Annotated in this window: 104 protein-coding genes, 1 tRNA gene and 1 pseudogene (2 of these 106 only partly in view); 65 read left to right on the top strand and 41 right to left on the bottom strand. The window is 65.4% G+C overall.

What is annotated here, in order from left to right; genetic code table 11:
• Positions 1-146: 146 nt before the first annotated feature.
• Positions 147-1337 (top strand): inorganic phosphate transporter, encoded by a 1191-nt coding sequence (locus tag PHA81_RS10285; protein ID WP_005039141.1) that lies wholly within the window; start codon positions 147-149, stop codon positions 1335-1337.
• A gap of 76 nt (positions 1338-1413) precedes the next feature.
• On the opposite strand, the gene PHA81_RS10290 is transcribed toward PHA81_RS10285, so the two are convergent.
• Positions 1414-2361, bottom strand: coding sequence for a formate/nitrite transporter family protein (locus PHA81_RS10290; protein ID WP_005039138.1), 948 nt, complete (start codon positions 2359-2361; stop codon positions 1414-1416).
• Positions 2362-2622: 261 nt separating this feature from the next.
• On the opposite strand from PHA81_RS10290, the gene PHA81_RS10295 reads away from it, so the two are divergent.
• From PHA81_RS10295 to PHA81_RS10320, 6 genes are all read left to right on the top strand, one after another.
• Positions 2623-3513 (top strand): GHMP kinase, encoded by an 891-nt coding sequence (locus PHA81_RS10295; RefSeq protein WP_005039135.1) that lies wholly within the window; start codon positions 2623-2625, stop codon positions 3511-3513.
• Between the two features lie 58 nt (positions 3514-3571).
• Positions 3572-4354: a 4-phosphopantoate--beta-alanine ligase gene (locus tag PHA81_RS10300; protein WP_005039134.1), complete on the top strand. Its 783-nt coding sequence runs from the start codon at positions 3572-3574 to the stop codon at positions 4352-4354.
• A 424-nt stretch (positions 4355-4778) separates the two neighbouring features.
• The gene (locus tag PHA81_RS10305; RefSeq protein ID WP_241430233.1) at positions 4779-5756 is read left to right on the top strand and encodes an ABC transporter substrate-binding protein; all 978 of its coding nucleotides are present in this window, start codon (positions 4779-4781) and stop codon (positions 5754-5756) included.
• Positions 5753-6613: an ABC transporter permease gene (locus tag PHA81_RS10310; protein ID WP_049909789.1), complete on the top strand. Its 861-nt coding sequence runs from the start codon at positions 5753-5755 to the stop codon at positions 6611-6613. Before PHA81_RS10305 ends, PHA81_RS10310 begins: the two co-directional genes overlap by 4 nt.
• Positions 6610-7509 carry an ABC transporter ATP-binding protein gene (locus tag PHA81_RS10315; protein ID WP_005039126.1) on the top strand — a complete coding sequence of 300 codons (900 nt, stop codon included), beginning with the start codon at positions 6610-6612 and terminating at the stop codon, positions 7507-7509. The genes PHA81_RS10310 and PHA81_RS10315 overlap by 4 nt, the downstream gene beginning before the upstream one ends.
• Positions 7509-8264, top strand: coding sequence for an ABC transporter permease (locus tag PHA81_RS10320; RefSeq protein ID WP_005039124.1), 756 nt, complete (start codon positions 7509-7511; stop codon positions 8262-8264). The genes PHA81_RS10315 and PHA81_RS10320 overlap by 1 nt, the downstream gene beginning before the upstream one ends.
• Before the next feature lie 39 nt (positions 8265-8303).
• Here PHA81_RS10320 and PHA81_RS10325 read toward each other — a convergent pair whose 3' ends face one another.
• Positions 8304-10754 carry a DUF2298 domain-containing protein gene (locus tag PHA81_RS10325; protein ID WP_273836721.1) on the bottom strand — a complete coding sequence of 817 codons (2451 nt, stop codon included), beginning with the start codon at positions 10752-10754 and terminating at the stop codon, positions 8304-8306.
• A gap of 169 nt (positions 10755-10923) precedes the next feature.
• Here PHA81_RS10325 and PHA81_RS10330 point away from each other — a divergent pair, with 169 nt between their 5' ends.
• Positions 10924-11352, top strand: coding sequence for a hypothetical protein (locus tag PHA81_RS10330; RefSeq protein ID WP_005039120.1), 429 nt, complete (start codon positions 10924-10926; stop codon positions 11350-11352).
• 238 nt (positions 11353-11590) lie between these two features.
• Here the strand turns inward: PHA81_RS10330 and PHA81_RS10335 are convergent, their stop codons facing one another.
• Both PHA81_RS10335 and PHA81_RS10340 read right to left on the bottom strand, forming a co-directional pair.
• Complete coding sequence (locus PHA81_RS10335) at positions 11591-12082, bottom strand: hypothetical protein (protein WP_005039118.1); 492 nt, start codon at positions 12080-12082, stop codon at positions 11591-11593.
• A 188-nt stretch (positions 12083-12270) separates the two neighbouring features.
• Positions 12271-13791 (bottom strand): aldehyde dehydrogenase family protein, encoded by a 1521-nt coding sequence (locus PHA81_RS10340; protein WP_005039114.1) that lies wholly within the window; start codon positions 13789-13791, stop codon positions 12271-12273.
• Between the two features lie 201 nt (positions 13792-13992).
• Between PHA81_RS10340 and PHA81_RS10345 the strand changes: the two genes are divergently transcribed.
• The gene (locus PHA81_RS10345) at positions 13993-16239 is read left to right on the top strand and encodes a DUF4350 domain-containing protein (protein ID WP_005039112.1); all 2247 of its coding nucleotides are present in this window, start codon (positions 13993-13995) and stop codon (positions 16237-16239) included.
• 133 nt (positions 16240-16372) lie between these two features.
• Here the strand turns inward: PHA81_RS10345 and aspS are convergent, their stop codons facing one another.
• The 7 genes from aspS to gatB all read right to left on the bottom strand — a co-directional run bounded on the left by aspS (position 16373) and on the right by gatB (position 25120).
• Entirely contained in the window at positions 16373-17671 is a 1299-nt protein-coding gene (aspS, locus tag PHA81_RS10350; protein WP_005039110.1) for an aspartate--tRNA(Asn) ligase, read from the bottom strand.
• A 25-nt stretch (positions 17672-17696) separates the two neighbouring features.
• Positions 17697-18539, bottom strand: coding sequence for a hypothetical protein (locus PHA81_RS10355; RefSeq protein ID WP_005039107.1), 843 nt, complete (start codon positions 18537-18539; stop codon positions 17697-17699).
• Between the two features lie 21 nt (positions 18540-18560).
• Complete coding sequence (locus tag PHA81_RS10360) at positions 18561-18842, bottom strand: amphi-Trp domain-containing protein (RefSeq protein ID WP_005039104.1); 282 nt, start codon at positions 18840-18842, stop codon at positions 18561-18563.
• Between the two features lie 62 nt (positions 18843-18904).
• Positions 18905-19645 (bottom strand): phosphoglycerol geranylgeranyltransferase, encoded by a 741-nt coding sequence (locus PHA81_RS10365; protein ID WP_005039102.1) that lies wholly within the window; start codon positions 19643-19645, stop codon positions 18905-18907.
• Between the two features lie 72 nt (positions 19646-19717).
• The gene (locus tag PHA81_RS10370; protein ID WP_005039100.1) at positions 19718-22228 is read right to left on the bottom strand and encodes a DNA topoisomerase I; all 2511 of its coding nucleotides are present in this window, start codon (positions 22226-22228) and stop codon (positions 19718-19720) included.
• A gap of 154 nt (positions 22229-22382) precedes the next feature.
• Positions 22383-23549 (bottom strand): tryptophan synthase subunit beta, encoded by a 1167-nt coding sequence (trpB, locus tag PHA81_RS10375; protein WP_005039097.1) that lies wholly within the window; start codon positions 23547-23549, stop codon positions 22383-22385.
• 77 nt (positions 23550-23626) lie between these two features.
• A complete protein-coding gene (gatB, locus tag PHA81_RS10380; RefSeq protein ID WP_005039094.1) occupies positions 23627-25120 on the bottom strand; it encodes an Asp-tRNA(Asn)/Glu-tRNA(Gln) amidotransferase subunit GatB in 1494 nt (497 codons plus the stop codon).
• A 142-nt stretch (positions 25121-25262) separates the two neighbouring features.
• On the opposite strand from gatB, the gene PHA81_RS10385 reads away from it, so the two are divergent.
• The 3 genes from PHA81_RS10385 to PHA81_RS10395 are packed head-to-tail and all read left to right on the top strand — an operon-like array spanning position 25263 to position 30036.
• Positions 25263-25550 carry a bZIP transcription factor gene (locus PHA81_RS10385; protein ID WP_273836725.1) on the top strand — a complete coding sequence of 96 codons (288 nt, stop codon included), beginning with the start codon at positions 25263-25265 and terminating at the stop codon, positions 25548-25550.
• An 18-nt stretch (positions 25551-25568) separates the two neighbouring features.
• Positions 25569-29135 carry a chromosome segregation protein SMC gene (gene smc, locus PHA81_RS10390; RefSeq protein ID WP_005039089.1) on the top strand — a complete coding sequence of 1189 codons (3567 nt, stop codon included), beginning with the start codon at positions 25569-25571 and terminating at the stop codon, positions 29133-29135.
• Entirely contained in the window at positions 29128-30036 is a 909-nt protein-coding gene (locus PHA81_RS10395) for a ScpA family protein (RefSeq protein ID WP_005039086.1), read from the top strand. Before smc ends, PHA81_RS10395 begins: the two co-directional genes overlap by 8 nt.
• A 307-nt stretch (positions 30037-30343) precedes the next feature.
• Here PHA81_RS10395 and mtnP read toward each other — a convergent pair whose 3' ends face one another.
• Positions 30344-31195, bottom strand: coding sequence for an S-methyl-5'-thioadenosine phosphorylase (mtnP, locus tag PHA81_RS10400; RefSeq protein ID WP_005039082.1), 852 nt, complete (start codon positions 31193-31195; stop codon positions 30344-30346).
• 75 nt (positions 31196-31270) lie between these two features.
• On the opposite strand from mtnP, the gene PHA81_RS10405 reads away from it, so the two are divergent.
• A complete protein-coding gene (locus PHA81_RS10405) occupies positions 31271-32080 on the top strand; it encodes a DUF547 domain-containing protein (RefSeq protein WP_273836726.1) in 810 nt (269 codons plus the stop codon).
• Here PHA81_RS10405 and PHA81_RS10410 read toward each other — a convergent pair.
• Both PHA81_RS10410 and PHA81_RS10415 read right to left on the bottom strand, forming a co-directional pair.
• Complete coding sequence (locus tag PHA81_RS10410; RefSeq protein WP_005039078.1) at positions 32060-32902, bottom strand: prenyltransferase; 843 nt, start codon at positions 32900-32902, stop codon at positions 32060-32062. The genes PHA81_RS10405 and PHA81_RS10410 overlap by 21 nt on opposite strands.
• Positions 32903-32943: 41 nt before the next feature.
• A complete protein-coding gene (locus PHA81_RS10415; RefSeq protein ID WP_273836727.1) occupies positions 32944-33639 on the bottom strand; it encodes a phosphoribosyltransferase in 696 nt (231 codons plus the stop codon).
• Positions 33640-33793: 154 nt separating this feature from the next.
• Here PHA81_RS10415 and PHA81_RS10420 point away from each other — a divergent pair, with 154 nt between their 5' ends.
• The 7 genes from PHA81_RS10420 to metG all read left to right on the top strand — a co-directional run bounded on the left by PHA81_RS10420 (position 33794) and on the right by metG (position 42041).
• Complete coding sequence (locus PHA81_RS10420; protein WP_005039057.1) at positions 33794-34144, top strand: hypothetical protein; 351 nt, start codon at positions 33794-33796, stop codon at positions 34142-34144.
• A gap of 59 nt (positions 34145-34203) precedes the next feature.
• Positions 34204-35106: a PhzF family phenazine biosynthesis protein gene (locus PHA81_RS10425; protein WP_005039055.1), complete on the top strand. Its 903-nt coding sequence runs from the start codon at positions 34204-34206 to the stop codon at positions 35104-35106.
• A 52-nt stretch (positions 35107-35158) separates the two neighbouring features.
• Positions 35159-35479, top strand: coding sequence for a DUF3784 domain-containing protein (locus tag PHA81_RS10430; RefSeq protein WP_005039052.1), 321 nt, complete (start codon positions 35159-35161; stop codon positions 35477-35479).
• A 138-nt stretch (positions 35480-35617) separates the two neighbouring features.
• Positions 35618-37903 carry a pyruvate, water dikinase gene (gene ppsA, locus PHA81_RS10435; protein WP_005039051.1) on the top strand — a complete coding sequence of 762 codons (2286 nt, stop codon included), beginning with the start codon at positions 35618-35620 and terminating at the stop codon, positions 37901-37903.
• Positions 37904-37995: 92 nt separating this feature from the next.
• The gene (gene mfnA / locus PHA81_RS10440) at positions 37996-39063 is read left to right on the top strand and encodes a tyrosine decarboxylase MfnA (RefSeq protein ID WP_005039049.1); all 1068 of its coding nucleotides are present in this window, start codon (positions 37996-37998) and stop codon (positions 39061-39063) included.
• 64 nt (positions 39064-39127) lie between these two features.
• The gene (locus PHA81_RS10445) at positions 39128-39691 is read left to right on the top strand and encodes a VTT domain-containing protein (protein WP_241430232.1); all 564 of its coding nucleotides are present in this window, start codon (positions 39128-39130) and stop codon (positions 39689-39691) included.
• 307 nt (positions 39692-39998) lie between these two features.
• On the top strand, positions 39999-42041 hold the full coding sequence (gene metG / locus PHA81_RS10450) for a methionine--tRNA ligase (RefSeq protein ID WP_005039045.1): 2043 nt from the start codon (positions 39999-40001) through the stop codon (positions 42039-42041).
• A 33-nt stretch (positions 42042-42074) separates the two neighbouring features.
• On the opposite strand, the gene PHA81_RS10455 is transcribed toward metG, so the two are convergent.
• Entirely contained in the window at positions 42075-42638 is a 564-nt protein-coding gene (locus tag PHA81_RS10455; RefSeq protein ID WP_005039043.1) for a hypothetical protein, read from the bottom strand.
• A 112-nt stretch (positions 42639-42750) separates the two neighbouring features.
• Between PHA81_RS10455 and PHA81_RS10460 the strand changes: the two genes are divergently transcribed.
• From PHA81_RS10460 to PHA81_RS10485, 6 genes are all read left to right on the top strand, one after another.
• The gene (locus PHA81_RS10460) at positions 42751-43542 is read left to right on the top strand and encodes a DNA polymerase sliding clamp (RefSeq protein WP_005039040.1); all 792 of its coding nucleotides are present in this window, start codon (positions 42751-42753) and stop codon (positions 43540-43542) included.
• A gap of 108 nt (positions 43543-43650) precedes the next feature.
• Positions 43651-43851, top strand: a complete 201-nt coding sequence (locus PHA81_RS10465; protein WP_005039039.1) for a hypothetical protein — start codon at positions 43651-43653, stop codon at positions 43849-43851.
• A gap of 153 nt (positions 43852-44004) precedes the next feature.
• Positions 44005-44223 (top strand): hypothetical protein, encoded by a 219-nt coding sequence (locus PHA81_RS10470; protein WP_005039037.1) that lies wholly within the window; start codon positions 44005-44007, stop codon positions 44221-44223.
• Positions 44224-44268: 45 nt separating this feature from the next.
• Positions 44269-44865 carry an NfeD family protein gene (locus PHA81_RS10475; RefSeq protein ID WP_005039035.1) on the top strand — a complete coding sequence of 199 codons (597 nt, stop codon included), beginning with the start codon at positions 44269-44271 and terminating at the stop codon, positions 44863-44865.
• A 78-nt stretch (positions 44866-44943) separates the two neighbouring features.
• Complete coding sequence (locus PHA81_RS10480) at positions 44944-46146, top strand: SPFH domain-containing protein (protein WP_005039034.1); 1203 nt, start codon at positions 44944-44946, stop codon at positions 46144-46146.
• 78 nt (positions 46147-46224) lie between these two features.
• On the top strand, positions 46225-46824 hold the full coding sequence (locus PHA81_RS10485) for an ArsR family transcriptional regulator (RefSeq protein ID WP_005039032.1): 600 nt from the start codon (positions 46225-46227) through the stop codon (positions 46822-46824).
• A 23-nt stretch (positions 46825-46847) separates the two neighbouring features.
• Here the strand turns inward: PHA81_RS10485 and PHA81_RS10490 are convergent, their stop codons facing one another.
• The gene (locus tag PHA81_RS10490; RefSeq protein ID WP_005039030.1) at positions 46848-47372 is read right to left on the bottom strand and encodes an Rrf2 family transcriptional regulator; all 525 of its coding nucleotides are present in this window, start codon (positions 47370-47372) and stop codon (positions 46848-46850) included.
• Between the two features lie 126 nt (positions 47373-47498).
• Between PHA81_RS10490 and PHA81_RS10495 the strand changes: the two genes are divergently transcribed.
• Together PHA81_RS10495 and rocF are read left to right on the top strand one after the other, a co-directional pair.
• On the top strand, positions 47499-48416 hold the full coding sequence (locus PHA81_RS10495; RefSeq protein ID WP_005039028.1) for an NAD-dependent epimerase/dehydratase family protein: 918 nt from the start codon (positions 47499-47501) through the stop codon (positions 48414-48416).
• Positions 48417-48507: 91 nt separating this feature from the next.
• On the top strand, positions 48508-49419 hold the full coding sequence (rocF, locus tag PHA81_RS10500; protein WP_005039025.1) for an arginase: 912 nt from the start codon (positions 48508-48510) through the stop codon (positions 49417-49419).
• A 670-nt stretch (positions 49420-50089) separates the two neighbouring features.
• Here the strand turns inward: rocF and thiL are convergent.
• Positions 50090-50959, bottom strand: a complete 870-nt coding sequence (gene thiL / locus PHA81_RS10505) for a thiamine-phosphate kinase (RefSeq protein WP_005039023.1) — start codon at positions 50957-50959, stop codon at positions 50090-50092.
• 128 nt (positions 50960-51087) lie between these two features.
• On the opposite strand from thiL, the gene PHA81_RS10510 reads away from it, so the two are divergent.
• The gene (locus PHA81_RS10510; protein WP_005039020.1) at positions 51088-52104 is read left to right on the top strand and encodes a lysylphosphatidylglycerol synthase transmembrane domain-containing protein; all 1017 of its coding nucleotides are present in this window, start codon (positions 51088-51090) and stop codon (positions 52102-52104) included.
• Positions 52105-52428: 324 nt separating this feature from the next.
• Positions 52429-52884, top strand: coding sequence for a 30S ribosomal protein S19e (locus tag PHA81_RS10515; protein WP_005039019.1), 456 nt, complete (start codon positions 52429-52431; stop codon positions 52882-52884).
• A 127-nt stretch (positions 52885-53011) separates the two neighbouring features.
• Here PHA81_RS10515 and PHA81_RS10520 read toward each other — a convergent pair whose 3' ends face one another.
• The gene (locus PHA81_RS10520) at positions 53012-55648 is read right to left on the bottom strand and encodes a valine--tRNA ligase (protein ID WP_273836731.1); all 2637 of its coding nucleotides are present in this window, start codon (positions 55646-55648) and stop codon (positions 53012-53014) included.
• Positions 55649-56183: 535 nt separating this feature from the next.
• On the opposite strand from PHA81_RS10520, the gene gnd reads away from it, so the two are divergent.
• The 4 genes from gnd (at position 56184) to katG (ending at position 60813) form a co-directional block, all read left to right on the top strand.
• On the top strand, positions 56184-57080 hold the full coding sequence (gnd, locus tag PHA81_RS10525) for a phosphogluconate dehydrogenase (NAD(+)-dependent, decarboxylating) (RefSeq protein WP_273836827.1): 897 nt from the start codon (positions 56184-56186) through the stop codon (positions 57078-57080).
• Between the two features lie 271 nt (positions 57081-57351).
• Positions 57352-57936 carry a 2Fe-2S iron-sulfur cluster-binding protein gene (locus PHA81_RS10530; RefSeq protein WP_273836732.1) on the top strand — a complete coding sequence of 195 codons (585 nt, stop codon included), beginning with the start codon at positions 57352-57354 and terminating at the stop codon, positions 57934-57936.
• 57 nt (positions 57937-57993) lie between these two features.
• A tRNA-Arg gene (locus PHA81_RS10535) sits at positions 57994-58066 on the top strand.
• A gap of 602 nt (positions 58067-58668) precedes the next feature.
• Complete coding sequence (katG, locus tag PHA81_RS10540) at positions 58669-60813, top strand: catalase/peroxidase HPI (RefSeq protein ID WP_273836733.1); 2145 nt, start codon at positions 58669-58671, stop codon at positions 60811-60813.
• Positions 60814-61096: 283 nt separating this feature from the next.
• Here the strand turns inward: katG and thrS are convergent, their stop codons facing one another.
• Positions 61097-63022 (bottom strand): threonine--tRNA ligase, encoded by a 1926-nt coding sequence (gene thrS, locus PHA81_RS10545; protein WP_273836734.1) that lies wholly within the window; start codon positions 63020-63022, stop codon positions 61097-61099.
• Between the two features lie 81 nt (positions 63023-63103).
• The gene (locus PHA81_RS10550; protein ID WP_273836735.1) at positions 63104-63454 is read right to left on the bottom strand and encodes a DUF5802 family protein; all 351 of its coding nucleotides are present in this window, start codon (positions 63452-63454) and stop codon (positions 63104-63106) included.
• 209 nt (positions 63455-63663) lie between these two features.
• Here PHA81_RS10550 and PHA81_RS10555 point away from each other — a divergent pair, with 209 nt between their 5' ends.
• Positions 63664-64611 (top strand): thiamine-phosphate synthase family protein, encoded by a 948-nt coding sequence (locus PHA81_RS10555; RefSeq protein ID WP_273836736.1) that lies wholly within the window; start codon positions 63664-63666, stop codon positions 64609-64611.
• A 68-nt stretch (positions 64612-64679) separates the two neighbouring features.
• Here PHA81_RS10555 and PHA81_RS10560 read toward each other — a convergent pair whose 3' ends face one another.
• Positions 64680-64823 (bottom strand): hypothetical protein, encoded by a 144-nt coding sequence (locus PHA81_RS10560; RefSeq protein ID WP_241430231.1) that lies wholly within the window; start codon positions 64821-64823, stop codon positions 64680-64682.
• A 167-nt stretch (positions 64824-64990) separates the two neighbouring features.
• Here PHA81_RS10560 and PHA81_RS10565 point away from each other — a divergent pair, with 167 nt between their 5' ends.
• Together PHA81_RS10565 and PHA81_RS10570 are read left to right on the top strand one after the other, a co-directional pair.
• Entirely contained in the window at positions 64991-65569 is a 579-nt protein-coding gene (locus PHA81_RS10565) for a hypothetical protein (protein WP_005038999.1), read from the top strand.
• A gap of 117 nt (positions 65570-65686) precedes the next feature.
• The gene (locus PHA81_RS10570) at positions 65687-66376 is read left to right on the top strand and encodes a metalloregulator ArsR/SmtB family transcription factor (protein ID WP_273836738.1); all 690 of its coding nucleotides are present in this window, start codon (positions 65687-65689) and stop codon (positions 66374-66376) included.
• A gap of 212 nt (positions 66377-66588) precedes the next feature.
• On the opposite strand, the gene PHA81_RS10575 is transcribed toward PHA81_RS10570, so the two are convergent.
• On the bottom strand, positions 66589-67128 hold the full coding sequence (locus PHA81_RS10575; RefSeq protein WP_273836739.1) for a hypothetical protein: 540 nt from the start codon (positions 67126-67128) through the stop codon (positions 66589-66591).
• Between the two features lie 106 nt (positions 67129-67234).
• Between PHA81_RS10575 and PHA81_RS10580 the strand changes: the two genes are divergently transcribed.
• The 4 genes and pseudogenes from PHA81_RS10580 to PHA81_RS10595 all read left to right on the top strand — a co-directional run bounded on the left by PHA81_RS10580 (position 67235) and on the right by PHA81_RS10595 (position 72003).
• Complete coding sequence (locus PHA81_RS10580) at positions 67235-68587, top strand: NADH:flavin oxidoreductase (protein ID WP_273836740.1); 1353 nt, start codon at positions 67235-67237, stop codon at positions 68585-68587.
• Between the two features lie 66 nt (positions 68588-68653).
• Entirely contained in the window at positions 68654-69949 is a 1296-nt protein-coding gene (gatD, locus tag PHA81_RS10585) for a Glu-tRNA(Gln) amidotransferase subunit GatD (protein WP_273836741.1), read from the top strand.
• Position 69950: 1 nt separating this feature from the next.
• The gene (locus PHA81_RS10590) at positions 69951-70868 is read left to right on the top strand and encodes a GNAT family N-acetyltransferase (RefSeq protein ID WP_273836742.1); all 918 of its coding nucleotides are present in this window, start codon (positions 69951-69953) and stop codon (positions 70866-70868) included.
• A 311-nt stretch (positions 70869-71179) separates the two neighbouring features.
• Positions 71180-72003, top strand: a pseudogene (locus tag PHA81_RS10595) (transposase).
• Positions 72004-72274: 271 nt separating this feature from the next.
• On the opposite strand, the gene PHA81_RS10600 reads toward PHA81_RS10595, so the two are convergent.
• From PHA81_RS10600 to PHA81_RS10625, 6 genes are all read right to left on the bottom strand, one after another.
• Positions 72275-73357: a M24 family metallopeptidase gene (locus PHA81_RS10600; protein ID WP_273836743.1), complete on the bottom strand. Its 1083-nt coding sequence runs from the start codon at positions 73355-73357 to the stop codon at positions 72275-72277.
• 162 nt (positions 73358-73519) lie between these two features.
• Positions 73520-74170, bottom strand: a complete 651-nt coding sequence (gene rdfA / locus PHA81_RS10605) for a rod-determining factor RdfA (RefSeq protein ID WP_273836744.1) — start codon at positions 74168-74170, stop codon at positions 73520-73522.
• Positions 74171-74454: 284 nt separating this feature from the next.
• Positions 74455-75219 (bottom strand): IclR family transcriptional regulator, encoded by a 765-nt coding sequence (locus tag PHA81_RS10610; RefSeq protein WP_273836745.1) that lies wholly within the window; start codon positions 75217-75219, stop codon positions 74455-74457.
• A gap of 522 nt (positions 75220-75741) precedes the next feature.
• The gene (locus PHA81_RS10615; protein WP_273836746.1) at positions 75742-76959 is read right to left on the bottom strand and encodes a Xaa-Pro peptidase family protein; all 1218 of its coding nucleotides are present in this window, start codon (positions 76957-76959) and stop codon (positions 75742-75744) included.
• 126 nt (positions 76960-77085) lie between these two features.
• Positions 77086-78282 carry a Xaa-Pro peptidase family protein gene (locus PHA81_RS10620; protein ID WP_273836747.1) on the bottom strand — a complete coding sequence of 399 codons (1197 nt, stop codon included), beginning with the start codon at positions 78280-78282 and terminating at the stop codon, positions 77086-77088.
• A gap of 190 nt (positions 78283-78472) precedes the next feature.
• The gene (locus tag PHA81_RS10625) at positions 78473-79501 is read right to left on the bottom strand and encodes a proline racemase family protein (RefSeq protein WP_273836748.1); all 1029 of its coding nucleotides are present in this window, start codon (positions 79499-79501) and stop codon (positions 78473-78475) included.
• Positions 79502-79685: 184 nt separating this feature from the next.
• Between PHA81_RS10625 and PHA81_RS10630 the strand changes: the two genes are divergently transcribed.
• From PHA81_RS10630 to PHA81_RS10655, 6 genes are all read left to right on the top strand, one after another.
• Entirely contained in the window at positions 79686-80843 is a 1158-nt protein-coding gene (locus PHA81_RS10630) for an FAD-dependent oxidoreductase (protein ID WP_273836749.1), read from the top strand.
• A gap of 98 nt (positions 80844-80941) precedes the next feature.
• Positions 80942-82105 (top strand): pyridoxal phosphate-dependent aminotransferase, encoded by a 1164-nt coding sequence (locus PHA81_RS10635; RefSeq protein WP_273836750.1) that lies wholly within the window; start codon positions 80942-80944, stop codon positions 82103-82105.
• Between the two features lie 148 nt (positions 82106-82253).
• Complete coding sequence (locus tag PHA81_RS10640; protein ID WP_273836751.1) at positions 82254-83747, top strand: sodium/proline symporter; 1494 nt, start codon at positions 82254-82256, stop codon at positions 83745-83747.
• A gap of 90 nt (positions 83748-83837) precedes the next feature.
• A complete protein-coding gene (locus tag PHA81_RS10645) occupies positions 83838-85370 on the top strand; it encodes an aldehyde dehydrogenase family protein (RefSeq protein WP_273836752.1) in 1533 nt (510 codons plus the stop codon).
• A gap of 98 nt (positions 85371-85468) precedes the next feature.
• Positions 85469-86260: an SDR family oxidoreductase gene (locus PHA81_RS10650; RefSeq protein ID WP_273836754.1), complete on the top strand. Its 792-nt coding sequence runs from the start codon at positions 85469-85471 to the stop codon at positions 86258-86260.
• 167 nt (positions 86261-86427) lie between these two features.
• On the top strand, positions 86428-86775 hold the full coding sequence (locus PHA81_RS10655) for a cupin domain-containing protein (protein WP_005038948.1): 348 nt from the start codon (positions 86428-86430) through the stop codon (positions 86773-86775).
• Between the two features lie 45 nt (positions 86776-86820).
• Here the strand turns inward: PHA81_RS10655 and PHA81_RS10660 are convergent, their stop codons facing one another.
• A complete protein-coding gene (locus PHA81_RS10660) occupies positions 86821-87603 on the bottom strand; it encodes a 2-amino-3,7-dideoxy-D-threo-hept-6-ulosonate synthase (RefSeq protein ID WP_273836755.1) in 783 nt (260 codons plus the stop codon).
• A 682-nt stretch (positions 87604-88285) separates the two neighbouring features.
• Here PHA81_RS10660 and PHA81_RS10665 point away from each other — a divergent pair.
• On the top strand, positions 88286-88996 hold the full coding sequence (locus tag PHA81_RS10665; protein WP_273836756.1) for a hypothetical protein: 711 nt from the start codon (positions 88286-88288) through the stop codon (positions 88994-88996).
• A 35-nt stretch (positions 88997-89031) separates the two neighbouring features.
• Here the strand turns inward: PHA81_RS10665 and PHA81_RS10670 are convergent, their stop codons facing one another.
• Complete coding sequence (locus PHA81_RS10670) at positions 89032-90132, bottom strand: glycosyltransferase (RefSeq protein WP_273836757.1); 1101 nt, start codon at positions 90130-90132, stop codon at positions 89032-89034.
• A 481-nt stretch (positions 90133-90613) separates the two neighbouring features.
• Complete coding sequence (locus tag PHA81_RS10675) at positions 90614-91453, bottom strand: CPBP family glutamic-type intramembrane protease (RefSeq protein WP_273836758.1); 840 nt, start codon at positions 91451-91453, stop codon at positions 90614-90616.
• A gap of 191 nt (positions 91454-91644) precedes the next feature.
• Between PHA81_RS10675 and PHA81_RS10680 the strand changes: the two genes are divergently transcribed.
• Entirely contained in the window at positions 91645-91809 is a 165-nt protein-coding gene (locus PHA81_RS10680; RefSeq protein ID WP_273836759.1) for a hypothetical protein, read from the top strand.
• 108 nt (positions 91810-91917) lie between these two features.
• Here the strand turns inward: PHA81_RS10680 and PHA81_RS10685 are convergent, their stop codons facing one another.
• Entirely contained in the window at positions 91918-92970 is a 1053-nt protein-coding gene (locus PHA81_RS10685; RefSeq protein ID WP_273836760.1) for a glycosyltransferase family 4 protein, read from the bottom strand.
• A 102-nt stretch (positions 92971-93072) separates the two neighbouring features.
• On the opposite strand from PHA81_RS10685, the gene PHA81_RS10690 reads away from it, so the two are divergent.
• Genes PHA81_RS10690 through PHA81_RS10700 form a run of 3 tightly spaced genes read left to right on the top strand, consistent with a single transcriptional unit; the run spans position 93073 to position 94605 of the window.
• Entirely contained in the window at positions 93073-93348 is a 276-nt protein-coding gene (locus PHA81_RS10690; protein ID WP_273836761.1) for a ribonuclease P, read from the top strand.
• Between the two features lie 31 nt (positions 93349-93379).
• The gene (locus tag PHA81_RS10695) at positions 93380-93631 is read left to right on the top strand and encodes a YhbY family RNA-binding protein (RefSeq protein ID WP_005038931.1); all 252 of its coding nucleotides are present in this window, start codon (positions 93380-93382) and stop codon (positions 93629-93631) included.
• Positions 93631-94605, top strand: coding sequence for a mechanosensitive ion channel family protein (locus PHA81_RS10700; RefSeq protein ID WP_273836762.1), 975 nt, complete (start codon positions 93631-93633; stop codon positions 94603-94605). The genes PHA81_RS10695 and PHA81_RS10700 overlap by 1 nt, the downstream gene beginning before the upstream one ends.
• A 59-nt stretch (positions 94606-94664) precedes the next feature.
• Here the strand turns inward: PHA81_RS10700 and PHA81_RS10705 are convergent, their stop codons facing one another.
• Positions 94665-94940 (bottom strand): hypothetical protein, encoded by a 276-nt coding sequence (locus PHA81_RS10705; protein WP_005038927.1) that lies wholly within the window; start codon positions 94938-94940, stop codon positions 94665-94667.
• A 126-nt stretch (positions 94941-95066) separates the two neighbouring features.
• Between PHA81_RS10705 and PHA81_RS10710 the strand changes: the two genes are divergently transcribed.
• Together PHA81_RS10710 and PHA81_RS10715 are read left to right on the top strand one after the other, a co-directional pair.
• Positions 95067-95369 (top strand): hypothetical protein, encoded by a 303-nt coding sequence (locus PHA81_RS10710; RefSeq protein ID WP_005038924.1) that lies wholly within the window; start codon positions 95067-95069, stop codon positions 95367-95369.
• Positions 95369-97180: a ribosome biogenesis/translation initiation ATPase RLI gene (locus PHA81_RS10715; RefSeq protein WP_273836765.1), complete on the top strand. Its 1812-nt coding sequence runs from the start codon at positions 95369-95371 to the stop codon at positions 97178-97180. The genes PHA81_RS10710 and PHA81_RS10715 overlap by 1 nt, the downstream gene beginning before the upstream one ends.
• A 173-nt stretch (positions 97181-97353) precedes the next feature.
• On the opposite strand, the gene PHA81_RS10720 is transcribed toward PHA81_RS10715, so the two are convergent.
• Both PHA81_RS10720 and PHA81_RS10725 read right to left on the bottom strand, forming a co-directional pair.
• Positions 97354-98295: a Fic family protein gene (locus PHA81_RS10720; protein WP_273836766.1), complete on the bottom strand. Its 942-nt coding sequence runs from the start codon at positions 98293-98295 to the stop codon at positions 97354-97356.
• A 39-nt stretch (positions 98296-98334) separates the two neighbouring features.
• Positions 98335-98583, bottom strand: coding sequence for a hypothetical protein (locus PHA81_RS10725; protein ID WP_273836767.1), 249 nt, complete (start codon positions 98581-98583; stop codon positions 98335-98337).
• A gap of 364 nt (positions 98584-98947) precedes the next feature.
• Here PHA81_RS10725 and PHA81_RS10730 point away from each other — a divergent pair, with 364 nt between their 5' ends.
• From PHA81_RS10730 to PHA81_RS10740, 3 genes are all read left to right on the top strand, one after another.
• Positions 98948-99199 carry an antitoxin VapB family protein gene (locus tag PHA81_RS10730; protein ID WP_273836768.1) on the top strand — a complete coding sequence of 84 codons (252 nt, stop codon included), beginning with the start codon at positions 98948-98950 and terminating at the stop codon, positions 99197-99199.
• Positions 99196-99591 carry a PIN domain-containing protein gene (locus PHA81_RS10735; protein WP_273836769.1) on the top strand — a complete coding sequence of 132 codons (396 nt, stop codon included), beginning with the start codon at positions 99196-99198 and terminating at the stop codon, positions 99589-99591. Before PHA81_RS10730 ends, PHA81_RS10735 begins: the two co-directional genes overlap by 4 nt.
• A 100-nt stretch (positions 99592-99691) precedes the next feature.
• Entirely contained in the window at positions 99692-101029 is a 1338-nt protein-coding gene (locus PHA81_RS10740; protein WP_273836770.1) for a tryptophanase, read from the top strand.
• A gap of 33 nt (positions 101030-101062) precedes the next feature.
• On the opposite strand, the gene PHA81_RS10745 is transcribed toward PHA81_RS10740, so the two are convergent.
• Entirely contained in the window at positions 101063-101584 is a 522-nt protein-coding gene (locus PHA81_RS10745; protein ID WP_005043787.1) for an archaemetzincin family Zn-dependent metalloprotease, read from the bottom strand.
• Positions 101585-101623: 39 nt separating this feature from the next.
• Between PHA81_RS10745 and PHA81_RS10750 the strand changes: the two genes are divergently transcribed.
• From PHA81_RS10750 to npdG, 4 genes are all read left to right on the top strand, one after another.
• Entirely contained in the window at positions 101624-102106 is a 483-nt protein-coding gene (locus PHA81_RS10750) for a UPF0146 family protein (protein ID WP_337958929.1), read from the top strand.
• The gene (locus tag PHA81_RS10755) at positions 102103-102981 is read left to right on the top strand and encodes a TIGR01548 family HAD-type hydrolase (RefSeq protein ID WP_273836771.1); all 879 of its coding nucleotides are present in this window, start codon (positions 102103-102105) and stop codon (positions 102979-102981) included. Before PHA81_RS10750 ends, PHA81_RS10755 begins: the two co-directional genes overlap by 4 nt.
• Positions 102982-103082: 101 nt before the next feature.
• On the top strand, positions 103083-103286 hold the full coding sequence (locus PHA81_RS10760) for a hypothetical protein (protein WP_273836772.1): 204 nt from the start codon (positions 103083-103085) through the stop codon (positions 103284-103286).
• Between the two features lie 40 nt (positions 103287-103326).
• Complete coding sequence (gene npdG / locus PHA81_RS10765; RefSeq protein ID WP_273836773.1) at positions 103327-103992, top strand: NADPH-dependent F420 reductase; 666 nt, start codon at positions 103327-103329, stop codon at positions 103990-103992.
• A 45-nt stretch (positions 103993-104037) separates the two neighbouring features.
• Here npdG and PHA81_RS10770 read toward each other — a convergent pair whose 3' ends face one another.
• Positions 104038-106296 carry an NADP-dependent malic enzyme gene (locus PHA81_RS10770; RefSeq protein ID WP_273836774.1) on the bottom strand — a complete coding sequence of 753 codons (2259 nt, stop codon included), beginning with the start codon at positions 106294-106296 and terminating at the stop codon, positions 104038-104040.
• 226 nt (positions 106297-106522) lie between these two features.
• On the opposite strand from PHA81_RS10770, the gene PHA81_RS10775 reads away from it, so the two are divergent.
• The 4 genes from PHA81_RS10775 to PHA81_RS10790 all read left to right on the top strand — a co-directional run bounded on the left by PHA81_RS10775 (position 106523) and on the right by PHA81_RS10790 (position 109805).
• Entirely contained in the window at positions 106523-107008 is a 486-nt protein-coding gene (locus PHA81_RS10775) for a COX15/CtaA family protein (protein WP_049910184.1), read from the top strand.
• Positions 107009-107183: 175 nt separating this feature from the next.
• Positions 107184-108191 carry a basic amino acid ABC transporter substrate-binding protein gene (locus PHA81_RS10780; RefSeq protein ID WP_005043796.1) on the top strand — a complete coding sequence of 336 codons (1008 nt, stop codon included), beginning with the start codon at positions 107184-107186 and terminating at the stop codon, positions 108189-108191.
• 40 nt (positions 108192-108231) lie between these two features.
• The gene (locus PHA81_RS10785; protein WP_273836776.1) at positions 108232-109062 is read left to right on the top strand and encodes an amino acid ABC transporter permease; all 831 of its coding nucleotides are present in this window, start codon (positions 108232-108234) and stop codon (positions 109060-109062) included.
• Entirely contained in the window at positions 109059-109805 is a 747-nt protein-coding gene (locus PHA81_RS10790; RefSeq protein WP_273836777.1) for an amino acid ABC transporter ATP-binding protein, read from the top strand. Before PHA81_RS10785 ends, PHA81_RS10790 begins: the two co-directional genes overlap by 4 nt.
• Here the strand turns inward: PHA81_RS10790 and PHA81_RS10795 are convergent, their stop codons facing one another.
• On the bottom strand, positions 109806-110867 hold the full coding sequence (locus PHA81_RS10795) for a zinc-dependent alcohol dehydrogenase family protein (protein WP_273836778.1): 1062 nt from the start codon (positions 110865-110867) through the stop codon (positions 109806-109808). It lies immediately after the preceding gene.
• Positions 110868-110920: 53 nt separating this feature from the next.
• Positions 110921-112402 carry a replication factor C large subunit gene (locus PHA81_RS10800; RefSeq protein WP_273836779.1) on the bottom strand — a complete coding sequence of 494 codons (1482 nt, stop codon included), beginning with the start codon at positions 112400-112402 and terminating at the stop codon, positions 110921-110923.
• 75 nt (positions 112403-112477) lie between these two features.
• On the bottom strand, positions 112478-114131 hold the 3' portion of the coding sequence (gene mutL, locus PHA81_RS10805; protein ID WP_273836780.1) for a DNA mismatch repair endonuclease MutL. It continues 11 nt past the right edge of the window; only the last 1654 of its 1665 coding nucleotides appear in the window; its start codon lies off the right edge, out of view — the gene reads right to left on this strand; its stop codon occupies positions 112478-112480.
• A protein-coding gene (gene mutS, locus PHA81_RS10810; RefSeq protein ID WP_273836781.1) for a DNA mismatch repair protein MutS crosses the window boundary here: on the bottom strand, positions 114126-114131 show its 3' end. It continues 2784 nt past the right edge of the window; only the last 6 of its 2790 coding nucleotides appear in the window; the start codon falls outside the window, past its right edge; it ends in the stop codon at positions 114126-114128. Before mutS ends, mutL begins: the two co-directional genes overlap by 17 nt.

The raw sequence follows: 114131 nt of genomic DNA on the forward strand, positions 1-114131 counted from the left end.
CCCTTCCTTTCAGGTATCAGCTACGGCTTCTTGCCGACGGGTATCGTCCCGATTCTAAAGGATTCTGCGACGCGACCAATGTGTTTGACGGCAGGGCGGGCGACGTGCCGACGACGAGAGCGGATTTCCGGAGGACGGTCTGACGGATGGTCGCGGCCGGAACGGCAGCCGTCCTCGTCGTCGCGACCGTCGCCAGCCTGTTCATGGCGTGGACCATCGGCGCGGGATCGTCGGGATCGACACCCTTCGCGCCCGCCGTGGGCGCACGCGCCATCTCGGTGATGCGCGCGGGCTTTCTCGTCGGCATTCTCGGCTTCCTCGGTGCGGTGCTCCAGGGCGCGAACGTCGCGGACGCGGTCGGCACAGGACTGGTCGGCGGGATCTCGCTCTCGCCGACGGCGTCGACGGTACTCCTCCTGCTCGCGGCGGCGCTCGTCGCGGTCGGCATCTTCACCGGCTATCCGATCGCCACCGCGTTCACCGTGACGGGAGCGGTCGTCGGCGTCGGGCTCGGGCTCGGTGGCAGCCCCGTCTGGCCGAAGTACGTCGAGATCGGCACGCTGTGGCTGCTCACGCCGTTCGTCGGTGGCGGTATCGCATACGTCACCGCGCGGACGCTCCGCCACGAGGCGATCCCCGAGCGCTACACCGTCCCGGTCCTCGGCGGGATCGTCGGTCTCATCGTGGCGAACGTCCCCTTCACGCTTCTCGGCTCGGACTCCGGCGGGGCGTCGATCGCCGCCGCGGTGGCGACGGATCTCCCGCTATCGACGACGATCGGGACGGGACTCGTGTCGGTCGCCGTCGCCGGTCTCGTCGCAGGCGCGCTCGTCTGGGACCTCAGCTCGGGCGTCGACAGCGCCGAACGCCACTTCCTGCTGGCGCTCGGCGGCCTCGTGGCGTTCTCGGCTGGCGGGAGCCAGGTCGGGCTCGCGGTCGGCCCGCTGCTCGCCGCGTTTCAGGGAACGACCCTGCCGTTTTCGGTGTCGTTGCTCGCGCTGCTGGTGTTCGGCGGGATCGGCCTGCTCGCCGGATCGTGGATGGGCGCGCCCCGGATGATCAAGGCGATCGCGCAGGACTACTCCTCGCTCGGGCCGCGGCGATCCATCGCGGCGCTCATCCCCTCCTTCGCGATCGCCCAGACGGCGGTCGTCTTCGGGATCCCGGTGTCGTTCAACGAGATCATCGTGAGCGCGGTGATCGGTAGCGGCTTTGCGGCCGGTGGGGGCGGCGTCAGCGCGCGGAAAATGGGCTACACCGTGCTCGCGTGGATCGGTTCGCTCGTGCTGGCGCTGGGGGCGGGCTACGCCGTGATCACCGCGATCGAACTGCTGTGAACGGTTCGTCCTGACGGACCGTCCGCACGCTGCCTCGCGGAGCGCGTCGGCGTTCCCGGCGGAGCGGCGGTCTCGGTCAATCGTCGTCTCTTGGGCCGGCCTCCTTGATGTTCACCGGCTCACGCTCGCGACCACCCTCCCAGCCGACGAGCCACTCGCGCAGCGAGAGTCCACGGACTTCGGGGAAGCGCTGGCGTTCGGTCTGCCCGTAGTTCACGAGCGCCACCAGGAAGACGCCGCCGACAGTGTTGCCAAGCAACACCGGAAGCCAGAACGCGTAGCCGACGGTGAGGAGTCCGGCTTCTCCGATGAACACGAAAAAGAGCGCGTCCGCCGCAGTGGTGACGACGTGATAGAGCTCCGCCGCGGCGATCGTGTAGAACACGATGTAGATGAGGAACAGGCGCGTGACCGAGTCCTGGACGGCGTGACCGAGCCACACCACGCCGGCAACGAGCCAGCCCGCGAACAGTGCCTTGAAGAACACGTCCCACCAGGCGGTTTCGAGTCCCGTCCGGGTGAAATCAGCACCTGCTTGCATTGCCGCGGTCGAGAGCACGTGACTGTTGGCGAGGACGAACACGCCGAGAGCGGCTCCGAGGACGTTGCCGAGCAGCACGACGACCCAGACGCGCACCATCATCGGCAGGCTGGCGAGGCGAGCCAGCACCAGCGCCACGGGCGGTAGCGTGTTCTCGGTGTAGAGCTGGTAGCGCCCGAGGATAATGTAGATGAAGCCGATCGGATACAAAAGGGAGCCAAGCAGCGTACTCTCGGGGAAGTACGCGCTCACCGCCGCGTGACCGACGAACGTGATGACGATGGCAAAGCCCGCGGCGAGGCCGCTGAAGAACAGTTCGCGGGTGCCGGTGGCGACCTCCTCGTCGGCGGTGGCGAGCACCCGTTGGAAGATCTCCTCCGAGGAGAAACGGTCGCCGATCGCCCAGCCGGCGTCGGGCGCACCCGAGGCGGCGTGATCGGTCGACTCGGCGATCGCCCCGCCCGCGTCGTTGTCGTCGTTCATCGGTATCGCTGCTGGTGGGGATCGCTCATATGTTTTCGGGGGTGTAGCGAGGTCACGATCGGTAGCGATCCGTTTTGATTCGTGAAACCGACGACCGATCCCCACCTTACGTCGTCGTTTGTCCCGTAGCGGTGACTCGCACAAAGCGCTTTTCCCGGCGTTCGCGGCCAAGTCTTGTGCGATCACGAGCCCGCCACGAACAGGGGATCGACCGATCGCCGAACGCGCGGATTTATCCCGGCCGACGGCCGATTCCCTCGTATGTCGACGTCGGACGGGGAGCGAAGTGAGCGGACGGCGACCCCGACGCGGGCGTTCGTTCCCGGTCATATCACGGGATTCTTCAGCGTTCATCCTCACGACGATCCCCGCAAGGCGGGGTCGCGGGGAACGGGGCTCGCGCTCGCCGACGGCGTGATGGTTACGCTCACGCCAGCGAACGAAACGGCCGCGACGACCATCACCCTCGGTGGCGAACCCGCCGAGATGGACGCCGTGACGCGCACGCTCGACACGCTCGGAGTCGACGCTCACGTTGCCGTCGAGACGCCGTTGCCGGTGAGCGCTGGCTTCGGCGTCTCGGGCGGCGCGGCGCTCGGCGCGGCGCTCGCGGCGAACGCCTGCTTCGACCTCGAACGTACCGAGAACGAGCTGGTCGGCGTGGCTCACGCCGCGGAGGTCACCGCCGGAACAGGACTCGGCGATGTGGTGGCACAGGCGCGTGGTGGCGTGCCGATCCGGATGGAGCCGGGCGCGCCGCCGCACGGCGCTCTCGACGGGATTCCGGTTCGGGCTGACAGGCGGGTCGAGTTCGTCTCGTTCGATGGGCGTTCGACCGAGGCGATCCTCGGCGGCGACACCGACGGGCTCTCGGCGGCCGGCGAGCGCGCACTCGCCACGCTCCGCGAAGGACCGACACTCCAACGGATGGTGTCGTGCTCGGCAGCGTTCGCTCGCGAGGCCGAGCTGCTGACCGAGCGGGTCGAGACCGCCATCGGGGCCGTCGAGGCCGCGGGCGGCGCGGCGTCGATGGCAATGCTCGGTGAAACGGTGTTCGCGCTCGACACCGGCCTCACCGACGCGGGCTACGAGCCTGCGACCTGTACGATCCACCCTCCGGGTGCGGGGATCGTCGGGATCGACTCTCGATGACTGTTTCCGGCTGCCGCCAACACGGGGTGTTTTTGTCGCTCACCGGCCGAACGGTCGTATGAGCGAGGAGCCGCAGATTCCCGTCGATCCGGACGACGAGACGGCGATCCCGGAGTCACACCCCCGCCACGAGTCGCTGCTTGCGCGTCATCGGATCGAGGACGGTGTCGAGAAAGGCATCACGTCGCGTCAGGGACTCATCGCTCAGGGGCGCGGCGAGGCGTACGACTACCTACTCGGCGAGCGCACCATCGAAAGTGCCGACGCGGCCGCCCGCGCCGCCGCCGCGCAGTTCCTGCTCGCCGACCACCCCGTGATCTCCGTGAACGGCAACGTCGCGGCGCTGTGTCCCGATGCGGTGGTCGACCTCGCACAAGCGACGGACGCAGACATCGAGGTGAACCTCTTCAATCGCACCGAGGAACGGATGGCAGCGATCGCCGAGCACCTCCGCGAGCACGGTGCGAGCGAGGTGCTGGGGCTCGCGGCCGACGCGCAGATTCCAGGGCTAGATCACGCTCGCGCGACGGTCGACGCCGACGGTATCCACGCCGCCGACGTCGTGCTCGTTCCGCTGGAGGACGGCGACCGGGCGGCAGCGCTCGACGCGATGGGCAAAACCGAGATCGTGATCGATCTCAACCCGCTCTCGCGCTCGCCTCAGGTCGCGGACGTCCCGATCGTCGACAACCTCGTGCGTGCACTCCCACTGATCGCGGAGTACGCCCGCGAGCTGCGCGACGACTCACGAGAGGAGCTCGAAACCGTCGTCGAGGAGTTCGATCGCGAGGCGGCGCTCGACGCGGCCGAGCGGACGATCCGGTCGAGTACGACCGACTGACTGCGGGACGAACGTCGCCAATCTCGCCGCGAGACCGGTGAGCTGCGGGAACGAGCTGAGGAGACTTTCATTCGCAGGCGACAGGGTTAGGCCCGAAACAGCCACACTACGTACTACCGACATCTTGCACTCGATGCGAGCGAGACTGGCCGCGTCGTCGATTTTACGGTCTCGCGTGAACGTCGGTCGCGGTTCGTATCGGAGCGTGCGCCAACCAACCGATGGTCGAACGGTGACAAAAGTGAACGATAATCCATTATCGAAAGACGAGACGACAAGTTCGTCGCGCCGACGATTCCTCCAAGCGTCGGCCATTGCGGGAACCGGCGCGTTAACCGGGTGTCTCGGTGCCGCGTCCGGCACCGGGCAGACACTGACGATGGGTTACCAGCCGTTCTCCGCCCACGCATGGGAGGCGCTCGTCATGAAACACAGCGACATCCCACAGAAGTACCTCCCCGAAGGATACTCACTGAACTGGCAGTCGGCGCTTCAGGGGGCGGTCATCGGCAACCGAATCAGCGTCGGCAAGAACCAGGCGGGCTGGATGGGCGACATGCCGGCGCTGACGACCATCGCCCAGAACGAAACCCCGGCTAGCCTCGTCGGGCTCGCGAACTGGTCACGGGGCCAGCAGTGTAACCTTCTGGTCGTCCCGAAGGGCTCCGATATCGAACGGACCACCGACATCGACGGTGAGACGGTCGGCGTCACGGTCGGGGCGTGTTCTCACCGGTATCTTCTCCGGGTGCTCGAGGAGGAAAGTATCGATGTGACCGTTGAGGATACCGGTATCTCGACCATTCTCGCCAATCTCCGAGAGGGCCGAATCGCCGCGGGAGTCGGCTGGGAACCCTCGATCGCGAAATCGGTCTTCCAGGACAATCTCACCCGATACGTCTCGACCGGTGCGGAGTACAACGTGATCGACGCCGGCGGGATCCCGATGACCGACGACCTGATCGAGAACCACCGAGAGGCGGCGAAAGGGATCCTGAAGGCCGAGCTCGAAGCGACCCGGGTGCTCGCCACCGACCACGAGCGGACCCTCGACCTGGTTGCCCAAGAACAAGACCTCCGATATTTCAACCGACCGACGCTTCGTTGGGGCGTCTACAAGGACCCACCGATCGGCGAGGACGTCCAACGGCTGCGGTACGCGACCGACTACGAGCAAACGGAGGAGCCGGGTCGGTTGATGAAGGAGACCGCACCGGCCTTTCTCACCCGCCAGGGGGCGCTCGAAGCGCCGCCGTCCGACGATCGGTACAAGCCGGAGCTACTCAACGAGGCAGCAGCCGAACTCGACGACGCGGTGGAGTGGGCGCCGCGATCGGCCGGCAACAGCTCCACCGCGACGAACGGCTCGGCGATCGGCAACGCGTCCGGAGGGTCACGATGAGTACGCAGTCGATGACCGAACGGATCGGCGACCGGTTCGCGGAGAGCCTTCCATCGCCGACAAGGGGGTTCCGGAAGCTCCTCTCGCTCGTGGGGTTCGTCGCGGTCTGGTGGCTGTGCTACCGGTTCGGTGTGCTCAACTTCGATCACTTCGCCAGCCCCGTGACGACCCTCGTGGAGTTCGCCGGTGCGCTCGCCGGCCAACCCCTGACCGAGGGTGGCGACACCATCTATCTCCACGCCGTCTACTCGGCGGCACGGGTAGCGATCGGCGTCGGGTTCGCGGCCGTGTTCGCGATCCCGGTCGGGCTGGTCGTGGGCACGAGCCAGCGGTGGGAAAACCTGCTGTACCCCGCACTCGAGGCGTTTCGGCCGATCCCGCCGATCGCGTGGCTCCCGATCGCCATCATCGTCTTCCCGACGCTCGCGCTGGGATCGGTTTCGGTGCCGCTGCCCGCGCTGTTCGTCGTGTTCGTCGGGGCGTTCTTCCCGATATTCACGAACACCATCGAGGGCGCACGGAACATCGAGACCGAGTACCGCCGGGCGGCGGAGAGCCTCGGTGCATCCTCGGGAGATGTTTTCCGCCACGTGGTGCTGCCGGCGACGCTGCCGTCGATCATCACCGGGCTCTCGCTCGGTGTCGGGTTGGGCTGGATCACGGTCGTCGCCGCGGAGCTGCTCACCGGTGGTCCCGGACTCGGTTACATCATCATGCAAGGATCGCGATTGTTGCAGAACCAGATCGTCGTCATCGGCATGCTCGCCGTCGGCGCGCTCGGCTATGCGTCGTCGCTGCTGGTCGAGCGTCTCGGCCACTGGCTGATGTCGTGGTCCACGACGGAGGAACGATCATGAGTGAACGTGACCCCACCAACGCTCGTACCGCCACGGACGAACAACACACCGACGCGACCAACGATGCCGACGCGACCGACAAGGAGTTCCGGTCGTGGACGGAGTCGAGCGGGACCGGCACCGTCAATATCAAAGACATGACCAAGGTGTACGGCACCGACAGCGGCGAGTTGACGGCCGTCGACTCGATGGATCTCCATATCGAGGCCGAGGAGTTCGTGACCGTGCTCGGCCCCTCGGGCTGCGGGAAATCCACCGTGATGGAGTGTATCGCGGGCTATCTCGACCCCACCGAGGGCGAGGTGCTGGTCAACGGAGATTCCGTCGACGGGCCCGACCCCACCCGGGGAGTGGTCTTCCAAGAGAACCGACTGTTCCCCTGGAAGACGATCACCGAGAACGTCCGGTTCGGTCCCCAGATGCGCGACGCGGTCGACCAGAGCCGGATCGACAGGCTGTTCGATCAGATGGGGTTGGAGGGGTTCGAGGATTCCTATCCACACGAGCTCTCCGGCGGGATGCAACAGCGCGCCGAGCTCGCCAGACTGCTCGCGAACGACCCCGACATCATGCTGATGGACGAACCGTTCAGCGGGCTCGACGCGATGACCAAGGAGCTGATGCAGGAGAAGCTGCTCGACGTCTGGGAGGACGACGATAGAACCGTGCTCTTCATCACCCACGACGTGGAGGAGGCAATTCTGCTCGCGGATCGGGTGGTCGTGATGACCGCCCGCCCAGGGCAAGTGAAGGACGTCATCGACGTGGATCTCGATCGGCCGCGTGACACCGACATGGTCACCACCGACCGTTTCAACGAACTCCAGCGCCGCGCCAGCGAGAGCATCCACGACGAGGCCGAACGCGCGATGGAGCAAGCGGAGGGACGGGCCTGATGGAGTACGTCCGGCGCGCCGAGCAGTCGGTGTCGCTGCTGGCGCTGCTCGCGGTCTGGATCGTCGCGACCATGATCGTCGGCGCAGTACCGAGTCTTCCCACGCCACCGGAGGTAGTGGTGGCGTTCGTCGACGCGGCGACCGGAGCGTCGTTCTGGGAGGAGGTCCTGTTGAGCACGTTTCGAGTGTATCTCTCCTTCGTGATCGCCGCGGTGGTCGCGATCCCGCTGGGGCTGTTGATCGGGCGAAGCGCGGTCGTCGAGGACCTCGTCTTTCCGTCGCTCGAAGTGCTCCGCCCGATCCCGCCGATCGCGTGGTTCCCGGCGCTGACGATCATCCTGATCAACCCCGCGAACATCGTCCGCTTTATCATCTTCCTCGCCGCCTTCTTCCCGATCCTCCTCAACACGATCGAAGGGGTTCAGGGCGTCGAGGAGGAGTTCTCACAGGCGGCCAGCTCGCTCGGGGCCTCCTCGTCACAGACCCTGCGTCACGTCGTTTTGCCCGGTGCGCTCCCCTCGATCTACACGGGACTCGTCAACGCGATGGGGTTGGCGTGGGTCAGCCTGGTTGCCGCGGAACTGCTGTCGAGCACCGGTCTCGGCTACTTCATCTGGAACGCCTTCACCGCCGGTGAGTACCCGAACGTCGTCGTCGGGATGGTCGCGGTCGGCCTACTGGGGTACGCCTCCTCGACGCTGATCCGGTGGCTCGGTGCCCGACAGTTGCCGTGGCTCCAGTCCGCGGCGGCGTGACATCGTCCACCGGATCGTGTTCACATCGAACACCGGTACTCACCCCGAGACGTTCCGGTCGCTCTCGGGCAGGCGACTCCCGTTCACGGCGTAGATCGTCACGTCGTCGGCACTGAACGCGACTGTGACGCCGGGAAGCCCATCGAACGGCCGGATATCACCGTAGCGATCGCGTTCGGCCGGCCCGACGTACACGTACTCCACGTCGTGCCGAGAGAGCAGTTCGGCTCGCCAGCCGTCCGAGCCGAGGTAGACGGTGTTGACTGCTCGGACGCGATCGACGTACGCCTCCCGGCTGCGGTACTGGATCTCGTGGGAGACACCGGCGATCGTCGGGAAGCCCGTGAGGCTCGACGCCGGACTGGCGCTCCAGTCGTAGACCGCGATACCGGGTGCGGCGACGATCGTCGGCCGGCCGGAACGGTCGTCGAGCCAGCGGATGGCGGCGACCTGATTAGGAATGTTCTCCTCGGCCGCGGCGAGGCCATCGAGCGTCGAGCCGCCGGTGTCGGGATCGTCGAAGTGGCCCTTGAGTGCAACCCCGCCGTAGACCACAGTCGAGATCACGAGCAGCGCGGCGAGCACGGCACCGACTTGCTGGCGGCGACGGCTCCACGACCACTCGCCCCGCCCACGGACGAGCCGCGGGAGAAGGACCCCGGTCGCGCTCGCCCAGAGGATCCACGTCGGCATGTAGGTCTTGACGACGGTGTTGAACCGGCTGCCACCGCCCTCCCTGACGTACACGAGTTCGGCGAAAAGCACGAGCCCGAGGCCGGCGACCACGAGCACGCCCTCGTAGCCGACATCGCGATCGGTGGCGAGGGCGTACCAGCCCACGGCGAGCAGCGGGCCGAACAGCGCGAACGGCGCGAGCGGCGCCGGAGCGACCGCGACGAGGACGAGAAAGGCGAGCAGACCGGCGGTCACGACCGACGTCGCCACGCGGCCGCGGAGCCACGCGAACGAGGTGGCGACGAGCACCGCGAGGAACGCCCCGTGGACGAGCAGCAACGACCCGAGCGAACTGCGTGCGGCGGCTTCGAGGACGACGATGGGCGTGCTCGGGCGCGACCCCACCGGCCCGAGGAGGAAGGGGAGCGCGACGAGCACCCCGATGACCCCCGCACCGACCGTGATCCCCGTCGCCCCGATCGTCCGGGCGAGCGTGCCGCGCACCATGCTGCGAGACGTGTCGGACCCTGGGTTGCCGACGAACCGATCGACAGCCGTGGCCGTGATCGCCGGGAGCAGCGAGCGCAGTTCCGCATCGGCAAACGTCAGCGAGAGCCACAGCAGGCCGAGGACCGTCGGGAAACTCCACGTGTTGACGACGGCCATGAACCCGCCGACGATGGGAATCGCACCGAAGACCACCGCGCGACGACGGCGGACCGCGGTCGCGGGCGTGCGGTAGTAGGCGTAGCAGAGTCCCGCCACGACGAGCAGAAAGGGCGTACTCAGGAGGTAGGGCCGGATGTCGCCCCGCACGATCCCGAACAGCGGAAACGGGTCGTACGTCAGAGGAATGATCCGACTGGCGACCTTGTAGTTGTACCCCTGGGGGATCGGTTCGAGGACCCACTCGGTCACGAGCTGTGAGTGGGCCGCCGCGAACGCCGTCGCGGCCTCGTCGCGGATCGCCGCCGGAAGCCGCCGCACCAGCAACCGGATCGCAGTCGAGGGGTTGCTCGCACAGACCGTGAAAAAGACTGCCGTGACACCGGCGATGACGCGCTCACGGCGATCATACAGTCCGGTCGTGACACGACCGCCGGTCGAGCGCGAGTCGACGGCCGAGTCGGCGGTAGTGACCGAGTCGGCAGTGATGGCCGAATCCGGACCGGCCGACCCGTGTGAGGCAGACTGTGAGCCGATCGAATCGTCGCCGGATCGGCTGGCCGCGATCGAGCCCGCGAGTTCGTACGCTCCAGCCGCGAGCGTCCCGAAAAACACCGCCATCGAGAGATTGAATCCGAACCACGGATGAGTGCCCGTGAGTCGGGTCAACAGCGACGCGAGGAAGTGACCGCCGTAGTAGTAGATCAACGACTCCCCCGCAAACCAGAAGTCCTCCGGCGGTAGCTGCGGGGCACGGTACAGCGAGGCCACCAATCCGAAATCGAGGAACTTCTCGCCGCCGGGCGTGATTCCCGGCTCGACCGACCGCACGACGAGAACACCGAGGTAAACGACGGTGAACACCACGAGCGCCTCGGTAGCCGCCCGGCGGTCGATGGCGACGCCTGCTCGTACCGCGAGCACCGCCGCGACCGCGAGCGCCACGAGGCCAGCCCCGAGAGCCACCCACCCAAGCGCGAGGTGGCCGACCCAGAACGCGACGAGCGTCACGATCGTCAACGCGATGCCGAGCGAGAACCCTGCGCCGCGGCCTGGCAGCGTCGAGCAAAGCCACGCGGCGACCGGCAGGCCGAACAGCGCGAGCCCGACGACAGCCACCCACCACACCACGACGAGGCCGTACTCCATCCGTCCGAACGGTAACCGCAAGCCCGTAATACGCTTTTGCTTGCCGGGCCGACACCGCTCGAACGGGATCGGAACACCAACCCGGCTGGTAGCGTTCCCAACCCGTCCCGAGGGGTATATAGCGCAATTACAACGACTTAAGCCCGACTCGTAGGATGGTTCGTCCAGCATGGCACAGTCCGATGACGCATCCGGCGTCGAACGGGGCGAATCGTCGTTCAGGGAGTACGTCCTCGGCGTGCGAATCACGGAACACGTTTCGGCGACCGGCGAGGGGCCGCGCTATCGGTTCGAAGCGCCACACCACGACGGGATCACCTTCGACGATCCCGACCTCGCGGAGTTGTACGCCGCCGTCTACTTCGACGTGAACGGGTTCCAGGAGGAAGGAACGGGTGTGCGGGGCGTCCCACCGGCAATCATCCAGGCCGGTCGTGACACGCTCGCCGCGTATCTCCTCACCCAACCCGAGACGGACGTCAACTGGGTCGCGTCGTTCTACGGCGTGAAGCCCAGCAAAGTCGAGCGCTACACATCGTGGGTTCGCGAACGCGCCGCGGAGATACGGGCGGGAGCGGCGGAGCGCGGTATGGAGTGATCGTCTGCCCTCTCGAAGGAGACGACGGCTTCCGTCAACGGTGCACGATCACCACGGCTGCGATGGGGATTGGCCGAAGTCATCACACGTTGTGCTTTTGCGGAATGACTACCTGTTGAAATCGGCGTGCGAGATACAGAGGATCTATCTCGCATCTGGTCTCTGTCGCAATCTCATACCATGAGGTTATCGAGCCTGCAAGACATGAACTAAAGCTCTCGTAGGCGTTCGGCGGTCCTTACGATTGTAATTCGACGGTGGGTCCAAGAGTCGACGTAAGTCCTACTCGTTGCCGGCGTCGGTAGAGATACCACACACAGACAGCTAAGGGAACCAGCGTGAGGCAAAACGCTATGATGCCCTGCGTGTTTACTGGCATGGTCGTTGCTGGAACGGCTACTGCGTAGAAATCGGTGGTGGCGACCTGTGGGATGTTCGAGAAGGTGATGGCAGGAATCATCGCCAGAATCGGGGCGAGGCCGAGAATTCCGTAGTGTATTGGCTTTGGTTCCCACTCTCGGTCAGCGATCATTATGGCTTTCGCGTCTCGATACAGAAAGATAGCGAGCAGCGGGAAGGAAAACAAGAGGATGAAACCGGTGATGGCGGCAAGCACTTTCGTTACCAATATCAACGGCATCTGGAGCGAGGGGATGACTAACGTTCCGATGAGGTAGTAGAGGTAGCTTATTACGTAGAGGATGGGGAAGTACCATGACCGGCTTATCATACCGAGTGTCGGCGGTTCTCTCCTTCAGATAATATATCTGTTGTTTTGGCTATCGAACCCCCTCTGTCAGTAATAGCAAGAGGGTTGGTGCAAGATACGCGCCCTGTATCTCGCACGCTGGATCTCACAACTGCTGGGGAGGACTCGCGCAAAACTACGGAGCTCTCCGATGACCCCTATAAAACCGCTTAGAGGTTCATGTTGATCGTCTTGGTCTGGGAGTAGTGGTCGAGGGTGTCTTCGGCCTGCTCGCGCCCGATTCCCGACTGCTTGTACCCGCCGAAGGGCTGGCCTGCCGGGAAGTCGTTGTACTGGTTGACCCAGATGTTGCCCGCCTCGATGTCCCGAGCCGCCCGGTTCGCCTTCGAGAGGTCGTTCGTGATGACGCCCGCCGCGAGGCCGTAGTCGACGTCGTTGGCGCGCTCCATCATCTCGTCGTAGTCCGACCACGCGAACACTTCCTCGACCGGGCCGAAGATCTCCTCCTGGACGGGGTCGGAGTCGTGATCGATATCGTCGATGACGGTGGGGACGACGAAACAGCCGTCGGCGAGCGCGTCGCTCTCGGGCTGGGACCCACCAGTCACGATCCGCGCGCCGTCCTCGCGCGCCTGGTCGATGTACGAGAGCGTGCGTTCGACCTGTTCTTCGGAGACCTTCGGGCCGAGTCGCGTGTCCTTCGAGAGTGGGTCGCCCATCTGAAGTCCCTCAGCAGCCTCCACAAAGGCGTCCATGAACTCCTCGTAGATGTCCTCGTGGACGAACAGCCGGGTGCCCGCAGTGCAGCACTCACCAGTGTTATAGAACATCGCGATCATCATCACGCGGACCGCCTGCTGGATGTCGGCGTCGGGGAACACCACGACGGGGCTCTTCCCGCCGAGTTCGAGGGTCACATCCGAGACGTTCTCGGCGGCGGCCTTCATGACCTCCTTGCCGACGGCAGTCGAGCCCGTGAAGGAGACCTTTCGGACGTCCTCGTGTCCGGTGAGCGGTGCGCCCGCCTCAGCGCCGTAGCCCGTGACGATATTGACCACGCCATCCGGAACCACGTCGTCGATCTCGCGAACGAGTTCGAGTACGGAGAGCGGCGTCTCTTCGGCGGGTTTGAGTACCACCGTGTTCCCGGCCGCGAGCGCGGGCGCGAGCTTCCACGTCGCGATCAGCAGCGGGAAGTTCCACGGCACGACCGCGCCGACCACGCCGTAGGGCTCGCGGATCGTCTGGATCGACTTGCCCGATCTCGACGGCACGGTGTCGCCGCCGTGGGTTCGGGTCGCGCCGGCGAAGTACCGGAACTGGTCGGCGACGAGGGCGACGTCCGCGCGCGCCTCGCGAATGGGTTTGCCGTTATCGAGACTCTCGATTGTGGCCAGTTCGCTCCGTCGGTCTTCCACTCGATCCGCGATCTCGTTCAGCACGCGCTGGCGTTTCGTGGCGTCGGCCTCGGACCACTCCGTCTCGTAGGCCTCCCACGCCGCCTCGACAGCCCGATCGACGTCCTCGCTGTTGCCGGCCTGGGCCTCGGCGAGCACTTCGCCCGTCGTGGGATCGCGCGTCTCGAAGGTCTCGCCCGACGCGCTCGCGACGAACTCGCCGCCGATGTAGTGCTGTGCGGGTTCGTCGGGAATCAACTCCGCGCGCGCCTCGCGGTGGCGCTCCCGGATCTCGTCGCGGCTCTCCTCCGGCGTGCGTGCGTCGGTGGACATGCGTCCCGCAAGAGTTGCCGGAGCGTGAAAAACCGTTCTGATAGTCGTTCCCACGGCCGTCCCTCGTCGTCTGTCACGCACGCGAGATCTGTCTACCGACTTGGATCCCGATAACCCGATCACCACTCTATTTTCTCACTGTATCCCGCCAGTATAAAATAAAAAATGATTTGATTTCGCTGTTAGAGGTCCGAGACTGTCATGCGACGACGAACCTTTTTGACCGCACTGGGAGCGACAAGCGCTACGGCGCTCTCCGGAGCAGGCGCAGCGTCCTCCCAGGAACTGCTGGCAACCGACGGGACGATACGACCTCTCGCGTTCGACTCGACGGCGAGCCTTCTCGACGGGAACGAACGACCCCTGACCGACGACTCGCTGGTCGCAGTCTGGGCCGAATCCACCGCGTACAATGGCGACGCGGATGGGAACGGTGACGCCGTTTCGTACCCCGATGGAACACCGATTCCCCTCGTAGCGAGCGACGACGGGATCGTGGGTTTCGGTGCGCCGATCGGCCAGGACGATACCGACTTCAACTACGGTAACGAGGAGTTCCTGCTCAACGTTCTCGATGCCGAGGCTGACGGCCCGACCGTCGTCTTCGACGAGGGGCACGGGCAGTTCTACGACACCGAGAAATTCAGCGCGTTCATCGGCTACGCCGAAGCGAACGGGTACGAAATCGCCGCGACCACGGACATCGCTGCCGACCTCACAGGAGCCGATGCGGCGATCGTCACCTCGCCTTCGGAGGTCTTCTCGGCCGCCGAACGCGACGCGCTCGTGGCGTTCGTCGCAAACGGGGGCACACTGCTGCTGTTCGATCAGTCGGATTTCAATAACTTCGACGCGACGGCGAACCTCAATGCGATCGCCGAAGCCATCGGCACGGGCTTCCGGTTCAACGACGATCAGGTGTACGACCCCGAGAACAACCTCTACGCACCCTTCGTACCGTTGACCTCGAACTTCAACACCGCGTTCGACTACTTTGCCGACCGTGAGGGCCTCGGCTTCGAACTCGATCCCTCGAAGACCTACACCGTCGAAGTCGTCGAAGTCACCGACGGCGACACGGTCGATGTCCGTTTCGAAGGGGGTCAGGAGACGGCCATTCGGGTGCTCGGTATCGACACGCCCGAGACGGGGAGTGCGACCAGCACCGAGCGCGCCGAGGAGTGGGAAGGAATCGAATCGTACGACTATCTCGAAGCTGCGGGCAACGCGGCCACCGCGTTCGCGAGGGGTGAACTATCGCCCGGGCAGCGAGTCGACCTCAGCTTCGACGCGAACGAGCCAGCTCGCGACGAGTTCGGGCGCGTGCTCGGCTACCTCACGTACGACGCCGATGGTTCTGGGAGTCGCGAGACACTCTACAACCACCGGGTGATCGACGCAGGTCACGCCCGCGTGTACGATTCCGGGCTGGCACGCCACGACGAGTTCCTCGCCGCTGAACTCGACGCCCGAGAGACCGGCCGAAACGTGTGGTCCGCGAGCGATCCAGCGAACGCCGAGTCGATTCGGAACGATCCCGTCGAGGAGCTCTTCGTCCCGCGGGCAGCCGCCATCGAGAGCGCGAGTGGCGATCTGAGTGGTCGTGTGCCCGTGCGTGCCGAGGCCACTGCCTCGACGCCGAACGCACCGCTCATCGCGGTCGACGATGACGCCGGGATCGCGATGGTCGGATCACCGTTCGTCGATGAAGCCTACGAGATCGCCGAGGGGTATCCAGTCGAGACGAATGGCTACGGCAACTACGTCTTCCTGACGCACTTGCTGTCGCGGACCGCCGCCACCGCCGGCCGCGGGCCTCCTCTCCATGCTGGGCCACCCGATACCCCTGGCAACGGTGGACCACCGCCTCACGCGGGGCCGCCGGACCGTGCTGGACCGCCGGAGAGGAACGCTTCTGACGAGTACGGGGAAGCACCAGTGCTCATCGACGGTGGCCACGGTCAGTTCGCCGCGAGCTATGCGCTCTCGGCCGAGGATGCCGCCTACTATCTGCGGTATCTCGAAGGGGTCGATATCGCGTTCGAAGGGGTCAACCAACTCGCAACAGGCTTCGGAGCTGAGCTACTCGGCAACGGCCGAGCACTGCTGATTACTGCGCCCACCGAAGCCTACACCGAGACCGAACTCGATGCTGTCCGTACGTTCCGGAAAGACGGTGGTGCCGTCGTCCTGCTCGGTGGGGCTGTCCCCGAAGTAGCCCGGACGAATCTAAACACGATCGCCGAAGCTCTCGGTTCGGACCTCCGCCTTGGTGGTGCGGTGACCGACGGCACGAACAACCTGAATGGCAATCCATCGGTTCCGATCACGACGAACTTCGGGGACCGATTCAACCTGTTCGACACCTACACCAACGAGACAGAGTACGGAAACCGGAAGGCTGGTTCCGGTCGCAGTCATCGAAAGGGTAGACGAAACGACTCATAGTTACGGCGACAGGCGTTGCCTGTCCGGCGAGGTGCACTTCGCTCACCTCGCTGGCTCCCAACGTCTTCGTCGCTCGCGGCTCGCTTCGCTCACCGCTCGCAAAACGAGGCCACTCCTTACAGTCGCGACCTCGCTACGGACTCAGCCGCTGACGGTCTCGCGGGAACAGCACCGCCTCCCGGATGTTCGGCAGGTCAAGCATCGTCATGACGAGACGCTCGGCACCGATCGCCCAGCCGGCGTGGGGCGGCATCCCGTACTTGAACATCTTGGTGTAGTACTCGAACGCCTCGGGGTCGAGCCCCTGCTGTTCGAATCCCTCGACGAGGTGGTCGTAGCGGTGCTCACGCTGGCCGCCCGAGACGAGCTCCATGTTCGGAGCCATCATGTCGAACCCCGTCGAAATATCCTGTCCGTCGTGATCCTTGATGTAGAACGGTTTGATCTCGCTCGGCCAGTCGGTCACGAAGTAGTGGCCGCCGACGTCGCTGCCGAGCGCCTTCTCGCCCTCGGTCGGGAGGTCGTCGCCCCACACCAGCTGCTCGTCGAGCTCGCCGGTGGCGTTGATCCGCTCGATCGCCTCCTCGTAGGTCAGTCGCGGGAACGCTTCCGCGGGAACCGAAAAGTCGTCGTAGCCGAGGGTGTCGAGCTGGTCGGTGCAGTTCTCGGCGACGCCTTCGTAGGCCGCGCGGACGACCTGCTCGCACGCGTCCATCGCCTCCTCGTGATCGATGAACGCCGACTCGAAGTCGATCGAGGTCGCCTCGTTGAGGTGGCGTGGCGTGTTGTGCTCCTCGGCTCGGAAGATCGGGCCGATCTCGGAGACGCGTTCGAGACCGCTGCCGACCATCAGCTGTTTGAACAGCTGCGGCGACTGGTTCATGAACGCTTCCTGCCCGAAGTAGGTGATCGGGAACAGTTCGGTCCCGCCTTCGGTGCCGGTGGCGACGATCTTCGGGGTGTTGATCTCGGTACAGTCGAGATCGCGGAACGCCTCGCGGGCCGCTCGAAGCACTTCGGCACGGATCTCGAAGATCGCGCGTGCCTCGCCACGTCGGAGGTCGAGCGTGCGGTTGTCGAGCCGCGTCGGAAGCTCGGCTCCGACTTTCTCGGAGGGATCGAGCGGGAGTTCGGGCTCGGCGGGCGCGATCACGTCGACCGTTTCGGGAACGATCTCGACGCCGGTCGGTGCGCGCTCTTCTTCTTCGACATCGCCGGTGACGGCGACCACGCTCTCGCGGGTGAGGTCGGTGCCGGCCTCGACGAGCTCCTCGTCCATCGCATCCTTCTCGAATTTGACCTGGATCTTCCCGGTGCGGTCCCGTACAATGAGAAAGGCGATCCCGCCGAGGTCGCGGATCTCGTGTGCCCAGCCCGCAACCGTCACCGACTCGCCCGGTGTGGCCGCGGCGGTGTGGGTTCGGTCCTGCATGGTGCGGAGTTTCGGAGCCGCGGTCTTAAACGCCGTCGGTTCGGTCGTAACCACCACGATTCGTCGCAGTCAGAAGTGTCTCGACGGCCGTTGCGAACGCCTCCTGTGAGTCGAAATCCATCTCCGTGGGGGCCTCCGGGATGGGAAGTGCGGCTCCGATGGTTCCGATAACCGCCCCGACCGCCCGCATGAACGGCGAATCGTCCTCGATGGCTGCCCACGACAGCTCGATGGTCATCTCACTTTCAGTTATGTGGATGCACTCGATACCAGCGATGGGATAACTCCCGTGTGTCGTGTATCTCTGGCGCTCTTCCCACGATTTCCCGGCGATGTCATCGGGATAGATGGAGAGATGGCCGTCAGTAATTTCGTACCATCGCTGCCCGTCGGTCCAGCGTCCGAGTGTTGCCAGCGGGACGAGAACCGCACCGCGCTCCTCGGCGAGCGTTCGCAGGTCGCGTTCGTAGTCCGGTCCGGCAACGGAGACGTTCACCCGCCCGTGTGTTCGATAGAGCCATGACTCGTCGGTATGGACCACGAACTCCCTCAATGGGACGTCGTTATCGAGTAGCGCCTCGGCCGCCGTCCGGCCATCAGGGAGCGACACGCGATAGGGGTCGCCGGCGAACGGTTCGTTGGACCACGACCGGGAATCGCTGTCAACGTGCTCAAAGCCGGCATGAGACGGTGATTCGACGCGCTCGGGGTCGAGTGCGACCGTCACTGCTGTGGCGTACTCCAGTGCGATTCTTGCGGCCGCGTTTCGGAGGGCGGTGCGACCCTCGGCACGACGCTGTTCGAGGAGATGGGTCTCCTCACGCTCCTCGGGTGGGCGCTCGTGCGGCTGTCTCGCTTCCTTGACCATCGGACTGTTCGTTTTTCCTGCTCACTCGATCGAAAGCTTCCCGCCCCCGCCAGCTCCCGACTCGCCTTCGTCCCATTCGATCTCGAACTCGACGCTCAACTCGTCCGGGCCGCTGCCGGTCTCGCGTTCGGCTTTGACCTCGAACGTCGGCCGGGCCGGCGGGGCGAGTGTCACGTGCTGGTCGCCGGCCTCAAGCCCGATCTCGTCGCCGCCGTCGAGTCGATCCGCCACCGTCCGCAGGTAGTTGGCGATCTCGCTCCGATCCATCGACTGCTCGGTCTCGAAAAGTACCTCCTCGGGCATACGCTTCCGTACGCGCCGATCGTATATGAATAGTTGTGTCGCTCGGCGTTCAGAAACCCTGCTCAGCGATCGGGTTCGATCCGCTCTTGACCGGCTTCTTTCGCCCCACGGACGGTCTCGCGGACGGCATCACAGCCCTCGTCGTGGACGAGATCGCCGACGATCACCGTGTCGGCGCGTCCGCCCATCTCGTGCGCGGTGTCGTAGTCGCCGATTCCGCCACCATAAAAGAGGGTGGCGTCGTCGAGCGCATCGCTCGCTGCGGTCACGACTTCGGGATCGCCGAACGTGCCCGAGTACTCGAGGTAGACGATCTCCTGGCCGAACAGCCGCTCGGCGATCGTGGCGTAGGCCGCGACTTCGTCGGCGTCGAGATCGCAGTTCGCCTGGGTGTACTCCGCCACCGACGAATCGGGGTTCAGCACGATGTACGCCTCGGTGTGAGTGCGGTCCCAGTCGATCTCGGTGTCCATCCGGGCCCACTCCTTGTGGACACCGGTCAGCCACGCGATATCGCCGGCATTGAACACGGTCGGAACCAGATACCCACTGAGCCCGTCGGTGTGGACCACGGTCCCCGGGTGGCTCGGCTCGATGTACACCGGCACGTCGTGCTCCCGGCCGGCGGCGGCACACGGCTCGATGACCTCGGTCATCTTTGCCTCGGTCATCCCGGTCGTGCCGCCGATCTCGATCGCGTCGGTCCCCGTCTCGCAGACGTCGGCGTAGCTCTCGCCGTCGACGAGGCTCTTGTCGGGGTCCAGCTTCACGATATGGTCCCACTCCGCCCACGGGGCACTCATACCATCCCAATTCCAGTGTGGCCTAAAACGTCTTCCGTAACGACGACGGGGCCGGTGGGGGAGAAACGCGGCTCAGTCCGCCTTCGCCTGCCACTTCCGAACGTTGTCGGCGCTCACGCCCTGGACCTCGGCGGCGAGTTGGTCGGCCTCGCCCTCCCGGAGATCGTCCAAACTGTCGATCCCGACGGCGGCGAGCTTCTCGGCGGTCTTTTCGCCCAGCCCGTCGAGGTCTTCGAGATCGGTGGCCGCCTGGCGCGCCTCGTACTCCCGGTAGTTACACACCGGGCAGCCGAGCTCCCACGGCTCGTCGCCCGAGTGGACCACGAGCTCCGGTAGATCGTGCTCTTCACAGTGCTCGTCGATGACCTCGATCTCGCCGCGGCGCGGGAGGGGTAAGGAATACTCGCAGTCCGGGTATCGGGTACAGCCCGCGAGGCGCGAGCCCGTCCGGAGCGATTTGATCGCGAGTTCGCCACTCTCCTCGTCGTCGCCCTCCCCATCGTCGCCCTCCTCACTGCCGCATTCCGGACACGCACCGATCACGCGATCCTCGGCCTCGTCGGCCTCTTTTGCGGCGCAGATCGGACAGCCGTGGGTAAACGTGTTCCGGCCGTCGAGCATCTTCACTTCTCGAAGTTCGTGCTCGTCGCAGGTTTCCTCCTGAATCACCGGTTTGCCCGACGAGGGCAACGGCAGGGTAAACTCACAGTCCGGATAACCGTCACAGCCGACGAAGTACGAACCGTGGCGGCTCCGACGGACGAGCAGCGCCGCCCCGCAGTCGGGACACGGCCCGAGAATTTTGTCGACCTTGAGGGAGTTCCGGAGGGAGTCACCGATCGCCTCGCGCGAGTCGTGGAGCTCCTCGAAAACGGTCGCGAGCATCTCGCGCGACTCGTCGGTCACGTCGTCGAGCGTCGCCTCCCCGGCGGCGATCGCGTCCATATCATCTTCGAGCTGTTCGGTCATCGCTTCGCTCACGACCTGTTCGGCGAAGCGCTTGCCCGCTTGGACAACCGCCTTCGCCAGCGTCGTCGGGCGCGGCGGGTCGTTCTCGATGTAGCCTCGGTCGTAGAGCTTCTCGATGGTGTTGTGGCGGGTCGCCTTCGTCCCGATCCCCATCGACTCCATCGTCTCGATCAGCCGCGACTGGCCGCGCCGGCGCGGCGGCTGCGTTTCCTTGGCCTCGCTTCGGACCTCACTCACCGGCAGCTTGTCACCCTCCTCGACGTCCGGCACGTGGTTCTCGGTGGAATCGACGTAGGGGTAGACCGCGTGATACCCCGCTTCCAGCAGGCGCTTACCGTTGGCCTTCAGTCGGTGGTCTCCGACTGCGGCGGTCACTCGGAGATGCTCCCACTCGGCTGGCTCGGCCACCGTGGCGAAGAAGCGCCGGACGACGAGTTCGTACACCGCGCGCTCGTCGTCGCCGAGTTCGGTGGCCGAGGGAAGTTCTCCCGTGGGGTGGATCGGCGGATGGTCGGTGGTCTCCTCGTCGCCCTCGGTGGGTGTCGGTTCGCCTTCCAGCAGCGTGTCGGCGTCGTCGCCGAACTCGGGGTGGTCGGTGAATTCCGAGAGCAGCTCCGCAACGTCGAGATCGTCGGGGTAGACGGTGTTGTCGGTTCGGGGGTAGGTGATGTAGCCTGCGGTGTAGAGGCTCTCGGCCAGGCTCATCGCGCGCTGGGCGGAGTAGCCGAGCGAGCTCGCGGCGCGGATGTACTGGGTGGTGTTGAACGGGGCCGGCGGGTCGTCAGTCCGTGTGCGTCGGCGGACTTCCTCGACTGCCGCTGTGCTCGCCCCGCGGAGGTCGTCGTAGACCGCTTCGGCCACGTCGCCATCCCAGACCCGCTCGGCCTCGCTGCCGTCGTCGTCGTAGAAGTACTGTGCCTCGAACGTCGCCTCGTTCTTGGTTAGGTCGCAGAACAGCTCCCAGTAGTCGTCGGGATCGAACGCCTCGATCTCGCGCTCGCGATCGACGATCAGCTTGAGGGTCGGCGACTGGACCCGCCCGACGCTGATGAAATCGCTGCCCATCTGTTTCGCCGACAGCGACAGAAAGCGGGTGAGTGCTGCGCCCCAGACGAGGTCGATCTCCTGGCGCGCCTCGCCAGCGGCTGCGAGATCGAAGTCGAGGTCGTCGAGGTTCTCGAACGCTTCTCGTACTTCGGGTTCGGCGAACGACGAGAACCGCGCCCGCCGGATCGGGGCGTCAGTCACCTCGCGCACGATGTCGTGGGCCTCCTTCCCGATGAGTTCGCCCTCGCGGTCGTAGTCGGTCGCGATGATGACGCCGTCGGCGTCCCGAGCGAGCAGCCGGAGGGTACTGACGATGTTCTCGCGGCTCTCGTGTGGCTCGACGACCACCTCGGCGTCGATGAGCTCGACGGGTTCGACGTCGCGCCAGTTCGAATACTCCGCCGGGAAGTCGTTCTCGACCACGTGGCCCGAGAGCCCCACGCACCGCCGGCCGCCCCACTTGTAGACGTTGACGCCGTTGCGCCGCTCGACGTCCGCGCTCTCGCCGCTCAGGATCTCGGCGATGTTTCGCGCCGCGGTCTCCTTCTCCGTGATGATCAGCTCCATCGAACGATCCCTCCCCCTCTCGTCATTGGGTCCGATAGGCCGATACGGCTTCTAAACCTTTCGCAAACCACGAGACTACGCGGGCGCGCTCGTACGCCTGTGCGGCCGCAGCGGCCGATCGGCCGGTTTCGCAGCGGCCGGTCGCTTGGATCACTCACCCGAGGTCGAACTGCTCAGCCGCGGTCGCCATGTCCTTGTCGCCGCGGCCGCTCAGGTTCACGAGGATCGTGTCGTGCTCGTCGGCGATCTCCTTCGTGAGCGCGAGCGCGTGGGCGGTTTCGAGCGCCGGGATGATCCCCTCGGTCTCGCTGAGCTCCCGGAACGCCGCGAGCGCGTCGTCGTCGGGAACCGCGCGGTACTCACACCGGCCGACGGCCTGGAACATCGCGTGCTCGGGGCCGACACCGGGGTAGTCGAGGCCCGCCGAGATCGAGTGAACCTCGGTGTCGTCGTCGAGTACCCGTGTTTCCATCCCGTGGAGCACGTCGTCGGTGCCCGCTGAGAGCGGCGCGGCGTGGCGCTTCGAGTCGCCGCCCTCGCCGCCGCCCTCCGCGCCGTAGAAGGCCACGGGATCGTCGCGGAAGGCGTCGAACAGTCCCATCGCGTTCGATCCGCCGCCGACACACGCCACCGCCGCGTCGGGGAGGTCGCCGGTTCGCTCCCGGAACTGCTCGCGGGCCTCGTCGCCGATGGTCGAGTGGAACTCTCGGACCATCCGCGGGAACGGGTCCGGCCCTACGACCGATCCCACCAGATAGTGGGTGTCGTCGACGTTCTGCGCGAAATCTTCGAGGGCGGCGTCGACTGCGTCCGCGAGGCCCGCCCCGCCGCGCGTCACTTCGTTGACTTCAGCGCCCATCAGCCGCATCCTGAAGACGTTCATCCGCTGGCGCTCGATGTCCTTCGTCCCCATGTAGATCTCGGTGTCCATGTCGAACAGCGCGCCCACCATCGCGGTCGCGGTGCCGTGCTGGCCCGCGCCAGTCTCGGCGATCAGTCGAGACTTGCCCGCCTTCTCCGCGAGCAGCGCCTGGCCGATCGCGTTGTTGATCTTGTGCGCACCGCCGTGGAGGAGGTCCTCGCGCTTGAGGTAGATCTCGGCCCCATAGCGCTCCGAGAGGCGCTCGGCGTGAAAGAGTGGCGTGGGTCGTCCTGCGAAGTTTTCGAGGATCGATCGGAACTCCGTCTGGAACTCGTCGGTGGTGGCGATCGAGTCGAACGCCCCGGCGAGCTCGTCGAGTGGCTCCACCATGACCTCGGGCACGTGTCGCCCGCCGAACCCCTCGAACTCGCCCGCGTGGTCCGCGTCGTCGTTGCTCATCGTACGCCATTCCTCGCCATTATCGTACAAAGAGATACCGGCTGTGCGATCCGTCGCTGGCGTCTCGCTCGCAGAACTCAGCCGTCGAGTTCGTCGCGGAGCAGTTGGTTCACCGTGCCCGGATCGGCGCTTCCTCCTGTGGCCCCCATGACCTGGCCCACGAGGAAGTTGAGCGCGCCGTCGTCGCCCGTGTGATAGTCCTCGACCGCACCCGGATTCTCGTCGATCGCTGTCCCGACAGCCCGTTCGATCTCGTCCTCGCCGGTGGCTCCGAGCCCCTCGCGCTCGATCACGTCGTCCGGGCTCAGTCCCTCGTCGAGCATCGCGCGCAACACGACCTCTTCGGCGTTCTTCTCGGTGATTTTACCCGTCTCGGCGAGCTCGACCAACCGGACGAACTCGTCGAGACGCCCCTCGATGTCCCCGATTTCCATGTCGCGGTAGTTGAGCTCCCCAAGAAGGGTGTCGGCGACCCACGACGCCGCGACGTCGGGATCGAAGCGGTCGGCCACCCGCTCGTAGAAATCCGCGACGTCGCGGGTGGAGGTGAGCTTTCGCGCGGCCGCCTGACTCAGCCCGTACTCCTCGCGGAACCGCTCGCGTCTGGCGTCGGGAAGCTCCGGAATCTCGATTTCGGTGGCCCGGTCGGCGACCTGGAGCACCGGGAGATCCGGCTCGGCGAAGTACCGATAGTCCTTCTCTTCTTCCTTCGAGCGCATCGAGACCGTCACGCCCCGCGACTCGTCCCAGTGGCGAGTCTCCTGTTCGATCGTCCGATCGCGCTGGAGCGCGTTGCGCTGGCGCGTGACCTCGTAGGCGAGCGCCTTCTCCGCGCCCTTGTGGCTCGAGATGTTCTTCACCTCCGTCCGGTTGGCCGCCGCGAGCGCCTCTTTCCCGATCGTGCCGTCGGCGGCGACTTCCTCGCCGGGCACGAGCGAGATGTTGGCGTCGACCCGGAGTGAGCCGTCCCGCGAACTGTCGAACACGTCGAGGTATTCGAGGACCTCCGTGAGCTTCGCGAGGAAGGCTCTGACCTCCTCGGGACCCCGGAAGTCGGGTTCGGTCACGATCTCCATCAGCGGGACGCCAGCGCGGTTGTAGTCGACGCGGGTGTACTCGGCGGTGTCGATCCCGCCGCTGCCGCCGGCGTGCTGGAGGCTGCCGGGGTCCTCTTCGAGGTGGGCGCGTTCGATCGCGATTTCCCGCTCGTCGTCCTCGATCGCGACGGTGAGTGCGCCGTTCTCGCAGAGCGGCGAGTCGTACTGGGTGATCTGGAAGTTCTTCGGGAGATCGGGGTAGTAGTAGTTCTTCCGGTGAAAACGGGTCGTTTCAGGCACGTCAGCGTCGATCGCGGCGGCGAGTTTGAGCCCGGCCTCGACCGCCGCCTCGTTCAGCACCGGGAGCGCGCCGGGCAGGCCGAGACACGTCGGACAGGTGTGTGAGTTGGGTTCGTCGTCCTCGAAATCCGTCCCGCAGCCACAGAATACCTTACTATCGGTTTCGAGCTGGACGTGGACTTCGAGCCCGATGACGACGGCGTGCTCGCGCGCCGCGGCGGCGTGGGCAGTCATTGTGCCCGTGTTCGTCCGCACCCGCTAAAACGTGACGCCATCGCCGTTCGACCCGATTCCACCACGTTTCGGGTCCGGAAATGACGGAAAGGCGACAAGCGTCTGACGCACGTTTATTGACGTGGGACGGGCTTTGAGAGGTATGTCGGGCAATCGCGTCGAGGAACTCGAAACGCGGGTCAACGAACTCAAGGCCACTGTCGATGGCCTCACCGAGGAGCTCGTCGAGACCAAGGATCGACTCCGCGAGCTCGAAGCCGACGATTCGGACGACTCCGAGGAGTACATCGAGGCCGGGGTCGGCACGACGCCCAAGACGGAAACCGATTCCTCCGAGGCAAGCGCCGTCGAGACCGCTGTCGAAGGAGATAAGCACACCGAAAACGAGGAGGAGAACACGACGGAGGCCGACGATATCATCGTCGCGTAACGCCCCCACGAGCACTCCATGAACATCAAGACGCTCGTCTTAGACAACTTCAAGAGTTTCGGCCGGAAGACCCGAATCCCCTTCTACGAGGATTTCACTACTGTCAGCGGCCCGAACGGCTCGGGCAAGTCGAACATCATCGACGCCGTGCTGTTCGCGCTCGGCCTCGCCCGTACGCGGGGCATCCGTGCACGCAAACTCACCGACTTGATCTACAACCCCGCCCACGACGAGGGCGACGGGGTCGGCGGCACGCGCGAGGCGAGCGTCGCGGTCGTCCTCGACAACGAGGATAGCACCCTCACCCGCGCCGAGGTCGAGAGCGCCGCCGGCACCGAGGACGTCGGCGACGTCGACGAGATCACCGTCAAACGCCGCGTCAAGCAGACCGAGGACAATTATTATTCCTACTACTACATCAACGGCCGCTCGGTGAACCTCGCCGACATTCAGGATCTGCTCGCCCAGGCCGGCGTCACCCCGGAGGGGTACAACGTCGTGATGCAGGGCGACGTCACGGGGATCATCAACATGACCGCGGGCGAGCGCCGCGAGATCATCGACGAGATCGCGGGCGTCGCCGCGTTCGACGCGAAGAAAGAAGACGCCTTCGAGGAGCTCGAAGTGGTCGAGGGCCGGATCGAGGAGGCCGAGCTCCGGATCGAGGAGAAGGAGGAACGACTCAACCAGTTGGAGGACGAGCGTGAGACCGCGCTCGAATATCAGGACCTCCGCGACGAGAAGGAAGAGTACGAGAGCTACCGGAAGGCCGCCGAGCTGGAGGAAAAACGCGAGGCGCTCGCCGACACCCGCGAAGAGATCGACGAGCGCGAAGAAAAGATCGCGGAGCTACGGCGCGAACTCGACGAGCGTGAGGGCCGCGTATCACGGCTCGAAACCGACCTCGACGATCTCAACACCGAAATCGAGCGGAAGGGTGAGGACGAGCAGCTCGCGATCAAACGGGAGATCGAGGAGGTCAAAGGCGAGATCGGGCGGCTGGAGGACAAGATCGAGACCGCCGAAGAGCGCATCGAAGATGCAGAAAACGAGCGCCGCCAGGCGTTCGTGGAGATCGACCGCAAGCAGGAGACCGTCGACGAACTCGAAAGCGATATTCGGCAGGTCAAAGTCGAGAAGTCCTCGATCGCGACCGAGATCGAGGACCTCGAAAACGATCTCGCCGAGGTCGAGAGCGAGATCGAGGCGACTGACACCGCGTACGACGAACTGAAGGCCGATCTCGCGGAGCAACGTGAGGCGCTCGAAGCCGAGAAGAGCGCAAAGAACGAGAAACAGCGCGAGCAGGACCGGCTGCTCGACGCCGCACGGCGGCGCTCGACCGAGCAGGACGAAACCGAGTCCGAACTCGACGAGGCGCGCGAGAAAATCCCCGCAATCGAGGCCGCAATCGAAGACATAGCGGACGAACGCGAGAAGGCCGCGACGAACGAGGCGAACATCGAGGACGTCGTTTCCGACCTCAAAACTGAAAAACGCGAGCGCAACGAGGATTTGGACGAGGTCGAGGAGGAGCTGCGGGCCGCCCAGCAGAAATACGCCGACCTCGAAGCCAAGACCGACGAGAGCGGCTCGTCGTACGGTCGAGCGGTTTCCACGGTGTTGAACGCCGACATGGATGGGGTACACGGCACGATCGCCCAGCTCGGCGGCGTCGATCCGGAGTACGCGACCGCGTGTGAGACGGCCGCCGGCGGGCGGCTGGCCCACGTCGTGGTCGACGACGACGGTGTGGGCGAAAGCGCGATCGACTATCTCAAATCCAGAAACGCGGGCCGAGCGACCTTCCTCCCGCTGACCGAGATGCACCAGCGCTCGCTGCCGCAACTGCCCGGCCAGGAGGGTGTGGTGGATTTCGCCGCGAACCTCGTCGACTATCCCACCGAGTACGCGGGCGTGTTCTCGTACGTTCTCGGGAGCACGCTCGTGGTCGAGGACATGGCGACCGCACGGGAGCTGATGGGCGACTATCGCCTGGTCACGCTGGAGGGCGAACTCGTCGAGAAGAGCGGCGCGATGACCGGCGGCTCGAAGAGCGGGTCGCGGTACTCCTTCGGATCGAGCGAGGGCCGGCTGAAACGGGTCGCGGATCGGGTGGCGGAGCTCGAAGAGGAGCGCCGCGAGGCGAAAGAGGCAGTACGCGACGTCGAAGAGCGGCTCGACGACGCGCGCGAACGGCGCTCCGCGGCCGCCGAGCAGGTGCGGGAGGTCGAGGCCGACATCGAGGCGAAAGAGCGCGAGCACGAGGAGGTCGAAGAGCGGATCGACTCGTTGGAGGACGAGATCGACGAGATCGAAACCGCTCGCGAGGAGGTCGACGAGGAGATGGGCGAGCTCGAAACCGCGATCGCCGATCACGACGATCGGATCGAGGGGATCGAGGACGAAATCGCCGATCTGGAGGGCGAACTCGCGGATTCGGACGTCCCGGAGCTCACCGAAGAGGCCGACGCGATCGAGACCGAGATCGACGACCGCGAGGACCGGATGGACGACCTCGACGGCCGGCTGAACGAACTCCAGCTGGAGAAGGAGTACGCCGAGGACTCGATCGACGATCTCCACGCGACGCTCGAAACCGCCCAAAATCGCAAGGCCGAGAACGAGGAACGGATCGAGGAACTCAAAGACGAGATCGACGGGTGCGAGGACACCCTCGACGAGAAGGAGGCCGCTGTCGCCGAGCTGGAGGAGGAACTCGCCGAGCTGAAAGAGGATCGTACCGAGTTGAAGGACGAACTTCAGGACGCACGGACAACCCGCGACGAACAGCAGGAGGTGGTTGACGAGGCCGAGACCGCTCTCGAAGACCGGCGTGAGACCGCCGAACGCCTCGACTGGGAGATCGATGAGCTCGCCGCGGCGGTCGGCGAGTACGACGCCGACGAGATTCCGGACCACGACGAGGTCGAGCGCGAGATCTCGCGGATCGAAGGGAAGATGGAGGAGCTAGAGCCGGTCAACATGCTCGCGATCGACGAGTACGACGCTGTCGAGGACGATCTCGCGGACCTCACCGGCAAGAAGGACACCCTGACCGACGAGCGCGACGGGATCGAGGAGCGGATCGAGTCCTACGAGGCTCAGAAGAAGGGGACGTTCATGGAGTCCTATGAAGCGATCAACGACCAGTTCGAGTCGATCTTCGAGCGGCTCTCGGCGGGGTCGGGGACGCTCCACTTGGAAGATCCCGAAGACCCCTTCGAGGGCGGGCTGACGATGAAGGCCCAGCCGGGCGACAAGCCGATTCAACGGTTGGACGCGATGAGCGGCGGCGAGAAATCACTCACCGCGCTCGCGTTTATCTTCGCGATCCAGCGCCACAACCCCGCGCCGTTCTACGCGCTCGACGAGATCGACGCCTTCCTCGACGCGGCCAACGCCGAGCGGGTGGGCGAGCTGGTCGACGAGCTCGCGAGCGAGGCCCAGTTCATCGTCGTCTCGCACCGCTCGGCGATGCTCGAACGCTCCGAGCGCGCGATCGGGGTCACGATGCAGGGCGACAACGTCTCGGCGGTGACGGGGATCGAGCTCGGAGCCCAGGAGGCCCCTGCGGATGACTGACACGCCCGATCCGCTGGCATCGGCGGGCGTCGGGTCGCCTGGCGACGCCGTGGACGATGCTGGCGACACCGGGACCGAAGCCGATGGCGATGCGGACGAATCCGAAGAAGTCGAGCCGGTCGAGCTGCTCGTCAGGCTGGCCGAGGAGGGTGAGATCGAGCCGTGGGACATCGACGTGGTGGAAGTCACCGATGCGTTCCTCTCGCGGCTCGACGCCGCCGACCTCCGAACCTCCGGCCGGGCGCTGTTCTACGCGAGCGTGCTCCTCCGGATGAAAAGCGACGCGCTGCTCGAACCCGACGAGCCGGAGCCCGACCCCGCGCCCGAGCCGTGGGAGGAGGCGTGGGGTCCGGAAGACGGAGCGGCAGACGGAGGCGAGTTCGGCCCGGACCCGGTGGCGGCGCTCGAAGACGAGATGGACCGCCGACTCGACCGGAAACAGGCCCGCGGCACCCCCGAGACGCTCGACGAACTCGTGCGGGAACTCCGGGAGGCAGAACGCGACTCGTGGTGGAAGGAGTCCCGAACCTACGACACCGACGGCTCGCCGAAGGGCTTTCAACGAGGTACTCAGACCCTCGAATACCGGTCAGGCGACGACCTCCGGGTCGACGACGAACCCACCGAAGCCGAGGTCACGGCCACGGCCCACACCGAGGACATCGAGACCATCATCGCGGACGTCCAGCGCGTTCTCCGCAAGCAGTACGACGCCGGGCGCGAGGAGGTGCTCTACGCCGAAATCGAGGAGGCGGGCGGGTCGCGCGTCGAAACCTTCCTCGCCGTGCTCTTTCTCTCACACCGGGGCCACGTCCGCCTCGAACAGGACGAACTGTTCGGCGACCTCTGGATCCAGAACCCGGCAGCCGACACCGGATCGACCGAAGCGATCGCGGACTGACTCGATCGCTCCCCGCTGTTCCACCCGGTTGGATCGTCGGCGAATCGAACACAGAGACACTTGACAACGCCGAGATCGACTAACGATAGCAACCGGCGAAAGAGTCATATCTCTTCGAGTTGTATGGTAACATTGGCCATGACGCCAGAACGAATCCGGGAGCGCCTGGCCGAAACCGAGGACAGGATCGATCTCGACCAATTCGTCGCGGCGCTCGAATACGTCCGCGACGACGGTCGGTCGTGAATCGACGCGCCGACCGGGCCCCGACAGTCGATCCATCCCGATAGCGCGAATGCTGTCGCGCTCAGTCGAGATACTCGCCAGCGAGCAGGTCGACGCGCTCTTTCGTCTCATCGGGGATCACTTCGTTCGGGGTGTTGATCGTGCCCTCCAGCGCGTGTTCGCAGTCACAATCGCGCTCGTCGGGCAGCGTTCGGATCGCGTGTTCGAGAGTGGCGTTGATCGCTTCCTCGTTCGCGGCGGCGTTTTCGAGGACGTCGCCGAGACGGTCGTCGACTGCGCCTTTCCACACGCCCCAATCGGTGATTCCGGTGATGGTCGCATAGCACAGCTCGGCCTCGCGGGCGAGCTTCGCCTCCGGGACCGCGGTCATGCCGGCGAGATCCCAGCCCTGGTCGCGGAACCACTCCGACTCGGCCTTCGTCGAATACTGGGGACCCTCGATGCAGACGTAGGTGCCACCCTCGCGCGCGCCGTCGTCGGTGGCGGTGTCCGCGGATTCGGCGAGATGGGTGGCCATGTGGGGGCAGTACGGCTCGGCGAACTCCATGTGGACCACCATGCCGTCGCCGAAGAAGGTGTACGGCCGGTGTCGGGTGCGGTCGAACAGTTGGTCGGGAACCACGAGGGTTTGCGGCGGGAGGTCGTCACGGAGGCTTCCCACGGCGTTGGTCGCGAGCACCCGCTCGACGCCGAGCTGTTTGAGGGCGTGGACGTTCGCCCGATACGGCGCGTCGGTTGGCGAGAACTGGTGGTCGCGGCCGTGTCGCGGGAGGAAGGCGACCTCGGTGCCGTCCAGCTCGCCGACCGTGATCGGCGCGCTCGGATCGCCGAAGGGTGTCTCGATCTCCTCTTCATGAACGTTTTCGAGATCGAACGCCTCGTAGATCCCGCTGCCGCCGATGATGCCGATCATACATCGTTCGATCGCGTGTGCGCGGCTAAAACATGACGGGAAAAGGGCCATGACCTCTCCACCCCTCGATCGACCGTGGTTCGTGCCGACACTGACAGCCGATCCGATGCTGAACGTCCCAGCGACACCGGATACAGCGACGCCGCCGATCGCACTAGTGACGCCGATCCCCTGGCGCTGGCTGTGGACCTCCTCCGAGCGGTGCGCTACGGCGAGTCGACACGCCGATACGAGCGTGCGCTCCGCGACCTCCCACCAGCGGCGCTCCGAGACGCGCTCGCCACCGATGACCGCCGGCTCGCCTTCTGGCTCAACGTCTACAACGCCCACGTCCAGCTCCTGCTCGACGCCGCGCCCGAACAGTACGAGGACCGGCGACGGTTTTTCCGTGCGGAGGTGGTCGCGGTCGCAGGCCACGAACTGAGCCTCGACGACATCGAACACGGCCTCCTCCGGCGCTTACGACACTCGCTGGGCCTCGGCTACCTCCCGCGGCGAGCCGACGCGTTCGAACGCGCTCACCGCCTCGACAGTCGCGACTCGCGGATCCACTTCGCGCTCAACTGCGGGGCCGCGAGCTGTCCTCCGATCCTCGCGTACGACCACGAGACGATCGACGACCAGCTCGACACCGCGACGGCGGGGTTTCTGGAGACGGAAGTCGCGCACGATGCCGACCAGGGCGTGGTTCGCGTGCCGCGACACATGCTGTGGTATCACGGCGACTTCGGTGGCCGACGCGGGATCCGCTCGCTGCTCCGCGAACACGTAGTCATTCCTGGCGACGCGACGCCCGCGATCCGGTACCAGTCGTACGACTGGTCGCTCGCGCTCGGGCGATTCGCGGGCTCGCAATCGGACGGCTCAGACACACCACGCGAGTAGCTGAACGACGACGAGCGCCACCATCGCGGCGACGCTCGGGAACGGCACTCGACGCTCGGTGTAGCCTGTCGCCCCCCACACCGACACCGGCAAGACGACCAGGCTCGCCGCCGCGACGACGGCCGGAAGCACGCTGCCCGCCAGTACGGGCAGGGACCCGAACGCCAGGCAGACCGCCCCGACGTACAACAGCCTGAGCTGTCGCGGCGACCACCGCGTGACGAGCGTCCGCTTCCCGACGGCAGCGTCGGCATGGCGGTCGGGCCACTGGGTGGCCAGGAGGTTGGCGAACACGAGCAGGAAGAACGGGAGGCACGCGAGCAGCGTTCGCCAAACAGGGCCGTCGAGAACGGCCGCGCCGTACGCCGGAAGGACGAGACCGCCGAGCGCGGCGTTGTCGAGTTCGCCCCAACCGCGCCACGCGAGTCGGAGCGGCCCGACCGAATACTGCCAGCCGAACCAGGCGATGACCGTGAGCAGGGCGAGCGCAGGGTGAGAAAGAACGCCGAGAGTGGTCCCGGCCACCGCAGCGACCATTCCGATGGCGAGCGTCGCAATGCCAGCGTAGAGCGCGAGGTATTGAGAAAGGCCCGTCCGAGCGAGCGCGCCGCTTCCACCCGAAAACGGCGTTCGTTCGGTCAGTGCGTCGGTCTCGTGGTCGGCGTACTCGTTGGCGTAGTGGACGCTCGCGGCGACGGCGAGCAGCGCCGCGCCGCCGACCGCGAGCCTCACGACATCGAGTGACGCCCCACTCGACAGCGCGATCTTCGCGCCGAGCGCGTAGACGACGAGCACTAGGAGGAGCTGTGCGGGGCGGCTCATCTTCCAGCACGCCCAGAACTGCGCTCGGAGCCGCGAAGTCGTCAGTCGACGAGTCGCCACTCGTCGGTATCGGTGGGTTCGATCACGTCACGGCGGTGCATCTCAGCCAGCACCTCGCCCAACCGATTTGGCTGGGCGACCTCCATCCCGATCCGATCGAGGTCGTGGTGGTCGGCGAGGAGGGCGCGGATCGTCTCGGTCGAGACCGTCTCGCGGTCGGTACGATCCATGACGCCGCTCACGAGCTCGATCATGTCCTCGATGAAGTTCCACGGGTAGACGATCCACGCCCACTCGTCGAGGCGCTCGCCGACGTAGTCGGGTTCGAACTCGCTGGTTCCCAGGAGTTGGAGGGTCGCGGTGCGGACGCCGTCGGGATCGCGGTCGAGAACGTACTCGTGGGCGTGTTCGATCGACCCGCCGGTGTCGGCGATGTCGTCGATGATGAGCACGTCCTTGCCCGCGACGGAGCCCTCGGGCATCGGGTACCTGACCTCGGGCTCGCCGCTTTTGGCGGCGGTACCGACGTAGTGCTCCATCTTCAGACTGGTGAGGTCGTCGAGCCCGAGGAAATCACACAGACACCGGCCCGCGAACCAACCGCCGCGGGCGAGCGCGACGACCACCTCCGGTTCGAACCCCGAGCGCTTGACCTGGTCGGCGACCGCCCGACACCGACCGTAGATATACTCCCAGTTGGTGACGGTGCAGGTGAAATCGTCCGGCAGTTCGGACATGGTGGTGCTCCGGCGTGATTCCGTGACCGGATCGGTTAACCCTGTCCGTCGAACGTCCATCGAACGGTCGTCGATCGCTGGTACCGACCCAGTATATAACCTCCCTGCGAATGAGCGCAGGTCTTTCATATTGTGTCGGACGAACTCCGCTGCTATGCTCGACACCGACGCCATCTTCGACGTTCTCGCCGCTCGTCGCCGACGGTACGTGCTCTACGCCCTCCTCGAGGTCGAGGACGGACTCGCGCTCCGCGATCTCGCCGGGGTGATCGCAGCTGCCGAGGCGGGCCAGCCGATCGCGGCGGTGGCTGGCGCGTGCCGCGAAGTCGCCACCGATCTCGCTCGGACGCATCTTCCGGCGCTCGACCGGAGTGGACTCGTCGAATACGATCCCACCCGCGAGCGTGCCTGCCTCGCCGACGGCCACGAACGAGCGATGTCGTACCTCGACCTCGCCAGCCGATACGAGCGCCCGCCGACCACCGCCAGCCCGGACGGCGCATAGGTCACCAGCGTGGAACGTCCGGCCGGAGGATTGAGGACGCCCGACGGCGACCCGTCGGTATGGAATCGGTCCGGGCGCTCCTGATCGACGCCTTCACCGACGAACCGCTCGCGGGCAACGCCGCCGGCGTGGTGCCAGCGGCCGACGGCCTCTCAGCCGCCCAGATGCAGGCGATCGCGCGTGAAATCGGGGCGAGCGAGACCGCCTTTCTCCGCTCGGCTGACGATGCTGACCGACGGGTGCGCTACTTCACCCCGTCGACCGAGGTCGATCTCTGCGGCCACGCCACGATCGCGAGCCACGCGTTGCTCCGTGAGGACGGCACGATCGACGACGGGGCGCACACGCTCGCAACCGACGTCGGCGTGCTCGACGTCGAGATCGACGGCGACCGGGTCTGGATGACCCAGAACGATCCCGAAATCGAAACTGTCGATCCCGACATCGAGCGGGTGGCCGCCGCACTCGGCGTCGATCCCGCGGCGATCACGGATGTCGATCTCCCGATGGCCCGGAGTTCGACCGGCCTCCCGTTTCTGGTCGTACCTGTCACCTTCCTCTCCGTTCTCGGCGAGTGCGAGCCCGACATGGCCGCGATCGAAACGCTCTGTGAGACGGTCGACGCGACCGGGCTGTACGCCGTCACGTTCGATACGCTCACCGCCGACGCGACCGCTCACGGCCGGATGTTCGCGCCAGGTGCGGGGATTCCCGAGGACCCCGTGACGGGCACCGCGAGCGGCGCGGTCGGGGCGTATCTCCGACGTTTCGAGGCCGTCGAGGCGACCGAGATGACTTTCGAGCAGGGCCACTTCGTGGACCGCCCGGGCCGTGTCGACGTCCGCATCGACGAGGATGCCCCCGCCGGCGAACGGGTGCGGGTCGGGGGTCGCGCGTCGATCGCACTCGACGGCGAGCTGACGGTCCCCGAGATCGATAAGGCCGGCGTGATCGAGGCATAAATCACGCCGGTACCGACAGAAGACTTATACTATATTCGAACCGATTTCGTTTATGGAACTCCTCGCACTGCCCGTATCGAGTGCTCTAACCGTCCTCGTTGGTCTGGGTGTGCTGGTGATCGGCTATCTCATCAAGTTCCGCGGCTGGACGTTTCTCCTCGCCGGTTACGATCCGACCGCCGTCACCGACGAGGCGGCGCTCGCCGATCTCGCGGGTGGAACCATCATCCGGATCAGTCTCGCTATCGTTGTTTTCGGGATCGTCACCGCCGTCGGAGCCACCTCCTCGCTGCTCGAAACGCTCTTCGCGCTCGCCGTTCTCGTCGCCGCTGTCCGACTCGTCTATCGGATCCGGAAGCACACGACGGTCTGATCCCGGCAGGACACGACAGCGGTCCCCATCACCTCACTACACCGGGCGACGGGAGAAGTGTAGGAACGACGTCGTCTCGGTGCTGTCGCTCGGCTGGTTCGGAAGGTTCTTTATTCACGTTCGTGAGTGTTGATCCACATGGCAGTACTCTGGCTGGACGAGGTCGGAAAGGACGACATCGGCGACGTCGGCGGCAAGGGGGCGTCGCTCGGCGAACTCGCCGGTGCCGGACTGCCCGTGCCGCCCGCGTTCGTCGTCACCGCAGGCACCTACCGCTCGTTCATCGAGGAGACCGGGATCGACGAGGCGCTCTTCGAGGCGGTCGATGTCGATCCCGACGACTCGGCCGCGCTCGCGGAGGCCCAGGCCCGCGCCGAGGAGCTCATCCTCGACACCGAGATGCCCGACGATCTCCGCGAGGAGATCGTCGAAACCTACGGCAACCTCGACGACGGCGAGGCGTTCGTCGCGGTGCGCTCGTCGGCCACCGCCGAGGACCTCCCGGACGCCTCCTTCGCGGGCCAGCAGGAGACGTTCCTGAACGTCACCGAGGAGGACCTCGTCGAGCGGGTGCGGGAGTGCTGGGCGTCGCTGTTCACCCAGCGCGCGATCTACTACCGCGAGCAACAGGGGTTCGAGCACGACAAGGTGGACATCGCGGTGGTCGTCCAGCGGATGGTCGACGCCGAGAAGTCGGGTGTGATGTTCACCTCCCATCCCTCGACCGGCGAGGACGATCTCATCATCGAGGCCGCGTGGGGGCTCGGCGAGGCGGTCGTCGCGGGCGAGGTCTCGCCCGACAACTACGTCTTCGACCGGGCGAGCGGCGAGATCGACTCGGTGACGGTCGCCGAAAAGAACACGATGTACGAGAAAAGCGAGACCGGCGAGACCGTCTCGCGCGAGGTCCCCGATGACAAACGCACCGCCCAGGTGCTCGACGAGAGCGAGATCCACAGGCTAGTCGAACTGGGCGAGCGCGTCGAGGACCACTACGGCGAGCCCCAGGACGTCGAGTGGGCAGTTTTCGACGGCGAGGTGTTCATGCTCCAGTCGCGGCCGATCACGACGATCACCGAGGCCGACGAGTCAGGGGCGGAAGCCGGCGGGGCCGAGGCAGGCGTCGCCGACGGTGGCGGTGACGACACGACGGCCGAGGAGGTGCTGCTCACGGGGCTCGGTGCGAGCCCCGGCGTGGCGAGCGGCTCGGTCCGGATCGTCGGGACGCTCGACCAGCTCGACAAGGTCGAGGAGGGCGACATCATCGTGACCGAGATGACCACGCCCGACATGGTGCCTGCGATGAAGCGCGCGGGCGGGATCGTGACCGACGAGGGTGGGATGACCTCCCACGCCGCCATCGTCTCGCGCGAGCTCGGTGTGCCCGCGGTCGTGGGTTCACAGAGCGCGACTGGAACCCTCGAAGACGGCCAACTCGTCACCATTGACGGGGACAAGGGCTCGATCCGCGAGGGCCGGACCGCGAACGGCGAGCGCGACGCCGTCGAGGAAGTCCGCCCGCAGTCCCCGGTCAAACCGATGACCGCGACCGAGGTGAAGGTCAACGTCTCGATCCCCGAAGCCGCCGAACGCGCGGCCGCGACCGGCGCGGACGGGGTCGGACTGCTCCGCCTGGAGCACATGATCCTCTCGACGAACAAGACCCCCGAGAAGTACATCGCGGACCACGGCGAGGACGCCTATATCGACGAGATCGTCGAGGGCGTCCGGCGGTCGGCCGACGAGTTCTACCCCCGGCCGGTGCGGGTGCGCACGCTCGACGCACCGACCGACGAGTTCCGCCAGCTCCAGGGCGGCGGCGACGAGCCCGACGAGCACAACCCCATGTTGGGGTATCGGGGCATCCGCCGGAGCCTCGACACACCCGACGTGTTCGTCCACGAGCTCGAAGCGTTCCGCCGGCTGTACGAGATGGGCTACGACAACGTCGAGATCATGTTCCCGCTCGTGAACGACGTCGAGGACGTCCGGGCGGCGCGCGATCTGCTTGAAGAAGCGAACATCGATATCGACAAGCGGTCATGGGGCGTCATGATCGAGACGCCCGCGAGCGCGCTGTGTGTCGAGGAGATGGCGGAGGCCGGGATCGACTTCGCCTCCTTCGGCACCAACGACCTCACCCAGTACACCCTCGCGGTCGACCGGAACAACGGCCAGGTCGCCGACCGGTTCGACGAGCTCCACCCCGCGGTGCTCGAACTCATCGCCGAGACGATCGAAACGTGTCGTGAGAACGACGTCGAGACGAGTATCTGTGGCCAGGCCGGCTCGAAACCCGAAATGGTCGATTTCCTCGTCAACGAGGGTGTCTCCTCGATTTCGGCGAACATCGACGCCGTCCGTGACGTCCAGCACGAGGTCAAGCGGGTCGAACAGAAACTCATTCTCGACACCGTTCGCTGAGCTGGCGGTTCGATCGGTCCCGGGCGGTTTTCGGTCGCTTGGTGAGGTATCGAAGACACAACGGCTAAACCTGCCACGCTCCAGCCATGGCTATGCAGCGGGCCACCCCGCAGGAGTTCTCCCGTGTCCTCTCCTCGATGTGTACGGAACCCCATCCCGCGGCCCGCGCGGCCGCCGAGGAGTTCCTCGCGACGAACCCCGGCGACCCCGCCACCTACGAGACCGTCGCCGACCTCGAACGCGAGGCCGTAGCGACCCTCGACGAGATCGCCGGTCATCCGGATGCGGCAGGATACATCACCAGCGGTGGCACCGAGGCGAACCTCCAGGCGATGCGGATCGCGCGTGATCGCGCGACGAGCGGGGCGGCCGACGGTCGGGCGAACGTCGTCGCGCCCGCGAGCGTCCATTTCAGTTTTCAGAAGGCCGCCGCCGTGCTCGGTCTCGAACTCCGGACCGCACCGCTCGCTGACGACTACCGGGCCGACCCCGAGGTGATGGGCGAACTCGTCGACAGCGATACGGTCGCGGTGGTCGGCGTCGCCGGCTCGACCGAATACGGGCGCGTCGATCCCATTCCTGCTATCGCCGATCTCGCGGACGAGACGGACGCGCTGTGTCACGTCGATGCCGCATGGGGTGGGTTCCAGCTCCCGTTCACGGATCACGACTGGCACTTCGACCATGCCGCTGTCGACACGCTGACGATCGACCCCCACAAGCTCGGCCGTGCGGCCGTGCCTGCCGGCGGACTGCTCGCGCGCTCTCCCGATCTACTCGATGTCCTCGCGATCGACACGCCGTACCTCGAATCGGCCTCCCAGGCCAGCCTCACCGGGACCCGGAGCGGGGCTGGCGTCGCGAGCGCGGCCGCCGCGATGGACGAACTCTGGCCCGACGGCTACCGCGAGCAGGCCGAGCGCTGCCAGGCGAACGCCGACTGGCTCGCCGCCGCGCTCGACGAACGGGGCTACGAAGTCGTCGAGCCGGAACTCCCCCTGATCGCCGCCACCCTCCCCGAGAGCGAGTTCGACGCGCTCCGTGAGGGCGGCTGGCGGATCGCGCGCACGGCGACGGGCGACCTCCGGGTGGTCTGTATGCCCCACGTCACTCGCGGGACGCTCGAGCGGTTCGTGACCGATCTCGATCGCGTCGAATAACACCACACTTAGGACGCGCGAGTGTGGATTCCCGCTCGTGTCATTCCCCCTGGCCGCGGAGTGGCTGCTTCTCACGGATTCTGCGGCCGGGACGATCGTGCCGCTGCAGTTCGGCGGGCTAGAGGAAGCGGTCGAGACCGCGACGGGCCCCATCGGACTGTTGCTCATCGCGGCGTACTCGTTTCTGATCGCGGTCGTGCTGCCGTTGCCGAGCGAAATCGTCCTCGTTCCCGCTGCGACCGGTCTCGGATTCGGACTGCCCGAGAACGTTGCCCTCGCAGTCATCATGCTGGTGAGCGGACTCGGCAAGGCCGCCGGCAGCGTGGTTGCGTTCCACCTCGGTCACGAGGCGAGACGACAGTCCGGCCCCGTTATCGACCGGCTCCGCGAATCGCGCTTCGACGTCGTGGAGTGGTCCGAGCGCCGGACGGTCGAGCTCGCGCGGAAGTACGGCTACATCGGGCTCGCGCTCGCGCTCTCGGTCCCGTTCTTTCCCGACACGATCTCGATCTACGCGTTCACTGTCTTGGAGGAGGACTACGTGAAGTTCGCCGCCGCCACCTTCACCGGGAGCATCGGTCGCCTGCTCATCACCGTGGGCGTGCTCTCGCCGTTCTTCGCCCTGTGAACTGGAGTTCCGTCGATCCGAGATCGTCGGTGTCGGCTGCTCGTCGTGAGGAACACCGTTATGAGTCCCGCGCTCGGACACGAAGGCGTGTTCCCGACGGTCCACCACGTGATGCGACTGCGCGCTATGCGTAGCGCGTGGTGGACCCGCCGGCTCGCCGGACCGCTGACGCGGTGACGACGGGCGGGCGCAGAAACCGCGGCGCGTTCTCCGATCGTTCGCCTTCCAGTCACACCCAACACCAGTCACCGACAATGCACGTCAACAAAACCGCGGGCTTTAGGCCCGCATCGAGGTATCGCTACCCATGAGCCACGAGTCGTTCCCCACCGAGAACCCGGCGGTGGTCACGTGTGGACTGCCGTACGCCAACGGCGATCTCCACGTCGGCCACCTCCGTACCTACGTCGGCGGCGACGCCTACGCCCGCGCGCTCGAAAAACTCGGCCAGGAGACCGCGTTCGTCTCGGGATCGGACATGCACGGCACGCCCGTCGCGGTCAACGCGTGGCGCGAGGGCGTCTCGCCGGAGGAGTTCGCACTGCGCCACCACGAGAAGTACGAAGCGACGTTCCCGAAGTTCGACGTCGAGTTCGACAACTACGGCCACACGGCCGAAGACACGAACGTCGAACTCACCCAGGGGTTCGTCAGCGAACTCGACGAGGATGGGTATATCTACGAGAAGGAAATCGAAGTCGCGTGGGACCCCGAAGAGAATCAACCCCTGCCCGATCGGTACGTCGAGGGGACGTGTCCGTACTGCGGCGAGCACGCCCGCGGCGACGAGTGCGACGAAGGCTGCGGTCGCCACCTCGAACCGGGTGAGATCGAAGAGCCTACGAGCGTTATTACTGGGAACCCCGCGGAGTACCGCACCCGCGAGCACGAGTTCCTCCGACTCTCGGAGTTCCAAGAGTACCTTGGCGAGTTCATCGACCGCCTCGACGGGACCGCGAACGCGCGCAACCAGCCCCGCGAGTGGATCGAGGGCGAACTTCAGGACTGGTGTATCACCCGCGATCTCGACTGGGGGATCGAGTACCCCGGCGAGGAGGACCTCGTGCTCTACGTCTGGGTCGACGCCCCGATCGAGTACGTCGCCTCCACGAAGCAGTACAGCGAGCGTGTCGGTGCGGACGAATACGACTGGGAGGAAGTCTGGCAGGAAGATGGCGAAATCGTCCACGTCATCGGCCGGGACATCATCCAGCACCACACCGTCTTCTGGCCCGCCGTGCTCCACGGAGTGGGGTACAACGAGCCGCGTTCGGTGCTGGCAAGCGGGTTCGTCAACCTCGATGGCAAGGGATTCTCGACCAGTCGGAACCGGGCCGTCTGGGCGGACGAGTATCTCGACGAGGGGTTCGACACCGACCTCTACCGGTACTACGTCACCACCGGGACGGGGTTCCAGCAGGACGTCGACTTTTCGTGGGAACGCTTTGCCGAGCGAGTCAACGGCGAGCTGGTGGGCACGCTCGGCAACTTCTGCTATCGCTCCCTCCTGTTCGCCTACCGCAACTACGAGGGGACGCCCGACGGCGAGGTTTCGGATGAAGTCGCAGAGCGCATCGAGGATGCGATCGACGACTTCGCGGCGGGCGTCGACGACTACTCCATTCGCGCGGTCGGTCAGGCCCCCGTCAAACTCGCTCAGTTCGGCAACGAGTACATCCAGGGCCACGAGCCGTGGAACCTCGACGACCCCGAACGCGGCGCGGTCATCCGGGACTGCGTCCAGATCGCGAAGGCGATCGCGGTGCTCGCCGAACCGGCGCTCCCGAGCACCGCCGAACGGCTCTGGGACCAGCTCGACGAGTCCGGCTCGGTCCACGACGCCACCCTCGACGCGGCGCTCGACGCGCCATCCGCGAACTTCGACGCGCCCGAAGAGCTGTTCGAGAAGATCGAGGACGACCGCGTCGCGGAGCTGAACGAGGCACTCGAAGCCGAGATCGCGGCCGCCAGCGAGGACGACGCGGACGACGCACCTGATGAGATCGACGCCGAGATCGCGGCGCTCGCCGACGAACGGATCGGGTTCGAGGCGTTCCAGGATCTCGACATCCGGGTCGGCGAGATCGAACTCGCCGAAGGGATCGAGGGGGCGGACGACCTCGCCCGGCTGGAGGTCGATCTCGGTGTCGAAACCCGACAGGTCGTCGCGGGGATCAAGCAGCTCCACGATCTCAGTAGTTTAGCAGGCACCCGGGTGGTCGTGCTCGCGAACATCGAGAAGAACGAGCTGTTCGGCGTCGAAAGTAATGGAATGGTGCTCGCGGCGGGCGAGGACGCGGATCTGCTCACGACGCACGACGATAGCGTCCCCGGAACGAAGATCCGCTGATCCGTCCATAGACCACGCTCGTCCACTTCCGATTCAGAAGTTCGTCACCTTCGACTGGATACGGCCGTCGTCGATCTCTTCGGTCGCTGCCTCGGCGGTGGCGAAGTACGCCGCGAGTTCGTCCGGTCCAACCTCGTCGCTTTGATGGAGATACGCGATCTCGGTGAGCGATAGCGATTCTCCCTGCTCCAGTTTGTGCTGGAGCTGCTCGGCCGAAAGAGTCTGAAAGGTCAGATCGAGGTCGACGGTCGCGGCCCGGTCGTCTTTCGCCTCCGCGAGGTTGATCGCCTCCTTCAGTACTGTCTCGAACGCGACCTCGGTATCGTCGATCGCTTGATAGAGGAACGCCACTGCGGACACCAGGGCGTCGAACGCCTCGGTCCCCTCCATCCGGTCGAACCGCTTTTCGAACACGATCTCGCGGTCGTGGTCCGGGAGGTGCTCGATCAGTACCTCGAAGTCGAGGACGGCGTCGTGGATCCGGTCACGGATGCGTGATCGCGCGTTCCGCTCCGACTGCGCACTCGCGAACTCCGTCTCGCCACGGAGATACGCCCGATCCGCCTGACTCAGGACACCGCGTTCTCTGCCCGACATACTCTGAATCAAGTTACGCTATCCGACAGAGGTATATAAATATAACCTGTTTCGGGTTATCATCCGATTCGCTGTCAAAAAGTCTTATTCGGTTGGCGTGGTGACGAGCAGTATGGCGCGAGTGAGTGATGCGGAGGAATCGTCACCCCGGCCGTTCGAGGCGGTCGTGAGCGCCGAAACGGCACAGACGGTTGTCGGTCTCGTGGGCGCGCTCGTCGACGAATGTTGCCTCCATCTCGACGACGATGGTGTCCGGATACCGGCGGTCGATCCGGCGAGCGTCGCGATGGTTGACCTCGAACTCTCCGACGATGCGTTCGAAGCGTACGAGGCTGGTGGCGGGCGAATCGGCGTCGATGTCGATCGGCTCGCGGCGGTCGTCGGGATGGCCGATCGCGGGCAACGAGTGGCGCTCGCTCTCGATCCCGAAACGCGCACGCTCGAAATCGTCATCGACGAACTCGAATACACGCTGGCGCTCATCGATCCCGAGGCGATCCGATCACCACCTGATCTCTCGGAGACGGCGGTCGACCTCACCGGCGAGGCCGTCGTCGACGCCGACGTCATCGACCAGGCCCTGCGAGCAGCGGACATGGTCGCGAATCAGATCGCGTTCGGGATCGATGCGGACGCGAAGACTTTCTACGTCGAGGCCGAGGGCGACACCGATGACGTCTCGCTCGCGCTCACGGCGGACGATCTCGTCGACTTCACGCCGGGTGACGCACATTCGTTGTTCTCGCTCGACTACCTGAACGCGATCAATCGAGCGATCGCCGACGCTCCCGACATCGGCCTCCAACTCGGCACCGAAACCCCAATCGAGATCGGGTACGAGTTCGCCGACGGTGCCGGAGCCGTCGAGTACGTCGTGAGCCCTCGCCGAGCCGTTGAGTACTGATCCCTGCTGTAGAGAAGCTGTCGTAGGAATCACCACACACAGGGCTACAGGATGGGGACTCCATCTACAATCGGTGGCTTTTTGATGCTATTGTGTCATTCTCCGAGTATGGCCGAGGATGTCGATGTCGATCTCGAAGTCGAAGTAAACGGCGACGAACTTGAAATCGAGTTGGACCATCCAGAAGAGGCCGAAGCAACGCTCGAAACGGAGGATCTGAACATCGATGTGGAGATCGAAGCCGATGTTGCTGTCGAGCGAAAGGACGACGAGGGCGATTCGGACGAAGACGACGAGTCCGATAACTAGCCAGAGGCAGCCGTACACCACGAGTCGGGTGCCGAGTCGAACAACTGTCGAGCCGCGCGTGTCCGAGTGAATACGATACGCTCTCCATCGGGCCTGTTTCGTTTCCTGTGTGTCTGGCGGCACGCACTTCAGGCTGGAACCCGTCTCCGGCGTATGGCCGACGACTGGAAATACGCGGTCGAGGACTTCGAGGACGGTGACGACGCGACGGATGGCGGCGACGGAACCGGGATTGAGTCGGCCGACCAAGCGACCGACGTTTTCGGCGAGGCGGGCACGACCGACATCGAACCCGGCTCCCCGAGTCTCGAGAACACGCTGTTCGTCTGCCTCGGGGTCGCGGTCGCGCTGGTCGTGATCCTCGGGATCTGAACGTCGGACCCAACAGTTAATCACGCGTCGCTCTAACACACGACTATGGTACTGGCGTTCGCGGCTGGTGCGATCCCGCTCCAGGCGGACCTCCTCCTCAACCAGCTTCCGCTGGTGCTCGTGGTCGCCGGGCTCGGATTGATGGGCTTGGAGGCGCTCGCCCCTGGTGCGCACTTCGTGGTACTGGGGGTTGCGCTGCTGGTCGCCGGCATGGTCGGGGTGGCGCTCGGTGCTCTCGGTCTCGGCGGCGTGATACTGGCAGCCATCCTCGCCGCGGTCGTGGTTGCCAGCGGTGCGGGGACCCTGTACGCCTATCGAAAGTTCGATTTCTACGGCGGGAAGAACATGGCCCAAACCACGGACTCGGACTCGCTCCGCGGGAAGTCGGGCCGGGTCACCGAGCGCGTGACCCACTCGGGTGGCCAGGTCAAACTCGACGGTGGCGGATTCAATCCTTACTATGCCGCGCGCGCTCTCGACGGCGAGATCCCCGAAGGCGAACCCGTGATGGTCACCGACCCCGGCGGCGGCAACGTCGTCACCGTCGAGTCGCTCTCGGCGATCGAGGGCGACATCGAACGCGAACTCGCCCAGGGCCGCGAGGAGGAACCCGACGACGAGCGCGAGCACGAAACCGCGTGAATCGGCGTCACCGCCGGTCCCGGCTATCGTTTTTCCCCGACCGAACCCTTATGTCCCCGTCTTCCTAACTCAAGCTGGATGACACTCGTTCCGCTCCAGGCCGGGCTCACGCTCGCCCCGGCGATCGTGGTACTGTTAGTGCTGGCGGTCGCGATCATCACCGTCTACAGCGCGGTGGAGATCGTCAACGCCTACGAGAAACGTGCGCTCACGGTGCTCGGCGACTACCGGAAATTGCTCGAACCCGGGATCAACTTCGTCCCGCCGTTCGTCAACAACACCTACCCGTTCGACATGCGGACCCAGACCCTCGACGTCCCGCGCCAGGAAGCCATCACGCGCGACAACTCGCCCGTGACGGCGGACGCGGTCGTCTACATCAAGGTGATGGACGCGAAGAAGGCGTTCCTCGAAGTCGACGACTACAAGCGCGCGGTCTCGAATCTCGCCCAGACCACGCTGCGAGCGGTCCTGGGTGACATGGACTTGGACGACACGCTGAGCAAGCGCTCGGAGATCAACGGCCGCATCCGGAAGGAACTCGACGAGCCGACCGACGAGTGGGGCGTCCGAGTCGAGTCGGTCGAAGTCCGCGAAGTGAACCCCTCGGCGGACGTCCAGCAGGCGATGGAGCAGCAGACCTCCGCCGAGCGACGTCGCCGTGCGATGATCCTCGAAGCCCAGGGTGAACGCCGGAGTGCGGTCGAGAGTGCGGAGGGTGAAAAGCAGTCGAACATCATCCGTGCGCAGGGTGAAAAGCAGAGCCAGATCCTCGAAGCCCAGGGTGATGCGGTCTCCACAGTACTGCGCGCGAAATCCGCCGAGTCGATGGGCGAGCGTGCGGTGATCGACAAGGGGATGGAGACCCTCGAATCGATCGGTCAGGGCGAATCGACGACGTTCGTCCTGCCCCAGGAGCTCTCCTCGATGCTCGGTCGGTACGGCAAGCATCTCACCGGCAGCGACGTCCGCGAGGACGGCCAGGACCTCGACAGCCTCGACTTCGACGAGGAGACCCGCGAGCTGATCGGGCTCGACGACATCGACGAGATCATCGGCAACATCGACGAGGACGCCGAACTCGACATCGAGGCGATGGAACAAGAGGCCGAAGCGATCAAAACCGGGGAGGCGACCGGCGACATCCAGGACCCCGATCAGGTCATCGCGGAGATGGACGAACCCAGCGGTACGACGAGCGACACCGGTGGCACCGAACGCCCTGAAGGGACCGAAACGGGCAGCACCGAGGAGAGCGAGGTCGAGTCGGAACCCAACTGATCAGAGTCGTTTTGGCGGTCGAGACGGTAGCACGCACGGTCGAAGGGGTTTTTAGGGAGGTACCCCCAAGGAGTCACAATGGCCGAGCGCGAGGTCGACGAACAGAAGCGGTCCACGCTCCGGCGCTTCGCCGCGCTCGGAGCGGTCGGCCCGTTTACACACCTCGCAAGCGACAACGACAACGACGCCCGGAGCGGTATTGCGGGCTACCTCGCCGCGACGCCCGGCGCACACTTCTCGAAGCTCCGTGACGACCTCGATCTCGGTACCGGCGAGACCCAACACCACCTCCGCCGGCTCCGCGAGGAGACGACGATCGAGAGCCGACGCGACGGCGACTACCGACGGTATTTCCCCGCGAACGAGTTCGACGAGTTCGAACAGGTCGCGCTCGGGTATCTCCGTCGTGAGACGCCACGCGGGATGGTGCGCGCGCTGCTGGCCGATCCCGACGCGACCGCGAGCGGTCTCGCGAGCGAACTCGGGGTCTCGCGGCCCACGGTGAGCAAACACGCCGCCGACCTCGAACGCGCGGGACTGCTCTCGCGCGCCGACGGCTACGCTCTCGTCCGGCCGGAGCTCCTCCTGACGCTGCTCGTGCGATACGCTGATTCCTTCGACGCCGCCACGGTCCGGTTTGCGGGCGAGGCCGACCAGCTCATCCGGCTCGACCGCTGAGAAGTGAAGAACCGCCGTCTCGCTCAGTTTTCCGCCGGGGCTCGCATCCCGTTCGTGTTGAGTACGAGGACGTTGTCGGTGTCGACCGTGCCGTCGATCACGCCCTCGATCACGAGGTGTGATTTCGGTGTCGGGCCGACCGTGACCGAGTCACCGTCGTGGAACTCCCGGACCGATCCCTGGAGGTGGATCTCCGCACGACATTTCTCGGGGTGGTGAACGCTGATGAGATCGATCTCCTGGACGTTGGCGTTGTCGACGGGCTCGCCGTTGTGGGCCAGCGGAACGGTTTCGGGCTCGTCCATCTCCTGGATGTCGAGCGCGCTGTAGGCGTTCGCCGTCGGCTTGTACCCGCCTTTCGGCCCCGGGACGCCCTCGACGAGCTGGAGCGCTTTGAGGCTCTGCATCTGGTTGCGGATCGTGCCGGGGTTCCGGTCGACCATCTCCGCGATCGACTCGCCTTTGACTGCGCTCTCGCTCTCGCGGTAGAGATCGACCAGCTCCTGGAGAATCTTCTTCTGACTGTCAGTCAGTTCGATAGATGACATATATCCGTATTCGTGACACGCGTACTTAAACCCGGTGGGTGTCCGCTTCCGGTCCGGCGGTTCCGGAAGCGCCGTGGACGACACCGTTCCGATAGAGATTTGACGATCGGCCCGCCCCGTCGAGCCATGCAAGGACAGCGCGTGCTCGTCACCGGTGGCGCGGGGTTCATCGGGTCGAATCTCGCGAACCACCTCGCCGAAACGAACGACGTGATCGCGCTCGACGACGGCTACCTCGGCACACCCGACAACCTCGATGAGGGTGTGGAGTACGTCGAGGCGAGCGTGGTCGACGAGGATCTCCCGAGCGACGTGGACGTGCTCTTCCACCTCGCGGCGCTCTCTTCTCAGAAGATGCACGAGGAGAACCCCCAGCGCGGCGCACGAGTCAACGTCGAGGGGTTCGTGAACACGGTCGAACAGGTCCGCCGCGACGGCTGTGACACCGTGGTCTACGCCTCGACGTCCTCGATCTACGGCGATCGAACCGAGCCCTCGCCGGAGGACATGCCGATCGAGGCCGGATCGGGCTACGAGGCCTCGAAACTCGCCCGCGAGCGCTACGCCGAGTACTTCGCCAACCGCTACGAGATGACGGCGGCCGGGATGCGGTTTTTCTCCGTGTACCAGGGCTACGGCGGCTCGGAGGGCCACAAAGGTGAGTTCGCCAACATCATCGCGCAGTTCGCCGACGACCTCGCGAACGGTCGCCCGCCGGTCATCTACGGCGACGGCTCGCACACGCGGGATTTCACCCACGTCTCGGACATCGTCCGGGGGCTCGAACACGCCGCCGACAACCGGTTGACGGGGATCTACAACCTCGGGACGAGCGAGAGCTACTCCGCGAACACGGTCGTCGAGATGTTGAACGACGAGCTCGGCACGGAGATCGAGCCCGAGCACGTCGCAAACCCCATCGACGAGGACATGTTCGTCCACGACACGATGGCCGACGCCACGAAGATGACGGCGGCAACCGGCTGGGAGCCCCAGATCGACTTCGGAGAGGGCATTCGGCGAGTCTGCGCGCAGTACCAGTAGTCACAGCCCCAGACCGCAGCCTCAGCACCCTAGCCCCACTCACCGCGGCCATCACAGCCGATTTTTATACCGCCGCGGTCGAGGTGTTCACATGACGATCAGTACGATCGGCGTCCCGATGGATCTCGGAGCCGACCGGCGGGGCGTCGACATGGGCCCCTCGGCCATCCGGTACGCCGGGCTCGCGTCGACGCTCGACAGCATCGGTCGCTCGTGTGTCGATGCCGGCGATCTCACGGTCCCGCACGCCGAGGAGCGCGATCCCGAGGCGAGGTCGATCGAGGCCAACGCGAAGTATCTCGACGAGGTCGAGTCGGTCTGTACGCGGCTCGCCGACGAGGTCGCGTCCTCGATCGACGGCGGCGCGCTCCCGCTCGTCCTGGGGGGCGATCACTCGATCGCGATCGGCACGCTCGCCGGCGCGTCGCGCGACGCCGAGATCGGCGCGATCTGGTTCGACGCCCACAGCGACGTCAACACGCCCGAAACCACGCCCTCGGGCAACGTCCACGGGATGCCGCTCGCGGCCGCGCTCGGGATGGGCACGTTCGCCGACACGCCGTGGGCGAACGCATCCGGTCTCCGCGAGGAGAACGTCGTCCTCGTCGGCCTCCGAAGCGTCGACGAACCCGAGCGCGAGCGCATCCGTGACAGCGCGATTACGGCCTACACCATGTCCGACATCGACCAGCGCGGGGTCGTCGACGTCACCGAGGAAGCGCTCGATATCGCCACCGATGGCGTCGACGGCATCCACGTCAGCCTCGATCTCGACTGGCTCGACCCCTCTCACGCGCCGGGCGTCGGCACGCCCGTCCGCGGCGGCGTCACCTACCGCGAGGCCCACTCCGCGCTCGAAACCCTCGCCGACCGTGACGAGTATGAAGGAATCCTCCGCTCGCTCGAAGTCGTCGAGGCGAACCCGATCCTCGATTCACACAACGAGACCGCTGAGCTCGGTGTCGAACTCGCCGCGAGCGCGCTCGGCAAGCGCGTGCTCTAAAACCACTTTTTTACTTTGCTACGAGACGGCGAAGCCGTCTCGGCATCCCGAAAGAACGCTGTTCTTTCGGACCTCGCGGGAGCTTTGCTCCCGCTCAGTGACGGGAGAGCTTCGCTCTCTCGAACCACGAGACAAAGCTCCGAAGGCGAGCGAAGCGAGTCTTCCGGTGGACTGAAAATCCCCGCTCACTCGCTTCGTTCGTTCGCGGTACGACTGCTGGCACTCACCACTACCGCCCCGCCTCCGCACAGCACCGCCGAAGCCCTCGCCGCGCGCTCACTCCGTTCGCTTACGGGCCGTTCCTCCCCGTTCGTGCGTTCGGCGGTGCTCACTTCGTTCGCACCGCCCGTCGCTCGCCCTTCATCCGCTGTCAGAGAAATCTCCGACAAGCCTCGTGCTCGTTTCACTCACACGAGACGCCAGGAGAGCAAGCTCTCCTGAGCCTCGACTCGCTGCGTTCTCGTGAACCGAAGGTGAACGGGAGTTCGGAGTCGTTCGAAAGGCGCTTCGTGCCTTTCGTGATGACGAGGGAGCTTCGCTCCCTCGAACCACGCGCAAAGCGTGCTCCGGTACTCGTCGAGACGCCAGGCCCGCACCGCAGCAGCACCGCACCCGCCGCCGCACCGCCACCACCGCCGCACCGCCACCACCGCAGCGACCGCGCGGCGCGCTATCCGTGGGTGTAACCCCGATCGTCGAGCGGCTCGTCGTCAAGCGTCACACCGCTCTCGACGACCGTTCCGATCCGGGTGATGGCGACTGGTGCGGCCTCGCGGACGGTATCGAGCGCGCTCTCAGGGACGGTGAACACGAGTTCGAAATCCTCGCCGAAGAAAACGCTCAGTTCGCGTTTTTCGGCCGGATCGGCGGCGACCTCGCCGACCGCATCGGCGACGGGCAACGGCATCTCGACCGCGAACCCGCAGTCGCTCGCCGCGGCCAGTTGGTGAAGCGAGCGGGCAAGCCCGTCGCTGCTATCCATCATCGCGCCCGCGTGCGGCGCGATCGCCTCGCCGGCCGCGACGCGCGGCGTGAACCGAAACAGTTCGTTCGCGCGGTCGTTCTCACCCGCCGCGAACAGTCGGAGCGCCGCACCGCTCCGGCCGAGGTGGCCGGTCACACAGACCGCCTCGCCCGGCTCCGCACCCGACCGCAGTACCGGATCGTCGGTCCGGCCGAGCGCGGTCGTCGCGACGGTGAACTCGTCGTGGCTGTCGAGATCGCCGCCGACGTACTCCGCCCCGCACGCCTCACAGACGTCGCTCGCGCCGTCGACGAACGCCGTCAGATCAGCCTCGTCGAGTTCGGGAGCGGCGTAGACCGCGACTGCCGCCTGCGCTGAAGCTCCCATCGCGGCCACGTCCGAGAGCGACGCCCCGACCGCGCGCCAGCCCGCGGTGTACCGCGTCGTGCCGTCGGGGAAGTCGGTCGACTCGTGAAGCATGTCGGTCGTGAGCACCGAGCCGTCGACGACCGCACAGTCGTCGCCCGCGGCAGGAACGTGCCCGGCGAGGCTGTCGAGAGCCGCCCGCTCGTCCATGATCGGCGTTCGATGGCGGTGAGGAAAACCCGTTCGATCCCAGTGGAGACGAGTGATCCGTCCTTTCGATCGACGATCACGAACGCGTTCCGGAGGGTTCATCCCGGGGTCGCTCCTTCGACACCGACATGATCCGCGGCGACGATCTCAGAGCCACGCTCATCGGATTTGCGGGTGCGCTCTGCGTTCTCGCCGTCCTCGTCTGGGGCGTCGGGATCGACAAGACGATCGACGCGCTCGCGGGGGCCAGCCTGCCGGTCCTGCTCGGGATCGTGGCCATCGCGATCTGCTGGCTCGGCGCGTGGGGGATGTCGTTGCACACCGTTCTGCGGGTGCTCGGCGCACCGATCACGGTGCCGGCGGCCGTCCTCGTGTTCGCGGGGGCGACGTTTGCGAACAACGTCACGCCCTTTGGCCAGGCCGGCGGCGAGCCGGTGAGCGCGCTGCTCATCTCGCGGGCTTCCGACAGTGAGTACGAGACTGGGCTCGCGGCGATCGCGAGCGTCGACGCGCTCAACTTCGTTCCCTCGATCGGGCTCGCCCTCGTCGGACTGGGCTACTTCACGACCTCGATCACGTTCGGTGAGAACCTCGAATACGCGACGATCGCGGTGGTGGCGTTCGCGATCGTGGTGCCGATCGCGGTGGTGCTCGGGTGGCGCAACCGCTACCGGCTCGAACGGATCGCGGTCGACTCGCTCGCGCCGCTCCTCCAGCGCCTCGGCGAGCTCGTGCCGCGCCGATCGGCACCGAGCCGGGCCGCGCTCGAAGGGCGGATCGAGGGCTTCTTCACGGCCGTCGAGCGCGTCGCTACCAACCCCCGTGGACTGGTGTTCGCCCTCGTCTTCTCGACGGCGGGCTGGGTCGGGCTCGCGACCTCGCTTTGGCTCTCGCTGTTCGCGCTCGGCCACACCGTCTCGCCCGCCGTCGTGCTGGTCGCCATTCCGACGGGCGCGATGGCGAGCATCACACCACTCCCCGGCGGGCTCGGCGGGGTCGAAGCAGTCCTCGGTGCGCTCGTTCTCGCAACCACCGGCCTCCCGCTGGCGACCGTGACGGCCGCCGTCCTCATCCACCGCGGCGCGACCTACCTCCTCCCGACCGTCATCGGTGGAGGTACCGCTGCGGTGCTCGCCGACCGCTGACGGAGCACTTCTCGGTCCTGAGGCGTCCATTGGGAGGCGGTGGCGCGCGGAGAGCGCTGCAGTGTGGAAGCGCTCTCCCGTGCGAGGGATGAGCACCACAGCGAACGAAGTGAGCGAGGAGCGCAGTCGGCTGGGGAGGTGTGTGGTCTGCGGTTCTCATTCGTGTCGAGGTTTCCCGTAGCCGAATCGACCACCGTTGTGAGGTTCGCCGAGATGGCGACTGATTCTACTGTCCACGACGGTGGGAGGGAGACGTGTTCGATCGACGACTCCCCTCAGAACGCTACCGACGCGTTTAACCCCACCCGCGAGCGTTTCGTACGTATGGCAACTCTCTACGACGTTCCGGCGGATGCGCTCATCGAGGCGCTCGTCGAACGCCTCCCCGAGAGCATCGAACGCCCCGACTGGGCGACCTACGCGAAGACCGGCGCGGGTCGCGAGCTCCCGCCCGAACAGGAAGACTTCTGGCGAACCCGCGCTGCCAGCCTCCTCCGACGGGTCGCTATCGACGGCGAGATCGGCGTCGACCGGCTCACGACCGCCTACGGCGGCACAAAGGACGGCTCGAACCGCTACGGTGTCGCTCCGGCGAAAAAGACCGAGGGCAGCGGGAAGATCATTCGAACTGTGCTCCAGCAGCTCGAAACCGAAGACCTCGTCGAGACCGCCGAGGGCGAGGGCCGCCGCGTCACCGCCGACGGTCAGAGCCTCCTCGACGACACGGCGGGCGACGTGCTCTCCGACCTCGACCGGCCTGAACTCGAACGCTACGCCTGAGAACGGTCGCGGCCAGTAGCCCGGATCGTGTCACCGGCTCTGTTCCTCCGATATCCGATCCGTAGCCGCAGCTCGGTGCAGTGATCCCGCGAGAGAATCGTTCTGTGACACCTCGATAGAAGCGGTGCTACGGGAAGACGAGCACCGTCGCGCCCTCGGCGTCGAGAACCGCGACTTCTTCGCCCGCGACGCGCTGCTCGCGCTCGACCGCGACCGCGTCGCCGTCGAGCGTGACCGTCTCACCCTCAACGTCGAGTTCGATCGTGCCGTTCTCGTTCTTCTGTCGCTCGACAGCGGTGGGATCGGTGGCTTCGAGCGCGCCCACGACCGCGCCAGCCCGATCGCGGAACTCGGGGCCGATCGTGCTGTGGTCGGGATCGACACCCACCGCGACCATCTCCACGTCGGGTTCGCCCGTCTCGACCGTCACTGGGGCGTTCACCGTCGCGCTCAGGTCGCCAGTATCGAGTTCGGCGATTCCGTCGGCGTAGACCTCGATCCGAGCGAGGTCGGCGTTGAGCGCCATGCCTTCGTCGGATTTCCACGCCCGGACCGCGCTCGCGACTGCGGCGATCCGTTCGCCGCGCGCCTCCGCGGCGTCGTCGGCGATATCGAGCGCGGGCCACGTAGCGGCGTGGACGCTGCCCGACGTATCGGGCAGGTGATGGTACGCCTCTTCGGCGAGGAACGGCGAGAACGGGGCGAGCATCCGGAGCGACGCCGAGAGTGTCGTCGAAAGCGCGTGGCGTGCGGCGTCGCGTTCGGTGTCGTTGCCCTCGTAGAGTCGCCCCTTGATGAGTTCGACGTAGTCGTCGGCGAGGTCGTGCCAGACGAACTCCCGGACCTTCCGGAGCGCCCGGTCAAACCGGTACTCGTTCATGTCGGCCGCGACGTCGTCAGCGACCCGCGCGCACCGCGAGAGGATCCAGCGGTCGGCGTCGGTGGCAGCCTCGTCGAACGCTCCTTCGTCGGCCACCGATCCGTGGCTCTCGGTATCGAGATGCTGGCTCGCGAAGCGCGTGATGTTCCAGAGCTTCGTGAGGAAACGCGACGCGCTCGTGACTTCTTTGGGCTGGAACTGGATGTCGCTTCCCGGCTGGCCGCCGAGGGCGAGTGCCTGGCGGAACGCGTCGGCCGAATGATCCTCGACGACATCGATCGGTGCGACCGAGTTGTCCTTCGATTTGCTCATCTTGTTGCCGTCAGTACCCAAGACCATTCCGTTGATGAGCGCCTCGTCCCACGGTCGCTGGTCTTCGAGCGCCGCCGTCCGGAGGAGCGTGTAAAACGCCCACGTTCGGATGATGTCGTGGCCCTGCTCGCGGAGCTGCACGGGGCTGAAGTCGGCGTCGGGCCAGCCCGCGACGTGGAGCGCCGAGATCGACGAGTCCATCCACGTGTCCATCACGTCGGTCTCGCCAGTCCACGCGTCCGCACCGCACTCCGGGCAGTCGGCGTCGGGATCGTCCTCGGTGGGTTTGGCGGGGAGATCGTCCAGCTCGGCGACATGCCAGTGACCGCAGTCGTCGCACGACCACGCCGGGATCGGGGTGGCGAACACGCGCTGGCGGGAGATCACCCAGTCCCACTCCATCCCCTCGGTCCACTCTTCGAGGCGATCGTACATGTGCTCGGGAATCCAGTCGACCTCCCGAGCGTTGTCGAGGATCTCCTCGCGATCGACCCGGACGAACCACTGCTCTTTCGAGAGGATCTCGATCGGCGTGTCACACCGCCAGCACGCCCCGACCGACTGCTCGATGGGTTCCTCGTCGCGGAGATACCCCTCGCGCTGGAGCGCGGTGCTGATCTCCTCGTTCGCGTCGTCGATCGCGAGCCCGCCGAACTCCGGCACGCTTTCGGCGAGTCGGCCGTCCTCGGTCACCACGGGCCGGAGGTCGAGATCGTACTCCGCCCACCAGTCGACGTCCTGTTTGTCGCCGAAGGTGCAGATCATCACCGCGCCGGTGCCGAAGTCGCCGTCGACTTCCTCGCTCGCGACGAGTTCGACTTCCTGACCGAACAGCGGCACCTCGAAGGTGTCGCCGATCCGGTCGGCGTAGCGCTCGTCGTCGGGATCGACCGCCATCCCGACGCAGGCTGCGAGCAGTTCGGGACGGGTGGTGGCGATCTCGATCGCGTCGTTGTCGATCCCCGAAAAGCGGACCGTCGAGAGCGTGCCCTCGGTGTCGACGTTCTCGACTTCGGCGTCGGCGATCGCGGTCTCACACCGTGGACACCAGTTCACGGGATGCTCGTCGCGGTGAACGTACCCTTTCTCCGCCATCTCGACGAACGAGCGCTGGGTTTTCCCCCAGTAGTCGGAGTCCATCGTGCGGTACTCCTGAGACCAGTCCTGAGAGAAGCCGAGCCACTGCATCGTCTCCTTCATCCCGTCGATCTTCCGTTCGGTGTGCTCGACGCACAGCTCCCGGAACTCCTCGCGCGGCACGTCCGTCCGCCGGATGTCGTGGTTCTCCTCGACTTTGACCTCCGTCGGGAGGCCGTGACAGTCCCAACCCTGCGGGAAGGAGACGTTTTTCCCCTGCATTCGGTGGTAGCGCGCGGCGAAGTCCATGTAGCTCCAGCCGAGCGCGTGCCCGATGTGGAGGTCGCCCGTCGGATAGGGCGGCGGCGTGTCGATCACGTACTCGGTTGCGCTATCATCGTGGTCGTCGTCGTGATACAGGTCGGATGCGTGCCACTCCTCGCGCCACTTGGCTTCGAGCGCGTCGGGATCGTAGGTTTCAGCTAGCTCTGTCATGAATCGTCCTTTCTGGATACCCGCGACTGGGCGAACAATTGTGCCGAGAACGTGCAAGTCGGTGGTTCAGCGACGTACTACCGACGACATCACGCTCATGGCTCCACCCACGCGAGTCCGTCTGATAAACGTTCGTGTTGGGCGATACCGCCTCGATGGGCTTGACCGAGTCCTCGACGACTGCCGGCGTTCGTATCGAGAGGATGATGGGAGTTAGTGATTAGTACGACAAGTTCTACCATTGTCCCTGAATCTCCTGTTTCGCGTGCTGGTCGGTGCGTTCGTCTGCGTCGCGCCCACAGCGCTGTTTCTCGGCCTCTGGCACGGCCTCCAGCGAATGCAGGACGGCGAGTTCGTCGAGCGGGACGGGCGATCTCGATTCGCGCGATCGGCGCGCGCTGGAGCGGGCGGTCGCCGACGGGACGTCGTCGGCGGGGCCGCCCGGGAACGACGAGCGTCGATCCAGCGGCGACCGAAACCCGCCCTGACCCGGGCGAACCACAACCCCTACCTGCGCGCCCGCGGAGGGGCGGGTATGCAACTGGGCGTCGTCGGACTCGGGCGGATGGGGCGGATCGTGACCGAGCGCGTGCTCGACGCGGGCCACGACGTGGTCGCCTTCGACGTGGACGAAGAGGCCGTCGCGACCGCCGCGGCGGTGGGAGCCGAACCGGCCGACTCCATTGGAGACCTCGCTGACCGGCTCGGAAACGAAAAACGGATCTGGCTGATGGTGCCCGCGGGCGACGCTATCGACGCTGCGCTCGACGACCTCGAAGCTCACCTCGACGGCGACGACGTGGTGATCGACGGCGGTAACTCACACTTCGAGGAATCGGTGCGACGAGCCGACGCGACGCCGGCGGCGTATCTCGACTGTGGGACTTCTGGGGGCCCTGCCGGCGCGGAGCTCGGGTTTTCGCTGATGATCGGCGGTCCCGAGTGGGCCTACGAGGAACTCACCCCGGTCTTCGATGCCGTGGCGACGGGTCCCGACGGTCACGCGAGGATGGGGCCCGCAGGTTCGGGCCACTACGTCAAGATGGTTCACAACGGCGTGGAGTACGCGCTGATGGAGGCCTACGGCGAGGGGTTCGAACTCCTCCACGACGGGCGGTACGACCTCGATCTCGAAGCCGTCGCTCGCACCTGGAACAACGGCGCAGTCATCCGGTCGTGGCTGCTCGAACTCGCAGAGGAGGCGTTCCACGAGGAGGGCGGCGATCTGGGTGACGTCGCCGACCACGTTGCGGGCGGCTCGACGGGAACGTGGACCGTCGAGGAGGCGCTCGCCCAGGAGATCCCGGTGCCGCTGATCTACACCGCGCTCGCCGAGCGGTTCGGCTCGCGGGCCGACGAGGGTCGGTTCGCGCGGCGACTCGCCAACCGGCTCCGATACGGGTTCGGTCGTCACGAGATTGCCAGGCGGTAGGCGGTGGCAGTTGCGGTACAGTGGCAGTGCGGCGTGGTGGCGGTGCCTGGTGGATGAAGGGCGAGCGAACGAAGTGAGCGAGGGCTTCGGCGGTGCTGTGCGGCTGCGGAGATGTTAGTGATCGAACCACGAGCGAACGAGCGGTGCGAGTGAGCGTGGTTCGAGACGCCTTCGGCGTCTCGTCATCCCGAAAATCGGAGATTTTCGGGCGACAGCAAAAGGTGGGTGGGGAGACCGATAGCTAGTTAAACCACGATTCCATAGCGCGTTCATGGTCGAGGTCGTCGGTCTCTCCATTGGGCTCTTGGCTGTGCTCGTCATGGTAGCGCTGCATTTCTCGCCAGGAACCGAACGGGTCATCCCGAACGACATCTCCCAGGACGTCCTCGAACACCGCGCCGAGAGCGTCCCTGAAACCGATTTCCCCGAGCCGATGAACCGCTCGATCGGCGGCGGAGCGGTTCCGGGGAGCGCGGTCGGCGGTGGCGGCGAGGCCGAGGGCGAGCTCGCGGAGGGCGAAGCTGAAGAGGAAGAGCCCAGCCCGGCCGAGATCCCCGACGACGAGGCCGAGAGCTTCGATATCGAGTACGTGAAGGAGGGCGAGACGATCGAAGTCAAGGAGAACGAAACCCTCCTCGACGCCGGCGAGGACGAGGGCTGGGACCTGCCCTACGCCTGTCGACAGGGCCAGTGCGTCTCGTGTGGCGGCCAGGTCACCGATGGCCCCTCCGAGGACTACCTGACCCATGACGGCCAAGAGATGCTCAGCGAGGACGAGCTCGGCGACGGCTACACGCTGACCTGTGTGGCTTATCCGACTGCCGACCTCACGCTCGAAACCAGCGAGACGCCCTGACGCGGCGCGGACGATTTTCACAACGACTAAATCGGCATCGGCGTTACTGGTGATCGTGGGCGCGTAGCTCAGTGGATAGAGTTCTTGGTTCCGGACCAAGACGTCGCGGGTTCAAATCCCGTCGCGCCCGTGAGCGACGAACGGATGTGAGGAGCGAACTGGCACGCAGGATTTGAATCACGCAAACCGAGCGAAGCGAGGTTTGTACCGGGTTCAAATCCCGTCGCGACCGTTCGGTTTTCGAACGAACTTGCCTATCGAGACGTCAGACACTTGCCAACCCTTCTCGATCGTCGATCGTCACCAACCCCAGTTTTGCCGGTGTGACGTCCGTCTGCGTCGGGAGCTGAACGATCACGGAACACTGCGTGAGGATACACAGTCAACGGTGATGCGTAACTATTGCCACCTCATCGAGATCCCCTGAATCTGGTTTCGGGCCACCTGATGCGGCGTCGTTCACTTCGTCTCCTTCGATTCACTGGTCTATTACACCAGCGTCTCTCGATTTATTGTGGCCGATCCGCTGGTGGCCAGCACGGCCTGTCTTGCAAATCGGTAGAAATAGTTCGTCTTACCGGAGATATATTCTGGAAATTGTGGACTTAGTTTGGTCAGATTTATACTGCTTCGCCGCGGAGTGTCACCGTAGACAGCTCGACTCATGTCAGACGAACATTCGAAACACGGGATGGGCGAACCGGACGACGAGCTCTCGGAGGTCGCTCGACGATGAGTAGATCGAACCAGGATTGGTGGCCGGATCAGTTGGACTTGGAGATCCTCGACCGGAACGCTCACCCGGGCGATCCGATGGACGAGGAGTTCGACTACGCCGAGGAGTTCGAGAAACTCGATCTCGACGAGGTGAAGGCGGACATCGAGGACGTGCTGACGACGTCCCAGGAGTGGTGGCCGGCCGACTACGGCCACTACGGTCCGCTGATGATCCGGATGGCGTGGCACAGCGCCGGCACGTACCGCGTCGCCGACGGCCGCGGTGGCGCGAACCGCGCCGGACAGCGGCTCGCACCACTCAACAGCTGGCCCGACAACGCGAACCTCGACAAGGCCCGACGCCTGCTCTGGCCGGTCAAGCAGAAATACGGCAAGAGCCTCTCGTGGGCCGATATGATCGTCTTGACGGGGAACGTCGCCTTGGAGTCGATGGGGTTCGAGACGTTCGGCTTCGGCGGCGGACGCGAGGACGCGTACATGCCCGACGAGGCGGTCGACTGGGGGCCCGAAGACGACATGGAGGTCACCTCCTCCGAACGTTTCGACGAGGAGGGCGACCTCGAGAACCCACTCGGAAACACCGTCATGGGGCTCATCTACGTGAACCCCGAGGGGCCGTACGGTGAGCCCGACGTCGAGGGATCGGCACACAACATCCGCGAGACGTTCGACCACATGGCGATGAACGACGAGGAGACGGTCGCGCTCATCGCCGGCGGACACACGTTCGGGAAGGTCCACGGTGCCGACGATCCCGAGCATCTCGGCCCCGAACCCGAGGCAGCCCCCATGGAGTCACAGGGCCTGGGCTGGGAGAGCGACTACGAATCCGGCAAAGGGGCCGACACGATCACCGGTGGCATCGAGGGTCCCTGGAACGGCACGCCGACCATGTGGGACATGGGGTATATCGACAACCTGCTCGACTACGAGTGGGAGGCGCACAAGGGTCCCGGCGGTGCATGGCAGTGGCGACCGGTCGACGAGGAGCTACAGGACACCGTACCGGACGCCCACGATTCCTCGGCAACGGTCGATCCCATGATGCTGACGACGGACGTCGCCCTGAAGCGTGATTCGGACTATCGGGAGGTCCTCGAACGCTTCCAGGAGGACCCCCGCAAGTTCCAGCAGGCGTTCGCGAAAGCGTGGTACAAACTGATTCACCGCGACATGGGCCCGCCGACCCGGCTCCTCGGTCCCGAAGTGCCCGACGAGGAGATGCTGTGGCAGGATCCGCTCCCCGATGTCGACCATAGTCTGATCGGGGCGGAAGAGATCGCCGCACTCGAAGAGGAGATCCTCGATTCGGAGCTGTCCGTCACCGGACTGGTCAGAACCGCCTGGGCGTCGGCGTCGACGTACCGCGACAGCGACAAGCGCGGTGGCGCGAACGGCGCTCGGCTCCGTCTCCGACCGCAGCGGGACTGGGAGGTCAACCAGTCGGGGGAGCTGACGACCGTGCTGGACACGCTCGACGAGATCCGCGAGGAGTTCAACGACTCGCGCTCGGACGGGACGAAAGTCTCGCTCGCCGACCTGATCGTGCTGGGTGGCAACGCGGCTGTCGAGGAGGCGGCGGCCGAGGCCGGCCACGACGTGAACATCCCGTTCGAACCGGGCCGGACGGACGCCTCTCAGGAGCAGACCGACGTCGAGTCCTTCGAGGCACTCAAGCCGGCGGCGGACGGGTTCCGGAACTACCGCTCGGACGAGGCCGACCAGCCGGCCGAGGAGATGCTGGTCGACCGGTCGGAGCTCCTGAATCTGACCGCGCCCGAGATGACGGTGCTCGTCGGCGGGATGCGGGCGCTGGACGCGAACTACGACGGCTCCGATCTCGGCGTCTTCACCGACCGACCGGCGACGCTGACCAACGACTTCTTCGTGAACCTGCTCGGCATGGACACGGAGTGGGAACCGGTCTCGGAGGACGAGCACGTGTTCGAGGGGTACGACCGCGACACGGGCGAACTCGTCCGGAAGGCTACCCGTGTGGATCTCGTCTTCGGGTCGAACTCCCGACTCCGAGCCATCGCCGAGGTGTACGGAGCCGATGACGCAGAGGAGGAGTTCGTGGACGACTTCGTGGACGCGTGGCACAAAGTGATGACCAACGACTGCTTCGACCTCGAGTAATCCGCGCTGCGAGTCCGGTCGGTGGCCATGCCGACGTCTCGATGACGTGTCGCCACGGTTACCACGCCGTTTTCTGCCACTGCTTCGTGACGAAGTGCTGGACGGAGTGGACGTGCCTCTGCCAGGGACGACACCGATATTCTGACACGAACGATCATCGGCTGATGACAGTGTCGGACTTCCCGAACACTGCTTCGATTGTCTCGTGCTTTCGGTGAACCTACTGGCGAAAAACAGATGGCGAGGTTCGTCGGTTCTCAGAAACGGTCCCGGTACTTCGCAGTCAGTCGAGAAACGCCGGGGCGGTCAGCTTCTCGTCGCGCTCGGTTTCCAGCGCCGCTCGGAACTCGTCGAGAGCGACCCCGTCGCGCTCGCGTTCCTCGCGGTCGCGCACCGAGACGGTTCCCGCTTCTTCCTCGGTATCGCCGACGATCAGCATGTACGGCACTCGGTCGTCGTGGCCAGCGCGGATCTTCCGTCCCACCGTCCACGAGCGGGTCTCGATTTCGGTCCGGAACCCGTCGAGCTCCGCGGCGACCGATTCGGCGTACTCGAGGTTGTCGTCGCTCACCGGCAGGACGCGGACCTGTTCGGGCGCGAGCCAGAGCGGGAAGTTGCCCTTGTAGTGCTCGATCAGGACGCCCATGAACCGCTCGAAGCTCCCCAGCAGCGCGCGGTGGATCGTCACCGGACGGTGTTCCTCGTTGTCTTCGCCGACATAGACCAGATCGAGGCGTTCGGGGATGTTGAAGTCCACCTGTACCGTGCCGATCGTCCACTCACGGCCGAGCGCGTCTCGGGCGTCGAGCCCGATCTTCGGTCCGTAGAAAGCCGCCTCGCCGTCCTCGACCTCGTATTCGAGACCCTCGGTTTCGAGTGCATCGACTAGCGCGTCGGTGGCCTGCTCCCAGATATCGTCGCTCCCGATGGCGTTGTCGCCCTGGGTTTCGAGTTTGTAGAGCACTTCGAGATCGAACTGGCTGTAGATCTCTTCGATCACCTTGAGGGTCTGGGTGATCTCGTCTTCGAGCTGATCGGGACGGACGAACGCGTGGCCGTCGTCCTGGGTCATTCCCCTGACTCGGAGCATTCCCGAGAGCTCGCCCGACTGTTCGTTGCGATAGACGGTGCCGAACTCGGAGTACCGCATCGGGAGGTCGCGGTACGACCACCGCTCACGATCGTAGAGATGAGCGTGGTTCGCACAGTTCATCGGCTTCAGCCCGTACTCGAAGCCGTCCTGTTCCCATGCGAACATCTCACCTTCGGCGGTGAAGTTGTCGTAGTGGCCCGTCGGTTTCCAGATCTCGGTCTTGTTGAGCTCTGGCGTCCAGACCTCCTCGTACCCGAGTTTGTCGTTCATTTCGCGGATGTACTCCTCCAGCTCGCGGCGGATCGTCATCCCGTTGGGATGGTAGTGGACGCTGCCCGGCGAGTGATCGGGGACGCTGAAGAGATCCATCTCCTGACCGATCTTGCGGTGGTCGCGTTCCTTGGCCTCCTCCCGCCGATCGAGGAACCCCTCCAAGTCGTCCTCGTTTGGAAACGCCGTTCCGTACACTCGCGTGAGCGATTCGTTCTCTTCCTCGCCACGCCAGTACGCCGCGGAGGTTTCGAGCAGCGCGAACCCGCCGATCTCACCCGTGGAGGCGACGTGTGGGCCCTGGCAGAGATCGAAGAAGTCGCCCTGTTCGTAGAAGCTCACGGGGTCTGCGCCCGCCGCTTCCTCGTCGAGGATGTCACGTTTGAATCGGTTGTCCTCGTAGATCTCGAAGGCCTCCTCCCTGGGGCGTTCGACCCGCTCGATCGGGAGGTCCGCGTCGATGATGGTCTGGGCCTCCTCGGCGATCGCGTCGAGGTCCTCGCTGTCGAGGTCGACGTTCGCGATATCGTAGTAGAACCCCTCGTCGGTCCACGGGCCGATGGTGAGCTTCGCCTCGGGATGGAGCCGGGAGAGCGCCTGGGCGAAGACGTGGGCCGCGGAGTGCCGGAGCACGTCGAGATACTCCTCGGAGTCCTCGGTCACGATCTCTAACCGGCTGTCCTCGGTGATCGGTTCGGCCGCGGCGACGAGCTCGCCGTCCACGACCCCCGCGATCGTGTCGCTCCCGAGTCCCGGGCCGATCTCGTAGGCTACGTCCTCGACCGTCGAACCGGGCTCCATCGGGAGCTCGGAACCGTCCGGCAGCGTCACGACGACATCGCTCATGGGTTGGGTAGGTGCCACGCCCGGGATAAGCCTGTTGAGACGACCGAACCCCGACGCCGCCGCTGGCCTGAAACCGATCACTCAGACTGCCGTGCCCGAAAGCCGGAGCAGTTGGGCGGCGCGGTCCGCCGTGGCGAGCAGCACCTCCTGGAGGGTGGGCGGCGTATCGATCCGGAGATCCGCGAGCACCGCCTCCGACAGCCACAGCGTGTCCTCGGGCACGCCATCGTCCCCGCCGACCGCGAGGTGACTGGTCTCCACCTTCATCACGAGCGGGAGATCGGTCCGTTCGATCCCCTCACCCTTCGCGTACAGCGCTTCGTTGAGCCGCTCGTGGGTCGTCCGCTGGATGAGCGGTCGTGATCCGTCGTGGGGATGTGGTTCGATGGAGAGCCGGCCGAGGTAGTAGCCGCGCGAGAACCGTTCAAACATGATGCTCGTTTACATATACCACACCAGCGGTAATAAGCGTTCCCCGGTGCTGTCTTCACAATCGCTCACGACCGATCGATCGTTGCAGAATCCGTCGTCGTTGGACGGTTGTTTCTGCCGAGAGTGAAACCCACTATCCGATCGTTGTCGGGGTGGTTCGAATCCATCGATGGCCACGATTTATCCCTGCTGTCGATGAATCGGGTGCTATGTCGTTGCGACTCCCGAGCGAGATCGTCGTCGAGCGCTTCCTCCCGACTGCTCGGGCGATGCTGGCGGACGAACTCGACGAACGCGGCCTCACCCAACAGGAGATCGCTGATCGGTTGGGCGTAACGCAAGCCGCGGTCAGCAAAACCCTCGGCCAGAACGGCGTCGTCGAGGAGCGCTTCCGCGAGGACGACCGCATGCAGGCGACGATGACGCGGATCGCCGAGGGGTTCGCCGCCGACACGATGGACAGTTATGAAGCGCTGGCCGAGCTTCTCGAACTGATCCGCGAGTTCGAGGACCGTGGTCCCATCTGTGCCGTCCACGAGGAAGAGATGCCCGCACTCTCCGGTCTCGGCTGTGATCTGTGTGTCCGGGGCACCGACACCGGTGTCCTCGCCGAGCGGGACGCGCTCACGGCCGTTCGGACCGCCGTCCGTCGAGTGACGAACACGTCCGCCGTCGCTGCACATATCCCAAACGTCGGAACGAACATCGCCACGGCGGTTCCGGAGGCGACCGACGAAACCGAAGTCGCAGCCGTTCCCGGTCGGCTGCACGCAGTAGGGGATCGGGTCCTCGTTCCAGCACGTCCGGAGTTCGGTGCCTCCCAGCACGTCGCCCGAACCGTGATCGCCGCGATGGCCATCGAGCCATCGATTCGGGGGGCACTCAACCTCGCTACCTCTGACGCACTCCTCACGGCGGCCCGTGACCGTGGTATCGATCCACTCCGATTCGAAGCGGGCTACGAGAACCGCGCCGAGCACCTCCGAAATCGGTTTCACGAGCGCGGAACGGTCCCACAGGTCATCTATCACGAGGGCGCGTTCGGTATCGAACCCGTGACCTACCTTCTCGGGACGACCGCAGTCGAGGCCGCCGCGCTCGCCGCCGACCTCGCCGCTGCCGCGGATGCCCCCAACGACTCCGACGCTGCGCCATAATCCCCCGAAATCAGTCGCACAAGCCCATCACTACCCCGAAACTCTCGTCGACGAGAGCGGTCGGTTCGTCACTGGGAGCCCCAGTCGGAGATACCGAGCACCGCATCACACTCCGGACAGGTCCAGACTTTCGGGGTGCTCGCCGCGCTCGCCTGTTCGAGTCGCTCGGCCCAGACCGTGATGTCGGCCTCGCAGCTGGGACACACTGCCATGACCCACGATACCACGTGGCGATACTTGTAATTTCGGACACCCGACGGTTTCACCGTTATTTCGCGAGTGCGTCGGTTGGTCCCGCCGGTTGCTGCGGTGAATGCATGGTATTGGCCACCACGAACGGCCGTCGCGCTTTTATTCCAGTCCGTGCAACGAGCGTGTAGTGAACGCGAACGACGCCGCGGTGCTCCTCGTCTCGCTGCTGCTCTGTGGAACCATGGGTTTGAGCGCCGGTTCCCAGGCCGGAGCCACGACGGCAACCCAACCGACTCCGCAGACGGAACTCGGCGGGGAGGTGTCGGTGTTCATGCAACAACGCACCGCCGCGGCCAACGGCGCGGTCGATTCGGGGATGTGGCTCGCCGCGTTCGAACGTACCGAGAACCAGTCCAACAAGCAGGATCTCGTCGAGCAGCGGGCCGCAACGCTCCGGGGTCGCCTCAATCAGACCGACGAGCGATTGCGCACGTTCACGCCCACGGAAACCAACCGATCGGTACGTCACCGTGCGAGGTGGGAACGGCTCGTGGCCGATGTCACAGCGCTCCGGGCGGCGATCAACGACGCCAAGACCGTCGCGGCGAGCGCGGGCGTGAACGCCTCGGGACTGGACCAGCTCGCACGCCGCGCTGCGAACCTCTCCGTACCGGACGCTGGAGCGAACAACCGATCGCAGATCGACAGCCCCGATCCCGACCGTCCGGGCGGTGCGGACAGGACCGTCGCCTCGAAGTACGACTGACGGGTCTCGCAAATCCCCACGACGTAGCACGCACGTCGTGAGCGTGGCCGCCGGCGGTCCGTGGCGAACGCCCGTGTGGAGTCATCCTTTTGTCCGTGCGGCACTAACCACAGGTGAATGGACTCAGCGGCGCTGCTCGATCTCCTCGGCAACGAGAACCGCCGGCGCATCCTCCGGCTGCTCGCCCGGCGACCGTGTTACGTCACCGAGATCAGCGAGTCGCTCGGCGTGAGTCCGAAGGCGGTGATCGGCCACCTCCGGAAGCTGGAGGACGCGGGCCTCGTCGAGAGCCGGGCCGACGATGGCCGTCGGAAGTATTTCCGTATCTCGCGGAACCTCCGGCTCGAAGTCAACGTCTCGCCGTACGGGTTCGGCGCGAAAAGCGCCTATCCGGCGAGTTCGAGCCTCGATCTCACGACCTGTCGGTACGTCTCGATCGACGTTTCGGCGAGTGATACCAGCGAACTGTCCGCGCTCGCGGACGATCTCCAGCGACTCGACCAGCTGGAGGACGAGCTCTCGCTGGCCCAGCGGTGGGTCCAGGGCCGACTCACGTCGCTGCGCGACGCGCTCACCGACCGGATCGAGGAAGGTCTCGCAGCCGACGGCATGGGGAAGTTCGCGGATCACGGCGATGCGCGCTTCTGCGCCGAGGTCCTCGCCGCGATCGAATCGGGGGCCGATACGTCCGACGAGATCGCCGAACACCTCGGTGTGCCGCTCCCGGTGGTCGAGGACGCGCTCGATCTCCTCTCGACTCACGACTTCGTTCGCCGGGACGACGACAGCTGGACGATCGGGACGTAAGAAATCACACTTCTCCGCGAACGAGAGTAGCAGAAATCCTCGAAAACAGTCGATAGCAAGCGACTCGATCGACCGATCTCGTGGTTGTTCACGAGGTACGTACAAACTCTTTTGACCAAGTGGTGGATTCGTTCCCGTCTGTCGTGAACGGGGTCAACCGTGGCTGCCGTGGAGCCGTCGACGTTTCGGGACTCGCGACCTGTGGCTCTCTCCTATATCTCGCGAGTCAGTCCGTCGCGGAGGTCGCGGCCGAAGTAGTGGCCCACGAGGCCAGCGAGCAGCCCGATGCCGGCGTTCACCACGAGCAGTGGGAGCCCGGCACCGACCGCCACCAGCGTGAGGTTGCCGAACAACGACCACCCGCCGGCGACGGCCGCGCTCGCGATGCCGGCCTCGAGGTACTGACTCCGATCGCCAGCGGCCCCGAGAACGAAGGTCGCGACGAACACCCCCACGAACCCGAGCACGCCGCCGACGAGCGGGACGAACCCGCCGAGTGCCATGCCGACCGCCGTGAGCGCGAGCGCGACGACGAACGTCCGGAGCGAGAACAGCTGTCCGGCACGGTCGCGGAGTCTCGATCCGCCCTGATCGGTTCCGCGCGACGCGCGTTCTCGATTGTCGACGCGATCGGCCGTGCCGGTGCTGGAGCCGGTCGTCGCGTCACCGTCGTCGACCGTGATGTCGTCGACGTCGGCGAGGAGGTCGTCGACGTCGCGGGTTTTCGTGCGTTCGCCACCGCTGTCGGCCATGCCGGCACTTCGTTACCCACGGGCATGGGCTTTTCCCCAGAGCGGCGAAATCGTCCGGCCGTCACCCCGACCCAACCGCTAAGCCGATCGGGGCCGTGTATCGTCCGTGCCGCCGGATCTCGACACACCCGCCGAAATCGCCGGCCTCGATCTTCTCAATCGGCTCTACCGCGCGCCGCTGCTCGAATGCGCGGGCGATGGACCGGACGCGATCGATCGGCTTGTCGACGAACTCGAACCCGCGGCGGCCGCGGGCGCTGGGCTGATCTTCCAGGGCGCGATGCCGGTTCGACGCGAGGGCGGCCGGGTCGCGCCCAACATGACCCACCTCGCCACCGCCGACCGCGCCGACGACCTCCGACGGCTCACCGACGCGATCCACGACCACGGCGCGCGGATCGTGGCCCAGCTCGACCATGGAGGAGTTCGATCGCTCGAAACCTGGCACCGACCGTATCGCGCAGCCAACCCCGATCTCCGGCAGCTCGCGGTTTCGAAGCCACCACGACTCCTCCGGCTCGCGGCGCGGGCTGGCTTTCTCGACTACGACTTCGATGTGCTCTCGACCGCGGACGTCTACGATCTCGCCGCCGACTTCGGACGCGCAGCCGGCCATGCGGTCGCGGCGGGCTACGACGGCATCCATCTCGCGGGTGCGAACATGGGGATCATCCAGCAGTTCTGTTCGCCGTACTACAACCGTCGATCGGACGAGTTCGGCGGATCGTTCGGGGCTCGACTGCGCTTTCTCGAACTCGTCCACGAGGAGATCCGCGAGCGGGTCGGCGACCTCCCCGTGCTGACGAAGATCCCGGTCGAGACGGCTGCGCCGCCGTTCGTCCGCCCTCGGCTCTCTGCGGCTGATGGGGTTCGGCTCGCCGAGCACGCCGAGCGGATCGGCTTCGACGCCGTGGTGCCGGTCCGAGGGTCGACGTTCTGGGACCTGAGTCTCGTTCGCGGCCAGCATCCCGAGCAGGCGTGGGGCGACGACCGGTTTCAAGACGACTACGCGGCGGTGTTCGGCGGCCGAGCACGGGCGCGGCTCGTGGCGGCCGTGAATCGTCTCCAAGCGCACTACTACGACTTCGAGCCGGCGTGGAACGCCGATCTCTGTCGCCAGGTGCGCGAAACGACCTCGCTGCCGGTGCTCTGTGAGGGTGGGATCCGCGGGCGTGCAGAGATGGATGCGCTCGTGGGATCGGCCTGCGATCTGGTCGGCGTCGGCCGGCCGTTTTACGCCGAGCCCCGGCTGCCGGCCCGGCTGCTCGATGTCGAGACGAACGGGACGACGCCGACCGAGGACCCCCACGCAGTCTGCGAGAACTGCAACAACTGCGCCGTGCCACAGGCGACCGGCGCACGTGGTGTCTGCCGGACGCCCAGCGTGCTCGAAGCGGCCGTCGAACTCCGGCGGGCCGGTGCGTACGAGCGGTCTCCGAGCGACGAACGTGACGGGTGAGCTCTTCCCGAAGGCGACCGATCGGAGAACGAATGGGTTGAAGTCCGACGGCCCGGTAGAACGGGTATGAATCCGGGAGATCGCATCCGCCTCACGCGCGACGGGCGGACTCACGAGGGCGTGTTGCTGCCGTCGACGACCGACGACCACGCCGTGCTCAAACTCGACGGCGGGTACAACGTCGGTGTCGAGCGCGCGGACGCGACCGTCGAAGTCGTCGAGTCGGACGTCTACGATGTCGGCAGTGAGGAAGACGACGATTCCTCGGCCGTCGAGTTCGACGACGATCTGCCGACCGTGGCGCTCATCTCCACGGGCGGAACGATCGCCTCGACGGTCGACTACCGGACTGGCGCGGTGACCGCACAGTTCGACGCGGAGGACGTCCTTCGGGCGGTGCCGGATCTCGCAGGAAGGGCGAACTACCGGGGCCGCGTCGTGGCGAACATCCTCTCGGAGAACATGACGCCCGACGTGTGGCAGGATCTCGCTCACGCCGTCCACGAGGAGATCGAAGCTGGAGCGGACGGCGTGGTCGTGATGCACGGCACCGACACGATGCAGTTCTCCGCGAGCGCGCTCGCCTTCATGCTCGATACACCCGTCCCGGTGGTCTTTACGGGTAGCCAGCGCTCGGCCGATCGACCCTCCTCGGACAACGTGATGAACGCGGTCTGTGCGGTCGAGGCTGCGAAGAGCGACTGTGCCGAGGTGCTGGTCTGCATGCACGCGAGCGAGTCCGACGACCGGTGTGCGCTCCACCGTGGAACCAGGGTCCGAAAGAACCACACCTCCCGCCGGGATGCGTTCGAAACCGTCGGAGCCGAGCCACTCGGAACGGTGGCGTACGGTGGCGATGACGGCTCCACCGACACCATCGACGTCCGATTCCGACGTAAACACGCCGAGCGCGGTGCAGCCGAACTTGACGTCGCGCCCGCTCTCGAAACCGACGTCGAGCTGGTGAAGTTCACGCCCGGGACCAGTGAGGCGATGCTCGACGCGGCCGCGGGGAGCGCGGGACTCGTGATCGAAGGCACGGGACTCGGGCATGTCCACACCGACTGGATCCCCCGGATCGCGGAACTCGTCGCGGACGGGACCAGCGTGGTGATGACGAGCCAGTGTCTCGGCGGCCGGGTCTGTGATCGTGTGTACGACACCGGGCGGGACCTCCTTGATGCGGGCGTGATCGAGGGCGAGGACCTCCTTCCGGGCACCGCGAAGGTCAAACTGATGTGGGCGCTGGCGAACAGCGAGAGCAGCGAGGACGTCGCCGCCACGATGGGAACCTCGCTCGTTGGCGAGCTCACCGAGCGCTCGGTACCGCCGGAAAACCGTCCCGTCCCGGAGGCGCGGTGACGTGAGCGTGACCGATATCACGATCCGGCAGGCCAGACCCGACGATTATGAAGACGTCGCGGCGTTCACTCGCGAGACGTGGGCCGACCGCGACAGCGGCGACTACATCCCCGAGATCTACCACGAGTGGATCGCGGGCGACGGCGACAGCCAACGAACCTTCCTCGTCGATTCGGGGGACGACGTCGCAGGCATCTGTCAGGGCGTGCTCCTCTCCGAACACGAGGCGTGGGCCCAGGGGATGCGGGTCAACCCCGAGTACCGCGGTGAAGGACTGAGCACGCAGCTCAACGACGCGCTCTTCAGGTGGGCGCGCGAGCGCGGTGCGACCGTCGTTCGGAACATGGTCTTCTCGTGGAACGCCGCCGGTCTCGGCGGGTCGCGCGCCGTCGGCTTCGCGCCGCTGTGTGAGTTCCGGTGGGCGCATCCCGACCCCGATCCCGACGCCACCCTGCCGAAAGCCTACACGCTCGCCGACGATCCGGACGCGGCGTGGAGTTTCTGGCGGCGCTCGGACGCCTACACCGCACTTTCCGGACTCGCACTCGACGCCGACGAGTCGTGGGCGATGTCCGAACTCACTCGCGAGGGGCTCCACCGTGCGGCCGAGGAGACGCGGGTGTTCGCTGTTCGCCGCGAGGACGACGGTACGCGGGCGATGGCCCATCGGGTGCGCGATTACGAACGCGAGACCGACGGCAGAACCGAACGCTGGGCCGAGTACGGCGTCGGTGCATGGTCCGATCTCGGGGCCGCACGCGCGCTCTTTCGTGCGATCAGTGCGGATGCGGCGGCGATCGGTGCCGACCGCGTGCGCGTACTCGTCCCCGAAACCCCGAGACACGTCTCCGACGTGGCGGCTGCCCACGTTGCCCTCGGTGAAAATCCAGACTTCGTGCTCGAAGCCCCGCTCGTCTGAGATCGCGCCAGACTCTCGTCCCGTTTTCGCTGCGCTCTCACGCACCGACCAGCCGCGGCCGGCTGCTACTGATCGCCAGCGTGTCGCTGTCCGATTCCTCTCGTGGCATCTCCTCAATCTAGCAAACAAAACAATCTATACTTTCGATATCCGCCAGCCACCTCACTCATTTCTCAAACCTGCATGTCCATACCGGTACAACTTTCATCCATTGACTGCCTGAATCCGATTACAGTGCTCTATTGAAAATGGACGGCAGCGACGGGATTTCTCCGTAATGAGTTTGAGGAAACGAGGTCGAGAAGTCGATTATGGGAGTCGCGCTTCTCGACCTCGTTGAGACAGCACTGCGTGTAGCCAAACAAGCGTTGGGGAAGCGAGCGGGCAAGCCCGCCCGAGTCGGGCTTGCCCGCGAGGCTCACATCGTCGCACACTGTATTCGCAAGGAAGAGGCCACAGCTACGCCGAACTCGTCGATCGGTTGAGCCTCATGCCGGAGATATATGATCGGCTCGGCCTTCATCCAGATGCATTGCCTGACCCTACCGCGTTCTACCACTCACTCGATCGGTACGCGATGTACATCTGTCGGGCGTTGCTGCGCGTCTCAGCGCAGCAACACCCGCAGTCTGGACACGTCGCATTGGACAGCACATTCTTCGAACGGAAGCAAGCCTCTCAGTACTACCTCCAACGATGTGGGCGAAGCGTGAAGACGATCAAAGCAACGACGTTGACCGATACAAAGTCGCTTGCGGTGCCGGACGTCCATTGCTGTATCGAGCACGAACACGACACGAAGGCTGGCCCGCGGGTCGTCCGCCGGAACGCGGACGACCTGCGGTCCGTGGCTGCTGACAACGGCTTCCAGGACTGGCACACCGAATGCGAAATCGCCGCACTGGACGTTGAATACCTCGTTCAGCACCAAGGATCGAAATCGATGGCTACAGCGAATAACGCTCTCATCCGAGCGAAGGGCTACACCCAGCGGTGGATGTCCGAAACCTCCTACTCGACGGTCAAGCGAACGCAGGGCGGAGTCCTGCGTTCGCGGTTCTGGTATCGCCAGTTCCGTGAGATCGTTCTCCTGTTCGCGCTCAACAACATCAAGAAGCTCGCCAAGACGCTATGATCGTACTCTCGTACCGCATTTTCAATAGAGCAGATTACAGCTGTTCTGATGCCAAAAAACGACTCAAAACCGGTCTATTTACGACAATCTCTGAACTATCTCTCACCAACGCTTTCAATACGATCTCACTCCGACAGCGACGTGACTCTCAAGAAAGTACAGTTATTAATCTTCAAAACCACGGAAAACGAACCGCTACTCTCGGCCGACAGTGTGGTTTCGACTGGGTCGCCGGGGTAATCGTGCGAACTGATCTTGTCGCTCGTCTCGATCACAGCCGAAGCACGTCGTGACGTTCCAGTTCGACATCTGTTCCGACCGCCGACACGGATCGGGTGGGCCAGTCGCCGGTCATCGTGAGCGGCTCGAACCCGTTTTCGGTCACGAGCATCGTGTCCTCGCTTTTCGCGCCCTGAACCGTCGGGTTCCACGCGTAGCCCATCGGGAGCTCGACCGGTGCATCGTGGGTCGGCGTGGCGATCCACTCGCGGCCGGCGTAGCCCGCCGCGCCGCCTTGGTGATGCGCGCGCCACTCGTCCGGGTAGCCGAGGGCTGCGTACGCGTCCTGAATCTGCTCGAAGACGTCTGCTGCGGTGCCGCCCTCGCGGCCGACAGCCCGTGTTGCCGCGAGCGCGCTCGTCTCGATGCGGGCCGCGGTCGCGTGTCGGTCGTCCAGCCACGACGGCGGGTCGAACGCCACGGTTCGGGTGCAGCTCGCGTGGAGGCCGGCCCGCCGTGCGGTCACCGACACGAGGACGTACGATCCCAGCTGTGCGTCGGTCGGGGTGTAGTGGCGGTACTGCTGAGCGCGCTCCCCGCTCCCGACCAACGCTACGGGGGCGGCGATTCCCCGATCCGCGAGCGCCCCGGCGAGCCGTCCCGCGACCCCCCGCTCGGTGTCCGTCGGATCGAGCTCCCGACAGACGTCTTCGACGGCCGCGGCGGTGTCACGACCAAGTTCGCGATAGGCCGCGATGTCGGTCTCGACGAGCGGCTGCCGGAGTCCGCTGGCGTCGACGGACTCGAAGCCTGGAACGTCGAAATCCGCCGTTGCGGGCGTGGGCGAGCGCTCGGCGATCGCTGCCGCGAGGTCCGCCGCGTACCAGTCGGCCGTCTCGATGGCGACTCCATCGGGGAGTTCTTCCTCGCGCAGTCGCGGGGCCTCGATGTTGTCCGTGACGACCGTCAGCCCATCGCCGTCGTAGCCGACGGCCGCGACGCCGACCGTGGTTTCCTCGTCGACGACGCTGTTCCCGCCAAGGAGCCATGCGAACGTGTTCGGCCGCCCGAACCACACTGCCGCGAGCTCGCGTTCGTCGAGAAGCCCATCGAGCCGTGCGAGTTTCGTTTCCATGTGGCCGATGGGCACGGCCAGGAGCCTATACCTTTGGTTCGGTAGATCGTTGCTGAGCCCCGATTCCCAGATGAGTCGGAGGTCGTCTGATGGAGGAGAGCGAGGGGTTTTTCGAGTTTGTGTAACGGCACTACCGATGTCACAATCCGTGCTGGCCGTGTGTCACGAGTCTTCGTCGATCGGTTCGCACTCACAGCCTCCCTCGTCGATCAGTTCCTGGACGGTTGCGTGGGTCCCACAGTCGGCACACGTCACCGTGATATCGACGTAGACATCGGGATCACCGAGCGCGATCGCACCGGTCGAGCCGAGCTGATCGAGTGTGTTTTCGGTGACGGCGACCGTTCGGTTGCGGAGCGCGGCGATCCGCTGGGCACCGCTGTCGATCCGGTCGCTGTCGGACCGCTCGGTCGAGGCGCGCTCGACGCCGAGACACTCCTTGAGATGCCGATTGACCGTCTGGTAGGACACGAAATCCCCCCCGATCGCGTCGACATCGACTCCGCCGCGGTCGAGCCGGCTGTGAGCCTGCGTCCGGACTCCCTGGCTCACCTCGTCGTCGGTGAGCAGTCGGTAGGTGTTCTCGACCTCTCCGTCGAGCGGGTTCAGCCCTTCGCGCTCCATCGCTGTCCGGAGGATCGCCTGGTTCACGTGGTCGGCCAGCCCTCGGAGACTGTAGCGTTCGTCCTCCCGGGTCCAGTACTCCTGGAGGTTTTCGGCCACCCTGTCGAGCTCGTACTCGTCGATCACGCGATCGAGTTTACACGACGGGTCCCGATCGCCCTCGACCGACTTCGCATCCGATTGTGCCATCGTGCGAACGTCTCGGAGGCGAACTTGCATGAGTGTTGTGCTCGCATCGTCGCCGAAAGCTTCCGTTCGCCGTCGGCAGTGATCGACGCCTCGGGCCGAGTGGCTCGCGTTCCGTCGGAAGGAACGACGCGTTGGCGACCATCGACCTCTGGACGACTTCTGGCTGTCGCACGTCGATCCGGCCGTTACTGGCTGATGTTCCCGTACGCGGAACAGCGCGCGCCCGTGCGGTATCGCTCGAATCGATACGAGATGTCGTGAGCCCACCGACGACGAGACGGCGATCAGCTGTAGGTAACGTTGATCTCCACGACGTTCGCGGCCTGGAGCACGAGTTCGGGGATCTCCTCGGCGAAGCGCTCGCCCGTCAGCCGCGTGGTCGGGGCAGCCACGCTGATCGCTCCGAGGACCTCGTCGTCTCGGCCGAGAACCGGCGCTGCGACGCACTGGAGTCCCTCGACGCGTTCCTGGCCGCAGTATGCCACGCCACGCTCACGGATCTCGGCAAGCTTTTGATGGAGCTGCTCACGGTCGGTGATGGTGTTCGGCGTCGCCGCTGGGAGGCCGTGACGGTCGAGGATCTCGTCGACACGACTGTCTGGGAGGTGGGCGAGGATCGCCTTTCCGAGCGCGGTGTTGTGGAGATACCGCCGCTTGCCGGTGTGGGTGTCGAGCGTGACGGCCTTCTCCCCGCGCGCACGGTAGAGGTACACACCCCGACCGTGCTCCTCGACCATCAGGTTCGCGAGTTCGCCGGTTTCCGCCGCGAGATCGGCGACTTCTGGCCTCGCGACCTCGTAGATCTTGCGACGTTTGCGGGCGTACTCGCCCATCTCGAAGAAGCCCAGCCCGATCTCGTAGGAGTCGCCGTCCTTGGTCACGTAGTCGTGTCGTCGGAGCGTCGCGAGGTGGTCGTGGACGGTGCTCTTCGACATCGAGAGGTGTGTCGCCAGCTCCGTCACCCCTGCTCCGTCGAGCTCCTTCAGCGATCTCACGACTCGGATGGTGTTCTCGGTGGTCCGGAGCGATGGTGTCGACGTCTGTCCCATGATCGTATCGGTTATCGTTCGGTTCGTAAATAGGTTGTTCCTGACGACCGAACGGGTGGTGGTGCTATCGATCGAACTGGAACCGATCGAACAGAGCCGATGCAGGAGGGAGGTTCGTTATCGACGGGCCTCGACGCGACATCGAACAGTCGGTGCAGATACCACCGATCGCTCGCCACGGCGTTCCTAAGAACGGAACGAGAAACGAGCTCCGGTCGGCACGCTCTCTGGAGCATCGTGATAGAACAGACGAAAGCAGCGAACGACTCCACACGTACCGTCAGCGAACACGACACCCGTCACTTGGGGTGGCAAGACGAGGTAAACACCGATACGGGTGAGGAATGCCCCTCCAGTCGTGGACCTCACTGTTTCGAAACGTGACTGGAGAGCTGTTCACCCCTGAGCCGAGGTTCTACGTTCCGCACATCGGCGGATTCCGTCATTCCGACACGGTGTGCGTGACGGAGGGTGGCATCGAGCACTTCACCCATTGTCCACGAGATATCTCCCGTCTGACCGTCAGCAGCGAATGATGTTGCTCTCGAGGTCTTTCGGATAGTACGTCAGCGACTCGGTACCCTCCTCGGTGATCAGGATCGTATCGGAATGGCGATAGCCCGCGACGTCGGGGACGAACAACGCCGGTTCGATCGTGTAGAGGTAGCCGGGCTTCATCACGTCGTCGCTGCCGCGATCGAGGAAGCCGCGCTCGTGGCCTTCGAGACCGATGTTGTGGCCGGTGTGGTGCTGGGTGTACTCGAGGAGCCCCTGCTCGTGACAGTAGTCGTGGACCGCCTGGTCGACGTCGGCGACGGGGACGCCGGGGCCGCACGCCTCGATCGCGAGGCGCTGCATCTCGCGCATGTGCTCGAAGTAGTGGCGGTGTTCGTCGCTGACTTCGCCGACGAACATGGTGCGTTCGAGCTCGGTGAGGTACCCGCCGACGTTCGCGGACGCCCCAGTGATGATGACGTCGCCGCGATCGAGTCGGCGGTTCTCGGTCAGGCCGTGCGGGAGCGCGGTGTTCGGGCCAGAGAGGAATCCACACGACGCTGGGAAGCCGCCACGGAGCCGCGAGTCGTACCGTTCCCCGAGCGTGTCGAGCATCGCCATCGAGGCGTCGAGACTGGCGCGTTTGGCAACCCAGAGTTCGTGTTTGCCTGCTTCGACGTACTCCGCGAGCTTCCGGTGGGCGAGATTGCCCCACTTCGCGGACTCGCGGAGCAGCTCGCGTTCGACCGTGGATTTCGATTCGCGAAAGGTCTCGATCCACTCCACGGTCTCGACGTCGACATCGGCGAGTTCGTCGAGTGAAGGGCCGGAGTACCCCCAAAAGCTCGGCGCACCGTTCGTGTCCGCGACGACGGTCACGGCGTCGAGGTCGGCGAGCATCTCACGGATCGTTTCCTCGGGCGTCACGGTCGAGTGCTCGTAGTAGGTGGTTCCCTCGGTCGTGCCGCCCGGATAGTCGTAGTAGTGATACACCTCGTCGAGGAGCGGGAACTCGTCGCTCTCGGCGCGATCGAGTTCGAGCCGTGGGACCGTCAGCCCCACGCGGTCGTGCGTGACCGTGAGACAAACCGGACGCTCGGTCTGGAGGTGATGGAACCCGCTGACCCACTCGATCGCGGTCGCAGAGAACAGACAGAGCGCGTCGGCGTCGGTTGCCGCGAGCTCGTCGCGGACGCGATCGATGCGATCCTCGTACTCCGCCGTCGGCACGGTAACTGGTGCCATGTTCTAGTCCGCGATTGACGTCATGATAAGTGTTGGCGAATCCGATTACCGGTTCGCAGAGGTTCGGCCGATAGTCGTATCGAACCCGATACCGGCTTCGACTCCATACCACCATCCGCACCTGGTCTATGTCCCATCCACACTGGATTCGTCGGCGCGGTCGTCTGCCTCCTTCTCGCGGGGCGTGATCCGACAGGGGTACTCGACGAGGTTCTCGATGCCGTCGTCCGTGACGAGAACGAGATCTTCCAGCCGCACGCCCCCTCTTTCGGGGTCGTACACGCCCGGCTCGATCGTGACGACGTGGCCCGGTTCGAGGCGTGCGTCGGTCGAGAAGAAGGGTGGCTCGTGAAGCGCGGCCCCGACCCCGTGGCCCGTCCCGTGATAGAGCCCCACGTCGACGTCGCCGGTCGCGAACCCGTTCGCCTCGACGACGTCGACGATCGTCGCGTGGACCTCGTTCGCCGGGATTCCGGGCGCGTCGTCGAGTCGGTCGAGGCCGGCGTCGAGCGCGGCGGCGACAGTCTCGTACGCCTCGCGTTCCCATTCCGGTACCGTTCCGGGGACGAACGTCCGCGTCATGTCCCCGAAGTACCCGTCGGGACCCCGCGGCCCCAGATCGATCAACACCGTCTCAGTCGGTCGGATGATATCGTCGCCGTTGTAGTGGAGATCGGCGCAGCTCGGTCCCGCCCCGACGACGGTGTTGCCGACAGCCGCGGCCCCCTGTCTCGCGAGTGCCGCGTTGATCGCGCGCCGGAGCCGCTCGGTGGTGAGCGGTTCGCCCTCCCAGCACAGCTCCTCGCCCGATGGCGTCGCGTCGGCGAGGATCGCCTCCGCTCGGCGCATCGCCGCCTGTGTGGCGGCCTCCGTTCGACGGAGCCATTCGATCTCCAAGGCGGTCTTCCGTGCCCGGCTCGTTTCGAGCGTCGACGTCGTGACGATCTCGTAGCCGACCGACGCGAGTTCTTGGTACGCGTGGTGGGGGAGCGAGGCCGGGACGAGCACGCGCGACGATGAGGGGGCGTCGATCACGTCGGTGGCACGGGCGACGGCCGACGGACGGTCGCTGCCAGCTTCGGTCACAGTGTCTCCAGGAAACTCCCGGCGCGCCTGATCGCCGAACAGGGCGGGCGCACAGAGCGTCGCCTCGCCGTCGGCATAGACGAACGCGTACTCTCGGTCGGGACCGTCGAAGCGCGTCAGATACTGAAGCATCGGATCGTGTTCGTCACCGATGTGGACGTATGCAGCCGCGTCCTGCTCGTCGAGTTCGGTTTCGATGGCTCCGTAGTTCGGGGTCGGCCGCTCGGTGCGTGACATACACCCGTGGTTGCCGGGCCAGTCCTAAATGCGTTCGTCCGTGCGACGACGATTTTCGACGGGATTCGTGGTGGCAGTTCGGAACCATGAGCATATCGAAGTCCTCGTTCGCTGCGATCAACGCATCGACGAGCTGCCGGGTGGCGGCCGGATGACGGCAGGACGATCAGTGATCGTGGGAGCGGAACGCTCACCGGAGCACGAACCCCTCGTCGAACGGGTCCGCCGGATCGACGACGAACTGGTGTCGGCCGGTGATGTGTGCGGAACCCTCTATTTGTGGTCGAACCGCGTCATATTCGCCGAAGTCGGTAGTTTCCATGTACGAACCCGCGAACGTCGAGCCGACGATGCTCTCGACCACGAACCGTTCTCTCCTGTCGAGCTCGCCGGCCGCGGCACGGAGCGCGACCCGGCCGCTGACGCCCGTCCCTGTGGGACACCGATCGACCTCGCCGTCGGCGAACACGCAGACGTTCCGGCTGTCGGCGTCGGTGTGGGCGTCACCCGTCAGGATCGTGCCGTAGAGGAAGCCGAGGTCGTCCTCGTGGGGATGCTCGATCTCGACGGCGTCGTCGACCGCGCGCGTGACCGTCGTCCCGATCTCGATCAGGTCTCGGAACTCGGCCGGCGTGAGGTCGACGTCGAACTGGCCGGCGTCGCAGTACGCGTAGAACGCGCCGCCGAACGCGACGTCGAACTCGATCGTTCCCCACTCCGGAACGCTCACGGTCTCGTTTCTGGCGACGACGAACGACGGCACGTTCGTGAACTCGACCGCGTCGACCCGGTCGCCGTCGCGCTCGATCTCGGCGACCACGAGCCCGGCCGGGGTGTCGATCGCGATCTCGTTCTCGACGTCCGGGAGATACTCGGTCTCGGCGGCGATCGTGGCGAGCGCGACGATTCCGTGGCCACACATCGTGCTGTACCCCTCGTTGTGCATGAACAGTACGCCGAGGTCCGCGCGCTCAGTGTCCGGTGCGGTCGGGATCGCGCCGTACATGTCGGCGTGCCCGCGGGGCTCCCAGATCAGGGCCTTGCGGTACGCGTCCAGTTCGCGTTCCACGTACCGGCGCTTTTCGAGGACCGTGTCGCCCACGAGCGGCGGCAGTCCGTCGAGCACGACCCGCAGCGGCTCCCCGCCAGTGTGCGTATCGATCGTTTCGATCGTCGTCCTGTCGGTCGGGGGATGCCACTCCACACCGTCCGTCGTCATGGTTCGCTCGCACTCACTCCGCACTCGGCCGTATCGATTCTCGCGTGTACCATGCCCGTCGCGTACTCGACGCTGGAGTATATATCTGTGGCCATGGCGGGGGCAGCGGGCGGCAGTCTCTGTGGCGCGAGCCCACGGCACGGCGACCACACGAATTATGTACACCGGTCGAAAAGAGAGTTCCATGCGGGTGAGTATCATCGGCGGCGGGATCGTCGGGCTGGCCGCCGCCCACTACCTCGGTCAGCGCGGCGTCGACGTGGTCGTCCTCGAGAAATCCACTCTCGGATCGGGCAGCACCGACCGGGCGAACGGCGGCATCCGTGCCCAGTTCTCCTCGCCGGTGAGCGCACACCTCTCACAGGAGAGCATCGCGGTCTGGGAGCGTTTCGAGGAGCTGTTCGGCACCGAGATCGGCTACCGTCGGCCGGGCTATCTGTTCCTCGCGCGGCGTGAATCGACCGCCGAGCGGTTCCGCGAGAACGTCCGCCAGCAGAACCGTCTCGGGGTCGACAGCGAGTTCCTGACGCCCGCGGAAGCCGAGGATCGGTGTCCCGAGCTCCGGACTGAGGAGTTCTGCGGGGCGACGTACCGCGCGGCCGACGGGTTCGCGGACCCCCACCTCGCGCTCCAGGGGTTTTCGGCCGCAGCGAACGAGGCCGGTGCAGAGATCCGAACCGGCGTCGCGGTGACCGACGTGCTTCAGAAGGGGGCGGGCGACCGCGTGACCGGCGTCCGCACCGACGAGGGGACGATCGAATCGGAGTACGTGGTGAACGCGGCGGGTGCGTGGGCGAGCCGGATCGGCGAGATGGTCGGTCTCGATCTCCCGATCGTTCCACGGCGACGCCAGCTCATGGTGGCCGATCCCGAGATCCCGGTCGGTTCCTCGATACCGTTCACGATCGACCACGACCGGGGCGTCCACTTCCGCCCCGAGCGCGACGGCGGTGCGGTCGTCGGTGGTCACTTCGCGGACGCCGACCCGGCGATGGACCCGAACGACTACCGGAAGAAGATGGATCTCGACTGGGCCGCCGAGACGATCGAGGCGGCCGCCGACTGCGCCGACTACTTCGGCCCCGACTCGCGGGTCAAGCGCGGCTGGGCCGGGCTCTACGCGGTGACGCCCGACCATCACCCCATCCTCGGCGAGACGCTGCCGGGGTTCGTGACCGCGGCAGGGTTCTCGGGCCACGGGTTCATGCAGGCCCCCGCGACCGGCCAGCTCGTCGCGGAGCTGATCGACGAGGGCGAGCCATCGCTGGTCGATGTCTCGTCGCTGGAAGCCGACCGGTTCGACCGTGGCGTCCACCTCGAAGAGGGCACCGTCATCGACTGACCGGACGATGAAACGGCTGCGGCCCGATCATGTGGGCTGCGGCTCGATCGTGTGTCGATGGTGGTGGTTTTATTATCGCCGGTGTGGAGGAGCGACACATGGTGGATGCCGACCGCGCAGCCAGCCGTATGGAGCGAGTCCCGTTCTCGGGCATCAGGGACGTCTTCGAGGAGTGCGACCGACTCGAACGTGCGGGTCGGGACGTCGTCCACCTCGAAATCGGCCGACCGGACTTCGACACGCCGGCCCCGATCGGGGACGCGGCGCGCGAGGCGCTCGCCGACGGCCACGTCCACTACACCTCGAACTACGGGATCGAACCGCTCCGGACGGGGATCGCGGATAAACTATCGGCCGAGAACGGGATCGAGTACGACCCGGACAGCGAAGTCGTGGTGACGACGGGCGCGACCGAGGCGGTGCTCGTCACGATGCTCGCGCTTGTCGAACCCGGGAGGGAGGTCCTCGTCCCCGATCCGCGGTGGACGTACGGGCCGATCACCTCGCTCGCGGGCGGCGAACCCGTCCCCTACCGACTCGATCCGGCGACGGGATACCAGCCCGACCTCGACTCGCTCCGGGCGGCGGTCTCGGAGCGAACCGAGCTCCTCGTACTGAACAGCCCGCACAACCCGACCGGCGGGGTCGTGAGTGAGGACCGCCTCGACGCGATCGCCGACTTCGCCGTCGACAACGATCTCCTGGTGCTCTCCGACGAGATCTACGAGAAGATCCGGTACGACGACCACGACCACCACAGCCCGGCCGCGCGGGACGCACTGTTCGACCGGACGATCACGATCAACGGGTTCTCGAAGGCGTACTCGATGACCGGCTGGCGACTCGGCTACCTCGCCGCTCCTGCCGAGCTGGTCGATCCCATCGTCCGTGTCCGCCAGTACACGACGACGTGTGCGCCCTCGCTCTCCCAGCACGCAGGCGTCCGTGCGCTGGAGAGCGGGCTCCACGAGCCGATGGTGGAGGCGTTCGCCCGCCGTCGCGAGCGCGTGCTCGAACGGATCGACGCGATTCCCGGGATGTCGTGCCCGGCCCCCGCCGGCGCGTTCTACGCGTTCCCCACCACGCCCGCCGGCCACCCCGACGCGGAAGCGTTCGTCCACTCGCTGCTCGCGGACACGAGCGTCGCGTTCGTCCCCGGCACCACGTTCGGCGACGCCGGAGAGGGTCGGTTCCGGATCGCCTACGCCAACTCGCTCGACCGGATCGACGAGGCGTTCGACCGACTCGAAGACTGGCTATAGCCCCAAACGATCGAGAAGACACCTCAGAGACTGCTTTTCGCCCGGACACGACGACCGCGACGGGTAATTTTCAGCTCTTCCATCGGGAATAACGATCACTAATTATATGTGGGGAGGTGTGGTACCGATGCCCGGAGGCACGCAACACATGGTACAAGCAGGTGCGTACACAGCCGTCGGCTTGGTCGGCTACTTGCTGGTGGTCGTGGTCATCGGCTACTGGGGATCGAAGAAGGTCAGCTCCGAGGAGGACTTCTTCCTCGGTGGCGAACAGCTTCCTGGGTGGGCGCTCGCGCTCTCCGAGCGGAGCTCCGGCATGTCCGGCTGGCTGCTGCTCGGGATTCCCGGGCTGGCGTGGTCGGCGGGGCTGTCGTCGGTCTGGGTGCTCGTCGGCACGGCGGGTGGGGCGATCGTCCAATGGCTCATCTTCGCACGGCCGTTCATGGAGGGCCGCAAGGAGACGGGAGCGATCACGCCGATCGGGCTCCTCGCGGAAAAGATGCCGACCGACTCCCCGATCGTGCGCCTGCTGCCGGCGCTGGTGACGTTTCTGTTCTACATGGGCTACGTCGGTTCGCAGTTCCTCGCCGGCGGGAAGATCCTGGAGCAGATCTTCGGAATCGCACCGTTGACTGGACTCCTGATCGTCGCGGCGCTGATCATCCTCTACTCGCTCGCGGGCGGGTTCCTCGCGGTTGTCTGGACCGACGCGATGCAGGCACTCCTGATGATCTTCACGCTGATCGTGCTGCCTGGCGTCCTGCTCGCGGGGGTCATCACTGATCCCAATCAGTCGCTGATGGGTGGGCTTGCGGCCTCGGGCGGCGGCCGAGCGTCGTGGTTCGGCGGCAAGAGCGGTGCGGCGGCGCTCGTCCTGCTCGGCGCGAACCTGAGCTGGCTCTTCGCGTACTTCGGTGGCTATCCCCACCTGAACGTCAGGATGATGGCACTCCGCAGCGATCGGGATCGCCGGACGGCGATCGTCGTGGCGTCGGTCTGGGGCGTGCTGACCGCCATCGGTGCGGTGCTCCTCGGGCTCCTGACGCGCGTCCTCCACGGCGCACCCCAGACGGTCGTGACCGACCGCGAGATGGTGCTACCGTTCATGGTGCTCGAACACACTCCCGGATTGCTCGGCGGAGTGTTGCTCGCTGGCGCGCTCGCCGCGATGATGTCGACGGCGGACTCCCAGCTCGTCGTGGCGAGCTCCGCCGCCGCACAGGACGTGTACAACAAGGTCGTCACGAAGAACCGCGAGTTCAGCGAGGCGACTCGACTCCGGATCTCCCGGATCGCGACGCTGCTCGTCGGCATCGTCGGCCTCGTGATCGCGGCCTCGGTCCAAAACCTCGTCTATACGCTGGTGAGTTACTCCTCGACCGGGCTGTTCTCGGCGTTCGGCCCGGCGTTCACGCTGCTGTTCTTCTGGCAGGACCGGTTCTCGAAGGCGGGACTCGTCGCCGCGTTCGTTGCCGGTCCGGCCGCCACGGTCCTGTGGGTCTCACTCGGGATGACGTCGATCGTCACCGTCCGGATCATCGCCCCGCCCATCGGCTTCGCGGCCGCGATCGCCGCCTCGTTGCTCTGGCCGCGCGAGAAGCCGACCGAGGCGACCACCGGGACGCCGGCCGCCCAGGACTGATCCCCACACCGCCGGCCGACACCCGACTGCCGGGGAGCGCACCCATCCAAACCTTCATTAAGAGGGCTGTCGAACCGGCGACTGCACACCATGAGTCAGCAGCTCAGCGAGCCGTCGCAACACTACGTCGACGGCGAATGGACCGACGGCGAGGGGACCGAAACGTTCGAGAGCACCAACCCGGCGACGGGCGAGACGCTCGGCGAGTTCCAGCGTGGGACGGACGCCGACGTCGATCAGGCGCTCGCGGCCGCCGACGAGGCCTTCGAGGAGTGGAGCGCGCTGTCGTACATCGACCGCGCGGAGTACCTCTGGGACATCTACCACGAGCTCAAGGACCGTCACGACGAGCTCGGCGAAGTCATCACCAAGGAGTGCGGGAAGGAGATCTCCGAGGGGAAAGCCGACGTGACCGAGGCGTGGCATATGGTCGAGTGGGCGGCGGGCAACGCTCGCCATCCCCACGGCGACGTCGTGCCGTCCGAAATCCCTGGCAAGGACGCCTACATGCGTCGGAGCCCTCGTGGCGTCGTGGGCTGCATCACGCCGTGGAACTTCCCGGTCGCAGTCCCGTTCTGGCACATGGCGGTCACGCTGGTCGAAGGCAACACCGTCGTCTGGAAACCCGCCGAACAAGTGCCGTGGTGCGGGCAGGTCATCGCCGAGATGTTCGCGGAGAGCGGCATCCCCGACGGCGTGTTCAACATGGTCCAGGGCTACGGCGACGCCGGCGAGGCCATCGTTGACGACGACCGCGTGGACACCGTGCTGTTCACCGGGTCGGCAGACGTCGGTCAGGAGATCGCCTCTACTGTTGGTAGCGAGCCCGGAAAACTTGCGGCGTGTGAGATGGGTGGCAAGAACGGCATCGTCGTCACCAGCGAAGCCGACCTCGACACCGCAGTTCACTCCGCGGTGATGAGCTCGTTCAAAACCACCGGACAGCGCTGCGTATCGAGCGAACGGCTCCTCGTCCACGAGGATCGCTACGACGAGTTCAAAGAACGCTTCGTCGACGCCGCAGAGGACGTTGCGGTCGGCGATCCCCTCGAAGAAGACACGTTCATGGGGCCGCTGATCGAGCCCGATCACCAAGAGAAGGTCACCGACTACAACGACCTCGCACGCGACGAGGACGTCAACGTGCTCGTCGACCGCGCGGACCTCGACGACGAGGAGATTCCGGCGGGTCACGATGAGGGTCACTGGATCGGGCCGTTCGTCTACGAGGCCGATCCCGAAGACGACCTCCGCGTGACTCACGAGGAGGTCTTCGGCCCCCACGTCGCTCTCCTGAAATACTCCGGTGACATCGAGGAGGCCGTCGAACTCCACAACGACACCGAGTACGGGCTCGCGGGCGCGATCATCTCCGAGGACTACCGCGAGATCAACTACTTCCGCGACAACGCCGAAGTCGGGCTGGCGTACGGCAATCTGCCGTGTATCGGTGCCGAGGTCCAGCTGCCCTTTGGCGGCGTCAAGAAGTCGGGCAACGGCTACCCCAGCGCACGCGAGGTCATCGAGGCCGTCACCGAGCGCACCGCGTGGACGCTCAACAACTCGGAGGGTATTCAGATGGCACAGGGACTGTCGGCCGACATCCTGACCGACGAAGACTGAGCGCCGACGAGGAGTTCTCCGTCCGTCGTTTTCCGATTCGCGCTCCACGCTGGAGCAACAGAACGACTAAGTGGCGGGCGACCACGGTTTCGACTGCTATGAGTCTCGACGTGGCGGACGACGTGGCACTGGTGACAGCATCGAGCAGCGGTCTCGGGCGTGCCTCGGCAGCGGTGCTCGCCGAGGAGGACGCGAACGTGGTGCTCAACGGCCGGGACGAGGACCGACTCGACGAGGCCGTCGCGGAGCTCGACGCGCTCGGCGAGGGCAGCGTGGTCGGCGTCGTTGGCGATCTCACTCGAAAGGAGGACGTCGAAGCGCTCGTGACGGCGACCGTCGAGGAGTTCGGCGGACTCGATCATCTCGTGACCAGCGCTGGCGGACCACCGAGCGGCCCGTTCATGGAGACCGACGACGAGGACTGGTATCACGCGTTCGACCTCCTCGTGATGAGCGTGGTTCGATTGGTCCGCGAGGCCGCTCCGCACCTCCAAGACGGCGACGGCGGCACGATCGTCACCATCGCCTCCCGAAGCGTCAAGGAGGCCATCGACTCGCTGGTGCTCTCGAACTCGGTCCGGATGAGCGTCGTCGGACTCGAAAAGACGCTCTCGAAGGAGCTCGCCCCGGAGGTCCGGGCGAACGCGGTGCTGCCCGGCCCGCACGAGACGAGCCGGATCGAGGAGCTCGTCGAGCAGTCGGTCGAGCGCGGCGAGTACGACTCCTACGAGGAGGGCCTCGCCGCACGCGCCGAAGGAATCCCGCTCGAACGCATCGGCGAACCCCGGGAGCTCGGCGAGGTCGTCGCCTTCCTCTGCTCGCCCCGGTCGAGCTATCTCAACGGCGTCTCGATCCCGATCGACGGCGGTGCGGGTGCTGCGAACCTCTGATCGGGGATCGCCGATCGACCGTCGCTCGGTCGCCCGTCGATCGATGACCCGTCGCTCGATCACCCGTCGATCGGTGAGCCGTTCGGCTGCTCGTTCGAGCGGCAGCCGGTACCGTGGTCGGGTCCACAATATTCAATAGTGATGGGAACGATGCGTTGACGAAGCACATGAGAAACGTTGATTTCGCCGCGGCGGAGACGTACGAGCCGGACGAGGGCTGGCGTCGAGTCTCACTCGCCGGCAGCGACCAGTTCACCTTCGAGTGGTTCGAGAAGCCGCCGGGCCACTCCTCGCCGATGCACGACCACGAGAACGAGCAGGTCTGCGTCGTGCTGGAGGGTGAAATCACCGTCCACACCGAGGAGGATTCGGCGACGCTCGAACGCTTCGACTCGGTCCACCTCGAAGCGTGGGAGTCCCACCGGGTCGAGAACACCGGCGACGAGCGGGCGGTCGCCATCGACGTCTTCGCTCCGGGTCGTAGCTTCGACTTCTGGACCGACCGCGAGGAGTGACGGCTCCGCGCCGACCGCGATCGCAGTTTTCGAATGGCGGTCGGCTTACAACTCAGCCCGATCGAGGGCGTCGTCGACCGACCGGTCGTCGTGGACCACGGCTGTGACCGCGCGCGTCATCGCTTCGGGATCGTCGTGCTGGAAGACCGTTCGCCCGATCGAGACGCCAGCCGCACCCGCGTCCATCGCCCCGCGGACGTTTTCGAGCGTCGCTTCGTTCCCTTCGGGATCGCCGCCGGCCATGATGACGGGGAGGCTCGTCGCCTCGGTCACACGTTCGTAGCTCGCCGCGTCGCCGCTGTAGGCCGTCTTCGCCACGTCCGCGCCGGCCTCCTCCGCGAGCCGTACCGCGTGGGCGAGGCGCTCGGGATCACTCTCGTCGACCCCCGGGCCACGGGCGTAGGTCATCGCGAGCACCGGCATTCCGTACTCGGCGGCGGTTCGCGTGACCTGCGCGAGCTGTTCGAGCTGCTGCGGTTCGGAGTCGCTCCCGACGTTGACGTGGAGCGAGACCGCGTCCGCACCCGCACGGATGGCCTCGGTGACCGTTCCGGTGAGTCGCTTGTCGTTGGTGTCCGGCCCCGTCGCGGTCGACGCGTTCAGGTGGACGATGTAGCCGGCCCCGTTCTTGTTGGGGTGGACCCGCGGCGCGATCCCTTTCTGGGTCAGCACGCTGTCCGCGCCACCGCGGGTCACCGCGTCGATCGTTTCCTCGATCCGGCGGAGGCCGTCGACCGCGCCGAGCGTGATCCCGTGATCCATCGGCACGTTCACGATGCGTCCGTCTGTCCCGATCCTGTCGAGTCGCGCAGTAACGCCGACTGTCATCGATTGTCTCACCGTGCTGTTCCCTATAAGTTGTTCCGGCTCGGACCGACGATCCACTTTCGTGGTGAACTGTGATCCACGGCCGGAACCGAACCAACCGCGATATCGATTAGAGAAAAGCACTCGATATCTGTCTGTACGACTCTCGCGAAGGCCAGCGATCGATATCTCGACCGTTCACTATCGAGCGGTTTCGATGGGAGCATCGAACCGTGACGAGAGGGGGACGAAGCGTGGTACTGAACAGTTATGATCGGACTCTATCGGTGTACTCTACTCACGATCCACGACTATTTCTGCCAGTACCCGAGCTGATGTACCGATTCCAAACCTAGAAAAGAGGGAAGCGAAGCAATTCGAATCGACTATTTGGGATGTGGCCGTCGACATGCCGTCGCTTGGACACGGCTGCTGACCATCGTCACGAGTGTACCTATATCTGTTCGACCTTGATCGTGTCTCGTGTTGAAATGCGGTTTCGTACTCCCATTTCGATATCATCGGGGTGGCCACTGACCACGATGCCCAATGCGGTCTCGAAACACCGGGAATCTCTTTCTGATGGGTGTTGGGTGCTGATCGGTCGTCGCTCGTGACGGGGTGACGATCGGAGCAGTGCGTCGGCGTGCCGTGTTCCGAGCAAACCGCAAGGCACAGTATCCGCGCTCGAATCACTTCGGGTATGACACTCGGCGTCGCCTCGGTCCTCCGCGAGTCGCTCCGGCGGCTGGCGACCGGACCGGCGTTGCTCCTCCTCCTCGCGTTCGCCGTCGTCCAGACACTTGTTGCGCTGCTCGCAGGGCCGGTCTATCGCATCGTGCCCGACGCGGTGCTCTCCGGATCCGGCGACCCGTTCACGCTCACGCTCGATCCCGTTCCGGTGATCGGGCTCGCAGTCGTCTGTGTGGTCGCGGGCTACGTCGGGCTGGTCACGATCAGGGTGTTCGCGACTCGGTGGGGGGTCGTCGAGCGCGAGCATCTGACTCGCGGGGTCGCGCCGGCGCTCGCGAACTGGCTCGTCGGCGCGCTCGTCGTGGCCGTCCTCGTCGCGATCGGCCTCGTCGTCCTGATTGTACCTGGCGTGTTCGTCCTCGGCGCACTCCTGCTCGCGCTGCCGTTCGTCGCGGTCGAGGACGCGAACGCTGCGTCCGCACTCCGGCGGAGCTGGGCGGCCACCGACGGCCACCGGACGACGCTGCTCGGGATCGCGATCGCCGTGCTGCTGATCGATGCGGTCCTGTTTGCCGTCTCGGTGGTTCTCGCGACTGCACTCACCGGGTCGCTCGCGCCGCTCGGGCTGTTCGCCGGGGCGATCGCGGTCGCGATCGCGTTCGTCCTGCTCTGGATCGCGATGGCGCGCACCTACGCGAGCCTCGACGGCGCGTCTGCCTGACTCGATCTCGGCCGATCACGTCACCGCACGTCGTCTCACTCCACCGTGTCGTACACCGCCGCGAGCGCGTCGACCGCGCGCTCAACACTCATCGATTCACGCTGTGAGAGGCAGTTTTCGGCCAGCCGATCGCGGTCGGCGAGCGCGCGATCGAGCGCAGCGCGAAAGCCCGCGACGTCGCCGCGGTCGTAGTGATAGCCCGTCACGCCGTCATCGATGGTTTCGACGAGCGCGCCCGCCTCGACACCGACTACGGGCGTCCCGCAGGCCATCGCTTCGAGCGCGACGAGGCCCTGCGTCTCGACCGGACTCGGAAAGCCGAACACGTCGAGCGCGGAGTAAAACGATGGGAGCTCGTCACGGTCGAGAAAGCCGAGAAAGCGAACGTCGACGTCGCGTTCGGCGACCTCGGCTTCGAGCGTTTGACGTGCGGGACCGTCGCCACCGAACACCAGTGTGACATCGGTGCCATCGACCGCTGCCACGAGATCCGAGAGCTGCTTCTCGAAGCCGTGACGACCGGTGTAGCCGATGAGGAGTCGCTCTCCCGCCGCGGGGAGATCGTGGCGCTCGCGGAACGCTGCGGTGTCGGTCGGCGAGAACCGATCGATGTCGATCCCGTTGGTGACTACGGACACGGGCCCGATACCGCGCGCTTCGAGCGCTGTTTTGGTCGTGTCGCTCGGCGCGATCACCCGGTCGGCGCGGTCGAGAAACCACCGCTCGTAGGCGTTGCCCGCGCGCGCGACGCCGTTCATCAGCCACCCTTCCGCGAGATAGCCGGCGTACTCCGCCGCGGGCGTGTGATACGACGCGACGAGTGGCCGGTCGGTCCGGCGGGCGAGTCGGAGTCCGGCGAGGCCGACACCGAACGGGGTGTGTGCGTGGACGATCTCTGCCTCGCGAACGTCCTCCGGCACCGTCGGCGCACCGATCCGGTACCCATCGTAGAACGGAAAGGAGACGCTTCGAACGGGGTATTCGCTCGTCTCGGGATCGTGGTCGCTGTCGGGATAGATCACGTCCATCCGGCCGCCCCGCTCGCTCCAGTGCTCGCGCCACGCCCTGATGGTGTACGTGACGCCGTTCACCGTCGGGAGGTAGGTGTCGGTGAACGCGGCGACGTGTGGTGGCATCCCCGGACGGTTCTGGGAGGGAGCAGTAAGCCGTTGTGACTTCGGCGTCGGTAACGCCGTGTCCGTCCCGTCTGAAATAGTTTATCGATTTGACAAGTGTGGGCTGCTGGGTTCGTTGCAGAGTGAAAACACCGCTCCTGGCGTGAGCGCGACAACGAGAACGACGAGGCCGAGAGCGAGCTTACCGAACTCCGCAAGGAGATCCGTACTCTCCATTGGCTTCGTCCAACGCTGGGGATCTGAAATTGATTGTGGCTTCTCCGGAACACGTCCAACCGCTCCTGATTTCGGACTCGGAACTATTGCACTCCGTGTAAGACGGGCCCGTATTGCGAGACGGAACTAGCCGTGTCAGGAGCGCGTGCTTTGGAACGCGGACAGAACGCTCGGTCTCTCGGGTCCCATATCTTTCCTCACGGGTTGGGATAGCCGGCTTTCAGCGAGTCTGCAACCACGTGACTGGTGACGGGGCCGGAGGGGTCTATTCGTCGAGCAGGTCGATGTGGTTTTCAGTCGGTGGAAGTCGTTCCGCGAGTCGTTCCTCTCCGTAGAAGTTCGCGACCCAGAGCGCTGGAACCGTCCAGACAGCCAGTGTGACGAGCTGCATCGCGAGAATCGGCGTACTCGAAGTGGCGAGTCCGGTTTGGATACCGGCACTGAGTACGGTGGCAATCAAGACGCTTCCGTTCGTACTGTTGTAGATGTATGTGAGGAGAACGGAGAAAACGATCACTGCCGGCACGTACACGAACATCGAGAACGTAGAGAGGACTGAACCCGGGAACAGCAACTGTGGTAGGCTCCAGACCGCCCACGCAACACCGAGAACGACGCTCGCGACCAGCGCGTTGAATCGCCGCTGGAGCCGTGGAAGCGCGAACCCACGGAACCCTGCTTCGAGACCGAATGCAGTGATAACGAAACTGATGAAAACGGGGGCGTATCCGGGAGCGGTGCGAAACGGGTTCTGCCACGGTGCGTTGATGAGCAACGCCGAGGCGATTACGACGCCGACACTGCAAAGCAACGGAAGCAACAGCGCGAACCCATACCAGTATGGAGCGACTCGCCAGCGGCCGATCTGGCTCGCCCACGACCGGAGATCACCACCAGCGAGCCAAACGAGAACTACCGCAGCGAACAAGGGGCCAAAATGTGGGACGAAACCGAAGAGATAGAACACGAAGCCCAAACCGAAGGAGACGAACGGCTGATACGGTACGACGAGCTGCAAGCCCCACAGCGACCACGAAACCCCGACACTCAACAAAAAGAAGCTCACAACCGGACGATTCCGTACGGTTCGACGTAACTCGTTCATCTGCTCTCAATCGAAGGCCGAGCGTAATAATCGTGGGGGGCATGACTATCGCTCGTATTCGGTTCAGCCCTTTGTCGAGCGATTCGACCCCTACGTTTCTGCACTGACAACTCCACAGAGCTCCTCACGGTTCCTTCACGCCGGAGCGCTGCTGGCTCGCGCCGAACACCGGTGACACCCACTGCGAGCGAATGCGACAGCTGCTCGCCACCCATCCGGTGCTGGCTGCCCCGAGCGGTGGCTCACATTCTCCGACCGTTCCAAACGACTCGAACGCCGACCCATCGAACGTCGGTGAAGCTGGAGGTGAGAACCGCGAGCCAGCGGCGTGGCTCCGGAGTCGGGGACCGGCCTGATCGATCCGATCGCTCGTCGACTTCCGTCGAGCCGGAATCCTCGTGGTTTCACGCGATCGTCCTGATCCGGTCGTCGTGGTCGCCGTTGCCGTGTCGTGTCGGGAGTGGCTACTGTCCCACGAGGTCGCGGTAGATCGACGAGAGCTCTTCACCGACCCGCTTCAGACTGTGTTCGGCGGCGGTTTCGCGCGCGTTCGTGCCGAGGCGCTCGCGGAGCGCACGGTCGTCGGCGAGGCGATCGATCGCCGCGCGGAACTCCGCTTCACTACCGCATTTCAGGCAGTCCTCGCCGTGGGTGAAGAACTCCTCGAACACCGGTATGTCGCTGATGACGACCGGTTTGCCACACGCCATCGCCTCCAGCACGACGAGGCCCTGATTCTCGTCTTTCGTCGGGAAACAGAACACGTCGCCAGCGCCGAACGCGCCGCGCTTGTCGTCGACCCACCCGGTGAAGGTGACGTTCTCGGGAGGGTCGCTCGTCCAGCGCTTCACCACCGGCGAGCCGTGCGGTCCCGTATCATAGGCCCCGAACCACGCGAACTCGTGGTCGGTGGCCTCTGCCAGCCGGCAGAACGTCGTGAGGCCCTTGCGTTCGAAGACGCTGCCAACCGCAAAGACGACCGTGCCGTCGAGATCGTACCGATCGCGGTACTCCTCGCGCAGCGATTCGTGGCCCGTGAGCGCGTCGCGGTCGACGCCGTTAGTGATGGTTCTGATGGGTGCGTCCACGGGGTAGTCTTCGAGCAAGCCCTTCGTGTACTGACTCGGACACAGCACGAGGTCGGCCAGCGAGTAAAACCACCGGAGGTAGCGGCCGAGTGCGGGGGCGACCTGCGAGGAAAACCGAAACGACTCGCCGAAGTCCTCGGCGGTCATGTGGGCGTGGAGTACCAGCGGAGTACCGGATCTCCGGGCGTGACGCGCGACCGCGAGGCTCCCTGGACCGGGCGCGTGACAGTGTGCGAGGTCGTACTCGGCAAAACACCCCTTGCCCGACGCGAACGACTTCGCGGCCGCGGGGAGGTCCCCACCGCGCCACGGCGACGTCACGACCGCGATGTCGGTGGCGTCGAGCGCCTGGCGCTGCTGGGCGGCGGCGGTGGCCCAGCCGCTACGCTGGAGTGGTCCTTCGAGTTCGAGGTAGTTGAGCGCGCGCACATCCGAGGCGTGACGGCGGGCCGAATAACTCCACCGGAACGCGAAGGCAAGACCGATGTACGCCGGCGGTGAATCCCCGGCCGAACGGCTCCGACCGCAACGATGACTCTCGCCGACGAACGTATCGAACGTCTCCACGCGCTCGCCGCCGACGCCGCGAGCGCTGGCCACGACGATCGCGCGCGGGAGTACGTCCGCCTCGCGCGCCGGGTCGCCGAACGGAACCGTCGGTCGCTACCCCGCCGGTTCAAGCGCTTCTCGTGTGACGCCTGCGACGCCTACCTCCGGCCGGGGCGGAACTGTCGGGTCAGGACCCAGGACGGCCACGTGGTCATCACGTGTGATTGCGGTTCGCAGGCACGCTACCCGTATAGATAGGCTTACGTCCGCCGGGTGACGACGGCCGGCTATGACAAAGGACGAGCGAACGCTCAAGAAGCGTGCGCAGACCACCGACGCCACGCTCCGAGTCGGGAAAGGCGGTGTCGACGCGGTTGCTGACGAACTCGAAAGCCAGCTCCGCGATCGCGATCTCGTGAAGGTGAAGTTCCTCCGCGCGGCGCGCGGCGGGACGACGACCGACGAGCTGGCCGACCGGCTCGCGGCCCAGGCCGGGGCCGACGTGATCGAGACACGAGGCAACACCGCAACGTACTATTGATGCGTGCTGGCGTGTCGGGATGGCTGTTGCAGTTGGGACAGTCGGCAGGCGACGGGACCGACGGGAACACGACCGGGAACGTCACCGTCGAGGGGATCGGGCCGGTCGGTCAGCTGCTGCGCGAGTTCGGTATTCCGTACCCGAAACTTCTCGGTGCGGCGATCTCGTTCGTGGTCGCGCTGTTCGTGACCTACGCGCTCGGCCGAGCGATCGTCGTTCCGCTGTTCGGCCGGGCGCTCGACCGTCGTGGTCTCGATGCCCACGAGCGAAAGCCGATCCAGCGACTCCTGAAAATCCTGCTCTTCTTCGTCGCGCTCGCGATCGCGTTCAAGGCCGCTCGCCTTAGCGGCTTTCTGACGTCGATCACGGCGATCGCGGCGGCCGGAACGCTGGCGATCGGGTTTGCGCTCCAGGACACCCTTGCGAACTTCGTCGCGGGGGCGTTCATCTACGCCGATCGGCCGTTCCGGATCGGCGACTGGATCGAATGGCCCGGCGGGAGCGGAACCTACGCCGGCGTGGTCGAGGACATCACGTTCCGTGTCACACGGGTCAGAACCTTCGACAACGAACTCCTCACGGTGCCGAACGCGGTGCTCACTGGCGGCGTGATCAAGAACCCGGTGGCAAGCGAGGAGCTCCGTCTCCAGTTCACCTTCGGCATCGGCTACGAGGACGATATCCAGACAGCGACCGACATCATCGTCGAGGAGGCCGAGAAACATCCCGATATCCTCGACGATCCCACGCCCACGGTGCGGCTGAGCACCGACAGCGCGCTCGCGGATTCGTACGTCGGGCTCACCTCGCGCTTCTGGATCGCCGATCCGAACCGAGCGGACTTCCTGAAGATCCGCGGCGAGTACGTGACAGCGGTCAAGAAACGCTTCGACGACGCCGGGATCGACATCCCATTCCCACAGGTCGATCTCTCGGGCACCGTCGATGTCGAAAACGGCTCACGGTTCGAGTAGGGCCTACGGTTCGAGTGGAGCGATCGGGCGTGCGGCGTTCGTCGGCGTTCGTCGGCGCGTCAGTCGTCGCAGACGACCGGTTCGGCGCAGGCGTCCGGGGACGTCTCGGCCGTGATCTCGTAGAGGTTCTGTCTGGCGTCGGCGAAGTAGACGTCCTCGTCGACCACTTCGATCCCTTCGAGACGTTCGAGGGCGTACCGGACGGTACGGGCCGAGAGCATCGACTCCTCGACGATCCCCTTCTGGGTCAGCGCGCCGTTGTATTCGAGTACCTTGTAGACCAGCTTCGCGCTCGGCGGGAGATCGACCAGCCCCTCCGCATCGGTTTCACTCATTGCCGAAACGCACGCACGCGACGTGCATAAAGGTGCGGTCCGGGCGACGGAAACGCCGCACTGATGGCCGTATTCGCGGTTCGACGAGAGCGAACGGCTTTTGAGCGCGCGTCGCCGAGTCGATGTATGTCGACCGAGACCGTAGACGAGCGGGCCGGTCATCGCCGGAGTCTGACGGTCCTTTCCCTCACGACGCTTTCCGGTATCGCGGCCGCGCTCGTCTCCGCGACGCTCGCAAGCGCCGCGACGGACACCATCGGGCTCTATCCGCTCGCCGGCGCGATCGTTCTCCAGCTACCGCTGTTGCGCCTCCTCGGCGTCGATGTCGAGGACTTCGGCGTGAAAGACAACCTCTACGTCGCGTTCATGACGTTCTCGCTGTGGTTCGTGACGTGGGCGATCCTCCTGACGACCGGGGCCTCGCTGTAATGGCCGACGATTCGATCGCGGTGGTCGATCTCGATAGCTGCCAGCCCGACCGGTGTAACTACGAGTGTGCGAACTACTGCCCGCCCAACCGCACCGGCAAGGAGTGTATCACCACTCGGGGCGAGGACGCCGACGAGGGCGATCCCGATCAGATCCGGATCTCCGAGGAGATCTGTCTCGGCGAGACCTGCGGGATCTGCGTCGAGAAATGCCCCTTCGACGCGATCGAGATCATCAACCTTCCTCAGGAACTCGAAGACGATCCCGTCCATCGCTACGGCGACAACGCCTTCTCGCTCTACGGGCTGCCTGCCCCTCAGGAGGGCCGCGTGACCGGAATTCTGGGACCGAACGGGATCGGGAAGACCACCGCCGTCCGCATCCTCGCCGACGAGATCACGCCGAACCTCGGCCAGTGGGACGACGAACCCGAATGGGACGCGGTGATGGACGAGTATCGTGGTACCGAACTCCAGAACTACCTCGAAGAGCTCCAGGAGGGATCGGTGACGGTCGCGCGCAAACCACAGTACGTCGACCGGATCCCCGATCGTTTCGACGGCAACACCCGCGAACTCCTCGAACACACCGACGAGCGTGGCGTCCTCGACGACCTCGTCGAACGGCTCTCGATCGGACCGGTGATGGACCAGCCGATCGACTCCATCTCCGGGGGCGAGCTCCAGCGGGTCGCGCTCGCGGCGACGCTCGCTCGCGAGGCCGACTTCTACTTCCTCGACGAGATCACGCCGTATCTCGACATCGGTCAGCGGATGACCGCCGCGCGACTGATCGGCGAGCTCACCGGAACGGATCGGTCGGTGCTCGTGGTCGAACACGACCTCGCGATCCTCGACCTTCTCGCCGATTCGCTCCACGTCGCCTACGGCGAACCCGGAGCCTACGGCGTTGTCACCGGCCCGAAATCGGTGAAAAACGGGATCAACGAGTATCTCGCGGGCTATCTCGAAAACGAGAACATGCGAATCCGCCCGAACGCCATCGAGTTCGAGGAACACGCCCCGCGGACCGCGGCCGCGAGCAGCCCCTTAGTGGAGTACCCCGACCTCACGAAATCCTACGGCGACGGCGAGTTTTCCTTGACTATCGAGGGCGGCACGATCAACGAGAACGAGGTGCTCGGCGTGGTCGGGCCCAACGGGATCGGGAAATCGACCTTCGCGGAGCTTCTCGCGGGAGAGCTCGAACCCGACGAGGGCAGCGTCGACGCTCGACTGGACGTCGCGTACAAACCCCAGTACATCGAGATCGACCAGCCGATGCGGGTCGACGCCTTTCTCTCCTCGATCACGAACGACTTCGGGAGCTCCTACTGGGACACCGAGATCGCCCAGCCGCTCCAGCTCGAACGCATCATGGAGCAGAACCTCACCGACCTCTCGGGCGGGGAGCGCCAGCGCGTCGCGATCGCGGCCTGCCTTTCCGAGGACGCCGACCTCTACGTGCTCGACGAGCCATCGGCCCACATGGACGTCGAGCAGCGCGTTCAGGCCACCTCGGCCATCCGGCGGTACACCGAGAACCACGACGCTACGGCGCTCGTGATCGACCACGACATCTACATGATCGACCTGCTCGCCGACCGACTCCTGGTGTTCGATGGCGAGCCCGCCGCATCCGGCCATGCCGGCACGCCCGTCGGGATGCGCGAGGGGATGAACAGCTTCCTCGCCGATCTCGACGTCACCTTCCGGCGCGACGAGCGCGTCGGTCGGCCGCGGATCAACAAGCCTGGCAGCCAGCTCGACCGCGAGCAGAAACGGCAGGGCGAGTACTACTACGCGCCCTGAACTGCCCGAAGCGCGGCTCGAACAGCACCAGCGGACAGGCGTGTCTTGCTCTACGAACTATCGGTGTGATCCGTGGTTTTGTGCGGATGTTCCTCTGTAGTTGGAAAATACAGCGTGCGAGATGCACACAGCGTGTCTCAGCCACGGAACAACTGTGCATTTCTTCTCTCGGTTCACCAACCCTTGAACCGAGCGTCTTCTCGCTCCATGAACGACTCCGGAGAGGGAATGTCGTCAATATCTCTGTTTAGCACGTCGAGTACTTCGTCGGCTTGGAACTCTTGATAGCGTTCTTTTCCAGTTCGTTCCCAGAGCAAACCATCTTCTTCGAGAGTCCCAACGGCGCTGTTCGCTGCTGGAGGGGTCATGTCGATTAGCTCGGCAGCTCGATTTATACTGAATACTGGCTCGGTAAAGATCACTTCCACAAGTCTCTGTACAGAGAGTGCCGCATCCTCGTACTTTTCCTTGTAGCGGTTTCGGAGACGGAGCAGAAGTTTCGCACGGATGAACGCTTCGTCGGCTTGGATTTTCAACCCGTTGAGGAAGAATTCTAGCCACTCGCTCCATACTCCTTCTTCGTTGACTCTCAAGAGCAGTTCGGTGTACTCATCGCGGTTCCGTCGGATGTACGAACTGAGATAGAACAGTGGGTGTAGTAGGACATCTTCTGCCATCAGCAACAGTATGATCAGGAGACGGCCGACGCGACCGTTGCCATCGACGAACGGGTGGATGGTTTCGATCTGATAGTGAAGAATTCCAATATCGATCAGGTCTGGATAGTCCCCATCGGACTGGAGATAGTCCTCGAAATCCTTCATCCGCGATACCGCAATGTCTGCTTTCGGTGGAACAAACCGAACTCGTGTTCCGTATCCGTTTGTTGATTCCTTGATCCATGCGTAGTTTGGCCGAAATTCTCCCGGGAGCGGGTCCTTATCGTCGGTACGCCCCTTTTCTATTACGTTAGCGTGGAGACTCCGAATCAGGTCCAGAGACAGGTTTTGGCGCGATCGACCGGTCTCCGCGAGCTGTTTTGCAGCGTCGTTTAGCGCCGATACGTAGTTTCTTGCTTCCCGAACGTCTTTCGAATCTTCGCCCTTGACGTACATGTCCGAGACAGTGACTCTCGTTCCTTCCACTTGCGAAGATTATTCGGCTTCTTTATAGACAAACAATCCAAAGACGGCCTCTGGGTCCTCGATCTCGCTCCAGAATCCATCCAGTCGACCGAGTGCGTGCATCGCTCGACCGTATGCCTGGATTACGTCTTTCGATAGATCGATCTTTGGCGGGAGTGCATCCGGTTTGTAGAACTTAGCGAAGGGGACACGAGCGCTTGAATCGACAGGCCGGTAGACCCCTGGCGCTGGTGTATCGATGAGGTATCCGTCTTTCATTGGAACCCAATTGCTTCCCCTAATGAAAAGACTAACCCAAATTCGTTTTCTCAGAACCCACAATCGGTGCTAGAGCGAACACACGGCGAAGGTGGTTTACTTAGATCGAGCGCGGCTAGTCGATGAACTCCATGACAGAGACACTTTGCTTAGCAGTAGCTAATAAAATCGATCATGAAATAGCATGCTGTGGTCAAAAAACGCCAGGTCGTATACTGAACACACCCTTCGAATCGGTCACGTTGACCCCCTCGAATTAATTAACTATAATGATGGAAAGCACGAACACATCTTCGAACCACTACAATCCACCGGCAAGCGCCGGAAGCCTCAAGCGAATCGAGTCGTAAACGCACGTGTATACATGGCCGAAACGGCGACCAAGCACGTTCGGGTGTCGGAGAAGACCTATGAGCGACTGAAACGCCGAAAGCGCGCCGAGGAGAGCTTTGATGACGTGCTCGAACGGCTGCTGGATGACGACCGGGACCTCCTGGCCGGGTTCGGCGCAGCGGCCGAGCGGGATGGGAAAATGGCGGACGTTCACGACGCTACCCGACGGGCATCCGCCGATCGGATCGAGCGTTTCGCTGCCGGCCGCGGTGACGAGGAGTGAGGGTTCTCGACGCCTCGTTTCTGATCGACTACGAACACGGGGTTGCAGCGACCAGGGAGTATCTGCTCGACCACGCCGACGAGGAGTTCGTCGTCCCTGCACCCGTCCACACCGAGTACCTGCTCGGAGCGGTCCACGTCGACGGCGGGACCGACCTGCCCGCTGCACGCGCCGAACTCGCGTGGGCAACCGTCCGACCCACGACCGAGCGGACGTCGAATCTCGCGAGCGAGGTCGCCGACGAAATCGATCCGCAGGGACCTCGTTTGACCGCTGTCGACGCGCTCGTCGCCGGCACCGGCCGCGAGCTCGGCGCGCCGGTGGTCGCCGGCGACGGCGATCTCACCCATCCCGAAACGAAGGCCGTCCTCGATGTCGACGAGTATCGCTGATCACACCGATACCCAGAAACGCTCACTGACGGCCGAAAACGGCCGTTTCACCACGTCTCTCCTTGGATAGCGTTTTCACATTTTCGGCCGTAGACGACGTATGCGAGCGTACAAAGCGAAGGCAGTCGAGCGCATCGAACTCCCCGATCGCGAGACGCGCGAGCGCCACCTCCGTGAGGCGGGCTACAACGCCTTCGAACTCGACGCCGATGCGGTGTTCGTCGATCTCCTGACCGACAGCGGGACCGGGGCGATGAGCGACGAGCAGTGGGCGGCGCTACACCGCGGTGACGAATCGTACGCCGGCAGCGAGAGTTTCCAGCACCTCGAATCCGCGGTCGAAGACGTGATGGGCTTTTCGCGCATCGTCCCTGCCCACCAGGGCCGCGGCGCGGAGAACGTCCTCTACGGCGCGCTGCTTGCGGAGGGCGATTACGTCCCGAACAACACCCACTTCGACACGACCCGAGCGCACATCGCGAACGCGGGTGGCGAGCCCGTCGACTGCCCGATCGAGAGCGAGTCGGGGGACGCATTCCAGGGAAACCTCGATGTCGATGCGGTTCGGGAGCTCGCGAGCGAGGTCGGCGCAGAGCGGATCCCCGCCGTCGTCGTCACGATCACGAACAACTCGCTGGCCGGACAGCCCGTCAGCATCGAGAACCTCCGTGCGGCGCGCACCGTCGCGAACGACCTCGACGCACGGCTCATCGTCGACGCCTGCCGGTTCGCCGAGAACGCCTACTTCGTCACGCAGCGTGAGGCCGAGTTCGAGGACGAAAGCGTCGCCGACGTGGCCCGCGAGCAGCTCGCGGTCGCCGACGCGATCGTGATGAGTGGGAAGAAGGACGGCCTCGCCAACGTTGGCGGGTTCGTCGGCGTGCGCGCGGACGACGACGAACTGTACGAACAGGCCCGACAGCGTGGAATTCTCTACGAGGGTTTCTCCACCTACGGCGGGATGGCGGGCCGCGATCTCGAAGCGATGGCGGTCGGGCTGCGCGAGGCGGTCGAGAAGCCCTACGTCGAATCGCGCGTCGAGCAGGTCGCCGAACTCGGTGAGTTGCTTCAGGAGGTCGGCGTGCCGATCCGCACGCCGACCGGCGGTCACGCGGTCTACGTCGACGCTGGCGCATTCCTGCCTGAAATTCCCCGCGAGGAGTTCCCGGGCCAGGCGCTCGTCTGCGCGCTCTACCGCGAGGGCGGCGTTCGTGGGGTCGAACTCGGCGAACTCGCCTTCCCCGGAACCGAACGAGACCAGCTCGTCCGGCTCTGCCTTCCCCGCCGGACGTATTTCCGGGACCATCTCGAACACGTCGCCGAGACGTTCGCGGCGGTCGCGGAGCGCCGCGATGAGCTCTCGGGGTACGAGATCGTCGACGAACCCGAAATGAAGGAACTGCGCCACTTCAGCGCCGAACTTCGACCGATCGAGTGAGAAAGACGGTGCGGTGAGTCGTCTACCGGGCGGTCAGTCGACGACCTGCTGGCAGTCGCCGCAGAGGTGCTGTCGTTTGACGTCGACCTCGCGTACCGTCGGCGAGAAGTTCATCACGCATCGGTCGTCGTCGCAGTGTTCGAGGCCGAGCGTGTGGCCGATCTCGTGGACGACTTCCTTCCGGACGCGCTCTGAGAAGACATCGTCCTCGGTGCGTTCGGAGCGGCCGCCGTCGGCGGGTGTCTGGAGCCGGTAGGTCGAGACCACGCTGCCGTTGCCCGAGAGGTAGGCGAGCCCGAACACGTAGTTGCGCCGGCGGTAGAAGAGATCCTGGGTGGTGAGAGCGATGTTCTTCTCGGCCGCGCCGACCCGACCCGCGAGTTCGATGAACGCCTCGGCACGGTACTGCCCGCGGCCCTCGTCGTAGGCGTCAGCCGGGAGCGAACGGGCGTCGTGGAGCGTGGCGTCGCAGTCGTAGACCGATCGGAGCCCGGCCGAGGCTGCCCGCGTGATCGACGCGGGGACGTCGCCGACCGGCACGATGTCGACGTGCATGCGAAGGGATTAGGACTCCCCAATCATAAACACCCCGACGTGAACCCCCTCACTCGCGCCCTCGCCGCGCGCCTCGCGGAGTTCGATCGGCTCGTCGAGGTCGGCGTCGGCACGCGAACCGGACTCGCCGGTGCGCTCGCCGACACGGGCGCGACCGTGACGGCGACTGATATCCGTTCGTGTTCGGTACCTGACGGCGTCGCGTTCGTCCGCGACGACGTGACTGACCCCACCCTCGAAACCTACGCCGACGCCGACGCGATCTACGCGCGCAACCTCCCGCCCGAACTCCACCGGCCGGCGCGCGATCTCGCACGAGAGGTCGATGCCTCGTTTCTGTTCACTACGCTCGGCGGCGAGTTCCCGACCGTGCCGACCGCGACCGAAACCCTCCCCGGCGGCACGCTGTTCCGGGCGACCGAGCGCGGCCCTGTCGGGAGCAGACGAGGCGAGAACGTACGGGCTCCCGACCGACGGGGCGCACGCGGCGACGCGGGGCGAGGACGGGGCGAGCGCGCATGAGAGGCGATGCGGTCGTGCTCGATGTCGACGGTGTGCTCGTGGACGTCGCTGACTCGTACCGCCGGGCGGTCGTCGAGTCGGTCGCGACGGTGTACGACGAGACCATCGAGAGGGACGATCTCCAGGCGTTCAAGGACGCCGGCGGGTTCAACGACGACTGGGAACTCACTCACGCGGTCGCGCTCCACGTCCTCGCGTCGCGCGAGGGCCTCGACATGACGATCGACGAGTTCACGGATCATATCGCGGGAACGGGCGGCGGGCTCGACGCCGCCGAGACGGTGGTCGCGGACAGTCTCGCACCCGCCGAACGCGAGCGCGTGCTCGCGACGTGGGGCCGCGACCGACTCCGCGATGTCTTCCAGCAGCGCTATCTCGGGCGCGAGCTCTACCGCGAACTCGAAGGCGGCGAGCCGGAGCCCGAAATCGCCGGTGAAGGATTCATCAACGATGAGCCCACCCTCGTCGATCCGGCGACGATCGACTGGCTGACGACCGATTTTTCGATCGGCGTCCTCACCGGCCGTCCGGCCGCCGAGGCCGACATCGCGCTCGACAGGGTGGGGCTCGACGTGTCCGACGACCATCGGTTCACGATGGACGACCCCGCGCCCGGCAAACCCGATCCGACGGCACTCGTCGCGCTCGCCGAGGCGTTCGACGCCCGGCGGACGGTCTTCGTCGGCGACACGCTCGACGACGTCCGGACGGCAACGAACGCGAACGAGACCGACCCCGACCGCGAATACCTCGGCGTGGGCGTGCTGACCGGTGGACTCACTGGCGAACGCGGCCGCGAGAAGTTCGACCGAGCGGGTGCGGAGGCTGTGGTCGAGACGGTGAACGATCTCGACGGACTGCTGGAGCCGACGTAATCGGCCATCCCTGCTTGGTGCGAGCCGGATTTCGAGCGGCGTCGTGAGCTTGCGGGTCACACCGTCGAAACACATATTCACCAATCAAACGGGACAATAGCATGGCGAAGTCGCGCTTTCGACAGTTCTTCACGATGTCGCTGGCTGTCGTGGCGCTCGAGTTCTTCCTCGGCGCGGTCCTCGCACTACCCGACCCGTTCACACAGCTCTACTACACGATCCCGGTTTTGGTGGTCGGCATTCCGTACTCGTACTGGCGTGTCTATCGCGACGAGGGCGGCGGACACCCGATCGACCACGGGTGACGCTCGCAACGCTTATTCGCCACACGGAGAAGGGTACGCCATGCGGATCGCACTCCTCGGCGGCACGGGCGACATCGGCGAAGGGCTCGCACTACGATCGACGCGCGACACCGACCACGAGATCGTCGTCGGCTCGCGCGATCCCGAGAAGGCCCGCGATCGCGCCGCGGTCTACGAGGACGAACTCGCGGGTCGCGGCATCGACGCGAAGGTAAACGGGTTCGCGAACCCGATGGCGGCCGATCGTGCGGACGTCGCGGTCGCGTGCGTTCCGGCCTATCACCTCGCCGACACCGTCGAGGCGGTCGCGGATTCGCTCGACGACACCATCCTCGTGAGCCCCGCGGTCGGGATGCAGCGCGACGAGGGCGGGATGCACTACAACCCGCCAGGCGTCGGGAGCGTGACCGCGCTCGCAGCCGACGCCGCGCCCGAGGATGTCCCAGTCGTGGGCGCGTTCCACGGCCTCGCCGCCGGTCGGCTCGCGGACCTCGATTCGGATCTCGGCTGGGACGTGCCCGTCGTCGGTGACGACGAGGCCGCGAAAGCCACCGTGACCGCGCTCGTCGACGCCATCGACGGGCTTCGCGGGCTTGACGCCGGCCCGCTCGCGGCCGCCCCCGAGGTCGAGAGCCTCACACCGCTGCTCATCAACGTCGCAGCCAACAACGAGGGTCTCGCTGACCTCGGCGTGAGGTTCGATTGAAACGGCTACTGCGCTACTGGGATCGATCGTCCGCTCAACTCCTTTCTATTCGCCGTTCTCCTGAGCGTCGACGACGGCGACACCAGCGAGGTTCACGATGTCTTTGACCTCGTCGCCGCGCTGGAGGACGTGAACGGGTTTGTCCATGCCGACCAGCATCGGGCCGATGGCGTCCGCACCACCCAGCCGCTGGAGCAGCTTGTAGCCGATGTTGCCGGCCTCCAGATTCGGGAACACGAGGACGTTCGCCGGCCCGTCGAGATCCGAGAAACCGTAGGTACCCTCCAGGATATCGTCGACGACGGCGGTGTCGGCCTGCATCTCGCCGTCGACCGGGAACTCCGCGCTGGGATCGTCGCGGAGCTGTTGTGCAGCATAGCGAGGCTTGCGAGTCCCTTCGTTGTCGACGCTACCGAAGTTCGAATACGACAGCAGGGCCGCCCGCGGCTCGACGTTGAACCGCCGGGCGAGGTCGGCGGTGTGGCGCGTGATCTCGGCGAGCACGTCCGCGTCGGGGTCCTGGTTGACGGTGGCGTCGGCACAGAACACCACCCGGTTTTTGAACGCCAGCATGTAGACTCCCGCTGCGTACTCGGCGTCGTCGGCGGTGCCGATCAGCTGGAGCGGCGGCCGGAGCGCCGACGGGTAGTCGTGCATTAGGCCGGTCAACATTGCGTCGGCGTCGCCCATCTCGACCATCACACTGCCGAGGTGGTTCTCGTCGCGGGCGAGGTCGGCCGCTTCGGTGCGGGTGACGCCCTTGCGCTTTCTGAGCTCGTGGATCCGATCGGCGTAGGATTCGAGGTCGTCTTCGTAGGGGTCGACGATCTCGGGCTCGAAGTCGAATCCCAGCGACTCCATCGTGGCCCAGATCTGGTCCCGGTCGCCGATGAGGACGGGCGTGGCGATGCCCTGCTCGGCGATCTGGTGGGCGGCACGGATCATCTTCTCGTCGTCGCCCTCGGCGAGGACCACCCGCTTGGGATCGGCCTTCGCTTTGTTGAGGACGACGCGCATCATCTCACGGGATTTGCCCAGCCTGGCTTCGAGCTCCTCGACGTACTCCGTGGTGTCGAGCTCCGTCCGGGCAGCACCGGAGTCCATCGCCGCCCGCGCCACCGCGGGCGTGACCTCGAAGAGGACGCGGGGATCGACGGGTTTCGGGATGATGTAGTCGGGGCCGTACTGAAGTGGTTGGTCGCCGTAGGCTTTCACCACCGCGTCGGGCACGTCCTGCTGGGCGAGCTCCGCGAGCGCCTCGGCGGCGGCGACCTTCATGGCTTCGTTGATCTCGGTGGCGCGGACGTCGAGCGCGCCCCGGAAGATGAAGGGGAAGCCCAGCACGTTGTTGACCTGGTTGGGGTAATCCGACCGGCCGGTCGCCATGATGACTGTATCGTCGCGGGCGGCTTTGGCCTGCTCGTAGCCGATCTCAGGGTCGGGGTTGGCCATCGCGAAGACGATGGGATCGCTCGCCATCGAGCGTACCATCTCCTCGTCGACGAGTCCGCCGATCGACAACCCGACAAAGACGTCCGCGCCCGCCATCGCGTCCGCGAGATCGCCCTCCGGAACGTCGCGAGCGAACTCGCGTTTGAACTCGTTGACGTCGCCATGCTGGGCGCGTTCTTCGGTGATGATCCCCGAGGAGTCACACATCGTGATGTTCTCCTTACGCGCACCGAGCGAGACGTAAAATCGTGCGGTGGCGATCGCGCTCGCGCCCGCTCCCGAGAAGACGATCTCCAACTCCTCGAGGTCTTTGTCGGCGATGTCGGCGGCGTTCAGCAGCGCCGCGCCGGAGATGATCGCCGTTCCATGTTGATCGTCGTGAAAGACGGGGATCGACATCGACTCTCGCAGGCTCTCCTCGATCTCGAAGCATTCGGGCGCGCTGATGTCTTCGAGATTGATGCCACCGAAGGTGGGCTCCATCGCTTCGACGGTTCGAATGATCTCCTGGGGGTCGGCCTCGTCGAGTTCGATGTCGAAGACGTCGATATCGGCGAAGCGTTTGAAAAGAACTCCTTTCCCCTCCATCACGGGTTTGGAGGCCTGCGCGCCGATGTCGCCGAGGCCCAACACTGCCGATCCATTGGAGATAACGCCCACCATGTTCCCTTTGGCGGTGTAGGTGTAGGCATCGTCGGGGTCGGCGGCGATCTCCTCACAGGCCGCGGCCACCCCCGGCGAGTACGCCAGCGAGAGGTCTCGCTGGGTATTGGTGGGTTTGGTGGTGGCGATCTCGATCTTGCCCGGCGGCTCCTGTCGGTGGTACTCCAGCGAGTCCTCGTCCAGTCCCATGCCGACCCTCTTCGGGGACGGGGTAAAAAATCTATCCGAAAGCGATTTTCGACGATCGACGAACTACGTAGTTCGTGCTCCGTAGCAGAACGCCGACGGCATGGTGACGGTCAGCGAGGATATGGTTGTTTTTCTGATGGAGGAAGTCGTCCGGCGAGTCGGTTTCTCCGTGGGTTCCGACAATTGGTTGGACAAGGATAAGTGCGCTCAGGACGGAGTTCCGTCGATGGGACTCCGATTTCGGCACCTGGCTGCCGTCACCACCGGCATGACGTTCGCGCTCATCCTGCTCGGGGTGTACACCGCCGCGGCGGGCGCGGGACTGTCGTGTGGGGCGCGGTGGCCGCTGTGCAACGGCGCGGTGTTCGGGCTGTTCCCGGCGAACTGGCCGAGCTTCATCGAGTGGTTCCACCGCCTCGTCGCGATGATCACTGGATTCTTCATCCTCGGGACGACCTACGTGGCGTGGCGGGACGGGAAGAGCCGCCGGACCCGCATCGCGAGCACGGTCGCGCTCGTCGTGCTGCCGGTGCAGGTCCTGCTCGGCGGGGCCACCGTGACGATCTACACCGCGCTGGTCCAGGTAACTCACCACGCCGCCGCCCTCGTGATCTTCGCCGCCCTGATCGCCACCACCGTGTGGGCGTACGAAACGCCCGACACCAACCCAACGAGCGCCGGTACCGCCACCGGGATGAGCGCTGACGACTGAGGCGCTCCCCGATCCTGTTTCTCGCCGTTCGGTCGCCCGGCGCTGAACTAACATCCCGTTTTTGTGATCCAGTGTCCAGGGTCGCTCGTCGATGCGCGTTTCTGGAAACGCTCTCGTCCGACTCACGGAGTGACGCCGGCGAAAGGTTGAAACGTTCGTTATCCTCACGCAGGGTATGGATCGTAACGATCTGACGACGCGACGCGGGTATCTGAGGGCGACTGGCGCGGGTGTGGCGGCACTATCGCTCGCCGGCTGTGTCGGTGGTGGTGGCGACGGAAACGGTAGCGATGGTGGAAACGAGAGCGGTGGCGGTGGAGGCGGTACCAACGGTAGTGGCGGCGGGGACGGCGGCAACGGAAGCAGTGACAACGCGAGTGACGGAAACGGCAGTGGAAGTGGAAACGAGAGCGGTGGCGACGGGAGTGACGGGAACGAGAGCGGTGATTCGGCCGAACAAGAGACCATCGTGATCGGCTCGGACATCCCGTACAAGCCGTTCGAGTATCGCACGAACGACGACGAACTCGTCGGGTTCGACGTCGGGATCGCCGATGCGGTCTTCGGCGAACAGTTGGGCATGACGCCGAACTTCAAACCCACCGCGTTCGACACCATCATCCCGTCGCTCAACAACGGTAACTTCCGGGTCATCATGAGCGCGATGACGATCAACGACGAGCGCGCACAGAAGGTCGACTTCTCGAACCCGTACTTCACGGCGTATCAGACCATCGTCGTGCTCCAGAACAGCGATATCTCCGCGAAGGAGGACCTGAAAGGCAAGAGCGTGGGCGTCCAGAAGGGGACGACCGGCGAGGGCGCTGCCGAGGGGTTGAAAGAGGAGTTCGACGGCGACCTCACCATCCAGTCCTACGACCAGATCCCCGGCGCGTTCAGCGCACTGAACAACAACCAGGTCGTCGCGGTCATCAACGACAACACCGTCAACGGCCAGTTCGTCGACGAGAACTCGGACATCGCCCGGTTCGTCGAGGGCGAAGGCGAGGCCGCCGATCAGGGCAAGAACGCCCCGCCGTATCTCACCCTCACCGTCGAGGAGTACGGTATCGCCTTCCGGAAGGACGACGATGACCTCAAAAAGCGGGTGAACGAGGCGATCGCGACCATCAGGGACGACGGCACCTACGAGGAGATCTACAACGAGTACTTCGACGCCTGAACCACCAACAGCTATCACTGCGTCCTGCTAACCATCATCAATGACCGAGTCATATTCGGACGCGACCACGACGGACGATACCGGGAATCGGTTGCTCAACGACAACACGCTGAAGTGGGTCGGTGTCGCCGTCGCTGGCGTGTTCACCCTCGGTGTCGCGGCGTTTCTCGCGTACATCGTGATCGTGCAGGTCGACTTCGACCTCCTCGTGGAGGTGGTCTACCCACAGTTCACCGATGCGTTCATCACGGTGCTTCGCATCGTCGTCATCAGCAGCGTGCTGTCGGTCATCGCCGGCGTCGCCGTCGGTCTCGGGCGTGTCTCCCAGACGCGGTTCACGCGAGCGATCGCGCGCGGGTACATCGAGTTCTTCCGCGGAACGCCGCTGCTGTTTCAGTTGATGGTCATCTTCCTCGGCGTGCCGACGTTCTGGCCGCCGGGCGCGTTCCCGATCACGAACTTCGCGGTGCCCGCGGCCATCATCGGGCTGACGCTGAACCACGCGGCGTACATCGGCGAGGCGATCCGCGGCGGTATCGAGGCCGTGCCGGACGGTCAGATGGAGGCCGCCCGGTCGCTCGGGCTCTCGTACATCCAGTCGATGCGCGAGGTCGTGCTGCCGCAGGCGTGGCGCAACGCCTTGGCAGCCATCGGTAACGACCAGGTCATCCTCGTGAAGGACACCTCGCTGCTGACCGTGATCGCGGTGCCGGAGCTCATCAGCGCGTTCCGGAACGTCAACAGCAACAACTTCGATGCGTGGACCCCGATCGTCATCGTCGCGGTCGCGTATCTCCTGATCACCATCCCGCTCGGCAAGCTCGTCAGCTATCTCGAAGCGCGCGCCGATCCCGCGAGTGATCGACGATGAGCCGGTCATACGACGCGTCGCTCGTCGAGTTCGAGGGCGTGAACAAGTACTTCGGCGAGGCACACGTGCTGACGGACATCGATCTCGCGATCGACGATCAGGAGGTCTGTGTCGTCGTCGGCCCGAGCGGCAGCGGGAAGTCGACGCTGCTGCGGTGTGCAAACAGGTTGGAGGAGATCCAGTCGGGTGACATTCGACTGGCGGGCGAGTCCATTTCGGCTCCGGGCGCGAACGTCGACCGGCTCCGCCAGCGCATCGGGATGGTGTTCCAGAGCTTCAACCTCTTCCCCCACAAGACCGCGCTCGAAAACGTCACGCTCGGCCCGATGAAGGTGCGCGGACTCTCGAAGGCCGAGGCCACCGATCGCGCCGAGGGACTGCTCGATCGAGTCGGGCTCTCGGCCCAGTCCGACTCCTACCCGAACGCGCTTTCGGGTGGTCAACAACAACGGGTCGCGATCGCCCGTGCGCTCGCGATGGAGCCCGAGGTGATGCTGTTCGACGAGGTGACGAGCGCGCTCGACCCCGAGCTCGTCGGCGAGGTGCTCGAAGTGATGCGGGGCCTCGCCGAGGATGGGATGACGATGATGGTCGTGACCCACCAGATGGGGTTCGCCCGCGAGGTCGGCGACCGCGTCGTCTTGATGTCCGAGGGTCGGATCGTCGAGACCAGCGAGCCGAAACGCTTCTTCTCGGATCCCGACACCGAACGCGGCCAGCAGTTCCTCTCGCGGCTGCTCTGACTACAGCTCGGTGACGACCTCGATCCCCCGCGTTTCGTACTCGTCCATCGCGGCGAGCCGATCGGAAACGTCGTCGAGTCCGACCTCGCGCGTGACGAGGCGGCCGGGGTCGAGAACGTCGCTCTCGACGAGGCGGAGCACCTCGTCGTAGCCCGTCGGCGACAGGCCGCGAACTCCTAAAAAGTCGATCTCTCCCCGGGCGATCGCGTCGGTCGGCAGCGCGATCTCGCCGCGCTCGGCGTCGGTCGTGAGCCCGACCTGGACGTGACGGCCGCGCCGCCGGAGACTCTCGACCGCGTCGCGGCACGTCTCCTGCCGCCCGAGCGCGTCCATCGTGACGTGCGCGCCGCCGTCGGTGAGTGCCGCGATCGCTCCCGGCACGTCGTTCGTTTCTGCTCCGTTGACCGTCTCGGTTGCGCCGATCTCGCTCGCAAGGTCGAGAGTCGCGTTGTCGACGTCGACCGCGACGACCCGTGCGCCGAGCGCGTTCGCGATCTGCACCGCCGAGAGTCCGACGCCGCCACAGCCGAACACCGCGACCCACTCGCCGGCCGCGACGTCGGCGCGGCGGACGAGCGCGTTGAACGCCGTGACGTACCGACAGCCGAGCGCTGCCGCGTCGACCGGCGCGACGCTTTCCCCGAGTGCCGTGAGGTTGTACGCGGCATGGGGGACGTGAACCCGCTCGGCGAACGCGCCTGGTGCAGCGGGCTCGAACCCCAGCGCGCGATCGTCGGGACAGACGTTCCCGTGGCCGGTCACGCACGCCCCGCAGTCACCACACCCGAGATTGAACGGCACCGCGACGCGTTCGCCGCCCTCGAAGGGCGTAACGTGATCGCCGGTTTCGACGATCCGGCCGACGGGTTCGTGACCGAGGATCTGCCCACGAGGAACTTTGTCGTCGGCCCACTCGCCGTGGCCCTGCCACGCGTGCCAGTCGCTCCGGCAGATGCCGCAGGCCTCGACCGCGACCACGGCTCCGTGGTTCTCGACATCGGGCGGCGCGATCGACTCGATCGCGAGCGGTTCGCCGTACTCGCGGAGGACTGCGGCGCGCATGCGCGGCGTTCGTCCCGGACGGTCAAAAGCCTCGCCGACCGTCGCGGGCCAGTTCAGTAGAAGTCCGCGAGACCGGACTGGGAGTCGTCGGCTGCGGAATCGTCGCCAGCGTTCTCGTCCCGGTCGTTCTCGTCTTCTGCATCCGTCGACTCCGCAGCCGTGCCGTCCGTGCTCGACTCGCCATCCGGGTCGTCGCTCGTTTCGGATTCCTCGGTCGTTCGCGTCGCGCCCTCGAACGCGCCCTCGGCGTGTGAGACCGCCTCCTCGTCGCGGCGTTCCGCAGCGTCGGCGACGATCTTCTGTACTTTGTTGGTATCCTTCCCGCTGCCGGTAATGTGGGCGACGTGCTCGGCGTCGAGGTCGTATCTGGCGGCCATCGTCACAGTCAGCTCCCGGTTCGTACAGTGGTGGGTCATCGCCGACAAAAATGGCATGACGTCGTTGCGCGCGCTCGCCATGCTCATCCCGCCGGTTTCGGCGATGTGCTGGGCGACGTAATCGCGCTTCTCGCGCGTGCCCCGCGATCGTCCGAGTTTCGACCAGTAGCTCGGCGGGCCGTACCGCGTCCAGCCACCCTTCGGCTCCCGTCTCGCGGCCGCGACGCCCGCCGTCATCGCGTCGCCGGCGTAGCGCCAGTACGAGTAGTCCTGGGTGGCCCGCACCCGCCCGAGCCAGCGGTCGGCGTTCGCGAGGTTGTCGTAGGCGTCGGCGAGTTCAGGCCCATGAAAGTCCTTCGGGACGTTGTCCTCGATCCAGTTGATGAGGTCGTCGGGGGTCTCGTCGACGTCGTAGGAGGATCGGAGTGCGCTTTCTGCGTCCTCCTCTTTGATGAGCGCGTCGAGGAAATCGAAGATTCCGGTCGTGCGATCGCGGTCGCCGGTGACCACAGCCTCGGCGGTGAGTTTCTCGTTCACCTCCGCGAGCGCCTGGAGGTCGTTGACCGCCCCCCGGAGATCGCCGCTGTTGGCCTCGGCGATCGCCTCCAGGGCGTCGGATTCGTACTCGACGTCCTCCCGGCGGCAGATGTCACGGAGCACAGGGAGGATCGAGCGTGCCCCGACGTCTCGGAACTCGATCGTCTCGCAGGCGTTGCGGAGGGAGTTCGACATGTCGTAGAACTCGTTGGCGATGAGGATCATCGGCTGGCCGGCCTCCTTCACGAGACTCGTGATCGCGCGCGAGCCGCCACGATCGACGTTCCCGTGGAGGTTGTCGGCCTCGTCCATGACGACGAGCCGTCGGCCCGCCCCACCCTCGGTGAGCGTGCCGGATTTGGCGGCCTCGCCCGCGACCCGCTCGACGACCGCCTTCGTGCGCTGGTCGGAGGCGTTGAGCTCGATCGTCGGCCAGTCCATGTCGGCCGCGAGCGCGTGGGCTGCCGAGGTCTTCCCGACGCCTGGCGCGCCGTGGAGAATGACGGCTTCTCCATGTGCGTCCCACGTCTCGGCCCACTCGGCGAGTGCATCTCGGGCTTTGTTGTTGCCACGCACTTCCGAGAGCGTCGACGGACGATACTTCTCGGTCCAATCAACCATTGTCGGCGTTACACGCGAACCGTGGTTAGGTGTTCCGAACGAACTCGAAGTGCGTCGAGAGCGGGATGCGTTCCATCAGTCGAACCGGGTGTTCGGCCGCTCGAACCCGCGCGCGAACGTCTCCTCGTCGATCGTCAGCACCGTCGGCCGGCCATGCGGACACGCAAACGGCTGCTCGCACGCACCGAGGCGTTCGACGAGTCGGGCGGCGTCCTCGCCGGTGAGGGAGTCGCCGGCTTTGAGCGAGGGGTGACACGCGACATCCTTCAAAAGTTCCTCGCGTGGGTTTTCTGGCCCGTCGCCAGCGAGGAACGCGTCGAGCACGTCGTGAACGGCCGACGGTTCCGCGACGCGGCCGAGCGGCGCGGGCAGTCCCGTCGCCCGGTACGCTCCGCTATCGGCTTCGATCCGAAAGCCGAGCGCGTCGAGGGCCTCGGCGTTGGCGTCCACGAGCGCCGCCTCGGCGGCCGTCAGCGAGAGCGACGTCGGCTCGATCGGAACCGAATCGACCCCGTCGTCGAGCGCCTCTCGAAGCCGTTCGAAGTTGATCCGCTCGTGGGCGGCGTGCTGGTCGACCACGAGGAGATCGTCGTCGGCCTCGCACAACAGGTAGAGTCCGCGGAACTGGCCGATGACCCCGATCGCGTCGAACGTCGACTCGCCCGCGGGCTCGCCGAGCGACGAGTCGAGATCGAACGCGATCTCTCCCGTGTGTGCGAGGTCCTGAGTCGCGAGCGCCGCCGAGACGGCCTGCTCGACCACCTCGGCGACTGCATCCGGATCGGCGAACGCGACTTCGTCCTTCGATGGATGGACGTTGACGTCGACCTCCTCCGGTGGCAAAGCGACGTCGACCACGGCGATCGGATACCGGTCGTCGGGCAGCAGACTACCGTACCCCCGCGTCACGGCGTTCCTGACGGTCGTGTCGTCGAGCGCGCGGCCGTTGATCGCGGTGGTGACGTGTGCCGGCGTCGACCGAGTGATGGAGGGATAGACCACGAGCCCGCTCACGCTGACCTCGCTGGACGACTGGTTGTCGCCACCCTCGTCTTCGCCTCCCCGACGGAACACGGTGCTCTGGCCTGCTACCTTGCGATCGTACACGCCGAGCACCGCGTCGGTGTAGCTCGTTGAACCAGGCGTCGAGAGGACAGTTCTATCGTCGTGGGTCAGCGAGAATCGCACGTCGGGATGGGTCAGCGCGTAGTCCGAAACCGTCTCGCTGATCCGGGCGAACTCGCGTTTCGGCGTGGCGAGGGACTTCCGGCGTACCGGCGTGTTGGCGAACAGATCGGTGGCCGAGACCGTGGTGCCGACCGCCCGGCCCGCCGGCCCCGTCGTTTTCTCCTCGCCATCGACGACGACCCGTGTGCCGGCCGCTCCGCTCTCTTCGGCCTTCGTGGTGAGTTCGAGGCGCGCGACCTGCGCGATGCTTGGGAGGGCCTCGCCCCGGAAACCGAGGGTCGCGACGCGCTCGACGTCGTCCACGTCGTGAATCTTGCTCGTGGCGTGGCGCTCGACGGCGAGGCGGGCGTCGGCCTCGGTCATCCCGTGGCCGTCGTCCGCGACCTGGACGAGATCGAGACCTGCGTTCTCGACGGCGATCTCGATGCTGTCAGCGCCGGCGTCGAGCGCGTTCTCCACGAGTTCGGTCACGACGCTCGCAGGCCTGGTGACGACCTCGCCGGCCGCGATGCGTTCGATCGTTACCGTACTGAGTTCAGTG

The sequence above is a fragment of the Halococcus sp. PRR34 genome (assembly GCF_028617175.1).
Taxonomy (GTDB): domain Archaea; phylum Halobacteriota; class Halobacteria; order Halobacteriales; family Halococcaceae; genus Halococcus; species Halococcus salifodinae.

What these genes read in the sequence shown, in the direction of transcription:
- PHA81_RS10285 (WP_005039141.1), top strand. Translation starts at nt 147, where the DNA reads ATGGTCGCGGCCGGAACGGCAGCCGTCCTCGTCGTCGCGACCGTCGCC.
- PHA81_RS10290 (WP_005039138.1), bottom strand. Translation starts at nt 2,361, where the DNA reads ATGAACGACGACAACGACGCGGGCGGGGCGATCGCCGAGTCGACCGAT.
- PHA81_RS10295 (WP_005039135.1), top strand. Translation starts at nt 2,623, where the DNA reads ATGTCGACGTCGGACGGGGAGCGAAGTGAGCGGACGGCGACCCCGACG.
- PHA81_RS10300 (WP_005039134.1), top strand. Translation starts at nt 3,572, where the DNA reads ATGAGCGAGGAGCCGCAGATTCCCGTCGATCCGGACGACGAGACGGCG.
- PHA81_RS10305 (WP_241430233.1), top strand. Translation starts at nt 4,779, where the DNA reads ATGAAACACAGCGACATCCCACAGAAGTACCTCCCCGAAGGATACTCA.
- PHA81_RS10310 (WP_049909789.1), top strand. Translation starts at nt 5,753, where the DNA reads ATGAGTACGCAGTCGATGACCGAACGGATCGGCGACCGGTTCGCGGAG.
- PHA81_RS10315 (WP_005039126.1), top strand. Translation starts at nt 6,610, where the DNA reads ATGAGTGAACGTGACCCCACCAACGCTCGTACCGCCACGGACGAACAA.
- PHA81_RS10320 (WP_005039124.1), top strand. Translation starts at nt 7,509, where the DNA reads ATGGAGTACGTCCGGCGCGCCGAGCAGTCGGTGTCGCTGCTGGCGCTG.
- PHA81_RS10325 (WP_273836721.1), bottom strand. Translation starts at nt 10,754, where the DNA reads ATGGAGTACGGCCTCGTCGTGGTGTGGTGGGTGGCTGTCGTCGGGCTC.
- PHA81_RS10330 (WP_005039120.1), top strand. Translation starts at nt 10,924, where the DNA reads ATGGCACAGTCCGATGACGCATCCGGCGTCGAACGGGGCGAATCGTCG.
- PHA81_RS10335 (WP_005039118.1), bottom strand. Translation starts at nt 12,082, where the DNA reads ATGATAAGCCGGTCATGGTACTTCCCCATCCTCTACGTAATAAGCTAC.
- PHA81_RS10340 (WP_005039114.1), bottom strand. Translation starts at nt 13,791, where the DNA reads ATGTCCACCGACGCACGCACGCCGGAGGAGAGCCGCGACGAGATCCGG.
- PHA81_RS10345 (WP_005039112.1), top strand. Translation starts at nt 13,993, where the DNA reads ATGCGACGACGAACCTTTTTGACCGCACTGGGAGCGACAAGCGCTACG.
- aspS (WP_005039110.1), bottom strand. Translation starts at nt 17,671, where the DNA reads ATGCAGGACCGAACCCACACCGCCGCGGCCACACCGGGCGAGTCGGTG.
- PHA81_RS10355 (WP_005039107.1), bottom strand. Translation starts at nt 18,539, where the DNA reads ATGGTCAAGGAAGCGAGACAGCCGCACGAGCGCCCACCCGAGGAGCGT.
- PHA81_RS10360 (WP_005039104.1), bottom strand. Translation starts at nt 18,842, where the DNA reads ATGCCCGAGGAGGTACTTTTCGAGACCGAGCAGTCGATGGATCGGAGC.
- PHA81_RS10365 (WP_005039102.1), bottom strand. Translation starts at nt 19,645, where the DNA reads ATGAGTGCCCCGTGGGCGGAGTGGGACCATATCGTGAAGCTGGACCCC.
- PHA81_RS10370 (WP_005039100.1), bottom strand. Translation starts at nt 22,228, where the DNA reads ATGGAGCTGATCATCACGGAGAAGGAGACCGCGGCGCGAAACATCGCC.
- trpB (WP_005039097.1), bottom strand. Translation starts at nt 23,549, where the DNA reads ATGAGCAACGACGACGCGGACCACGCGGGCGAGTTCGAGGGGTTCGGC.
- gatB (WP_005039094.1), bottom strand. Translation starts at nt 25,120, where the DNA reads ATGACTGCCCACGCCGCCGCGGCGCGCGAGCACGCCGTCGTCATCGGG.
- PHA81_RS10385 (WP_273836725.1), top strand. Translation starts at nt 25,263, where the DNA reads ATGTCGGGCAATCGCGTCGAGGAACTCGAAACGCGGGTCAACGAACTC.
- smc (WP_005039089.1), top strand. Translation starts at nt 25,569, where the DNA reads ATGAACATCAAGACGCTCGTCTTAGACAACTTCAAGAGTTTCGGCCGG.
- PHA81_RS10395 (WP_005039086.1), top strand. Translation starts at nt 29,128, where the DNA reads ATGACTGACACGCCCGATCCGCTGGCATCGGCGGGCGTCGGGTCGCCT.
- mtnP (WP_005039082.1), bottom strand. Translation starts at nt 31,195, where the DNA reads ATGATCGGCATCATCGGCGGCAGCGGGATCTACGAGGCGTTCGATCTC.
- PHA81_RS10410 (WP_005039078.1), bottom strand. Translation starts at nt 32,902, where the DNA reads ATGAGCCGCCCCGCACAGCTCCTCCTAGTGCTCGTCGTCTACGCGCTC.
- PHA81_RS10415 (WP_273836727.1), bottom strand. Translation starts at nt 33,639, where the DNA reads ATGTCCGAACTGCCGGACGATTTCACCTGCACCGTCACCAACTGGGAG.
- PHA81_RS10420 (WP_005039057.1), top strand. Translation starts at nt 33,794, where the DNA reads ATGCTCGACACCGACGCCATCTTCGACGTTCTCGCCGCTCGTCGCCGA.
- PHA81_RS10425 (WP_005039055.1), top strand. Translation starts at nt 34,204, where the DNA reads ATGGAATCGGTCCGGGCGCTCCTGATCGACGCCTTCACCGACGAACCG.
- PHA81_RS10430 (WP_005039052.1), top strand. Translation starts at nt 35,159, where the DNA reads ATGGAACTCCTCGCACTGCCCGTATCGAGTGCTCTAACCGTCCTCGTT.
- ppsA (WP_005039051.1), top strand. Translation starts at nt 35,618, where the DNA reads ATGGCAGTACTCTGGCTGGACGAGGTCGGAAAGGACGACATCGGCGAC.
- mfnA (WP_005039049.1), top strand. Translation starts at nt 37,996, where the DNA reads ATGCAGCGGGCCACCCCGCAGGAGTTCTCCCGTGTCCTCTCCTCGATG.
- metG (WP_005039045.1), top strand. Translation starts at nt 39,999, where the DNA reads ATGAGCCACGAGTCGTTCCCCACCGAGAACCCGGCGGTGGTCACGTGT.
- PHA81_RS10455 (WP_005039043.1), bottom strand. Translation starts at nt 42,638, where the DNA reads ATGTCGGGCAGAGAACGCGGTGTCCTGAGTCAGGCGGATCGGGCGTAT.
- PHA81_RS10460 (WP_005039040.1), top strand. Translation starts at nt 42,751, where the DNA reads ATGGCGCGAGTGAGTGATGCGGAGGAATCGTCACCCCGGCCGTTCGAG.
- PHA81_RS10465 (WP_005039039.1), top strand. Translation starts at nt 43,651, where the DNA reads ATGGCCGAGGATGTCGATGTCGATCTCGAAGTCGAAGTAAACGGCGAC.
- PHA81_RS10470 (WP_005039037.1), top strand. Translation starts at nt 44,005, where the DNA reads ATGGCCGACGACTGGAAATACGCGGTCGAGGACTTCGAGGACGGTGAC.
- PHA81_RS10475 (WP_005039035.1), top strand. Translation starts at nt 44,269, where the DNA reads ATGGTACTGGCGTTCGCGGCTGGTGCGATCCCGCTCCAGGCGGACCTC.
- PHA81_RS10480 (WP_005039034.1), top strand. Translation starts at nt 44,944, where the DNA reads ATGACACTCGTTCCGCTCCAGGCCGGGCTCACGCTCGCCCCGGCGATC.
- PHA81_RS10485 (WP_005039032.1), top strand. Translation starts at nt 46,225, where the DNA reads ATGGCCGAGCGCGAGGTCGACGAACAGAAGCGGTCCACGCTCCGGCGC.
- PHA81_RS10490 (WP_005039030.1), bottom strand. Translation starts at nt 47,372, where the DNA reads ATGTCATCTATCGAACTGACTGACAGTCAGAAGAAGATTCTCCAGGAG.
- PHA81_RS10495 (WP_005039028.1), top strand. Translation starts at nt 47,499, where the DNA reads ATGCAAGGACAGCGCGTGCTCGTCACCGGTGGCGCGGGGTTCATCGGG.
- rocF (WP_005039025.1), top strand. Translation starts at nt 48,508, where the DNA reads ATGACGATCAGTACGATCGGCGTCCCGATGGATCTCGGAGCCGACCGG.
- thiL (WP_005039023.1), bottom strand. Translation starts at nt 50,959, where the DNA reads ATGGACGAGCGGGCGGCTCTCGACAGCCTCGCCGGGCACGTTCCTGCC.
- PHA81_RS10510 (WP_005039020.1), top strand. Translation starts at nt 51,088, where the DNA reads ATGATCCGCGGCGACGATCTCAGAGCCACGCTCATCGGATTTGCGGGT.
- PHA81_RS10515 (WP_005039019.1), top strand. Translation starts at nt 52,429, where the DNA reads ATGGCAACTCTCTACGACGTTCCGGCGGATGCGCTCATCGAGGCGCTC.
- PHA81_RS10520 (WP_273836731.1), bottom strand. Translation starts at nt 55,648, where the DNA reads ATGACAGAGCTAGCTGAAACCTACGATCCCGACGCGCTCGAAGCCAAG.
- gnd (WP_273836827.1), top strand. Translation starts at nt 56,184, where the DNA reads ATGCAACTGGGCGTCGTCGGACTCGGGCGGATGGGGCGGATCGTGACC.
- PHA81_RS10530 (WP_273836732.1), top strand. Translation starts at nt 57,352, where the DNA reads ATGGTCGAGGTCGTCGGTCTCTCCATTGGGCTCTTGGCTGTGCTCGTC.
- katG (WP_273836733.1), top strand. Translation starts at nt 58,669, where the DNA reads ATGAGTAGATCGAACCAGGATTGGTGGCCGGATCAGTTGGACTTGGAG.
- thrS (WP_273836734.1), bottom strand. Translation starts at nt 63,022, where the DNA reads ATGAGCGATGTCGTCGTGACGCTGCCGGACGGTTCCGAGCTCCCGATG.
- PHA81_RS10550 (WP_273836735.1), bottom strand. Translation starts at nt 63,454, where the DNA reads ATGTTTGAACGGTTCTCGCGCGGCTACTACCTCGGCCGGCTCTCCATC.
- PHA81_RS10555 (WP_273836736.1), top strand. Translation starts at nt 63,664, where the DNA reads ATGTCGTTGCGACTCCCGAGCGAGATCGTCGTCGAGCGCTTCCTCCCG.
- PHA81_RS10560 (WP_241430231.1), bottom strand. Translation starts at nt 64,823, where the DNA reads ATGGCAGTGTGTCCCAGCTGCGAGGCCGACATCACGGTCTGGGCCGAG.
- PHA81_RS10570 (WP_273836738.1), top strand. Translation starts at nt 65,687, where the DNA reads ATGGACTCAGCGGCGCTGCTCGATCTCCTCGGCAACGAGAACCGCCGG.
- PHA81_RS10575 (WP_273836739.1), bottom strand. Translation starts at nt 67,128, where the DNA reads ATGGCCGACAGCGGTGGCGAACGCACGAAAACCCGCGACGTCGACGAC.
- gatD (WP_273836741.1), top strand. Translation starts at nt 68,654, where the DNA reads ATGAATCCGGGAGATCGCATCCGCCTCACGCGCGACGGGCGGACTCAC.
- PHA81_RS10600 (WP_273836743.1), bottom strand. Translation starts at nt 73,357, where the DNA reads ATGGAAACGAAACTCGCACGGCTCGATGGGCTTCTCGACGAACGCGAG.
- rdfA (WP_273836744.1), bottom strand. Translation starts at nt 74,170, where the DNA reads ATGGCACAATCGGATGCGAAGTCGGTCGAGGGCGATCGGGACCCGTCG.
- PHA81_RS10610 (WP_273836745.1), bottom strand. Translation starts at nt 75,219, where the DNA reads ATGGGACAGACGTCGACACCATCGCTCCGGACCACCGAGAACACCATC.
- PHA81_RS10615 (WP_273836746.1), bottom strand. Translation starts at nt 76,959, where the DNA reads ATGGCACCAGTTACCGTGCCGACGGCGGAGTACGAGGATCGCATCGAT.
- PHA81_RS10620 (WP_273836747.1), bottom strand. Translation starts at nt 78,282, where the DNA reads ATGTCACGCACCGAGCGGCCGACCCCGAACTACGGAGCCATCGAAACC.
- PHA81_RS10625 (WP_273836748.1), bottom strand. Translation starts at nt 79,501, where the DNA reads ATGACGACGGACGGTGTGGAGTGGCATCCCCCGACCGACAGGACGACG.
- PHA81_RS10630 (WP_273836749.1), top strand. Translation starts at nt 79,686, where the DNA reads ATGCGGGTGAGTATCATCGGCGGCGGGATCGTCGGGCTGGCCGCCGCC.
- PHA81_RS10635 (WP_273836750.1), top strand. Translation starts at nt 80,942, where the DNA reads ATGGTGGATGCCGACCGCGCAGCCAGCCGTATGGAGCGAGTCCCGTTC.
- PHA81_RS10640 (WP_273836751.1), top strand. Translation starts at nt 82,254, where the DNA reads ATGGTACAAGCAGGTGCGTACACAGCCGTCGGCTTGGTCGGCTACTTG.
- PHA81_RS10645 (WP_273836752.1), top strand. Translation starts at nt 83,838, where the DNA reads ATGAGTCAGCAGCTCAGCGAGCCGTCGCAACACTACGTCGACGGCGAA.
- PHA81_RS10650 (WP_273836754.1), top strand. Translation starts at nt 85,469, where the DNA reads ATGAGTCTCGACGTGGCGGACGACGTGGCACTGGTGACAGCATCGAGC.
- PHA81_RS10655 (WP_005038948.1), top strand. Translation starts at nt 86,428, where the DNA reads ATGAGAAACGTTGATTTCGCCGCGGCGGAGACGTACGAGCCGGACGAG.
- PHA81_RS10660 (WP_273836755.1), bottom strand. Translation starts at nt 87,603, where the DNA reads ATGACAGTCGGCGTTACTGCGCGACTCGACAGGATCGGGACAGACGGA.
- PHA81_RS10665 (WP_273836756.1), top strand. Translation starts at nt 88,286, where the DNA reads ATGACACTCGGCGTCGCCTCGGTCCTCCGCGAGTCGCTCCGGCGGCTG.
- PHA81_RS10670 (WP_273836757.1), bottom strand. Translation starts at nt 90,132, where the DNA reads ATGCCACCACACGTCGCCGCGTTCACCGACACCTACCTCCCGACGGTG.
- PHA81_RS10675 (WP_273836758.1), bottom strand. Translation starts at nt 91,453, where the DNA reads ATGAACGAGTTACGTCGAACCGTACGGAATCGTCCGGTTGTGAGCTTC.
- PHA81_RS10680 (WP_273836759.1), top strand. Translation starts at nt 91,645, where the DNA reads ATGCGACAGCTGCTCGCCACCCATCCGGTGCTGGCTGCCCCGAGCGGT.
- PHA81_RS10690 (WP_273836761.1), top strand. Translation starts at nt 93,073, where the DNA reads ATGACTCTCGCCGACGAACGTATCGAACGTCTCCACGCGCTCGCCGCC.
- PHA81_RS10695 (WP_005038931.1), top strand. Translation starts at nt 93,380, where the DNA reads ATGACAAAGGACGAGCGAACGCTCAAGAAGCGTGCGCAGACCACCGAC.
- PHA81_RS10700 (WP_273836762.1), top strand. Translation starts at nt 93,631, where the DNA reads ATGCGTGCTGGCGTGTCGGGATGGCTGTTGCAGTTGGGACAGTCGGCA.
- PHA81_RS10705 (WP_005038927.1), bottom strand. Translation starts at nt 94,940, where the DNA reads ATGAGTGAAACCGATGCGGAGGGGCTGGTCGATCTCCCGCCGAGCGCG.
- PHA81_RS10710 (WP_005038924.1), top strand. Translation starts at nt 95,067, where the DNA reads ATGTCGACCGAGACCGTAGACGAGCGGGCCGGTCATCGCCGGAGTCTG.
- PHA81_RS10715 (WP_273836765.1), top strand. Translation starts at nt 95,369, where the DNA reads ATGGCCGACGATTCGATCGCGGTGGTCGATCTCGATAGCTGCCAGCCC.
- PHA81_RS10720 (WP_273836766.1), bottom strand. Translation starts at nt 98,295, where the DNA reads ATGTACGTCAAGGGCGAAGATTCGAAAGACGTTCGGGAAGCAAGAAAC.
- PHA81_RS10725 (WP_273836767.1), bottom strand. Translation starts at nt 98,583, where the DNA reads ATGAAAGACGGATACCTCATCGATACACCAGCGCCAGGGGTCTACCGG.
- PHA81_RS10730 (WP_273836768.1), top strand. Translation starts at nt 98,948, where the DNA reads ATGGCCGAAACGGCGACCAAGCACGTTCGGGTGTCGGAGAAGACCTAT.
- PHA81_RS10740 (WP_273836770.1), top strand. Translation starts at nt 99,692, where the DNA reads ATGCGAGCGTACAAAGCGAAGGCAGTCGAGCGCATCGAACTCCCCGAT.
- PHA81_RS10745 (WP_005043787.1), bottom strand. Translation starts at nt 101,584, where the DNA reads ATGCACGTCGACATCGTGCCGGTCGGCGACGTCCCCGCGTCGATCACG.
- PHA81_RS10755 (WP_273836771.1), top strand. Translation starts at nt 102,103, where the DNA reads ATGAGAGGCGATGCGGTCGTGCTCGATGTCGACGGTGTGCTCGTGGAC.
- PHA81_RS10760 (WP_273836772.1), top strand. Translation starts at nt 103,083, where the DNA reads ATGGCGAAGTCGCGCTTTCGACAGTTCTTCACGATGTCGCTGGCTGTC.
- npdG (WP_273836773.1), top strand. Translation starts at nt 103,327, where the DNA reads ATGCGGATCGCACTCCTCGGCGGCACGGGCGACATCGGCGAAGGGCTC.
- PHA81_RS10770 (WP_273836774.1), bottom strand. Translation starts at nt 106,296, where the DNA reads ATGGGACTGGACGAGGACTCGCTGGAGTACCACCGACAGGAGCCGCCG.
- PHA81_RS10775 (WP_049910184.1), top strand. Translation starts at nt 106,523, where the DNA reads ATGGGACTCCGATTTCGGCACCTGGCTGCCGTCACCACCGGCATGACG.
- PHA81_RS10780 (WP_005043796.1), top strand. Translation starts at nt 107,184, where the DNA reads ATGGATCGTAACGATCTGACGACGCGACGCGGGTATCTGAGGGCGACT.
- PHA81_RS10785 (WP_273836776.1), top strand. Translation starts at nt 108,232, where the DNA reads ATGACCGAGTCATATTCGGACGCGACCACGACGGACGATACCGGGAAT.
- PHA81_RS10790 (WP_273836777.1), top strand. Translation starts at nt 109,059, where the DNA reads ATGAGCCGGTCATACGACGCGTCGCTCGTCGAGTTCGAGGGCGTGAAC.
- PHA81_RS10795 (WP_273836778.1), bottom strand. Translation starts at nt 110,867, where the DNA reads ATGCGCGCCGCAGTCCTCCGCGAGTACGGCGAACCGCTCGCGATCGAG.
- PHA81_RS10800 (WP_273836779.1), bottom strand. Translation starts at nt 112,402, where the DNA reads ATGGTTGATTGGACCGAGAAGTATCGTCCGTCGACGCTCTCGGAAGTG.